Below are 111,317 nucleotides of genomic sequence, written 5' to 3'. Positions count from 1 at the left end.
CCCGCGCCATCGTCGACGAAGGGCATTCGGAGGTGGCGTTCATCATCGTCGGGTCCGGCCCCAACGGCGCCGACCCGCACCACGAGTGCTCCGATCGGGTGCTGCAGGACGGCGACGTCGTCGTCGTCGACATCGGCGGACCATACGACCCCGGCTACAACTCGGACTCCACCAGGACCTACAGCATCGGTACGCCGGAGCCGGAAGTAGCGCGGCGCTATTCGGTACTGCAGGAGGCACAACGGGCGGCGGTCGCGGCAGTGCGGCCGGGAGTGACCGCCGAACAGGTGGACGCGGCGGCGCGCGACGTGCTGGCCGCCGCGGGGTTGGCCGAGGCGTTCGTGCACCGCACCGGGCACGGCATCGGCCTATCCGTGCACGAGGAGCCCTACATCGTGGCGGGCAATGACATTCCGCTGCAGGAGGGCATGGCGTTCAGCGTCGAACCGGGTATCTACTTTCCCGGCCAGTGGGGTGCCCGCATCGAGGACATCGTCGTCGTCACTGCTGACGGTGCGATGTCGGTGAACGAGCAGCCGCACGACCTCGTCGTCGTTTAGTCGGCGCCGCGGTCCAGCAGGTCTGACGATCCGAGGACCCGCTCGACCCGTACCTCGATCACCACGCGGCGCGGGTTGATCCGTGGCGTGCGATAGCGCTGGGCGTAACGCAGCTCGGCGTCGCGTACCGCCTCTGCGTCGGAGTTCACCGTCGCGCTGCCCTCCAGGGAGAGCCAGCGAGCGCCGTCGACCTGGCTCAGCACGGCGATGCCGCGCTCGCCGGCGTTCACCGCCTTCTGGGAACCACTGGAGGTGATCACCCTGGCGATGTGGGTCTTGGGATCGAACGTGAAACCGACCGCGACGACGTGCGGCGATGTGTCCGACCGTAGCGTGGTCAGCATGGCGAGATGGCGCTCGGTGAGGAACGCCATCGCGTCGTTCGTGAGCCTCGTGGTTGCCTTGGCCATCGAAGTCCAACCTAGCGCAGGACATAATCGCAGCCGTGAATGACACGGGCCTGGTGGCGATATTTGGCGGCCGTAGCGAAATCGGTGTCGAATTGGCGACGCGGTTGGCTCGGGGAGCCGTCGTGGTTCTTGCCGCGCGGGGTGCCGACCGGCTGACGGAGGAGGTCGCCGCCGTCACTTCGGCAGGGGCGGCAGCCGTGCACGTGCGCGAGTTCGACGCCGACGATCTGACGTCCCACGCCCCACTCGTCGCGTCGATCGTAGCCGAGCACGGCCCGATCGGCACCGCCGTGCTGGCCTTCGGCATCCTCGGCGACCAGGCCAGGGCCGAGTGCGATGCCGCGCACGCCGCCGCCATCGTGCACACCGACTTCACCGCGCAAGTCAGCCTGCTGACCGTGTTGGCGGCCACCATGCGGGCGGCCGACCGGGGCGCCATCGTGGTGTTCTCGTCGGTCGCGGGCGCCAGGGTGCGCCGCGCGAACTACGTGTACGGCTCGGCCAAGGCGGGGCTGGACGGGTTCGCCATGGGCCTGGCCGACGCGTTGCACGGTTCCGGGGTCCGGTTGTTGCTCGTCCGGCCGGGCTTCGTGATCGGCCGCATGACGGAGGGCATGTCGCCTGCGCCGCTGTCCAGCACGCCGCCTCAGGTGGCCGATGCGACCGCGCGCGCACTGGTCAAGGGCCGCGTCGAGGTGTGGGTGCCGGGGTCGCTCGCCTTGTTGGTGTTCGCATTCCGGTTGCTGCCGCGCGCGGTATGGCGACGGTTGCCGCGATGAGTGCTTGCGCGAAGAGCAGAGGATCAAGATGATCGTCGTGGTGGGCATCGGCGCCGACGGGATGGCCGGGTTGTCAGGCGCGTCCCTTGCCGAACTGTCAAGGGCGACGGTCATTTACGGTTCCAAGCGACAGCTCGACATGCTCGACGGAAGTGTCGGTGCGGCGCGTCGGGAATGGCCGCGGCCACTGCTGCCCGCACTGCGCACGCTGCTCGACCACGACGGTGACGTGCACGTGGTGGCCAGCGGCGATCCGCTGCTGCACGGCATCGGCAACAGCCTCATCCGGATCTACGGGCCCGATCGCGTCGCGGTGCTGCCGCACGTGTCCTCGGTGACGCTGGCCTGCTCGCGGGTCGGCTGGGCGGTACATGACACCGAGATCATCAGCCTGGTGACCGCCGAGCCGCATACTGCGGTCCGTCGCGGCGGTCAGGCCGTGGTGCTGTCCCGCGACGCCACCAGCCCGGGCGAACTGGCGAAGCTACTGGTCGACACCGGACGAGGCGACTCCGAGATGACCGTGCTCGAACAGCTCGGCGGGCCAAGGGAAATGCGCCGCTCGGCCACTGCGCGGGAGTGGGTGGCCCGGCCGCCTGGCGACGTCGACGCGCTGAACGTGATGGCCGTGCGCTATCTGCCCGACGAGCGACAGTTTGGGGTCTTGCCCGACGACGCGTTCGCCCACGACGGGCAGCTCACCAAGCAGGCGATGCGCGCGGTGACCCTGGCGGCGCTGGCACCGCACCCTGGCGAGCTGCTCTGGGACGTCGGCGCGGGCTCGGGCAGCGTCGCGATCGAGTGGTGCCGCAGCGGAATCGGTTGTCGGGCCATCGCGTTCGAACGCGACGAAGACCGGCGCGCGCGCATCGTGCAGAACGCGGTGGCGTTCGGTGTCGGCGTCATCGCGACCTTCGACGCTCCCGAGACGTTCGAGTTCGAACCACCACCTGCGGCGATCTTCGTCGGTGGCGGCGTCAGTCAGCCGGGACTGCTGGACGCCTGCTGGGAGCGGTTGCGACCCGGTGGGCGACTCGTCGTCAATGCGGTGACCGTGGAATCCGAAGCGGTGCTCGCTCAGTGGCATTCGCGGGCCGGCGGCGAACTGCGCAGGTTTCAGCACTACCGCGGCGAGGCCGTTGGCGGCTTCACCGGTTGGCGGCCCGCCATGCCGGTGACGCAGTGGTCGGTGACCAAGCAGTGACCGTCTACTTCATCGGTGCAGGGCCCGGCGCGGCCGATCTGATCACGGTGCGAGGGCAGCGTCTGCTGAGCCGCTGCCCGGTGTGCCTGTACGCCGGGTCGATCATGCCCGACAACCTGCTGGCCCTGTGCCCGCCCGACGCCAAGGTGATCGACACCGGGCCCCTGACCCTCGAGCAGATCGTCGCCGAGCTCGCCGACGCCCATTCCGGCGGGCTGGACGTGGCGCGGCTGCACTCCGGCGACCCGTCCATCTACAGCGCGCTTGCCGAGCAGTGCAGGCACCTCGACGAGCTCGGTGTGGACTACGAGATCGTGCCCGGCGTACCGGCTTTCGCCGCTGCGGCGGCCGCCCTTGGCCGCGAGTTGACGCTCCCCGGCGTGTCGCAGACCGTCACGCTGACGCGGGTGGCAACCCTGTCGACGGCGATGCCCGTCGGGGAGGACCTGGCGACGTTGTCTGCCCCGGGTGCCACGCTGGTGCTGCACCTGGCCGCCGCGCAGGTCGACACGATCGTCCCCGAGCTGATCGGTGGTGGCTACCGATCCGAAACCCCCTGTGCGGTAGTGGCATTCGCCAGCTGGCCGCAGGAGACGGTACTGAGGTGCACACTCGGCGATCTCGCCGAACGGATGCATGCCGCCGAGATCACCCGCACCGCGGTGATCATCGTCGGTGACGTGCTGGCCGCAGAGGGCTTCACCGACAGTTACCTGTACTCGGCAGACCGGCGCCGCGGAAGCCGACACTGAGCATGGTTCGACTGCTGCTGCTCGGCGGGACCGCCGAGGCGCGGGTACTGGCGTCGCGGTTGCATCCCGACGTCCAGATGATCAGTTCGTTGGCGGGCCGGGTGCCCGATCCCGCATTGCCGGTAGGCGAGGTGCGCATCGGCGGTTTCGGCGGTGTCGAGGGGCTGCAGCGTTGGTTGGCCGAGTCCGGAGTCGACGGGGTGGTCGACGCGACGCACCCGTTCGCCGCGACGATCAGTGCGAACGCCGCGACGGCGTGCCGGACGCTGGACCTGCCGCACCTGCTGTTGGCTCGCCCGGCCTGGCCGAACGGCACCGCGACCGTGGTGGATTCCGACACCGAAGCCGCGGAAGTGGTTGCCGGCAACGGCTATTCGCGCGTCTTCCTGACCACTGGACGCACCGGAGTCGGTGCCTTCGCCGGTGTCGATGCGTGGTTCCTGATCCGGGCGGTGACCCCGCCGGACGGTGACGCGCTGCCACTGCGGCACTACCTGCTGCTGTCACGCGGCCCGTACGACTACGACGACGAACTGGAGCTGCTGCGGGTGCACCGCATCGACGCGCTGGTGACGAAGAACAGCGGCGGTGACATGACGCGCGCAAAGGTGGACGCAGCCGACGCCCTTGGAGTGCCGGTGATCATGGTTGACCGCCCGCCGCTGCCAGACGGTGTGCGCGCGGTGTCGACGCTGGCCGAGGCCGAGGCGTGGGTCAGAGCGCTCTGACCAGATCCAGACTGCCGAGATCGCGAATGGCCTGGCAGCCGCGCTCCAGCATCACGCGCATCATGTCGTCGCCCCGCTCGGTGGTGCTCGCGAACGCGCAGCCCAACGTGGTGATCAGCGGGGCCTGGAGCATGCCGAGACGGTAGTCGCGCCAACAGGTTTCGCGGTCGTACCCGGTGATGCCGTAGCCGAGCAGTTCGTCGTGATAGGCATCCACCAGGGCGTGATCGACCGTGGACCGGACCTCGGAGAGCAGGCTCGTGGCGGTGAAGTAGGACAGGTCGCGGGCGGGCAGACCCGATCCCAGCGTCTGCCAGTCCACCACCGTGATGGCGGACCGGTCGGGAGCGAAGAGCACGTTGTCGAGGCGGTAGTCGCCGTGCATCAGCGCGAACCGGTCGGGTTCGGCCAGCAGCCACGGCGTCACCACGGACATGGACTCGGTCGCGGTGTCGCGATCCAGGGCCGTCATTCCATCGCCGAGTCGGTCCAGCGTGATCTGGTTGGCCATCACCGCGATGTCGCCGAAACCCTTGGCCGCATCCTCGTCCGGCGTCGACATGACCAGCCCTGGGAAGTTCGTCCACTTCGGGTCGCACCACGTGGGAGCGTGCAGACCCGCGAGTGCCCGCACGGCGAGTTCCACCTCGGCCGGGGTGCAGCCGCCGATCTGATCGCCCTGGACCGCTGGGGCCAGGTCGGCCAGCAGAAGCACGAAATCGCCGCCGTCATCCGAGATCTCGCAGTAATGGTGGTGGGGGATCGGCACCCGGACCACGTCGGCGATGTCGGTGTAGAAGGCGTGCTCGGAGCGGTAACCGAGGGCAACGCGTTCGCGGACCGCCTCGTCCTGCGAGGACAGCTTGATCGCAAACGAGGCGGCCAGGCCCGCAGCGTCGCTCGGGTAGGTGACCGTCAACCGGTAGGTGGCGCCGGTCTGGCCGGTCCCGATCGGGACGATGTCGACGGCCTTCACGTCGGTGTCGAGCACGGCTCCCAACCACTCGGCGGTGACATCGGCGGGGTGACGCGGTATCGGCATGGCGGGGGCCACGGGCGGACACACTACCTCCGCGGGTCAGGAACTGGGGACCTCGAGTCCGACTCGAACGACAGGTCGCCGATATCCGCCGATATCCCTGAGAGGCCAGGGAGCACCGCCCTACCCGTCAGCCGAGCCGGCTCGCTTCTTGGGCGAGCCGCACACGCGACGAGAATCCGAGTTTGGTGTAGACGTGGGTCAGGTGCGTCTGCACGGTGCGAGGAGAGACGAAGAGTCGTTCGCCGATCTCCTTGTTGGAGAGTCCCACGCTGACCAGCCGCACCACGTCACGCTCGGTCGGGGTCAACGAGCCCCAGCCGGTGGTCGGCCGTTTGCGCTCGCCGCGGCCACGCTGCGCGTAGGCGATTGCTTCCTCGGTCGACAGCGCCGCACCCTCCGTCGATGCGGCGTCAAAGTCACTGGCCTCCAATGCATCACGAACCGACGCCACCAACGATTCATATCCCGCTTGATACACCTTGAAGCGCACTTCACCGTTGCGTCGCAGGATGCCATCGGCCGCTGTGAGTAGGCGCACCGCGTGGCGGTGATCACCGTTGTCGGCGGCCAGCCGCGCAAGACATTCAAAGGTGTTGGAAAGACACACATAGGAGCCAACTGTGGTTGCCACGCCAAGCGCTTCGTGAGCGTCCCGCTCGGCCTGATCGGGATCGCCCTGGGCGATCGCGACGCGGGCGCGCGCCGTCAAGGCTCTCACACGGTGCCAGCCCATTGTCATTGCGACGGTGTCGTCGGCCCAAGCGCGCGCGGCCAGCAGGTCACCACAGCCCAGTAGGGCCTCGGACATCGGAATGATGGCTCTGGTCAAGACTTCGCGCAGCGGAACCCGGTACCGCCACGCCGCTTCGCTAGCTTCCCTGGCCTGTGCGGCGTCGCCGGCGGCAAGAGCGGCGCAGGCCCACCCCACATACGCGAGGTCCTCATACCCGACCACACCCGCCGCGGCGTGCAGCGCCGCACGGGCACACGCTCGCGCGGCGTCCGCCTCCCCCTGGAGTGCGAGAACCAGTCCATGCCCGAAGAGGCCTAGGGAGTACATGACGGCCACATGACCCTTGTCCGCCTCGGCCGTCACCGCACGCAGCTCGGCGCCGGCGTCGGCCAGGTCGCCCCGCATCATGAGTCCCATGCCGCGCCAGAAGCGGCAGCCGAGCGACGAATACCCGTCACCGTTCGCGTCGGCCACATCCCGGCCGTCTTCCCCCGCGGTGATCGCGATCGTCGGATCGCCCAGCAAAGTGCCGAGAACGCATTGGTAGACACGAACTTGGCACAGTCTCCACCAGCTGCTCGACGCGCGGAACAGCTCGATCGCCTCGGTGAAGTACGGCTGCGCCACGTCGGGGCTGTAGCTGGCGCACTGGCCGCAGGCCTGGAGGGCTCGGGCGATGAGGTCCGGGTCACCGAGTTCGCGGGCGATCGCCAGGGCCTGCTGCGCCTGATCCATATTGGCGGGTGCAGCTGTCCCCAACGCTAGTGCGCAGCGAGCGGCAAAGGCCTTCACCCAGGTCGCGGGGGTCACGGTGGTGTCGTGGGAGTCTTCGCCGTCGAGAACACCGTCGATCCATGTGAGGCCTTCCCGGAGGAGACCACGGTTCAGCCACAGCGGTTCCAGAGACGATACAATCGCCAGGGCCTGGTCGTTGTCGCCGATTTCCCGGCTCCAGACGTGCGCGGCGCGCAGGTTGTCGATCTCGAGGTCCGCCCGATCAATCAGCCCGTCCAGGCCGGCGCTCGTCGGCGTGTCGAGCAGCCTTGCGATCGCCAGGTAGTGATCCCGGTGTCGGCTGCGCACCACGTCGGCCTCGCCCGACTCGCCCAGCTTTTCGAGGGCGTACTGACGGACGGTCTCCCAAAGCCGGTACCGCGTTGGGTCAGAACGGTTTTCGGCCACGACCAGCGACTTGTCGACCAGCAGGGTGAGCTGATCGAGAACCTGATGGTGCGGCATCTCGTCATCGGCTGCGACCGCTTCGGCGGCATCGAGGTCGAACCCGCCCACGAACACCGCCAGCCGACGGAACAACGCGCGTTCGGGATCGGTCAATAGCGCATACGACCAGTCGACGGAGGCGCGCAATGTCTGCTGGCGGCGAAGCGCCGTCCGCACCCCACGAGTCAACAGTCGGAACCGGTCATGCAGGCCGTCCAAGATCTCCCGTACGGAAAGTGCACGGACACGCGCCGCGGCCAGTTCGATGGCCAGTGGCATGCCGTCGAGGCGCCTGCAAATTTCGGTGACCGTCGTCGAGTTCTCGTCGGTAATCGTGAAGTCGGCCCGCGCGTGACGCGCCCGGTGTGCGAACAGTTCTACCGCTTCGCCGTCTAGGGTCAGCGACGGAACCCGCCACGACAGCTCGCCGGCCACCCCGATCGGCTCGCGACTGGTCGCCAACATCGTCAATCCCGGGCACGTCGCCAACAACGCAGCGCTCAGGATGGCTGTCGCGTCGAGGAGGTGTTCGCAGTTGTCTAGCACGATCAGTCGGTGCCGGTCGCCGATAGCGCGTTGCAAGGTCTCCGTCGTCGTGCGGCCAGGCTGATCGGGCAGCCCTAGCGCGCGTGCTGCCGTCAGCGGAACCAGCTCTGGATCGGTAATCGGCGCCAGGTCGACAAACCAGACGCCGTCGCCGAAATCGGCGGCCACGTCGACCGCAACCCTCACCGCCAACCGTGTCTTCCCCACGCCACCGGCGCCGGTCAGCGTTACCAAGCGGCTGTCGCGCAGGATCTGTTGGAGCTCGACGATCTGGGTGGTGCGGCCCACAAAGCTCGTCAGCTGCACCGGGAGATGCTGTGACACACCCAGATCCGCGGTCCGTAGCGGCGGGAATTCATTGCGCAGATCCGGGTGGCACAACTGCATGACGTGTTCTGGTCGGGGCAGGTCGCGCACAACGTGGCTGCCCAGATCGGTCAGCCAGGCGTCGGAAGGAAGCCTGTCGATCACCAAATCGCTTGTGGTGGCGGACAGTACGGTCTGGCCACCGTGTGCCAGGCTCCGGAGTCGCCCGGTCCGGTTGATGGTCGGGCCGACGTAGTTGCTCTCGTCGCGCAACTGCACCTCCCCGGTGTGGAGGCCGATCCGCAGCCGGATCGGCACCAACGGCGCCCGCTGCAACGCCAGCGCGCATGCCACCGCGTCGGATGCCCAGGGGAACGCGACGACGAAGCTGTCGCCCTCACCCTGCTCGATGGGACGTACCCCGTGATAGATCGATACCAGTTCAGCCAGTGTGCGGTCCAGGTTGGCGATCGCCGCGGTCATCTCGTCGGGCGCGGTCTGCCACAGCCACGTGGAGCCTTCGACGTCGGCCAAAAGCAGCGTCACCGTTCCCGTCGGTACGAGCTCGCTCACACCCAGATCGCTCCAGTTCAGCGGACCAATTTCGCTCATGTTAGCCAACATGCGGCGGCCCTGTACGGCAGAACGTCGGCAGACGCGCGTAGGTGCGCCAGGAATTTACGACGTGCAGGCCTGCGCTTGTACGCGCTCTCGCCGATCCTCAAGCGGATCGCCTTACGGCGAACTCGATCTGTCCGCAGTCTCCGCGGGTCAGGAACTGGGGTAGTTGCGCGGCGTGAAGACGCGGTCGCCATGCCACTCGGTCTGGGACGACCCGACGATGAGCAGACAGCGCATGTCCACCTTGGCGGGGTCGAGATCGGCAAGTCGCACCACGTCGACCCGCTCGCCGGGGCCAGCCACGTCGCGGCCGATCACCACTGGTGTGCTTGCGTCGCGGTGCTCGAGCAGCAGGTCGCGCATGGCCCCGACCTGCCAGGTGCGGGTCTTCGACGCCGGGTTGTAGATGGCAAGCACCAGGTCGGCGGTCGCGGCCGCGGTGAGACGCGCGGCGATGACGTCCCACGGCTTGAGCCGGTCGGACAGCGAGATCACCGCGTAGTCGTGGCCAAGCGGCGCGCCGACCCGGCTGGCGACGGCCTGCGCTGCGGTCATCGCCGGGATGACCCGCACGTCGACGCCCGGCCATTGCTTGGCCTCCTCGAGCACCGCGGTCGCCATTGCGAAGACACCGGGATCGCCCGACGACACCACCGCGACCGCGTGGCCCTGCTCGGCGAGGCTGCATGCCAGCTTCGCGCGGGCAGGTTCGTCGGTGTTGTCGCTCGGGTGGCGGGTCTGGCCGGGCCTGATGCCGACCCTGTCGAGATACGGGCCGTAGCCGATGAGGTCGGTGGCGGTGGCGAGTTCGCGGCGCGACTGCGGCGTCATCCAGTCGACGTCACCGGGACCGAGCCCGACGACCGCAACGCTGCCCGATCGTTCCGGCGGGCTGGACATCCCAGGCAGCATCGCCAGCGAGAAGTAGGGCACCGACGCCGCGTCGACATCCGCCGCGGGAAACACCTTCTGCGCGGATGTGCTGGCCCGCTCCACGTACAGCGCCTCGTCCAACCGGCCGGCAGCGGAGAGTGCTTCCCGCACAGCGGGATACGAGCGGCCGAGCTTGAGCACCACCGCCGCGTCGGTGTCGGCAAGCCTGCGCCGCAGCTCGTCGGGTGGCAGCGTGCCAGGCAGGATCGTCAGCACCTCGTCGCCCTGCACCAGCGGCATGCCGGTGGCGGCCGAGGCCGCGCTCACCGACGTCACGCCTGGCACGATGACGGCGTCGAACCGCGACGTCAGCCGTGTGTGCATGTGCATGTAGGAGCTGTAGAACAGCGGGTCGCCCTCGGCGAGCAGGGCCACGCTGCGGCCTGCCTCGAGGTGGACGGCGATGCGGTCCGCGGCCTCGTGGTAGAAGTCCTCCATCGCCCCCGCGTAGCCGCCGGGGTGGTCGGTGGTCTCGGTGGTCACCGGGTAGACGAAGTGCTCCTCGACCTGGCCGGGCCGCAGGTAGGGCTCGGCGATGGTGCGCGCGATGCTGTGTCCGTGCCGGGCGCTGTGATAGGCCACCACTTCGGCCTCGCCGATCACGCGCGCGGCCTTGATCGTGACCAACTCCGGGTCACCCGGGCCGAGCCCGACACCCCAGAGCGTGCCGCGGGGTGACGTCATTCGCGCTCGCTAGCGATCGCGTTGACGGCGGCAGCGGCCATCGCGCTGCCTCCGCGCCTGCCCGTCACCACCAGGTAGGACATCCCGCGTGGCCGGTCGATCAGCTCCTGCTTGGACTGTGCCGACCCGACGAACCCGACCGGGCCGCCCAGCACGGCAGCCGGCACGGGCGCACCGTCATCGATGAGTTCCAGCAGCCGGAACAGCGCGGTCGGTGCGTTGCCGATCGCAAGGACCGCACCACCCAGCCGGTCGGCCCACAGGTCCACTCCTGCAGCCGAACGGGTGCTGCCCAGCCTGGCGGACAAATCGGCGGCGCCGGGATCGGCGACGAGTGACACCACCTCGTTGTCGGCGGGCAGCCGGGAGCGGGTGATGCCAGAGGCCACCATCGACGAATCGCACAGCACGGGCGCCCCCGCATTCAGCGCTGCGCGGGCCCTAGTGACGACGTCATCGGTGTAGGCCACGTGCTCGGTGACGTCGACCTGACCGCAGGTGTGGATCAGCCGGACCACGACCTGGGCGACGTCATCCGGAAAGCGCGCCAGATCCGCCTCGGCGCGGATCGTGGCGAACGACTGCCGATAGATCTCGGCGGCGTCGCGGATGTAGTCGAGCACCCGATCACCCTACGGGTGACGTGGCCGGTAACCGTCCGCGGTCGCCACCAGAATCTGGCCGACGGGCGGGCTGCCGCATGCCCGCTCGCAACCCACGAAGTGCCGGTGCACGTCGCTGGGTGTGCCGACGGCCGCGGCGGCATCCGCGTGGGTGTCGGCGACCGAGTGCGCGCACCCCGGGCTCCCCGTGCACGAGCTGACCGACAGCCATGGCGAATCCGCGTCGAACACCAGGCCCAGCGGTGCCAGCACGCGAAGCGCGACGTCGGCAACGCCCTCGTCGAGATCGCAAACCAGCACCGAACGCCATGGCGTGATCACCAGTGGCGCTTCGACGGCGGCGAGGAATTCGGCGGTACGGGCTTCGAGCACGCCGAGGGGCACCCCGGCGCCGAGGGCCACGCGATGGTCGTCCTGTTCGATCCAGCCGACCGGAGGCTGCAGCACCGGCGGCCACGTGGTCCCTGGTTCGGCGGATCTGTTCAGTCCGGCGAGCAGCGGCTCGACGTCCGCGAGTTCGGTGGTCCGCCAGGCAATTCCGCGGACGTCGACGAAGGCCTCGGCGACGGCGACGAGGGTGTCGACCACGTCCGCCGACGGCATCCGGACACCGGTGTCGGCGCCCGCCACCAGCAGCGCGGCCCGGTCGGCGTCGAGCAAGTGGGCGCCCACGTCGACGCCGGATCCGGACACGTCACCGCGGCCGTCGTCGACGCCGAACCAGAAGCGGCCAGGCAAGCGGGCCAGGGCGGGGCTGGCCTGGATCGCCGCGTCGAGGTCGCGCACCAGGCCGCGGACGTCGGCGTTGCCGCCGGATCGGCCGGTCAGCGGTGAGGCCACGATGTTGCGCACCCGTTCGTGACTGGGCGATGGCAACAGGCCCGCGGCAGCGACCGCGTCGGCCAAGGCCTCCGGATCGGTGATGCCGCGAATCTGGACGTTGCCGCGGGAGGTGAGTTCCATTGCCTGCGAGCCGAACCGCGTCGCGGCGACCGCGAGTGCCAGCAATTGCTCGGCGGCGATCATGCCGCCGGGCAACCGGATCCGGACCAGCGCCCCGTCGGCCGCCTGGTGCACCTGCAGTGCGCCAGGGCAGGCGTCGTCGTCGCGGACCCTCGTCATGTCAGCTTCGAGCATAGGTAGTGGCCGGACATTCGAGTAGTGGACTACTCGCGATTATGCGCCGCCGTCAAAATACATTCTCCCTATCAGGCCGGACGGAGGATCCGGCGGAAACAGGGGCAAGGAGAAGGCAATGACTGAAGTGGGGCTGGCGCCGCATGCGCCAACCAAGGACGTGAGCGGAACCGGCGCGGTGGTCGAGGGGTCCGCGCCGGTTCTGATCACCGAGCAGGGCGTGATGTTCGCGACCGCCGCGGTGTCGCTGACACCGCGCACCACCGGCACCCGGTGGTGGACGGCGATCGGGCGGCTCTTCACCACCGCTGAGGCCGCCAGCGGTTCCAACGATGAGCGGCGCACCCCACGGGTCTACCCGTCGCGGCGCTGCGGCTACCTGGAGGATGCCGCCATGCGCCGGGAGATGCACCGGCTGTGAATCGTTGGTCGGCGGCTTAGACCGCCAGCGGTACCACCACGTCCGAGTAGTGCGACGCGTCGCCGGCGATCACGCGGCTCGGCGTGCCGTACACGTCGACGGGGACGTCGCCTGCCAGCGTGATGCGACTCAGGCGACGGTACTGGTCGTCGTAGTCGGACACCGCGTAGTGCTGGGTGGCACGGTTGTCCCAGATCGCGAGGTCGCCTGGCTGCCAGGACCAGCGAATGGTGTTCTCCAGCTTGGTGACCCGGTTCTGCAGCAGCTGGAACAGTGCCGACGACTCGGTGCTGCCAAGGCCAACGAACCGCTTGATGAAATGGCCGAGCAGCAGCACCCGCTTACCCGTCTCCGGGTGCACGCGCACCACCGGATGCTCGGTCTCGTAGTACTCCGAGACGAACTCGTCGCGGTACTCCCGCTCGGCATCGGTCAGGGTCTCGGCCTTTGCGGAGTAATAGCTCTCGGCGTAGTCGTACTGATTCGTGTGCACCGCCCACAGATTCTCGGTCAGCGCGCGCAGGGGAGCGGGCAACTGATCGTAGGCCACCTCGGTCGACGCCCACGTGGTGGTACCGCCGTACTCCGGCAGTGTAACCGCCCGCAGCAGTGAGGCTTTCGGAATCCGATCGACGAACGTCACGTCGGTGTGCCAGCTGTTGGCCTTGTCGTACTGGGAATCGATGGGCAGCACCCGCTCGCCCCGCGACGTGACCGTCGGGTGTGCGGTGGTCGGCGTCCCGAGGCGTTTGGCGAACGCGAGCTGTCCGTCGTCGTCGAGATGGTCCTGCCCGCGGAAGAAGATCACCTTGTGGGTCAAGAGGGCGTCGTTGATCACCTTGACGGTCGCCTCGGGAACGTCACCGCCGAGTTGCACGCCGTCGATCCGGGCGCCGATGTTCGCGCCGAGTTTCACGATGTTGGGGAAGTTGGCCACCCGTCGATTTCCGCAGATTCCCCGCGTTGCGGCCAGTATTTGGCTGGCCGCGATTCGAACTAGCCCGGAAAGCCCGCGAATGTGAGCTGGGTCACCTTCTTCACGGGTGTGTTCCATCGCACACTAAAGCGCCGAATTCGAGGCGATCCGTCCTACGTTTTTGTTTGAACTTCCGTTCCGACCCATCAGCGTGGATGGGTGCTCGGAGGCACAGGAGGATTGAAATGTTCGGACTCATCGTGTTCTTTGCCGTCGTTGCCGTGCTCATCGCCGCCGCCGGCCAGCCGTACCCGCAGTCGTGGTACAGCCGCTGGGGCAACTCCGACCGCTGACTGACCAGCCGCACCGACGTCACAACCCGTGAGGTCGGTGCGGTACGAATGGTGCGTGCCCCAAGCCGTTCAGGACGCTGATCAGGACCCAAAGTCGTCGCCAACCGTTCTGTTGCTGTCGACGTCCGACACCGATCTGATCACGGCCCGCACCAGCGGCGCCCGCTATCGGTGGGCCAATCCGTCCCGGCTGCTGGTCGATGACCTGACCGAGCTGATGGGCGGCGTCGACGTCGTGGTGGTGCGCATCCTGGGCGGGTTCCGCGCATGGGAGGACGGCATCGACGCGGTTCTGGCCAGCGGTGTTCCCGCGGTCGTGGTCAGCGGCGAACAGGCGCCCGACGCCGAGCTCATGGACCGCTCCAACGTGCCCGCGGGCATCGCGCTGCAGACGCACGTCTACCTGGCCCAGGGCGGCATAGAAAACCTTGCCAACCTTCATTCCTTCCTGAGCGACACCGTGCTGATGACCGGCTTCGGGTTCGAGCCGCCGGTGACCCTTCCCAGCTGGGGCGTCCTCGAACGGGCGTCGACGAATGACGACGGCCCGACCATCGCAGTGCTCTTCTACCGCGCCCAGCAGTTGGCAGGCAACACCGCCTACGTCGAATCGCTGTGCCAGGCCATCGAATCGGCAGGCGGTCGCGCGCTGCCGCTGTACTGCGCGTCACTGCGCACCCCCGCCCCCGAACTGCTCGACACCCTCGCAGGCGCCGACGCGATGGTGGTGACGGTGCTGGCCGCAGGCGGCGCCGTACCCGCCACCGTCGGAGCCGGCGGTGACGACGACAGCTGGAACGTCGCCCACCTGGCGGCACTCGACGTCCCGATCCTGCAGGGCCTGTGTCTGACCACGTCCCGCGCCCAGTGGGACGGCAGCGACGAGGGTCTCAGCCCGCTCGACGTCGCGACCCAGGTCGCGGTCCCGGAGTTCGACGGCCGCATCATCACGGTCCCGTTCTCGTTCAAGGAGATCGACGCCGAAGGGCTGATCTCCTACGTCGGCGATCCCGAACGATGTGCCAGGGTGGCCGGACTCGCCGTTCGGCATGCCAGGCTCCGCACGATTCCCGCCGAGCAGAAGCGGGTGGCCGTCGTCTTCTCGGCGTACCCGACCAAGCACGCCCGCATCGGCAACGCCGTCGGCTTGGACACCCCGGCCAGCGCGGTGGCGCTGCTGCGGGCGATGCGCCACGCCGGCTACCTGATCGGCGACGTGCCGGGCGTCGACGCCCAGGACGGCGACGCCCTCATTCACGCATTGATCGAACGCGGCGGCCAGGACCCGGACTGGCTGACCGAGGGACAGTTGGTCGGAAACCCGATCCGGTTGCCCGCCAAGGTGTATCGCGAATGGTTCGCCACCCTGCCTGCCGCGCTGACCGATCAGATCGTCGAACACTGGGGGCCGCCGCCCGGCGAACTCTTCGTGGACCGCAGCGCCGATCCGGACGGCGAGATCGTCATCGCCGCCATGCAGGCAGGCAACACCGTGCTGCTGGTGCAGCCGCCACGCGGATTCGGTGCGAACCCGGTCGCGATCTATCACGATCCCGACCTGCCGCCCAGCCACCACTATCTGGCCGCGTATCACTGGCTCAACCGGTCGGCGGCCGAAGGCGGCTTCGGTGCCGACGCGGTGGTGCACCTCGGCAAGCACGGCAACCTCGAGTGGCTGCCAGGCAAGACGCTGGGCATGTCGGCGACGTGCGGCACCGACGCCGCGCTCGGTGACTTGCCGCTCATTTACCCGTTCCTGGTCAACGATCCCGGTGAGGGCACACAGGCCAAGCGCCGGGCACACGCCACGCTCATCGACCACCTCATCCCGCCGATGGCGCGCGCCGAAAGCTACGGCGACATCGCCCGGCTGGAGCAACTGCTCGACGAGCACGCCAACATCGCGACCCTCGATCCCGGCAAGCTGCCCGCCATCCGTCAGCAGATCTGGACGCTGATGCGCGCGGCGAAGATGGACCACGACCTCGGGCTCGAGGACCGGCCCGACGAGGACGTCTTCGACGAAATGCTGCTGCACGTCGACGGCTGGTTGTGCGAGATCAAGGACGTCCAGATCCGGGATGGCCTGCACATCCTCGGACAGGCACCCGCGGGCGAGCCGCAGGTGGACCTGGTGCTGGCGATCCTGCGTGCACGCCAGTTGTTCGGCGGCGACAGCTCGGTCCCCGGGCTGCGGCAGGCGCTGGGGCTTGCCGAGGACGGCACCGACATCCGAGGTGCCGTCGACGACGCCGAGGAGAAAGCGCGCGCGCTGGTGGCTGCGCTGCAACAGACCGGTTGGGATGCCGAGCAGGTCGATCGGCTGACCGACGACCCGAACGTCGCGACGGTGCTGCGATTCGCGGCCACCGAGGTTGTGCCCCGGCTCGCAGGCACCTCGGCGGAGATCGACCAGGTGCTGCGTGCCCTCGATGGAAGGTTCATCGCCGCGGGCCCGTCGGGATCGCCGCTGCGCGGGCTGGTCAACGTGCTGCCGACGGGCAGGAACTTCTACTCCGTCGATCCCAAGGCGGTGCCGTCGCGGCTGGCGTGGGACACCGGCGTGGCGATGGCCGATTCGCTGTTGGCCCGTTACCGCGATGACTACGGGCGCTGGCCGCAGTCGGTCGGCCTGTCGGTATGGGGCACCTCGGCGATGCGTACGTCCGGCGATGACATCGCCGAAGTCCTTGCGCTGCTTGGTGTTCGACCGGTGTGGGATGACGCGTCGCGCCGGGTCGTCGACCTCGAGGCGATGACGATGGCGGAGCTGGACCGGCCCCGCATCGACGTCACCGTCCGGATCTCTGGCTTCTTCCGCGACGCGTTCCCGCACGTCGTGACGATGCTCGACGACGCCGTCCGCCTCGTCGCCGACCTCGACGAACCCGACGAGGCCAACTACGTCCGAGCACACTCCAAGGCCGACCTCGCCGACCACGGCGACCAGCGTCGCGCGACGACCAGGATCTTCGGCTCGAGGCCAGGCACGTACGGCGCAGGCCTGCTGCAGCTGATCGACAGCAAGAACTGGCGCGACGACGCCGATCTGGCCGAGGTCTACACCGCGTGGGGCGGTTTCGCCTACGGGCGCGGTCTCGACGGGGTGTCGGCTGCCGACGACATGAACCGCCAGTACCGGCGGATTGCGGTGGCGGCGAAGAACACCGACACCCGCGAGCACGACATCGCCGACTCCGACGACTACTTCCAGTACCACGGCGGCATGGTGGCCACGGTCCGTGCGCTGACCGGGCAGGCGCCCGCCGCCTACATCGGCGACAACACCCGCCCCGACGCCGTCCGCACCCGCACCTTGTCGGAGGAGACCACCCGGGTGTTCCGGGCCCGCGTGGTCAACCCGCGCTGGATGACGGCGATGCGCAGGCACGGCTACAAGGGTGCGTTCGAGATGGCCGCCACCGTCGACTACCTGTTCGGCTACGACGCCACCGCAGGCGTGATGGCGGACTGGATGTACGAGCGGCTGGCGGGGGAGTACGTGCTCGACGACGAGAACCGCAAGTTCATGGCCGAATCCAACCCGTGGGCGCTGCACGGCATGGCGGAACGGTTGCTCGAGGCCGCAGGTCGCGGAATGTGGGCACAGCCTGAGGCGTCGACGCTCGACGGGCTGCGCAGGGTTCTGCTGGAGACCGAGGGTGACCTCGAGGGCTAGCGGCCCGGCACCGGTAAGTTTGGTGCCATGCCAGTGACCTTTGCCGACGTCGCCAAGTCGGAATACATCCTGCTAACCACGTTCACCAAGGACGGCAGACCCAAGCCGACGGCCATCTGGGCCGCACCGGATGGTGACCGCTTGGTCGTCATCACCCAGGAGACGTCGTGGAAGGTCAAGCGGATCCGCAACACGCCGCGCGTGACCATCGCCCCGTGTGATCGAACCGGAAATCTCAAGGGTGAGACGGTCGACGCCACCGCCGCCATCCTGGACAAGTCGGCCAACGCAGCGACCTACGACGCGATCGGCAAGAGATACGGGGTAGTCGGCAAGGTGTTCAACGTCTTCTCCAAGCTGCGCGGGGGAATGAAGAACAACGTGACCATCGAGTTGGCTGCGGTCTGAGGCGTGCCCGAGACATTCGCCGACGTCGCCAAGTCCAAGTACATCCTGCTGACCACCTTCACCAAGGACGGCAGGCCCAAGCCCACCGCCATCTGGGGTGTGCCCAACGACGGCAAACTGCTGATCAGCACCGACGCCGGGTCGTGGAAGACCAAGCGGATCAACAACACCCCGCGGGTCACCATCCAGAAGTGCGGCGTGCTCGGCAAGCCCAAGGGTGAGCCGGTCGAGGCCGTCGCCCGCAATCTGCCGAAGTCCGAGACCCGGCCGGTGTTCGACCTGGTGACCAGGCGTTACTGGTGGCACGCGTGGTGGTGGGTCCCGCAGGCGTTCGTGCGCGGCGGCGTCGACAAGATCCACGCCGCCATCGAAGTACGAGCGGCGGAGTCGACGCCTTAGGAACCCCTGGGTCCCATCGCGCGTTGATACTTCATGGCTATGCGGCTGTTCCTCGTCTACGCCCTCGTCGAGCTGGCGGTGGTGGTCGGACTGGCGTCCACGATCGGCTTCGGCTGGACCGTGCTCCTGCTGGTCGGCACCTTCGCGCTGGGTCTCGCGCTGGCCGGTTCGCAGGTCAAGCGCCAGATCCAGCGACTGCAGTCAGGTCTGGCCGCGCCCCGCGGCGCCCTGTCCGACGGTGTCCTGGTCGCGCTTGGCAGCATCCTGACGGTGGTGCCAGGGCTCGTCACGACCGCGCTTGGCGTCCTGCTGCTCCTGCCACCCACCCGCGCGCTGGCACGTCCGGCCGTCGCGACGTTGGCCGCCCGCGGGCTGTTCCGCGTCCCGTTGGTCGTGAACAACGTGGGCGTCGCGCCAAATCGGCCGGGCCGCGGCGACTACATCGACGGTGAGGTCGTGGACGTCGTCGACGGTGACGTCCACGATGCCACCGTCTGGGGCGAGCGAAGCGACGGGGAGCCTGACGCCGTCGAGTTGCGCTACCTGCCGCGGCGCACCGACTAACTTGACGCGGCTTCCCAACTCCACGCTCCTCGTCAACGGGCGCGTGCACAGCCCGGCAATGCCCGATGCCACCGCGATGGCCGTGAGCGACGGGATCGTGGCGTGGCTCGGCACCGACGACGTCGGGCGCGTGCAGTTCCCCGATGCCGACGTCATCGACCTGGACGGCGGCTTCGTCGCCCCCGCCTTCGTCGACAGCCACGTCCACCTCACCGCGACGGGACTGTCCGTCGTCGGCCTCGACCTGCACGCGGCCACCTCACTGGACGACCTGCTCCGGCGCGTCACCGAATACGCGCGCAGTCACCCTGACGGCCTCATCTGGGGGCACGGTTGGGACGAAACCGATTGGCCGACAAGCGCTCCGCCGACCACCAAGGAGCTGGACGCCGTCCTCGGGGGCAGGCCGGCGTACCTCGCGCGGGTCGACGTGCACTCCGCGGTCGCGTCCACGGGGCTGCGGCACCTGGTGCCGGGCCTTGCGGCAGCGTCCGGTTACGACCCGCAACGGCCGCTCACCGCCGACGCCCACCACCTGGTAAGGGCTGCGGCTCGGGAGCTGTTGACGCCCAACCAGTTACACCAGGCCCGCGTCGCCGCGCTGGACCTCGCGGCGCGTTCCGGCATCGTCGCAGTGCACGAATGTGCGGGACCGGAGATCGGTGGCATCGACGACTGGCATGCGCTGCGCACGCTCGACCACGGCGTCGAGATCGTCGGCTACTGGGGTGAGGCCGTGCGTACCGCAGCCGAGGCGCGAGCGCTGCACGCCGAGACCGGCGTCAACGGGTTGGCCGGTGACCTCTTCATCGACGGGGCGCTCGGATCGCGCACCGCGTGGCTGCAAGAGCCCTACGCCGACGCGCCGCACACCTGCGGCAACGCCTACCTGGACGCCGAGGCCGTCGAAGCACATCTGAGCGCGTGCACCGAGGCCGGAATCACGGCAGGGTTCCACGTCATCGGCGACGCCGCAGTCGCGGCGGTGGTCGACTCGCTGGACCGCGTCGCGGACCGGTTTGGCGGCCCCGCCGTCGCCCGGTGCGGCCACCGATTGGAGCATCTGGAGATGGTCACGCCAGAGCAGGCGGGCCGGCTCGGCGCGTTGGGCGTCGTGGCCAGCGTGCAACCGAACTTCGACGCGGCCTGGGGCGGGGAGCACGGCATGTATGCCCAGCGACTGGGTGCGGACCGAGCCAGAATGCTCAATCCGTTCGCCCTGTTAGCATCCCAAGGCGTGCCCATCGCCTTCGGCTCGGACAGTCCTGTGACCAGCATGAATCCATGGTCGACCGTGCGCGCCGCGATACGACATCAGACGCAGGGCAGCGCGATCTCGGCCCGCGCGGCGTTCGGGGCCGCCACCCGCGGCGCCTGGCGCGCAGGCGGGGTGCGCGACGGCGTCACGGGGACGCTGGCTCCTGGCGCGGCCGCGAGCTACGCGGTGTGGGACGTCCCAGGCGGACGCGAGGGACTAGAGGTCGCGGCGCCGGCCGACACCGTGCAGCGTTGGTCCACCGACCCGCGGTCGCGGGTGCCCGCACTGCCCCCGCTCGGCACCGACGATCCGCTGCCGACGTGCCGCCAGACGGTGCTCCGGGGTGTCACCATCCATGGCTGATCGGAAGCGCAGGCGCGATTGGTCCCGGCCCGGTGACGCCACCGAGATCCTTCCCGCGGTGCGCGACGACGTCGACGAGGACGTCACCGTCGACGAGGACGTCACCGTCGACGAGGACGTCACTGTCGAGGAGGGCAACGACACCGAAGAACGGGAAACGGGCGCTCCCGACGCCGACGAGACCCCCGCCGTGGCCACGCGATGGGCACGGATCGCCGCCCGGTTGCGCCAGGCATTGGAGCCGCGGGCGCTGCGCCTGGCCGCCGCCCTCGGCGCGGGTTTGCTGCTGTGCCTGAGCTTTCCGCCGTTCGGGTGGTGGTACCTGGCGTTCGCCGCGTTCGCGTTGCTGGCCTGGGTGTTGACCCACCCGGACACCACGCCCGCAGGCGGGTTCGGCTACGGATTTCTCTTCGGTCTGGCGTTCTACGTACCGCTGTTGCCCTGGATCAGCGGGTTGGTTGGCCCTATTCCGTGGCTGGCGCTGTCGACCATGGAGGCCCTGTTCCCCGGTCTGTTCGGCCTCTTGGCCATCGCCGTGCGGCGGCTGCCAGGTTGGCCACTGGCGTTCGCGGGTCTGTGGGCGCTGATGGAGTGGTTGAAGTCGACCGTGCCGTTCGGCGGATTCCCTTGGGGCGTGGTCGGATTCGGCCAGACCGACAGCCCGCTGCTGCCCATCGCGCACTTCGGCGGTGCGCCGCTGGTGTCGTTCGCCGTCGTGCTGATCGGTTTCTGCCTGGTGGCGATCGTGATGGAGGGCGTGCAGTGGTGGCGCCACACTCCTCACACCACCGCAGCGCGGCCCGCCGTGGTGGTGCCCGGCGTCTGCATCGTGGTCGTTCTGCTCACCGTGGCGCTGGCGGGCCCGCACGTGCGCCAGTCCGGACTAGGGGCCGGTGACGACCCTCCGGTCACGATCGCCGCGGTGCAGGGCAACGTGCCGCGACTGGGGCTGGAGTTCAACGCCCAGCGGCGCGCGGTGCTCGACAACCACGTTCGCGAGACGATGCAACTCGCCGAAGACGTGCGCGCGGGCCGGGCGCCGCAGCCCGCGGTCGTGATCTGGCCGGAGAACTCGTCGGACATCGACCCGATCAGGAATCGCGACGCGGCCGAGGTCATCTCGGCGGCCGCCGACGCGGTGCACGCGCCGATTTTGGTCGGCGCCGTTCTCGCCGCGCCCGGCTACACGCGCGACAACCCGGTGTCGACCAACTCGGTGATCGTGTGGGACGGGCAGAGCGGTCCCGGCGAGCGGCACGACAAGCAGATCGTGCAGCCGTTCGGCGAATATCTGCCGTTTCGCAGTTTCTTCGCTCACCTGTCGTCGTTCGCCGACAGGGCCGGCTACTTCGTGCCTGGCACCGGCAATGGAGTGGTCACCGCCGCTGGCATCCCGATCGGGGTCACCACGTGCTGGGAGGTGATCTTCGACCGCGCCGCCCGCGAGTCCGTCCTCAACGGCGCACAAATGCTCGCGGTACCGGCCAACAACGCCACGTTCACCGAGTCGATGAGCGCCCAGCAGCTCGCGTTCGCCCGGTTGCGTGCCGTCGAGCACGATCGCTACACGGTGGTGTCGGGCACGACCGGCATCAGCGCGGTGATCGCGCCGGACGGCCACGAGCTGGCCAGCACCGCCTTCTTCGAGCCTGCCTACCTGGATAGTCAGATCCGACTCAAGTCAGACCTCACGCCCGCAACCAAGTGGGGTCCGATCGTCCAAGCACTACTCGTTGCGATCGGTGTTGCGTCCCTGGCCGCGGCGATACTGCACAATGGGAGCTTCGTGCGTCGCCGCAAGAAGGCGACCGACGGCGAAGGGGCCAAATGATGATGGAGCGAGAAGCGCAGCGGGATCGCGCATGACCGTGGAGCGAGAAGCGCAGCGGGATCGCGCGTGACCGCTGGGGGCGACCGCCGGAGTCAGCGCACGTTGGTCATCATTCCGACCTACAACGAGCGGGAGAATCTGCCGCTCATCGTGGGCCGGGTGCACGCTGCGCGACCCGACGTCCACGTCCTCGTCGTCGACGACGGCAGCCCGGACGGCACGGGCGAACTGGCCAACGAGCTGTCGCTGGCCGACCCGGACCGCATCCACGTCATGCACCGCACCACCAAGGGCGGCCTCGGGGCCGCCTACCTGGCCGGGTTCGCCTGGGGCCTTGGCCGCGGCTACTCGGTGCTGGTGGAGATGGACGCCGACGGTTCACACGCCCCAGAAGAGCTGTACCGGCTGCTCGACGCCGTCGACGGGGGCGCCGACCTGGCGATCGGCTCGCGCTACGTCCCCGGTGGAACGGTGCGCAACTGGCCCCGCAGGCGCATGGTGCTTTCGCAGACCGCCAACGGGTACTCACGAGTCCTCCTCGGCGTCGACATCAAGGACATCACCGCGGGGTACCGCGCTTATCGGCGCGAGGTTCTCGAGAAGATCGACCTCGGCGCCGTCGACTCCAAGGGCTACTGCTTCCAGATCGACCTGACCTGGCGCGCCATCAGCGCGGGATTCGACGTCGTTGAAGTGCCCATCACGTTCACCGAGCGGGAGCTCGGTCAATCCAAGATGAGCGGGTCGAACATCCGCGAGGCGATCTTCAAGGTCGCCGAATGGGGTCTGCGCGGGCGCCTCGATCGCGCCCGCGGCGTCGTGCGCTAACTAACCGCGGCGGCGGGTCTTGATGATGTCGAGGCGCTCCTTGAGCAACTCGTCGAGCTCCTCGACCGAGCGGCGCTCCAGCAGCATGTCCCAGTGGGTGCGCGGCGGCTTGGCCTTCTTGGGCTCGGGCACGTCGCCATCGATGAGGGCGCCCTCCATGCCGTTGCGGCACGGCCAGGTGCCGGGGATCTCGGCGTCATCGGCGAACGGCACCTCGAAGATCTCGCCGTTGTCGGTGCGGTAGCGCGCGACCTGACGCGGCGCCAAGTCGTGGTTGCGGTCGGTCTCGTAGCTCACGGCTCCGAGGCGACTGCCCCTCAAGACACGATCAGCCATCGTCAACATCTCCTTGTCATGCGATTCGTCCGGGGAATCAACGCATTCGAATGACGCGAAGTTCCCGACTCAGCCACCCATGATACCGGGATCGGAGCTGCCAGCGGTTTAGAGTCGGGTTCCGTGGCGCCCGGAACCAAACGACGCAGTCGTGCGCAGCCATGCCGCTGGTGTGGCCGCGAGGTCGCCGACGCCGAATTGGGCAGGCGCAGGCAGTACTGCCGTCAGTCGTGTCGGCAACGCGCCTACGAGCAACGCGCCTTGGTGAAGGGCACGTCGTTGTCGCCCGACTCGGTGGTCCTGACCGCGGATGAAGCCTCTGAGCTGTCCGATCGCGTCTTCGAGGTCCGGTGCGCCGCCGAGGACCTCGCAACGGCCATCGATGAAGGAGCCGAGGGCTTCGAGCTGCGCGAACTGTGCGACGCGCTGATGCGCGCGGCCAAGGCGGCCGACGGCTGGCGCTGACGCCTGTCGTCGTCGCGATCTCGCTTGTATACACGGCTCACAGCTACGATGGCGACGAGCAGAAATGCGAGATCGCCAACCTCGAGATCGGAACGAAGTGACCCTGTCGTCAACCGAGTCAACCCCGGAACCGGCCCCGGCCGGCCGGGTGTGGCGGTTCGACGACTTCGCGTTGGACACCGCCCGTTACGAACTGCGTCGAGATGGCGACGTGATCAAGGTCGAACCGCAGGTGTTCGACGTCATGACCCATCTGGTCAGCAACCACGACCGGTTCGTCACCAAGGAAGAGTTGTTCGACACGGTGTGGGGCGGCCGGTTCGTCGGCGAGGCGGCACTGACGAGCCGGATCAAGGCGGTGCGGCACGCGCTCGGCGATGACGGCGAGTCGCAGCGCTACATCCGGACCGTGCGCGGCCGTGGCTATCAGTTCGTCGGCACCATCGCAGTAGACACGGCAGAGGCGACACCCGCGGTGCCTGAATCGGCGCCGCCGCCGCGCCAGCACATCGCGTTCTGCCGTGCGGCCGACGGTGTTCGGTTGGCGTATGCGGTCGCAGGGGAGGGCCCGCCCCTGGTCCGGGCGGCGAACTGGATGACCCACCTGGGTTACGACATCGAGAGCCCCGTCTGGCGGCACTGGGTTCGCGACCTCGCCGCCCGCCATACCTTCATCCGGTACGACGAACGCGGTTGTGGGCTATCCGATTGGGAAGCGGCCGATTTCACGTTCGACGACTGGGTGACGGATCTGGAGTCGGTGGTCGAAGCGCTCGGGCTGGAACGATTTCCGCTTCTCGGGGTTTCGCAGGGCAGCGCGGTGGCGGTGGCCTACGCGGCCAAACACCCCGAGCAGGTCACCAAGCTCATCCTGTGCTCGTCGTACGCACGGGGACGTGCCGTGCGTGCCATCGACGACGCGGAAAGGCGCGCGGCCGCACTGGATCTCGACCTCGCAAGGGTCGGATGGGGTCGCGATGATCCCGCATTCCGGCAGGTGTTCGCCGCGCAGTTCCTGCCCGACGGCTCCCGCGCTGACTGGGAGGCGTTCGACCACCTGCAGCGCCGCACCACTTCCCCGGAGAACGCGGTGCGCTTCCTCGAAGAGTTCGCCCGCATCGACGTACGCGACCTGGCGCAACAGGTGTCATGCCCGACGCTGATCATGCACTCCCGCGACGACCACCGGGTGCCGATGCGCTATGGCGAGGAATTGGCCGCCCTGATACCGGATTCGCGCATGGTGGCGCTTTCGAGCAACAATCACCTACTGACCGAGACAGAGCCCGCGTGGCAGGTGTTCTGCTCCGAGGTCGAGGCGTTCGTCGCTGACTGATCGCGGGGAACTGCGGCGCTCAGATCTCCATGCAATCTCCATGCTTTCTCCATGCACCGCCGCGCAGCGCGATCCATGCTGGTGACATGAGAAAACAGTTCCGCACCCTGCTCATCGGTGTCAGCGCGATGCTCGCGCTGGGCACCCTGACCGCCTGCTCGAGCGGCTCGTCCACGGAAGCGACGCCCTCGCAGGCGCCGTCCTCTGCGGCACCCGCGACGGCCGCGCCCTTCCCCACGTCGGCCAGGTACATGGCCGACATCGAGAAGGACGGAAAGAAGATGGCCATCGGAATCTCCGTCGACGGCAACGACATCACCGCCTATGCCTGCAACGGCGTCGACGATGAGGCGTGGTTCTTCGGCAATCAGACCAACGGCGCCATCGACATCAAGAACAAGTTCCGCGACACGCTCAACGCGTCGTTCACCGGCTCCGACGTCAAGGGCGACCTGACGATGAACGGCATCAGCTACGACTTCACCGCCGCTCCCGTGTCCTCGCCTGCAGGCATGTACACGGCGGCACTCAACGGCGTGCGCGCCTCCTGGATCGTGCGTCCCGACGGTTCGGTGACCGGTGTGCAGTTCAACGGCGGCATCACCGGCCGCGACTTCGAGCAGGCCGAACTGCAGCAGCTCAACAACCAGCAGTTCCAGAGTCAAGTCCGCAGCAAGCGGATCCTGCAGCAGGCCGACCAGTCGGTGAAGCTGGCGAACAACAAGCTGACCTCGAAGATCAACGGGACCGACGTCACCGGTGATCTGGTCACGGGCAACACGCGCTTCGCCTGACGCGAACCGCTCATCGAACGGCCCTGCTGGCATTGCCAGCAGGGCCGTTCCCTTTGTATCAGGCAGAGTGGAACCCTTCACGCCCCTCGCGCCGATGCGTAGGGTCGCTGCATCGTGACCACTCCCGTCCAGCCCGCCGCCGTGACCACGGTGGCTTCGCCGACGGCCAAAACGGGCCCGCGGCAGCGCAAGTGGGGCCTTATCCGGCTGTTGTCCCCGATTCTGCTGCTGGCGTTGTGGCAGTTGGGCAGCGCCATCGGGTTGATCTCTCAGGATGTACTGCCCGCCCCGTCGCTGATCCTCGAGGCCGGAATCGAACTGATCAAGAACGGCCAACTCGTCGATGCGCTGCGGGTATCGGGGATCCGGGTGGTGGAAGGCCTCATCCTCGGCGGGGTGATCGGCGTCGTGCTGGGCACCGCGGTGGGCCTGTCCCGATGGTTCGAGGCGACCGTCGACCCGCCGATGCAGATGGTCCGCGCACTTCCGCACCTCGGCCTGATCCCGTTGTTCATCCTGTGGTTCGGCATCGGTGAGCTGCCCAAGGTGCTGCTGGTGGCACTCGGCGTCAGCTTCCCGCTGTACCTCAACACATTCTCGGCGATCCGCCAGGTCGATCCCAAGCTCTTCGAAACCGCCCAGGTGCTCGGCTTCTCGTTCTGGCAGCGGTTCCGCACCATCATCGTGCCGAGCGCCGCACCGCAGGTGCTCGTCGGGTTTCGTCAGTCGTTGGCGATCGCCTGGCTGACCCTCATCGTCGCCGAGCAGATCAACGCCGACAAGGGAATCGGCTTCCTGATCAACAACGCCCGCGACTTCCTTCGCATCGACATCATCATCTTCGGCCTGATCGTCTATGCCCTGCTGGGCATCGGCACCGACGCAGGAGTGCGCGCCATGGAACGTCGAGCCCTGAGGTACCGCTCGTGACCGTTACGTCCGAACGGAGGACCGGCACCGCAGGCGAACTGCGCCACGTCGACAAGTGGTACGGAGGGCATCACGTCCTCGTCGACGTATCCCTGCAGATCGGCAAGGGTGAGATCGTCGCGCTGATCGGCCGCAGCGGTTCGGGCAAATCGACGGTGCTGCGGGTGTTGTCGGGCCTGTCCACCGACCACACCGGCGAACGCGTCGTTGCAGGGGCACCGGCGATGGCGTTCCAAGAGCCGCGCCTGTTCCCATGGCGCGACGTGCGAACCAACGTCGTCTATGGATTGACCCGCAGCAGGCTGTCGAAGGCGGAGACCGTGGCACGCGCCGACCGCGCGCTGGCCGACGTCGGTCTCGCCGACCGCGCTGGCGTCTGGCCGCTCACGCTGTCCGGCGGTCAGGCGCAACGGGTTTCGTTGGCAAGAGCGTTGGTCGCCGATCCAGAGCTGTTGCTGCTCGACGAGCCGTTCGGCGCCCTCGACGCGCTGACCCGGTTGAGCATGCGGGAACTGTTGCTCGATCTGTGGCGCGAACACGGATTCGGGGTGCTGCTCGTCACCCATGACGTCGACGAAGCGGTCGCACTCGCCGACCGGGTGGTGGTGCTCGACGAAGGCCGCGTGGTGCACACGCTGACCATCGACGATCCGCGCCGTTCGCCATCGGACCCGTCAGCGGAGACGGGCCGCTACCGCGCCGAACTGCTCGACAAGCTCGGCGTCCAGATTTAGACGGAATACCAAGACCGATGAGGACAGTCATGCCCCGAATGTGGCGAACCTTCGCCGCCGTAATCGCCGTGCTCGCCCTGCTGTTGACCGGATGTGTGTCACGGCAGGACAGTTCGGGCGCCCAGCAGGCCCCGGCCACGGTGCCGTTGAGCGAACTGTCGGATGTGACCCTGCAGGTCGGTGACCAGAAGGGCGGAACGGAAGCGCTGCTGCGCGCCGCAGGGGCATTGGACGATCTGCCCTACAAGGTGGTGTTCTCCACGTTCACCTCCGGACCACCCCAGGTCGAAGCCGCGACCGCGGGCAAGATCGACTTCGCGATCACCGGCAACACACCGCCGATCTTCGGCGCTGCGTCCAACGCGAAGGTGAAGGTCGTGGCGGCCTACAACGGCGGGGGCAACGGTGACCAGGTGCTGGTGCACGCCGATTCGCCGATCACGTCCATCGCCGAACTGCGAGGCAAGCGCATCGCGGTCGGCAAGGGCAGTTCCGCGCACGGCCACATCCTGGCCCAGCTGAAGAACGCGGGCCTCACACCCGCCGACGTCCAGTTGGTGTTCCTGCAGCCCGCCGATGCGCTGTCCGCCTTCACCAACGGCGAGGCCGACGCCTGGGCGATCTGGGATCCCTACACCGCGCAGGCCGCCAAGCAGCTGCCGGTGCGCAGCATCGGGCAGGCCAAGGACGTCACCAACGGCTACTGGTTCGGCATCGCGTCGGACCAGACGCTGGCCGACCCCAAGCGCAACACCGCATTGGGCGACTTGCTGATTCGCTTCGAGAAGGCCGCCGGGTGGGCCCAGGCACATCCGGCGGAATGGGCGAACAGCTATGCGGCCGCGGTCGGTCTTGACCTCAAGGTCGCCGAGGTGTCGCAGTCGCGCAGCCTGCGCCTGCCCACCGAACTCAACGACGAAGTGGTGGCCTCGGAACAGAAGATCGCCGACCTGTTCGCCGAATCCGGTCAGATCGCCGCCGCGCCGAAGTTCGCCGACTGGGTCGACCGCCGCTACAACGATGCCCTTCGGCCACTGCTGATCAGCACCAACTAGGAGTTCCCTTGCCTGCCAAATTTTTTTGGTTCCTGCCAACCAACGGTGACAGCCGCTCGATCGTCGGTGCGTCGCACGCGTCCTCGCATCACATCGTGCCCGACAACTACCGGGCCCCCACCCGCCGCTACCTCGCCGAGGTCGCCCGCGCCGCCGACCGGCTCGGTTACGAGGGCGTCCTGACGCCGACCGGAACCTGGTGCGAGGACGCATGGTTGACCGCAGCGGCGCTGCTGGCCGAGACCGAGCGGCTGAAGTTCCTCGTCGCGTTCCGGCCGGGACTCATCCCGCCGACGTTGGCTGCGCAGCAGACCGCGACGCTGCAACGGTTCTCGGAGGGCAGGGTGCTGCTCAACATCGTCAGCGGTGGCGACGATGTCGAGCAGCGTCGCTTCGGCGACTGGCTCGGACATGACGAACGCTATTCCCGCACAGCGGAATTCCTGAACGTGGTGACCTCGATCTGGCGCGAGGAGTCGGTGAACTTCAAGGGTGATTACTACGAGGTGGCCGACGCAAGGGTGTCGGCACCACCGGATCCGTTGCCCGCGATCTACTTCGGCGGATCGTCGGCCGCCGCGCTGCCCGTCGCGGCCGAGTACGTCGACGTGTATCTGACCTGGGGTGAGCCGCCGCAGGCCGCCGCGGCCAAGATCGACCAAGTGCGCAAGCTGGCCGAGGCACGCGGCCGCAAGGTGCGGTTCGGGATCCGGTTGCACACCATCAGCCGCGACACGTCGGCCGCCGCGTGGGCCGTCGCGAACGAGCTGGTAGGTGAGCTCACCGAAGACCAGGTGGCGAACGCGACTGCGCTGCACGCCAAATCGGAATCGGAGGGGCAGCGCCGGATGACGGCCCTGCACGGCGGCCGGCTCGACAAGCTGGAGATCTACCCCAACCTGTGGGCGGGCGTCGGCCTGGTGCGCGGGGGCGCGGGCACGGCGCTGGTCGGCAGCCATCAAGAGGTCGCCGACCTGATCTACGAGTACCACTCGGTGGGGTTCGACGAGTTCATCCTGTCGGGCTACCCGCACCTCGAGGAGGCGTACTGGTTCGCCGAGGGCGTGCTCCCGCTGCTCAAGCAGAAGGGCGTTGCTTGAAATGACCCGGGCCTAACCCCCCTCTTGCGCTTAGTCTCCTGGTGTGGACGACTGGTTCGAGCGCAGCCCCGTGGTGGGTTTCGCGCCGTGGATCATCTATTGGGTGGTGGCAGAGGGGCCGAGCACCTGGCTGTACGGCGCGCTGTGTGCGGTGCTGTCGGCGATCATCCTCGGAGTGTCGATGGGCTTCGGCGGCCCGCGGCTCCTGGAGATCGTGACCATCGTGTTCTTCGTCGCCGTGACGGCTGTGGCCATGATCTTCGGCGCCGCCGACCGGGACTGGATGGACACCTACTCCACGAGCCTGTCCAGCGGGGTGCTCGCGCTGATGGCGTTGGGGTCGCTGGCGTTCACCCCGTTCACCGAGCAGTACGCGCGGGTGTCACCGCCGCTGCAGGACTGGGAGAAGCCGGCGTTCCGGCAGACCAACCGCGTGCTGACGCTGATGTGGGCGTTGGTGTTCGCGCTGATCGCGGTGCTCGGCTTCGTGGCGGCCCAGGTCCCGGCGACCAGGGACTGGACCAACTGGGTGATCCCGATCGTGGTGCTCGTCGGCGCGGTCGGGATGACGCAGACCTATCCGGCGCGGGTGCGCGCACGCATCCAGCCGGCGGGATAGGAAGCGCGCTATTATCTGCGTATGAATGCAGATAAGCAGGCGTGCACGCGCCGGCTTGCCGACGAACAGGCCGACCTCGTCGTCGAGGTGTTCCGGATGCTTGCCGACACCACCCGCGTGCAGCTCCTCTGGTCGCTGGCCGATCGGGAAATGTCGGTCAACGACCTGGCAGGACGAGTCGGCAAGCCCGCGCCGTCGGTATCCCAGCACCTGGCCAAGCTGCGAATGGCGCACCTGGTGCGCACGCGGCGCGAGGGCACACAGGTGTTCTACCGGCTGGAGAACGAGCACGTCCGCCAGCTGGTCATCGACGCCGTGCAGAATGCCGAGCACGCCGCAGGAGGAGTGCCCGCCCATCATCTCGACGAGCGCGAGTTGCGCGTCATCCACGACGGGAGCGTCGGCTGATGGGCCTCGGTTTCGGGCACGGACACGGCCACCACCACGGACATCATGCGGGCGACGCCCTCGCCGACAGCGCCGCGGGGATCCGCGCGGTCAAGGTCAGCCTCGTCGTTCTCGGCAGCACTGCCGCCGCCCAGGTCGCCGTCCTGCTCGTGTCGGGTTCGGTGGCGCTGTTCGCCGACACCGTGCACAACTTCTCCGATGCGCTCACCGCGATACCGCTGTGGATCGCCTTCGCGATGAGCCGGCGAAGCGCCACCCGGCGATACACGTACGGGTTCGGCCGCGTCGAGGATCTGGCCGGGCTGTTCGTCCTCGTGGTCATCGCCATTTCAGCGGCGGTCGCCGCGATCCAGGGCGTGCACCGGCTGATCGACCCGGTGCCGCTGTCGCACCTCGGGTTGGTGGCCGCTGCAGGCGTCATCGGGTTCGTTGGCAACGAGGTCGTCGCGGTCTATCGCATCAGGGTCGGCAAGCGCATCGGATCGGCGGCGCTGCGCGCAGACGGAATGCACGCCCGCACGGACGGTCTGACGTCACTGGGCGTGGTCGCCGGCGCCATCGGCGTCGCGCTCGGCTTCCCGCTCGCCGATCCCATCGTCGGGCTGGTCATCGCGTGCGCGATCGCCTGCGTGCTGCTGGTTGCCGCACGCGACGTGTTCAGCAGGCTGCTCGACGGCGTCGACCCGGAGCTGGTTGCGACCGCACATCAGGTGCTGGCCGACCGGTTTGGCGTGCAGGCGGTTCGTCAGGTGAGGATGCGCTGGGTGGGCCACCGACTGGAGGCCGACGTGGAGTTGGACGTCGACCCTCGGTTGACCCTTTCCGCGGCTCACCAGCTCGCGCACGACGCCGAACACGAACTCGCTCATGCGATTCCGACGTTGTCTCATGCGATCGTGCACGCCTATCCGGGGCACGAACCGGCGCTCAGCAGCTGAGCCGCAGGCCGATCTCGGGTGGCGGTGTGGTCTTCTGCAGGCATCCGAACCCCTCGACGCCTGCTGGGGCTAGCTTGATCCCCGTCTGGTGGGCGTAGTCGACGCAGAACAGGCCGGCCGCGTCCGCCCTGCAGCGGTAGTCGCCGAACGCCAGGGACTCGCCAGCGGGCAGTTCCTCGCCCGTGCCCTCGGCGAACGGACCGGGATCACCATGTGGTGATCCGACGTCGACGCTGGTGCCGTAGAAGTCCACCCAGTTGTTCTTCCACGCCGTCGGGAAGTCCGGTGGGCGGGGCGGCGGATTCGTCAGCTTGACCAGGCACGCCAGTTCCCCGTCCTGGTACTTGTTCGTCACGCAGTTCGCCTCGGTACCCGCGGTGGTGAATGCCACCCCGTCCTCGAGTGGCGTCGACACGCCGTCGAGCGTCGCCGAGTGGTACTTGGCGGCGTCGGCGGGCTTTCCCGCTTCGACCCAGGCGATGACGTCGGCGATCGCCGTCCCTGCGGCCGGTGGCGTGCCCGGCGCGGACGTGCGTGACGTGGTGGGGGCCTTCGGCGTCGTCGAGACGGCGGTGGAGGACGACGGGGTGAGTGCTGATGAGGACGGCTGGCTGTCTGGGGCTGATGAACACCCTGCAAGCAGCGCAGCGACCGCCACGAGCACAGCAATCCGCATACCGGCCAGGTTAGCGGGCGTGCCGGGAACACGCTGTCAGGCGCGTCCGGCGCGGGAATTGTTCGCTAACGTCTGATGCATGCACGAACGCACCAAGCGCGTCACCGTCGACAGCGGGACCATCGAAGGTTTCACCCGCGACGGGGTGCATCGGTGGCGGTCCGTCCCGTTCGCCCGCCCACCGGTGGGCAAACTGCGCTTCCGCGCGCCCCAGCCGGTCCAGCCGTGGCCCGGAGTTCGCTACTGCCACGGATTCACCTACTGCGCGCCGCAACAGCGCAAGTACACCCTGCTTGGCGTTGGCAAGTACCAGCCCATGAGCGAGGACTGCCTGACGCTGAACGTGGTGGCGCCACAGGAGCCTTCTGACGGTCCGCTCCCGGTCATGGTCTTCATCCACGGCGGCGGCTACATCCTGGGTAGCTCGGCGACGCCCCTGTACGACGGGGCCGCGTTGGCGCGACGGGGCTGCGTGTACGTATCGATGAACTACCGGCTGGGCGCGCTGGGCTGCATGGACCTGTCGTCGCTGTCGATACCGGAGAATCCCATCGACGACAACCTGTTCCTGCGCGACATCGTGATGGCGTTGCGGTGGGTACGCGACAACGTCGCCGTGTTCGGCGGCGACCCGGACAACGTGACGGTCTTCGGCGAGAGTGCAGGTGCGCATGCCGTCGCCACCCTGTTGGCGGTTCCCGAGGCCAAAGGCCTCTTCGCGCAGGCGATTTCGGAGAGCCCGGCCAGCGGGATGTCGGGACCCCCCGAGGTCGCGGCGGCATTCGCAGGAGACCTCGCCGATGTTCTCGGGGTCGCGCGGCAGGACGCGGCAGCGGCGGTGATGGCGGCGCGGCCCGCGGAGTTGGGCATCGCGCTCGAGAAGGTGATGCGCGGGATGAAGGAGGTGCGCGGGGCCTTCGTCGTCGGGCCGACGTTCGGCACCGAATACCTGCCGCAGGATCCGGTTGTGGCCATGCGGGACGGCAATGCGCACCGGGTCCCGCTCATCGTGGGCACCAACGCCGACGAGGGCAGGCTCTTCACCCGCTTCCTGCAGCTCTTGCCCACGACCGAGCCGATGATCGACGCCCTGTTCGCCGGCACCGACATCGAGTCGAAAGCCCGGATCACCGAGGCGTATCCGGGCTATCCGAGCCCGAACGCGTGTGTCCGGCTCGGTGGTGACTTCGCCTTCGCAACGGCGGCCTGGCAGATCGCCGAAGCGCACGGCAGGCACGCGCCGACGTACGTCTACCGCTACGACTATGCGCCGCGCACGTTCCACTGGTCGGGGCTGGGCGCCACCCACGGCACCGAACTCTTCGCCGTGTTCGACGTGTACCGGACCCCGTTCGGATCGCTGCTCACCGCCGCCGCGGACCGGCGCTCTGCGCGCCGGGTGAGCAACGACGTGCAGCGGCGGTGGCGGGCCTTCAGCAGGACCGGGCTGCCTGGCGACGGATGGCCCGCCTACACCGAACGGGAGCGGACGGTCATGGTGTTCGACCGGGAGTCTCACCTGGAGTACGACCCACGTGCCGAGCGGCGCCGCGCATGGGAGGGCTTCTCGCTCGCCGGCAGCTGAGGCCACCGCCGCGATCTGGTGAACCGACTGCGTGGCATCGCCGGATGTGGTTGCGTGGGTGGGTGACTCACCCATTGGATCCGCTGTCGGCCGACGAAATCCGCACTGTTGCCGGGATTCTGCGGCGCGAGCACGGCGTCGACGTCGGCTGGCGGTTCGCCTCGATCGAGATGCTCGAGCCCAGCAAGGTGGAGTTGGCTGCCTACGAGGACGACGGCTCGGTGCCTGCCCGCCGGGCGACGGTGGTGTGCTTCGAGCGGGCCGCCAACGCCACCTACAAGAGCGTGGTCTCGGTGAGCGCGGACCGTGCCGAGTCCTTCGACCACGTCCCTGGCGTGCAGCCCAACTTCACCGTCGACGAATTCGTCGAGTGCGATCGGATGTTGCGCCAGCACCCGGACTTCCTCGCCGCGTTGGCGAACCGGGGCATCACCGACATCGACAACGTCTTCGTCGACACGTGGACGTACGGCGACGCCGTCGCACCGCCGGAGTACCGCGACCGCAGGCTGGGCTGGTCGGACACCTGGCTCAAGGACGGGCCCGGCATGAATCCGTACGCCCATCTCATCAGTGGACTGCACTGCGTCATCGACCTCAACACCATGGAGGTGTTGCGGATCGAGGACAGTGGCCCGTTCTCTGGGGGCGACGTCGAAACCCCAGAGGTGATGGGCGAGTACGTGCCCCGGCACATCCCCGAGCGGATCCGTGCGGCGTCGCGGCGCGAACCGCTCAAGCCGCTGCACGTCACCCAGCCCGACGGTCCCTCGTTCAGCCTGGACGGCAATCTGCTGACGTGGCAGAACTGGTCGCTGCGAATCGGTTTCAACTACCGCGAGGGAATGACCCTGCACACCGTTCGCTATCAGGACGGCGACCGTTTGCGCTCGGTGGCCCACCGGATGTCCTTCGCGGAGATGGTGGTGCCCTACCGCGACTCGTCGGCAGACCACTACCGGCGCACCGCGTTTGACATCGGCGAGTGGGGTCTTGGCTTCATGACCACGTCGCTCGAGCTGGGTTGCGACTGCCTCGGTGAGATCCGCTACCTCGACGCGGTCCTGCATGACAGCTCGGGCGAGCCGTACACCATCGCCAACGCCGTATGCATCCACGAAGAGGACAACGCGGTGCTATGGAAGCACGTCGACCACGAGACGGGTGCCGAGGTGCGCCGGCTGCGGCGGCTGACGGTGTCCTTCCACGTCACTGTCGCCAACTACGAGTACCTCGTCTACTGGCGGCTCTACCAGGACGGCAACATCGAGTGCGAGGTCAGGGCCACCGGCATCATGGTCACCACGCCGCTGGCCCCCGGACAGCCCAATCCGAACGGCACCCTCGTCGACGAACGCACGTATGCGCCCTTCCACCAACACTTTCTGGTGGCCCGGCTCGATCTCGACGTCGACGGTACCGACAACACCGCGTACATGACCGAGTCGTACGCCGAGCCCATGGGACCGGACAATCCCTACGGCCTCTCGCTGGTGGTGCGCAACGTCGCGCTGCGCACCGAGGCCGAGGGCCAGCAGGACGTCGACTTCGCCACCCAGCGGGCATGGAAGGTGGTCAACACCAACGTCACCAATGGGCTCGGCACCCACCCGTCCTACAAGCTGGTGCCCAGCGGCGCGATCCCGCCGATGTTCGACCCCCGGTCTCCCGTGCTGCAGCGCGCCAACGTCATCGGACACACCCTCTGGGTGACCCCGAACCATCCCGACGAGCGTTGGCCCGCAGGGGAGTTCGTCAACCAGTCGGCCGCCGACACCGGTCTTGGCGAGTGGACCAAGGCCGACCGCTCGATCGAGAACACCGATGTCGTGCTCTGGTACGTGTTCGGCATCCACCACATCACCCGGCCCGAGGACTGGCCGGTGATGCCCGTCGACGTCGTGTCGTTCTGGCTCAAGCCCTACGGGTTCTTCGATCGCAACCCGGCGCTCGACGTCCCTGGCGCGCACACGTCGACGACGAGCGCACACCGCTAGTTGACACCCGTCAATTCGTGACTAACGATGCTCGGGTGCCCACACTCGTCGAACGACCCGCCGATCTCACCGCCGAATGGCTGACCTCCGCGATCGGGGCCGGCACCGTCACCGAATTCGCGATCGAGCGCATCGGCACCGGGCAGATGAGCGAGTGCTACCGCGTCGCGCTGAGCTACTCCGCCGGTACGACGGGGCCGGCGTCGGCGGTGCTGAAGGTCGCCGCGGCCGATCCCAGCAGCAGGCAAACCGGCCTTACGTTGGGTCTCTACGAACGCGAGGTCCGGTTCTACACGGACATCGCACCGGGGCTAGAAGGACCGGTATCAGACTGTCATCATGCGGCCTACGACCCGGACACGGGCGCGTTCGACCTGTTGCTGAGTGACGCCACCCCTGCGGCCGTCGGCGACGAGATCCGTGGTGCCACAGTCGAACAGGCCACCCTCGCGCTGACCCAGCTGGGGAGAGTGCACGGCGCTCTGCTCGGCGACGCCTCGCTGGCCGGCGCGCAATGGATCAACCGGGAGTCGCCGATCAACCAGGGGTTGCTCTCCGCCCTGTACGGCGGCTTCGCCGAGCGCTATGCCGACCAGATCGCGCCGGCGCACCGGGTCGTCTGCGAGAGCCTGGTCGCGGCGTTCGACGCCTTCGTTGCCCAGGAGGCGGCGCCAGGGCGTCCGCAGGGCCTGATCCACGGCGACTACCGCCTAGACAACATGCTGTTCGGCGAGGCCGGTGCCGAGCGCCCGCTGACGGTGGTCGACTGGCAGACCGTCACGTGGGGTCCTGCGCAGACCGACGTCGCCTACTTCCTCGGTTGCGCCGTACCGGTGCAGCTGCGCCGTGACCACTACGACGACCTGTTGCGCGCCTACCACGACGCGCTCGGCGCCGGTTCGCCGCTGACCCTCGACGACGTCAGGGAGGGAGTGCGCAGGCAGAGCTTCTTCGGTGTCCTGATGGCGATCGTGTCGCCGATGCTGGTCGAGCGCACCGAGCGCGGCGACCTGATGTTCATGACGATGATCGAGCGGCACTGCCAACACGTCATCGACACCGACGCGATGGCCATCTTGCCATCACCGTCGACGCCGGAACCGTTGCAGCCCAACGCCGACGACGAATCCGCGCACCCACGGGGCGACGAACCGCTGTGGAGCGAGAGTTGGTACTTCGACTTCGCCGATCCCGATCAGAACGTCGGCGGCTGGATCCGGCTCGGGCTGATCCCCAATCAGGGCCACGCCTGGATCAACGCGCTGCTGTGCGGTCCCGACATGCCGACGGTCGCCGTGCTCGACTTCGAGGCCGACCTGCCCGAGGTGCACACCCACGTCACCGGCGACGACATCGACCTGATCCTCGACGCCGCCGAACCCCTGCGGACCTACCGGGTGGGCCTGCGCGGTCGGGGCCAGGCCTACGACGACCCGGCAGGGTTGTTGCGGGGCGAATCCGGCCGTCCCGTCGAGGTGACGATGAACCTGACGTGGACCACCGTTGGCACGCCGTATCAGTACCGCATCACGACGCGCTACGAAATCCCGTGCACCGTGAGCGGTACCGCAACCGTCAACGATCAGACGTTTACGTTCCAGCACGCGCCAGGCCAACGCGACCACTCGTGGGCGGCCAGGGACTGGTGGGGCATGGACTGGGTGTGGAGCGCGCTGCACCTCGACGACGGCACCCACGTGCACGCCGTCGACATGCGCATCCCAGGAGCGCCACGGTTCGGCATCGGCTACATGCAGAAGGCTGGTGACCCGCTCGTCGAACTGCAGAGCGTGACCACACGGGAAGAGTTCGGCGACAACGGCTTACCGACCGGGACCACGCTCGAACTGTCGCCCGGCGGGCTCGTTGCAGCCATCGACGTGCGGGGGCACGCGCCCGTGCTGCTCACCTCGCCGGACGGTCGCATCAGCCACTTCCCGAGGGCCTGGGCGACCGTCACCACCGCCGGCGGCCGCACCGGTGTCGGTTGGCTGGAGTGGAATCGAAACCAATCCACCTGACCGCCCCCTTTCCCGCGAGCGCGCGTGTTTGCGGCCGACACGCCGATGAATTGGCAACAACTGCGCGCGTTCGCGGCAAGCTGTGTGCATGATGCTGGCCAAGTCGATTGCGTTGTTCGTGCTGGCCGCGTTGCTCGAGATCGGCGGCGCATGGCTGGTGTGGCAGGGCATCCGCGAGCACCGCGGCTGGGTGTGGGTGGGTGCCGGGGTGCTCGCGCTCGGGGCGTACGGCTTCGTCGCTGCGTTCCAGCCCGATGCGCACTTCGGCCGGGTATTGGCCGCGTACGGCGGGATATTCATCGCCGGGTCGCTGCTGTGGGGGATGGTCGCCGACGGCTTCCGGCCCGACCGGTGGGACGTCTCCGGGGCCGTGGTGTGCCTGCTGGGCGTCGGCCTGATCATGTACGCGCCGCGCTGATCTCGCGGTGCCGTCTCAATCCAGGTGCGCGGCGTCATCGTCGAGATCGTCGCGTCGCAGGCCCATCGGCGTCGTGACGGGGATGTCGCCGCCGGCGATCACCGCCCGCGTGATGGGGGTCAGCGTGCGGAACAACTCCTCGAGTTCACCGTCGTCGAGTGCGTCGAAGGCGGCCAGCGCCAACCGGTCGGTGGTGTTCTCGATGTCCTGCTTGAGCGCGGCGCCCTCGGCGGTCAGCGCTCCGGTGTCGTCGAGGGTGCCGCGTGCTGCCAATCGGTCTGTGCACGAACGCCATTCGTCGTCGTCGTACTGGCGGCTGCGCACGAGGAAGTCACGTGGCACCCGGTTGGCGACGGAGTGAAGCACGTTGCAGTCGCGGCCGCTGATCCCCAGCGAGGCCAGCGTCGCAACGTGGGCGTCGCCGCGTTGTTCGCGCAAGAGGGTGGTGGCGTGCCACAACGTGGCCAACGGTTCGTCGGGCCACGGCAGGGCCACGTTGGCCGCGAACAGCGGGCGGCCGTCGAGCGCGGCGCTGCGGGCGGCCTTCGCCAACAGGTGAGCCGCGGTCTCGACGTCGGCATCGTCGGTGACGCCGCACCGGCGCAACGCCGCTACGGCGGACGCCTCGCGTGTCCGCAGCGCATCCGTGGGGGAGGCGAACTCCCACGCCGACGGCAGCGCCCGCCCGACGTGGGATGGCGAGAAGTTGTAGAAGACCGCGGTGACCACTTCGGCGGGCACCGGTCCGAGGGGGGCGGAGCGACCTGCGAAGTAGCCCATCCAGAAACCGCGGAATCCGAGGTGTTCGAATGCCGCAAGGGCCTCGGGAGCGAAGTAGGTGAGTGCGTGCACCGGTTCGAAGCGGTCGAACAGTCGGCGTGCGGTCAGCGGTTGCCTGGTCACTTCTGCAGTCAATCATCACGCTCCCGGCCGGATTGTTAGGGTCCGGGACATGAACGCGGCGGTGGTCCTGGCGGCCATGGTCGTCGCGGCGCTGACCGGATGCAGCGCCGACGGGGAACACGACGTGCCGTCCGTCTCGCGACAGGCATTGCAATCCGCCATCTCAGAACAACTCGCCAAGGTGGGCGACCCGCCGCAGTCGGTGACCTGCCAGGAGGATCTGATCGGTCAGGTCGGTCGGACCGCCCGGTGCGACGTGATGATGTCCGACGCGAACGGCTTCCAGCCCATCGTCACCGTCAGCCGCGTCGAAGGCACCACCGTCGACTACGAGATGACACCGGCGATCTCGCAGGAGCAACTGGAGAAGGACGTCGCCCGGCTCATCGGCCAGAACTCTGGTGACCATGTCGATTCGGTGGCGTGCGAGTCGGGGCTGGAGGGCAGGGTCGACGCGACAGCGCACTGCGACGTCGACGCCGGAGGCTCGAAGGCCCGCCGCACCGTGCGGGTCACGGAGGTGTCGGGGCTGATGATGGAGTTCAATCTGACGGCGGAGTGACGCTGCTCTTCGCCTCATCGATGATCGCGCGCATCGCCCTTTCGGCTCCTGCTTCGTCGCGCAGGCGGATTGCGCGCGCAACCTCGTCGTGCAGTGCGATGGCGACTGGGTTCGGCGTCTCCGGCATCAACCCGTGGTGGGTGCGGCCGGTCAGGATCTCGGCGACGACGCCGTTGAGCGCGCGGAACATCTCGTTGCCGCTGGCCTCCAGCAGTGTCTGGTGAAAGACCTTGTCTGCCAGCAGATAGGACTCGAGATCTCCTGAGCGGCCGTGCATCACCATGTCCGAGACTGCGGCCGCCATGATGCGGCAGTGATGCGGGTTGGCGCGTTGTGCGGCGAGGGCCGCGGCCGCGGGTTCGAAACCCCGCCGGAGTTCGGAGAGTGAGATCAGCTGGGCCGCCCGGTCGCTGGAACCGAGGCGCCAGCGAATCACCCTGGGGTCGAACACGTTCCACTGTTCGGCGGGCTGGATGGTGATGCCGACGCGGCGCCGGGAGGCGACAAGGCCCATGGATTCGAGCACGCGGATGGCTTCGCGGGCGACGCTGCGGGACACGCCGTGTTGGGCGCTGACGCCGTCCAGGTTGATCACGTGGCCGGGGGGAAGGTCGCCCGAGACGATCTGAGTGCCGAGCGCGGTCAGCACGCTGTCGTGCAGAGCACCGACGTTTGCTTGCTGGGCCACGGATACATCTTCTCATACACCGAGCGGACGTTATAAAAAACATATCTTTGTGCGTCAGTATTGCAATCGTCAGATCATTGATGCAGACTGTGTGACGGCAACCACAAGCGGGTAGATATGGCCGGAGAGGCGGAGTAGTGGCGTCACCAGTAGTAGTGATGGGTGTGTCCGGATCGGGCAAGTCGACGGTCGGGGCGGCGGTCGCACAGCGTCTGCGCGTGCCGTTCGCCGATGCCGACGACTTCCACCCCGCCGCCAACATCGCCAAGATGACCGCCGGGGAGCCGTTGAACGACGATGACCGGCGGCCCTGGCTGCAGACGATCGGCGAGTGGCTGGCGGAGCGATGCGGCAGCGGCGGGGTGATGAGCTGCTCGGCGCTCAAACGCAGCTACCGCGACCAACTTCGGCAGCACTGTCCGGATGTGGAGTTCCTTCATCTGGTCGGCACGCCGGAGGTCATCGGCCGCAGGCAGGCCAGCCGTCCGGGGCACTTCATGCCGCCGTCCCTGTTGAAGTCGCAGTTCGACACCCTCGAACCGCTCGAATCCGACGAACGCGGCGTGGACGTCGACGTCGACCAGGACATCGACGCCATCGTCGAAACCTACCTATCCCGCACCAATCAGGAGCACTAGATGATCTCGGGTATCACATTCCTCGCTGACGACGCACCGAAGCTCGCCGAACCGGTGGCCTCGGGCTGGCAGCTGATCCTGGCCTTCCTCGCGGGTATCGCGGTGATCGTCGTACTGATCACCATCGTCAAGTTGCATCCGTTCCTCGCGCTGCTCTTCGGTGCATTCACGGTCGGCATCGTCGCGGGGGAGAACCTGCAGACCGTATTGACTTCGTTCACAAAGGGTTTCGGTGACACTGCGGCCAGCGTCGGCATCCTCATTGCGCTTGGCGCCATGTTCGCCAAACTCTTGGCCGATTCCGGTGGTGCCGACGAGATCGTCGACACCATCGTCGGGCATGCGTCACCGCGAATGTTGCCATGGGCAATGGCCTTGGTCGGCGCGATCATCGGCCTGCCGATGTTCTTCGAGATCGGCCTCGTTCTTCTGATGCCCGTCATCTACTTGGTGTCACGGCGTTCGCAGCTATCCCTGATCACCGTCGGAATCCCCGCTCTGGCAGGCCTTTCCGCGATGCACGGATTCGTGCCACCGCACCCCGGCCCACTGACCGCGATCGGCCTGCTGCACGCGGACCTGGGCGTCACGCTGGCTCTGGGCGTCGCAGTGGCGATTCCCACCATCGTCCTCGCAGGCCCGCTGTTCGGGAAACTCGCGGGCCGCTGGGTCGTGGTGGACGCGCCCGACACCTTCGACGCGGACCGATTCGGCGACGACGAGGGGGCGCGGCAACGACCGTCGTTCGGAGTCACCCTGTTCAGTGTCTTGCTGCCCGTGGCGCTGATGCTCGGCAAGGCGCTGGCAGACATCTTCATCGACGACAAGAGTCAGTGGCTCCGACAGATCTTGGACACCCTCGGCACCCCGCTGATCGCATTGCTCCTCGCGGTGATCGTCGGCATGTTCACCCTGGGGCGCGGCGCAGGCATGACCCGCAACGAGCTGACCAAGTGCATCGAATCCGGTCTGCCGCCGGTAGCGGGCATCATCCTGATCGTCGCGGCCGGTGGTGGTTTCAAGCAGGTTCTGGTCGACAGCGGCATCGGCACCCTGCTCGCACGTTGGGCGGAAGGCGCGCACTTCTCGGTCATCCTGCTGGCGTGGATCCTCGCGGTCCTGATCCGGTTGGCCACGGGCTCGGCGACCGTCGCCACCATTACGGCCTCGTCGCTGATCCTCGGTCTGGTCGAGGGGCTGCCCAGCGGCCAGGTGTCGCTGGTCGTGCTCGCGGTCGGCGCCGGATCGCTGTTCTTCTCACACGTCAACGACGCTGGCTTCTGGTTGGTCAACCAGTACTTCCGGCTCAGCGTCGGTCAGACGATCAAGACGTGGTCGATCATGGAGACGGTGCTGTCGGTGAGCGGGCTGGTCGTGGTCCTGCTCCTGGACCTGGTGATCTGACGCGGCTCAGCCCTTGACGACCTGAGTGCCACCGGCCAGTTCGTCGTGCTTGCCCTGCTTGGTGGGGCTGCCGTTGATGGTCACGGCGATCACGATGATGGCGATGAAGGCGAGCAGGCCGCCGACGAACGGGATGATCGTCAGGACCGTGAACGCATTGCGGATCGCGGACTGGCTGACATCGGGTTTCGCGGCTCCGGCCGGTCCGTGCACGCTGAGGCCGAGGAGCTTCTTGCCGGGGGTCCAGCCTTGGGTCACTTCGAACGCGACGAAGTAGACGAAGGTGAGCAACCCGGTGAACAGTCCCGTCACCATGATGTTGGACTGAAGATCTAGCGCGAAGAGCACGATGGATCCGACGACCCCGACGATGATTCCGTCGATCAGGCGGGCGAGGAACCGGGCACCAAGGCCGCCCGGCTCGACGTGCGTCGGGTATGGGCCGGATTGTGGGTCGTAACCGCCAGCAGTCATACGGTCAATCTACTGGTGGACTTCAGCGCCGGCGGTGCTTCCGCGCCTCGGTTTTGGCCGTGTCTGCGAATTCCGCGCTACGTTCCCGGGCCAGGCGGGCAAGCTCGGGTCCACGGTCCCTGGCCACCTCAGCCAGATCGCCACTGCGTTCGCGGGCCACCTCGGCCAGCTCGGAGCCGTGCTCGCGGGCCAGTTTGGCGAGTTCAGGCCCGCGCTCGCGGGCGACGTCGGCGAGCTCCGAGCCGCGTTCGAGCGCCAGATGCGCGATCTCACGGCCCCGCTCGGCACCGAGCTGCAACCCGTGACCCAGCTTCTCGGCCAAGACGCCGTCGGTGAGCGCGTTACTGGAAGCCGCGCCCACCGGTAGTGCCGTCACCACGGCCTCGGTTACCGTGCGCGCGGCGCGGCGGCCCCGCCAGCCCAGTGACGGCTTGCCCTCCGTGTCCACCGAAGCGATGATCAGCCCACCGATCAGGCTGATGTCGGCGACGAAGGCCCGCCGCTGCTCGGCCTTGCGCGCTGGATCGCCCTCGGCCCAGAACCTGTTTCCACCAAGGCTTCCCGGCACGACACTGAGGGCCAGCGCCGCCGAGGCGAAACGCGGGAACCTACCGGTGGCGAGCAGCAGCCCTGCACCGATCTGAACGGCGCCGTTCACCCGCGCCACGGTTTCGGCGTTCCTCGGGACGTTCGGCCCGACCGGATCGGGCAGCTTGGCAAGACCTTCGAGCGTGGGCCGCGCTGCGTCGGCCGCAGGTTTGGGGCTGCGCAACGCCTCGACGCCGCGCCCGACGAAGGTCGCAGCCAGCATGGGACGGGCGATTCGTCTGATCAACATGCTGGCGGGATTCCCCGGCCGGCGGCGTCACAAACCTGGATCACCCATGACTGCCCCGAATGGCGGTCAGTAGTTGTTGCAGGTACCCGCAACCTGGAAGATCAGCCCGGTGTATTGCGCGAGTGCCGGCACGCCCTGCGCTTGCGCAACCATCGCCCGACGACCCTCCGGTGGCGATGCGACGAGCTGTTGCAGCCACGCATTCGCAATCGGGTTGGAAGTCACCTGGTTGGCCGCATCGGGATTCTCGGCGTTCAGCGCCGCCATTACCTGCGGATAGGTGCAAGTCGAATTGATGATCGGGCTCACATCCGGTACTGCGGAGGCGATCCCGGCACCTGTGGTCAGCGCAAACGCCAAACCACACGACCCAGCAACCAGTTTCGTCATCATTCGCATTCTCGTCTACCTTCCGATACCTCAGACCGACCCACCCTGAAGACATTCAGCGGAATGCGGAATGTCGTCGCTGATTCAACGCTACCAGTGATACCAACCCCGAAAGGAATATCAGCGGCTTAATTACACCAGCTAAGAGCATAATCGGCGGTGTCGCCGGCGGCGTTACAGCCGACCGTCAATCGGGTCGTCCAGCCAGCAGAACTTGGCTGAGTCGGGTGGTCGTGGCCACGCCGTCGTCGTAGCCGCCTGCACCGCCGAGGGAGTTCATCACCGCGAGCGTGTACCGCTGCCCGGGCCCCGCGAATCCGACCGAGTTCACCACCCAGCCGCCCTGCTCCAGCGACCAGCCGTCCTTGTTGCCCGGCGCCATTGCAGGCCCCGCACCCCACACCCCCCACTGCTGATTGGTCGCCACGTTCTGCAGCTCGTACACGATTGCTGCGGTCTCGGCTGGTTGGAGGTTGGTCAGCGTGTAGTTGATCAGCCGGTCGAGGTCATTGGCCGTCGACTTCTGGAATCCCCAATACGGGTAGATGCTGCTGAATCCGCGTTGCGGTTGCAGATCGGTCATGCCGTACCGGGGGAAGGCGGCGTTGAAGGCCTGGTGATCGGGTCCGCCGTAGCGGGCCCACAGTGTGTCGGTGGCATCGTCGTCGGACGAGTGCATCATCGCGGCCATCAGTTTTCGGTCGGAGTCGCTCAAGGTCACTATGCCCGCGCGTTGGCGGGTGAGCAGATCGACGACCATGGCCAACTTGATGGTCGACGCGGTCCAGACGAGCTCGCCTGCGTGCGAATTGCGATACATCGCACCCGTTTTGCGGTCGCGCAGGACGTATCCGACCGAACCGGGGCGGGTGGTTAGGTAGGCGTCTGCGGCGGCGACGCGGTTCTGCAGGTCGCAATCCGAGGCGGTCGGCCCGGGTGAGCAGTCCGCCGCCGCCGTCGGCATAGGTGCTGCGGCGGTCACCAGCAGGGCAGCCAGCGCGGCGGCGACGAAGGGGCGTCTCACCGCACCAGCTTCGCACTACGCTGGACTTCCCCAGACATCCGAGGAGGTTGCGTGACTCTCGTCGCGGGAATCGATTCGTCCACCCAGTCCTGCAAGGTGATGGTCTGCGACGCGGACACCGGCGAGACGGTGCGCGCGGGGTCGGAGCGACACCCCGGCGGCACCGAGGTCGACCCCGTGCAGTGGTGGTCGGCCCTGCAGTCCGCCGCCGCGGCCGCCGGTGGTCTCGACGACGTGGCTGCCATCTCCGTCGGCGCCCAGCAGCACGGCATGATCTGCCTCGATGCGTCGGGCACGGTGGTGCGGAACGCCCTGCTGTGGAACGACACGCGCTCGAGTGGGGCTGCCGCCGACCTGGTCGCCGAACTCGGCGGACCGGGGGAGTGGGCCAAGCGCGTCGGGGTGGTGCCCGTCGCGGCGATCACTGCAGCCAAGCTCCGCTGGCTGGCCGACACCGAGCCGAGGAACGCCGATGCCACGGCCGCGGTGTGCCTGCCGCACGACTGGCTCACCTGGCGACTGGCGCAGGCCACCGACATCGCCGACCTGCGCACCGACCGCAGCGACGCCAGCGGGACCGGGTACTTCGCCGCGGAGGGCGATGAGTACCACCCGGACCTGCTCATGCTCGCCATGCGCGGCCGCAACCCCCACCTGCCCGAGGTCCTCGGGCCGAACCAGGCAGGGGGACGGACCGCCGCAGGTGCACTCCTCGGCCCAGGCGCAGGGGACAACGCCGCCGCGGCGCTCGGCATCGGCGCAGGGCCGGGGGACTGCGTGGTGTCACTGGGCACCTCCGCTGTGGTGAGCGCGGTCGGCGACGCAGCGCCGCACGACGCCTCGGGCCTTGTCGCGGGATTCGCCGACGCGACGGGCAGGCAGCTACCGCTGGTCTGCACGCTCAACGGTGCTCCGGTGCTTGCCGCCGTCGCGACCATGCTCGGGGTGGACTTCGACGAACTCGACCGGCTCGCGCTGTCGGCGCCCGCAGGCGCAGAAGGGCTAGTGCTGGTGCCCTACTTCGATGGCGAACGCTCGCCCAACCTGCCCGATGCCGCCGGTGCGTTGCACGGTGTGACGACACGAAATCTGCTGCCCGCCAATGTCTCCCGAGCTGCGGTTGAGGGTCTGCTCAGCTCGATGGCCTACTGCATCGACCGGATCACCGAGCAGGGCGTGCACGTCGAACGCGTGATTCTGGTCGGTGGTGGCGCGCGCTCGGAGGCGGTCCGGCGGATCGCCCCGGTGATCCTTGGCATGCCGGTGCACGTCCCGACACCCGCGGAGTACGTCGCGCTTGGTGCGGCCCGGCAGGCGGCGTGGACGCTGTCCGGGGCCGACGCGCCGCCGTCGTGGTCGGTCGGCACGACGGTGACCTATACGGGAGAACCGACGCCCGAGGTGGTCGAGCGGTATCACAGCGTGCGGACGTTGACCGAGGGGCAGTGACCGTCGGGTAGGCGAAGTGTGACGAGTTATTAACGCGGAACGTGACGTATGTCATTGCGCGTTATTAGGGCACCCGCACTTTCTCTGTATCAGAAACTGACCCTGGGGGTGCCCCGTGGCAACCTCGATTTCGCATATGACCTGACGCTCGACGAAGCACGTCGCCGCAGTGCGGTGCTTGCCGCGGTCGGTGACGACTGGGACCCCGTCGCGGTCCTCGCCGAGGAGGAGCATGCGTACGACATGCTGTACGCCGACCTCGACGCCGAGCAGCAACGCATCTACGACGAACTGGTCGCAGCAGGTGTGCTGCCCGATCGATCGGCCAGCCATGTTGCCGATTGACCCGACCGCCGACCGCGCGCGGCGTGCCTGGCTGCAGTGCCCGAGTTGCCGGCCCGGCCGAGGCTGCGACGACTGCTCGAATGCGCGCAACTGCGATACGCACTGGCATTACCTGTTGAGCAACCAGGGCATGATCGTGCATCTTCAGTGCCCGGGCTGCGGCCACCTGTGGTCGACCGACACCCGCAAGCGTGACGAGCGGCGAACCGACGCCGCCTGATACGTCCAGCCTCACACGCCTGCGGCGGGACGCGGCCATCCCAGTCGCGGCAACGGACCCGGCGATGGGCGCAGCCGGTCGAGGACGGCGCGCAGCGGAGGCCACGTAGCGCGACCGATCCGGGTGACCGCGTATGCGGTGAGGACCACTGCTGGGTCCGACAGCGGGACCACCTTCACACCCAGGCCCGTGGGCCTGCCGACCGGCAGCAACCCCACCCCGTACCCGGCGAGGATTAGGTCCTCGACCAGTTCCAGACTGTCGATCTGGTGCGCGATGCGCGGGGCGAACCCGGCGAGCGCCCCCAGCGTGCGGACCGCGTCCTCATCGGCGGTGTTGCGCGAGTTCACGATCCAGCTGCGGTCGCAGTACGCGGACACGTCCGGGGGCCGGTCGGGCTCGTCGCTCGGAACGCCGAGGCCCCACGGGATCGACCACAACGGAACGGTTTCGAGGGACGGCCCCGGGCCCGCAGGCGCCAGGTTGTAGTCGTAGGTCAGGGCAAGGTCGAGGTCGTCGTCGGCGAGGAGCGCGAACGCCTCGACGGGCTCGTACTCGCTGATCACCACCGCCACCCCGGGATGGCGTTGGGCCAGGTCGGCGAGGATGGGCAGCAACGAGACCCGGATGCCCGTGGCGAACCCCCCGACCCGCAGCGTCCCCACGGGGTCGGCGTCGGGGTCCAGGTCGAGGCGTGCGGCGTCGACGGCGGCGAGAATCGTGACGGCGTGGTCGGCGAGGCGGCGGCCGGCAGGCGTCAACCGCACCCGGCGTCCCTCCGGCTCGATCAACGGCGTGCCGGTCTCCTTGGCCAGAGCCGCGATCTGCTGGGACACCGTCGACGTCGTCAGGTGGTACGCCTCGGCGACCGCCCGCATCGATCCCATCCGGGACAGCGCGAGGAGGAGTTGAAGGCGGCGAGTGTCCACCCGGGCATTATCCGCAATCGGTGAACGCATTGAGTGCGATCGATCAATCTCATGCGACGATGCGGGAATGACTGCGCGCCCGGCACACTTCACCCAGACCGCACCTGATCGGTTCCTTCCGACGTCGAACGCGCAAAGTCATTGGGGTGAGGACCATCTGAACGGCCCGGCGTTGGTCGCCCTGGTCGCCCGCGCGCTGGAGGAGGCCCACGGGCTGGACGACTTCATGCCCGCGCGCCTCACGGTCGACCTGTTCAAGGCCGCCCGCGGCGTCGAGACCACCGCCACGACGCGGCTGGTGCGCGACGGCAGGCGGGTGCGGAATTCCGAGTGCGAACTGATCCAGGACGGTGTCGTCGTGGTCAGGGCAGTGCTGGTCCAGTACCGGCGCTCGTCCGCGCCGCGGGGCGAAGAATGGTCGGCCAGCATGGATTTCACGCCGCCGCCCGAGAGCGATGGCTTGCGCCCCATGTCCATCGGCAGCGACGACGGCGGTTGGTCGCACGCGATCGCCGACCACCAGAACACCTCGCGCAAGCGGACCTTCAACCGCGCCATCGACGTCGTCTCGGGCGCGACGAACACGCCGTTCGTGAACGCGGCGATGGCCGCCGAGGGCACCAGCCTGGTCACCAATCTCGGCTCGGCGGGGGTGGGGTACATCAATGGCGACCTGACCGTGGCGCTGGCGCGGTTGCCACTGGGCGACTGGATCGGCGTTCAGGCCGATTCGCACTTGGTGGCCGACGGCGTCGGCGTTGGCACGGCCACACTGTTCGATCACGCCGGCCCGTTTGGCTCCGGCACGGTCACGGCCATCAGCAATCCCGCGGCGCAGATCGACTTCACCGACGATCCGTTTCCGTTGCGCGGACCAACGGCGTGAACTCGCATACCTAGACCGCCGCCGATGCTCCTGCGGTGGCGCGGAGACGAGCCATAGAATCTCATCAGGCTTCAAGATCAGACCCTGGGGACGCAATGGCCGCTGCCGATGAGAGCACCCAACGTGGTCACGCTCGCAGGCCGAGGCGGTGATGGGTTGATGGCCTATCGCCCGTTGTCGACGTTCGCCTCTGCGCAGTTGCTGGGACGCAGCCGAGAACGCGCGGCTTTGGATGGCTTGTTGGAGCAGGTTCGCGGCAGTCACAGTGGTGTGCTCGTGCTGCGGGGCGAGGCAGGAATCGGCAAGACGGCTCTTCTGGGCTACGTGGTGAGCGCGGCAACGGGGTTCACGGTGGCCCGGTGCGCCGGCGTCGAGTCGGAGATGGAGTTGCCGTTTGCGCAGTTGCACGAGTTGTGTGCACCGTTCATGGGCGGCCTCGACGCATTGCCCGAGCCGCAGCGGCATGCGCTGAGCGTCGCCCTCGGGCTTGAGACCGGCAAGAGCCCCGACAAGCTGCTGGTGGCACTGGCGACATTGGGTCTTCTGGCGGCGTCCTCCGAGCGTGGACCGATTCTGTGTGTCGTCGAGGATGCGCATTGGCTAGATCAAGCCTCGGCGCAGGTTGTCGGGTTCGTCGGGCGTCGGCTACTGGCCGAACCGGTCGGGTTGGTGTGCGCCGCGCGTGCTCCAGTGACGGCGCCGGATCATTTGATGGGCCTGCCGGAACTGCGCATCGAGGGGTTGGACGATCGGTCGTCGCGTGCCCTTCTGGGCTCCGTCAGCGCGGGACGGGTGGACGAGAGGGTTCGCGCCAGGATCGTCGATGAGACGCAGGGAAATCCGTTGGCGCTATTGGAACTTGGCGCGCGGATGGGTGCCGCGGGGTTCGCGGGGGGATTCGCGACCGTCGACGCGGTGAGTCTTTCCGACCGCATCGAAGACGAGTACCTGGTACGCCTGAGCACGTTGCCGGAGGACACCCAACAGCTGGTCTTGTTGGCCGCTGCCGATTCCGTCGGTGACACGGCGCTGATTCAACGCGCCGCCAAGAGACTTGGCCTGGGCGTCGATGCTGCGCGGGCCGCGATCGACACCGGCTTACTGACTGTCGGTGCGTCGATCCGATTCCGTCATCCCTTGTTGCGTTCGGCTGTGTATCGCACCGTAAGCATCGAGCGACGACGGCAGGCGCATGGGGCGTTGGCCGCGGAGACCGATGTGAACGTCGACCCCGACCGGCGAGCGTGGCACCGCGCCTATGCGGTATCAGCTCCCGATGAAGAAGTTGCCGCCGAACTGATTGGATCGGCCGACCGCGCACACGGGCGCGGAGGTGCTGCTGCTGCGGCGGCGTTCTGGGAACGCGCGGTCGCCGTCACCCCGGACGAGGCTGTTCGCGCGTCCCGAGCTCTCGTCGCCGCCCAGGCCAAGTACCAAGCAGGTGACTTCGACGCCACTCATCGATTGTTGGCCGAGGCTTCCGGCGGTCCGCTCACCGAACTCGAACAAGTGAAGGTCGACCTCATTCGAGCTCAAGTGGCCGTCGTGTACCGCGGTCGAGATGCGCCGGGGTTGCTGCTGAAGGCAGCTACCCGACTTGAGACGATCAATAGCGACCTTGCGCGTGAGACATACCTGCAAGCACTCATTGCCACGAGTTACGCCGGCCGGCTCGGCGATCCGGACGTCCGTCGCGTGATTGCCCGCGCTGCCCAAGCTCTCCCCTTGGATCCTGCGCCGACGCCCTCAATACAGCTGCTGGTGCATGGGTTCGCCACTTGGATGGCCGACGGCTATGTTGCCGCGGCACCGACCCTGAGAGAGGCCGTGCGCCAGTACTGCAACGAATCGCATGATCCAGGTCTCGTCGGATTCGGGTACAACGTCATGGCCATGCACTTGTGCGACGACGAGGCTTGGCATGCGCTAAGCACCGGCCAGGTGGAGCTCGCGCGCAAGACCGGAATGCTCAGCGCGCTTCCCTTCGCGCTCGATTCCCTGACCGAGTTCTATGTTCAGGCAGGCCAGCTTGCCAAGGCGGAAGCCGCGCAGATGGAAGCCGACCGCATCCATCCGGCAGTCACGGCCGCCCGTTCGCCCCGTACCGCTGTGCTTGCGGCGGCCTGGCGTGGAGACGCATCGGTGGTGCACGGATCCGTACCGGAGTTGACCGAAGGGGCATTGACAACGGGGGAGGGCTGGAAGCTGGCGTACGTGGAGTACGCGAAGGCGGTCTTGTACAACGGCATCGCCAACTACGCATCGGCGGCCGACGCCGCGGAAAATGCCAGTGCGGACATCGATTTCGTAGCAGGCTTTCCTTGGCGAGCGCTGTACGAACTGGCGGAAGGCGCCGCTCGAAGTGATCAACTCGAACGCGCCAACGCCGCGGTCAAGCGATTGACTGTGATCGCCTCGGCGAGCGGCAGCGAGGTTGCACGTGCGATGGCCGCGCGAAGTGGCGCGCTCACCGCTGAAGATGACACTGCCGATGCGCTCTATCGAGAAGCAATCGAGCGGTTCAGTCACACTCGGGTGACGATTCATCTGGCGCGTGCTCGCCTCGTATACGGCGAATGGTTGCGTCGCCAAAACCGGCGCGCTGACGCACGGATTCAGTTGAAATCCGCATACGAGGGGCTGGCTGCAATGGGTGCCTACGGGTTCGCGCAGCGCGCCCAGCGTGAGCTGCAAGCGACGGGCGAAAAGGTACGTCGGCGAAACAGCAGCCCCGGAGGGGCCGAACTCACGGCCCAGGAACAGCAGATAGCCCAACTCGCGCGAGAGCGGCGAACGAATTCCGAGATCGGTGCCCAGCTGTTCCTGAGCGCACGCACGGTGGAATGGCACCTTGGCAACATCTTCGCCAAGCTGAAGATCACCTCTCGCCGTGAACTCGACGCCGCGCTGGCCGGCCATCCGACACACGTCCAGGACGTCTGACCGGCCAACCCCGGGGCCACATTGCGCCCCATAGTGCCCGGGGGTTTCCCGGGCGCGAGCGCAGCGCGCCATTCATCATCATGAGCACATGGAACCCGTCGAGGGCCAATCACGAGCAGGTGAGAAAGCGATGCCGGCCATGTCGAATACCTACTCCAAGAGCGAAACTGCGCTGCTGATCATCGACCCGTACAACGACTTCCTCTCCGAAGGCGGGAAGCTGTGGCCCCGGGCGAAGGAGATCGCCGAACGGATCGGATTGCTCGACCACATGCGCGCCGTGCTCGCCGCTGCCCGCAGCCAGGGTTTCCGGGTCCTCATCGTGCCGCATCACCAAACCGCGCCCAATGACTACCGAACGTGGGATCATCTCTCGCCGACACAACACCGCGTCGTCGAGGGCCAGACGTTCGCAGCCGGAAGTTGGGGTGCGCAATGGCATCCGGATTTCGAGCCGCGCACGGCAGAACTGGTGATGAGCCAGCATTGGGCCTCGAGCGGCTTCGCGAATACCGACCTCGACATGGTCCTCAAGCAACACCGCATCCAGAAGATCGTCATCATCGGCATGAAGGCCAACACGTGCGTCGACACCACCGCGCGTTATGGCCAAGAACTCGGCTATCACGTCACCCTCATCCGCGATGCCATCGGCGCATTCAACTGGGACGAAATGGCCGCGACGTTCGACGTCAACGCACCTCAGTACGCCCACGCCATCCTCACCACCGACGAGTTCCTCACCATCCTCGGCAGCCAGACCTCGGCTGCCTGACAAACCCGTTTCGCCATTTGAAAGGATTCCAGATGACCACAATTCGCTCCGATCTGTTGCTAGCACGCTCTGCCTTCGAGGCCCGGATCAACGCTCCCGCAGACAAAGTCGACATCGGCAAGTGGTTGCTGGGCATCCCCGACGCCGAGTACCAACGGTGCGCCCCACCTGACCACATCGCCGCCGGCTACACCACCACCGACGACGGACGCCCGATGTCGATCAACGTCGAGAAGGTCGGCGACTCGCTGATCGTCGAGCACTACGTCGGTGAGATCGTCGACAAGCTGCACTGCAAAATGGTGTCGATCTCTGATGTCTTCACAGAAACCGGCGATCGCACCAACATCCAGGTGACCTGGGAACTGACCGCCGAGCCCGACGGCGACGGATTGAAGTTCACCAACGAAGTTGTCGTTCGACCCACCGCCGACTTCCTGGAGTTTCTCGACAAGGCCGGATTGACCCTGGAACGGGCCGCAGCCGCGCACACATCGGCCTCGGCGAAACACAATGCACTCGAGACTCCCCGCTTCGCAGCAAGTATCGAGCGGGCAGCACTTGCCAGCAGCGCTGCGTTGGCCGACGCATAGGGCGCGACGTTCCATGGATCTCAAACTCGAAGTCGTCGTACTTCCCGTTGCTGACGTCGACCGCGCCAAACAGTTCTATGTGACCTTGGGCTGGCGCCTGGACGCCGATGTCTCCACCGGGGACGATTTCAGGGTCATCCAGCTGACCCCGCCCGGCTCGCCGTGCTCGATCATCTTCGGCACCGGCGTCGCCGAGGCAGGCGCGGCGCCCGTCACCGGGCTGCATCTGATAGTCGCCGATATCGACGCCGCGCGAACGGAATTGGATAATGCCGGCGCGGACGTCAGTGAGGTCTTCCACGACGCGGGTGGTGTCTTCCACCATGCAGGCACCGACGGGAGAGTAGGCGGTCCGCAGCCTGACCGAGTCAGCTATGGCTCGTTCGCTACATTCGTCGACCCCGACGGCAATCGCTGGTGGCTACAAGAGATCACCACGCGACTTCCCGGAAGAATCGACGAGACCGCATCATTCAGCTCCGCCGACGATCTCGCCGCCGCGCTGCGTCGGGCAGCGGCCGCGCACGGCGAACACGAGACGCGGATCGGCCAGGAGGATCCGGACTGGCCGGCCTGGTACGCCCAATACATGGTGGCCGAATCAGCAGGCACTGAAATTCCCACCTGACGAGAGGGACGACATGCTTTCCCTGGACACGCTCGACGTTCGTATCGACAATCGAGTGCTATATGCCACTCTCAACGCGCCACCGCTCAACCTGATCGGCCCGGAGATGGTGAGTGACCTCATCACGTTGGTGGAGCACCTGGAATCGCATGACGACGTTTCGGTGGTCGTCTTCGGCAGCGCCAGCCCGGACTTCTTCAGCGCCCACGTTGACATGTATCGGGCGTCGGAATTGGGCAGCGTACTGGCTCGGCTGGAACCGGGCGCACAGTTGGGCGCCCTGTACCGTCGCATCAGCACCCTCGACCAGGTGTCGATCGCCGCGATTACCGGGCGGGTGCGCGGCGCAGGCAGCGAGTTCATCTTGGCGTGTGACATGCGGTTCGCAAGCGACCGCGCGGTCTTCGGTCAGCCCGAAATCGGTGTCGGCGCCGTCCCTGGCGCAGGTGCCCTGCAACATCTGACTCGACTCATGGGACGCGGGCGAGCGCTCGAGGCCCTTCTCGGGGCCGATGACTTCCCCGCCGAGCTCGCCGAACGCTATGGCTGGATCAATAGGGCACTACCGGAAGACGAACTGCCTGCGTTCATTTCGACGTTCGCGAGTCGCATCGCGCGGTTCCCGCGCGCGGGAATCGCCGACGCGAAACGACGCGTCAACGACATCGCGCTGCCAAGCCTTGACGCCCTGCACGAAGACAGTCAACTGTTCCTCGCGGGCCTCAGTCGCCCAGAGACTCAGGCCAGAAGCAAGCTGCTGTTCGAACGTGGCATGCAGACCGAGGGCTCCCTCGAAGACGGGTTCGGGCTCGCTCTCGCCGACCTCCCGGCCATTTGAGTGCACTCGGGAGACGGCTCTCACCCGCCACGCAGCGAGCCCGGGTAAAAATGCACTGTGAGTGACTACGTGATCCCTCCGCCCAAGGTCGCGTCGCTTCCGGTGAGCACCGGAGTCGGGCGCTTCCCCATCCGCCGGGTGTTCTGCGTCGGCCGCAACTACGCGGCCCACGCCCGCGAGATGGGCAAGGACCCCGACCGCGAGCCGCCGTTCTTCTTCATGAAACCCGCCGATGCCGTCGTCGACGCAGCCGGTGTGATTCCCTACCCCTCACTCACCTCGGAGTTTCATCACGAGATTGAGATGGTGGTGGCGGTGAAGGCCGGTGGCGTGAACGTCCCGGCGGCGGAAGCGCTAAGTCTCGTCTGGGGTTACGGCGTCGGCGTCGACCTCACCCGCCGCGACGTCCAGGACGACGCGAAGAAACTGAGCAGGCCGTGGGACTGGGCCAAGGGTTTCGACGCATCGGCGCCGTGCAGCCCCATCCACTCCGTGGAGGAGGTCGGGCACCCCGATGCCGGGGAGATCTGGCTGAAGGTGAACGGTGAGCTCAAGCAGCGCGGCGACTTGAAGGACCTGATCTGGTCCGTTCCGGACATGCTCAGCTACATCTCGCAGGCCGTCGCCCTCGCGCCCGGTGACCTCATCTTCAGCGGCACGCCCGCCGGCGTTGGTCCGATGCAACCCGGCGATGAGGTCAGCGGTGGCGTCGAGGGTGTCGACGAGTTCACGTTCACCATCGGTCCGCGTCCCTGAAGGGCGCCGGTCGTCGTCAGACCTTGCGGTTCTCCGACTTCAGCATCCAGGCGGCCTTCTCCAGCCCGTCGATGACGTTGTGCAGCAGGTCGGCGGTGGATGGGTCGGCGGCGTCGACGTCGTCGTGAACGGTGCGGATCGTGTCGACCGTGGCGTAGATCCTGGTGGTGACGAGGTCGACCACGTCGGTGGTGTTGAGCTCAGCCGGCGGGAAGGCCGGCAGCGTCGTGGTCGCCGTGACCGTGTCGGATCGCCCGTCGGGAATCGCGTTGAGGGCACGCATCCTTTCGGCAATCGTGTCGCTGGCTTCGCGTGCGGCGTCGACGATTTCGTCGAGTTGCAGATGCAGGTCCCGGAAGTTGGTGCCGATCAGATTCCAGTGCGCCTGCTTGCCCTGGAGGTGCAGTTCGATGAGATCGACCAGCACCCTTTGAAGGTTCTGCGGCAGGCTCGGTGGAGCATCGAACTCCCGCACCTGATCATCGAATCGCCGGAGTGATTTGGTCATCGGTGTCCACCACCGCCGCCGCCGCCGTGAAAGCCGCCGCCGCCGAATCCGCCGCCGCCGAATCCACCGTGATCGCCGTAGGCGCCGTAGCCGCCGATCAGAAACCCTTCGCCTCCGTAGGGGTCGTAGCTAACCGGAGGAGGGGAGTCGTCGAGCTGGACGTTGCCCGGTGACTGGCATTCGGTTCCGGAACCGGTCCCGCTGCAGGACTGCGCGATAGCGGGACCGGGATCGGCCGCAGCGATCGGCGCGGCCGCGATCGCCAGCGCGGCAGCTCCTGCCGCGAACAGCGGAGCGATGTAATTCAGTTTGGTACGCATGGTGCTTCTTCCGTTGACGTTCGGCTCAATTCCTGGGCACCTTCCAGGGTTGCCTTCAAACGGGCCGACGTCGTCCCCGCTGCCAGCACACTTGTCTTCCCGCCAGCGGGGGTCTACTGGTACCGGTCAGCCGTTGCCGGCGGCGACCGGTCGGATGCGTCGAAGCCAAAGGGCGTCGAGACCGAACTTGCCCGAGCCCTGAGCCGGGATCACGATGCAGAAGGCCGCGCCACCGATCACATGTCAACCTCATAGGGCACCTGCAACCGTTCGTGTTTCTCGAACGGTATGTACGGATAAATCACGTGGACGTGAACGGTTGCGGTGCCGTTCAATGCAGACATGACCACGAACCACGTACGCACCGGCGTCCTGATGGCGACCGGGTCGATGGTGTGCGTGCAGATCGGCCTTGCCCTGTCGATCGGGCTGATGGACCGGATCGGAGCCGAGGGCTCGGCGTGGTTGCGCCTGACATGGGCAGGCCTGATCCTGCTCGTCATCGTGCGTCCGCGGCCGTCGGCGTTCACCCGCTCCACGTTCATGGCCTGCGTGATGCTTGGCGTCGTCACGGCGGGCGTCACGATGCTGTTCATGGCCTCGGTCGACCGCATCCCGCTGGGCACCGCGGCCGCCCTTGAGTTCCTCGGTCCGCTCGGCGTTGCGGTGGCGAGGGGCAGCGGTGGGCACCGGTTCGTCTGGCCAGGCCTGGCCGGGGTCGGCGTGGTGTTGTTGACCGATCCGTGGGCCGGCACCGTCGATCCCATCGGTGTGCTCTACGCGCTGGCCGCGGCGGTGTGCTGGGCCGCCTACATCCTGCTCACCCAGCACGTCGGTGACGGAGTCGACGGCATCAACGGTCTTGCGGTGTCCATGCCGGTCGCCGGGGTGGTGGCGACGCTGGTGGCCGGGCCGGCGGTGCTCGCCAAGATGACGCCCGACATCCTGGTCATCGGCATCGGGCTGGCCATACTGCTGCCCGTCGTGCCGTTCGCACTGGAAATGATGTCGCTGCGCAGACTCACCACGGCGACGTTCGGCACCTTGATGGCGCTCGAGCCGGCGTTCGCCATGATCGTCGGTCTCGTCGTACTGCACCAGATCCCCGGCCCAGCAGGCACTTTCGGCATCTGTTTCGTGGTCGGTGCAGGCATCGGTGCCGCCCGCGCCGGTGCTCGCACGGCTCCGGTGCCCGCCGGGGTTGGTTCATGACAAGGAGGTTCACATGGAACGCGCGATCAACACCTCACCGGTTGTTCCCATGATCAACAGGGTGGCCATCGCTCTACTCGAGGCGCCGGTGCTTGGCAGGCTCGTCGGCCGCGGTCTGACGAAGATCCGCTACGTCGGCCGTCGGTCGGGTAAGACCGTGGAACTGATTGTCGGCTACCGACGCTCCGGTAACGACATCATCATCGGCGTCGCCACCCCCGACGCCAAGACGTGGTGGCACAACTTCCTCGGCGCTGGGGCGCCCATCGAGTTGCTCGGGATCGACGGCAGGGACCGCATCGCGCATGCCGTCGCCAACCGTGACGAGCGGGGCCGCGTCTTGGTCACCGTAAGACGGAGCTAGCTGTCGATTCGCTTGCGGCGGTACAGCGTTCCTACGGCGAGCAACAGCAGACTGATCAGCAGGATCGCCGTGGCCAACACATTGATCTGCGGTGGCACGGCAGCCTTCACGGCGGCATTCACGTACAGCGGATACGTCACTGTGGAGCCGCTGACGAAGTAGGTGATGATGAAGTCGTCGAGCGACAGCGCGAACGACAGCATCGCTGCGGCGACGATGCCGGGCACGATGAGCGGCAGCGTCACCTTGAAGAAGGTGCGCGTCGGGCTGGCGCCCAGATCCATCGAGGCGTCCTCCAGCGTCCAGTCGAAGCCACGGACACGCGCCCGCACCGTCATCGCGATGAAGCTGATCTCGAAGGCGATGTGCGCGATCAGAATGGTGGCGAAGCCCGTCGCCCAGCCGAGGTCGAGGAACAGGGTCAGCAGTGATGCGCCCATCACCACCTCGGGTGCGGTTAGCGGCAGCACCAGGAACGTCTCGACCGCCTTGTTGCCCCGGAATCGTTGGCGGACAAGCGCGATCGCGAGCAACGTACCCAGCACGACCGCCACCACGGTGGACAACGCCGCGACCTCGATGCTCATCTTGAGCGCCTGGGCCAGTGCCGGGTACTTGAGCGGATTGGCCCAGTTGTCCAGCGTGAAACCCTGCCAGGTGTAGTTGAACTTGCCCGCGGGCTTGTTGAACGAGAACAGTACGATCACGAAGATCGGCACGAAGATGTACAGCAGGACCAGGCCGGCCGTCGCCCGCAGCATGAAATCGCCTACCGTGCCCGTGCCCTTGAACGATCGTCTGGTCTTGGCGGCCGGGCTATCGATCACATCGACGATCGCGGTGCCTTCCTGCAGCGTCATACCAGGTCCTCCGTGCCGAGCGCACGCGTGTACGACAACACTCCGACGAGGATCATGGCCATCAGTAGGAAGCTGAGCGCCGCCGCGCCGGGGTAGTCCTTCACCACCAAGAACTGCTTCTGAATGACGTTGCCGATCATCGTGGTCTGCGTACTGCCCAGATAGTCGGCATTGATGAAATCACCCATTGCGGGGATGAATACCAGCAGGCTTCCTGCGAGCACACCCGGTATCGACAACGGCAGGATGATCCTCCGGAATGCCCGGAAACTCGTCGAATACAGGTCCTTCGAGGCCTCGAGCAGCCGCGGGTCGATCTTCTCCAGGCTCACATAGAGCGGCAGGATCATGAACGTCATCGAGTTGTAGATCAACCCGCCGATCACCGCCCAGCTGGTCGACAACAGCCGCCCGTCGGACGGCAGCAGCCCGACCGAACCGAGCGTGTGCACCACGAAGCCGTCGTCGGCCAGGATCGTCTTCCAGGCCAGTGTGCGGACCAGGAATGTCACGAAGAACGGCAGGATGACCAGACCGAGCAGCAGGTTCTTGTACCGCCCCGACTTGAAGGCGATCGCATAGGCGAGCGGGTAGGAGATCACCAGTGAGATCACGGTCGCGGTGAAGGCGTACGTCAGCGAACGCACGATCTGATCCTGGTATGCGGTCAACGCCTGCCCATAGTTGCTGAAGTCCCATGCAAACGTCAGCGTCGGAAGGTAGAACGAGCCACCCGACGTAGACAGCGACGTGCGGAACAACGACCAGAACGGGATGACGAAGAAGATCGCGAGATATGCCAGCGCGGGCAAGATCATCAGGTAGGGCGCGATCTTGCTGCGCTGGCGGTTGCTGCTAGCTGCCCCCGCCATCTAGCTACCGGTGACGCTGGCGTACGCGGTGTTGAACTGCTGGGTCTGCTCGTCGGTGAGCGACGCCCAGGTGTGCAGTTTTGCCTTGTCGGCGTCCGAGACATTGATCAGCGGGTTGGCGCCGAGCTTCGGATTGATCTTGTTGAGCTCGTCGGTCATGTCCGACAACACGGGCACGTACTGGGTGAAGGCGACCAGCTTGGCGTAGTTCACTCGGTCGTACACGTAGTCGATCCACGCCTCGGCGGCATGCTGATTCTGCGTCGTGTACGGGATCACCTGGGTGTCGATGAACCAGTCGCCACCGGACTCCGGGATGACGAACTGCAGGTCGGGATTGTCGGCCTGCAACTGGACGACGTCACCCGAGTATGCCTGCGCGACAACGATGTTGCCTGCCGCCAGGTCGTCGGCGTAGTCGTTGCCGGTGAAGCGCCGGATCTGGCCCTTGTCCTTCTGCTCCTTGACCAGGTCGACGGCCTTCTGAACACCGTCCATGGTGGGTTCGGAGACAGAGTTGCCCTGCGACTGCATGATCATGCCGAGGCCGTCCTGCATGTCGGAGAGCAGGCTGACCTTGCCCTTGAAGGCGGGATCCCACAGGTCGTCGATCTTGGTGATGGCACGCTTCGTGGCGGCCTTGTTGTAGGCCAACCCGACCATGCCGGTCATGTATGGCGCGGTGTACTTGCGACCGGGGTCCGCCGCGTCATTGAGCAGATCGGGCCGAAGGTTCTTCTTGTTCGGCACGCGGGCGTCGCTGATCTCGTTGAGCCAGCCAAGGCCCTTCAGTCGAAGCGCCATGAACTGCGTCGGCACCACCAGGTCCGCACCGATGTCCTGCTTGCGCGACAACGGATCCTTGTTCTTGGCGAACCACTCCTCGTTGTCGTTGAAGTCCTCCTTGTAGTCCACGGTCAGACCGGAGGCCTTCTGGAAGGCCGCGACGAACCCGTCGGCCATGTACAGCGGCCAGTTCGAGATGCGCAGATTGCCAGTCGCGGGTGAGCCGTTATCCGGCGGTGGGGCCGATGAGCTACTGGAACTCGTTGTGCTGTTGGATCCGCACGCGGCGAGCGCGAGAGCGGCTGCGGCAGCGGCACTTCCGCCAAGGAACCGCCGACGAGTGGTTCGGGCGATGGCGAACTGCGAGATGAGCCCTGGGTTGATCTGATTGGCCATGGCAGGGGGGTGCCTTTCTGATTTCCGTGCGCGGGGAGGGGATTCGACTCGCGTTATGGCGCGTCGAGTGCGTCCAGCATTTCCTCGAGATCCTCGGTGGTGGGGATGTCGGCGGCGGGCAGGACCAGTGACGCCTCCGTCGCCCAGCACACGTACACCTCGTCGCCGGGTCGCAGAAGTGGCAGCTGCTGCTCGGGGCCCACGTGTGCGACCACCGGTGAGCCGTCGGGCGCGGCCAGCGAGAGACGAACGACCGGGCCCTGGAACGTCAGATCGGTCACGGTGGCCCTCACCGACACGATGTCCCCGGTGGGGGCGTCGATCGAGACCCGCACGCGTTCGGGCCGCACCATCAAGGTGGCCTGGCCGCCCGGCTCGATCCGGGTGGTACCCGGGCGTGCCCGTAGCATCGTGCCGAGGACCGAGACCTCGGCGATGTCGCCGTCGAGCCGGTTCTGCGTGCCCGCCCAGAGGTTGGCCTGGCCGATGAAGTTGGCGACGAACACCGTTGACGGTGCGTCGTAGATGTCGGTCGGGGTGCCGATCTGCTCGACGTTGCCCGCGTTCATGACCGCGATGCGGTCGCTCATGGTCAGCGCTTCCTCCTGGTCGTGCGTCACGTAGACGAACGTGATGCCGACCTCGCGCTGGATCCGCTTGAGCTCGAACTGCATGGCGTGGCGCAGCTTGAGATCGAGTGCGCCGAGCGGCTCGTCGAGCAGCAAGGCGCTTGGGTAGTTGACCAGCGCTCGGGCCAGCGCGACGCGCTGCTGCTGGCCGCCGGACAACTGGGACGGCTTGCGCTTGGCGAAGTCGGTGAGACGGACGATGTCGAGGATCTCGTCGACGCGACGACGAACCTCCGCCTTGTCCTTCTTCATGCTGCGTGGGCCGTACGCGACGTTGTCCCACACCGACATGTGCGGGAACAGCGCGTAGTGCTGGAACACCGTGTTGACGTTGCGCTTGTGCGGCGCGACCCGCGACACGTCGACCCCTTCCAGGCGGATGGCACCCTCGGTCGGCGTCTCGAAGCCGGCGATCATTCTCAGGGTGGTGGTCTTGCCGCAGCCCGACGGTCCGAGCATCGAGAAGAACTCGCCCGACGCGATCGAGAAGTCTGCGTCGGCGACGGCGACGTAGTCCTCGAACCGTTTCGTGACGTGATCGATCTCGACGACCGGGCGACCCGTATCGCGGGTGGCCCCGTCCTCGGTCGTGTGGTCGGTGGCGGTGGTGTGTGTGCCGGTCAGGGCGAAACCTCCTTCGTCCCCCCGGGACGAGAAATGCTGCAGTTCGAGCTGAACAGTCGGCCGTGCAGCGGTGCGGCTGTGGGTAAACCATCGCCGATCAGCCGCACCTTCGCAAGCGAATCCGCAACGAATTTACATTCCAACGGTGGAATTCCTCGCTCGGTGCCTCGCGAATGCGCAGATTCCGCGCCGAGGCGCCGTCCGCGCGTAGCACGTCGGAGTGGTGGACGACACCGGTGTCGGCCGTCGTGATCGAATGATCACATGAACAAGGCCGTTGCATCGCCCCCTCCGCCAAGTGCACTGAACGCGCCACCGTTCAGTGGCCGCACCCCGAGCGGGGCAGGCGACTTCTCGGTCGAGACGCATGGCATCGCGCCCGTCCGCGAGAGCCAGCGCTACGGCTCGCCGCGACGGTTGTTCAGCGTCTGGTTCGCCCCTCAGGTCAACATGACCGGTGTCTTCACCGGCGCGCTCGCGATCACGTTGGGCCTGGGCTTCTGGCTGGGAATGCTCGCGATGGTGATCGGCACCGTGCTCGGTTCCCTCCTCGTCGGTTACCTGTCCACCTGGGGCCCCCGCACCGGAACCGCGCAGCTGCCCGCCTCACGAATGGCGTTCGGTGGGGCAGTGAAGCTGCCCGCCGCGCTGCAGTGGCTGTCGTCGATCGCGTGGGACGCGCTGGTCGGATTGTTCGGCGGCGAGGCCCTGGCCGTGCTGCTCGGCATCCCGTTCTGGGCAGCCGTGCTGATCGTGCTCGGGGTGCAGGGCGTGGTCGGCTTCTTCGGCTACGAGGTCATCCACCGGATGGAGGCCGTGCTGACCGTCGTCCTCTTCCTGACGTTCGTGGTCTTCGCGGTCAAGCTGGTCGGTGGACACGACGTGGTGACGCCGCCGACGGTGCACGGCGCCGACCTGGCCGGTGCCTTCGTACTCGAGGTGACGATCGCGCTCAGCCTGTCGGTGTCGTGGGCCAGCTACGCGTCGGACTTCAGCCGCTACCTCCCGGCCAGTTCATCGCGCGCGCGGGTGTTCGGCTACACGTTCGCCGGGATCGTGCTGGCGTACGTCTTCGTTCAGGCGATCGGCATCGCGGCAGGAGAGCTGGTGTCCGAGCAGACCGCGGAGGGCGTGCGGTCGGTGATGGGTGGCGGCGTCCTCGGCGGGCTGGCCCTGCTCGTCATCGCTCTCGCATCGGTCGGCTCGGGCGTGATGAACGACTACAGCGGGTCGCTCGCACTGCAGACGCTCGGCGTGCGGGTGCGCAGACCGCTGTCGTCGGTGGTGGTGACCGTGCTGGCGTTCGGCCTGATCCTCTGGCTGCACGGTGCCGACACCGCGGCCAGGTTCCAGAACGTGCTGCTGGTGGTCAGCTACTGGATTCCCGCGTTCGTCGCGGTGGTCGCCGTGGACTGGCGGATCCGCAGCCGCGGACGGGCCACCATCGATCCCGACGTCGAACAGACCGCCAGGCCCGACGCCGTGGCGGCGCTGGTGGCGTTCGTAGTCGCCTACGCCGCGGCCATCCCGTTCATGGACACCTCGATCTATCAGGGGCCGATCGCCGTCGCGTGGCACGGTGCCGACATCGCGTACTTCGTGAACTTCCTTGTCGCACTGGTGATCTACGGTGGCTACCGGTTCGTTCGGCTGCGGCGGTGAGCGGTCAGTCCCTGCCCTCGAACCGCGACAAGTAAGTCCAGGTCGGCCGGTACCCGCGCCGTTGGTACAGGCGGATCGCGTCGTCGTTGCCGGGTAGCACGCCGAGGATCAGGTCCCGCGCACCACGGGCACGAAGATGTGCCTCGAGCCGGTCGAGCAGCACCGAGCCCAGCCCACTGCCGCGATACTCCGGAAGCACGCTGAGCGACTCGATCTCGCCGATCCGCCGGCCCGTCTGCCAGGTGTCGGGGATCCAGCTGTCCTCGACCGCCATGACGTGGGCCAGACCGTAACCGATTGGCGCAGATCCGTCGAACGCCAGCAGCAGCAAGGTGTCCGGCTTCACGAGCAGCTCCTCGTACAACACCTTTCGGACCGCCCAGCTCTCGTCGTCGCCGACGAACGGCGCCAACTCCGGCATGGTCTCGGCGTGCCAGTGGTGCACGGCGACCCACAACGGCTCGACGAGATGGAGATCGGCTGCGGTGGCCACGCGGACTTCGGGGGCGGCGGTCATCATCCGACGGTAACGCGCGGTCGTTTGGTCCACCTGTGCGACGGGTACTGCCGACTGGCCACCAAGAAGTTGGCCACGCAAAGGAGCGCCGTATGGTTTCGACCACGCTCGGCAAGACGACGGGCGCGGTCCTGCTTGCCGCCGCGCTGGGAGGTCTGGCGAGTCGCCCCGCTCAGTCGGACTGGTACGAGAAACTGCGCAAGCCCGGCTTTCAGCCGCCCCGGCAGGCGTTTCCGATCGTGTGGCCACTGCTCTCCGCCGACGTCGCCGTCGTCTCGGCAGGCACGGTCGACCAACTCAACGATCGGGGCGAGCCGAGCCAGGCCAGGGCGTACTCGATCCTGCTGGCGCTGAATCTGGTCCTCAACGGCGGCTGGACGTGGCTGTTCTTCAACAGGCGCAAGCTCGGCGCCTCGGCCGTCGCTGCCGCCGCGTTGACCGTCAGCAGTGCCGATCTCACTCGGCGTGCGGTTCGGACGCGTGGCGCCGGTGCCGGGGTGCTCGGCTTGTATCCGCTGTGGTGCGCGTTCGCCACGCTGTTGTCCAGCCGGATCTGGTGGCTGAACCGGTCGGATCACTGAGGTGACCGGTGGCCAAGACATCGGAAGGGACCGAGAACGAGGAAGACCGACAGCGCGTCTGCGTCGACCGTCATGTTGGAGATCCTCGACGGCCTGCTGCTGATCTTCATCTTCGTGGAGTTGCAGTATGCGGTGCGCGCCTGTCTGCGGTCGCACGAGATCGTCGCCGAACCGTTCCTGATCGTCGGCATCCTGGCCGCCATCAAGGAGATCGTGGTGCTCTCGGTGGAGGCCGCGACCCTTCTGGAGAAGGGGCCCGAGTTCTCGCGCGCGGTGGTCGAGATCGGTGTGCTCGGTGCCGTGGTGCTCGTTCTTGCGTTGGCGGCGTTCGTGTTACGAGCGCGCCTCGGCGGTGCCGAGGCCTAGCGGGTTCACCGCAACGTCGCGAAGAACTTCCGCACGTCCTCGACGAACAGTTTCGGCTGTTCGAAGGCGGCGAAGTGCCCGCCGCGAGGCATCTTGGTCCAGTGCGTGATGTTGTAGTTTCCCTCGCACCACGCTCTCGGCGGCCGACTGATCTCCTTGGGGAAGGACGCGATCCCCGTCGGAAGCTCTACTCGGCCAATGGTTCTGAACGCTGCGAAGCTCTCCCAGTAGAGTCGTGCCGAGGATGCGCCGGACGCGGTCACCCAGTACATCGTTACGTCGTCGAGCATCTCGTCGCGGCTGAGCGCGTTCTCGGGATGGCCGTCGCAGTCGGTCCACGCCCAGAACTTCTCGACGATCCACGCCAGCTGCGCGACGGGGGAGTCGACAAGGCCGTAACCGACGGTCTGCGGTCGGGTGGACTGCAGCTTGGAGTAGCCGGTGCCCCAGCGCTGGTGATTGTCCGTCGCGGCCAGCGCCTCCTTCTCCTCGTCCGTGGGGTTCTCCGTGGCGCCTGCCGGCGGGCCGGCGATCGGCATGTTGAGGTGAATGCCTGCGCAGTGGCCGATGTTGCGACCGATCTCGGTGGTCACCGCGGAGCCCCAGTCCCCGCCCTGGGCGCCGTAGCGGTCATAGCCGAGGCGGACCATCAGCGTCTCCCACGCCCTGGCGATCCTGCCGGTGCTCCAGCCCGACTCGGTGGGCTTGCCAGAGAAGCCGTAGCCGGGCAGCGACGGGCACACCACGTGAAAGGCGTCCTCGGCGCGTCCGCCGTGGGCGGTGGGATTGGTCAGCGGCTCGATGACCTTGCCGAACTCGATGATCGACCCCGGCCAGCCGTGGGTGATGACGAGCGGGAAGGCGTCGGGGTGCGGGGAGCGCTGATGGATGAAGTGGATGTCAAGGCCGTCGATCTCGGTGGTGAACTGGTCGAACTGGTTGAGCGCGGTTTCGCGTGTGCGCCAGTCGTAGTCGGTCGCCCAATACTCGGCGAGGTCGCGGGTATACGCCAGCGGGATGCCCTGACTCCAGTCGAGCCCATCGTTGTCTATCTCCCGTCGCTTCGCTCGCCCCGCGTCCGCGGCCACCGTCTCGGCCTCGGGCCAGCGGGTGGCGGCCAGTCGCTGGCGCAGATCGTCGAGAACATCGTCGGGAACGTCGATGCGGAACGGATGGACGTCAGTCATGGTCGCCATTGTCGCCTGTCGAGTCGCGCACTCGGCCGGCGGCCAACACCTCGGTGCGGGAGCGCAGCCGCTGGGCGGTGTCGGCCAGAAAGTCCAGGATGACGGCCAGTTCGGTATCGGAGTAGCGCTCCCACGACTGGGTGCCCGTCCGTTGCCATGATGCGAACACGTCGTGGTCGATGAGTTCGGCGAGGTCGGCGTGGAGCAGGGCCCGGCGCCGGTCTAGCGGGTCGGGTTCGCGGCGCAGGAAGCCCTTGGCGACGAGGCGTTCGATCAGGTTGGTCACGGATGCTGCCGCGAGCCCGGTGTGACGGCCGAGTTCGCCTGCGCTCATCGGGCCGAGTCGGTCCAGCACGGTGAGGGCCTTGTAGTCGGTCGGATGCAGGCCCGCCTCGGCAGCCAACGCGGAGTGGAAGAGCACCGTCGCGTCGCCGTGTTCGCGACCAACTCGTCGCAATTGGGCGAGAAGCTCTGTACGCGAACGGTTTCCGTTCACGCCGCCACCACCAGAGCGACGAGCACCGCCACGCAAGTGACGACGTCGAGGGGGAGACGCTGCAGACTGCGGCGGGTCCACCGGACTGCGGCGGCACGCTCGATCACGGCCGGGTCCGCCTTCTCGAATGCCACCACCTTGGGGACGAGGTCGATCAGCGACCAGATCCGCACCACGGCGTGACTGGCCAACGCGATCAAAATCGGCGTCCTGACGTCCGGATGCCCCCAGGTGACGATCACGGCCGCGACGAGTACGACCTCGAACGCGCCGTGCACCGGAATCCAGAATCTCCGGCGTGAAACACCGCCGTGCTGGGCCTGAATGATCGCGGGACGTCCTGGCCAGACCGGGTCGAGGACGAGGCTCTCGTAGATGCCGCCCCCGAGAGATGCGCAGGCCAGCAGGACGACGGCGCTCAGCAGGATCAGGGCGGGCGTCGACATGGTCCATATTATTACGGTCAGCCGTAATGATCGCCAGTCGAGAAGACGACTGCGCGGGCAGCCACGCCACTGTCCGGTGCCCGAAAGTGATTCCCGCGGCGGCAGATTGACCGAGCGTCGACCGCCCGCTCTACGGAACCGGCCTGCTGGACTAGGCTGACCGCACGTCGGAGTGGCCGCCGCCGACACCGCAGCGTACATTCGTTCACTGAAGTCGGGGGTCGATGGCTCGCGCGGCCGCACCTCCGCGACGCCACGATCGACCCGAACGCCCTGAAAGGACCCAGCGCCATGTCGTTTTCGCTCGAGTTGTCCGAGGACGTCATCCAGGTTCGGGACTGGGTACACGAGTTCGCCAGGGACGTAGTCCGGCCCGCGGCGGCGGAGTGGGACGAGCGCGAGGAGACGCCGTGGCCGATCATCCAGGAGGCGGCGAAGGTCGGGTTGTACTCCATGGAGTTGTTCGCCACCCAGGTCGCCGAGCCGACCGGGCTGGGCATGCTGACGGTCTTCGAGGAGATGTTCTGGGGCGACGCCGGCATTGCCCTGTCCATCATGGGCACGGGTCTGGCGGCCGCGTCGCTGGCCGCCACCGGAACGCCCGAGCAAATGGGGGAGTGGCTGCCGCAGATGTTCGGCTCCATCGACGAGCCGCAACTCGCCTCGTTCTGTGCGTCGGAACCGGGTGCCGGATCGGACGTGTCGGCGATCATCACCCGCGCCCGGTACGACGAGGCGACCGACGAGTGGGTGATCAACGGGACCAAGACCTGGGCCACCAACGGCGGCATCGCCAACGTGCACATCGTCGTCGCCTCGGTGGATGCCGAGCTAGGTTCCCGCGGTCAGGCCACGTTCATCATCCCGCCAGGCACAAAGGGTTTCACCCAGGGGCAGAAGTTCAAGAAGCACGGCATCCGGGCGTCGCACACCGCCGAAGTGGTGCTCGACAACGTGCGGATCCCCGGTCGGCTGGTCATCGGCGGCAAGGAGAAGCTGGACGAGCGCCTCGCCCGCACCCGTGAAGGCAAGAGTTCTGCGGGGCAGGCGGCGATGAAGACCTTCGAGCGGACTCGCCCCTCCGTCGGCGCGATGGCGCTCGGCGTTGCGCGCGCCGCCTACGAGTACGCGCTGGACTATGCCCAGGAGCGCGAGCAGTTCGGGCGCAAGATCGGCGACTTCCAGGCGATCGCGTTCAAGCTGGTCGACATGAAGACCAGGATCGACGCCGCGCGCCTGCTGGTGTGGCGAGCGGGCTGGATGGCCCGCAACGACAAGCCGTTCATCAACGCCGAGGGCTCGATGGCGAAACTCGCGGCCAGCGAGACCGCGGTGTATGTCACCGACGAGGCCATCCAGATCCTCGGTGGCAACGGCTACACCCGCGACTACCCGGTCGAGCGGATGCACCGCGACGCCAAGATCTTCACGATCTTCGAGGGCACCAGCGAGATTCAGCGCCTGGTCATGGCCAGGGCCATCACCGGGCTGCCCCTGAAGTAGCCGGGAACAATCCCCGAGTCGCTGCGCTCCTGCCCGCCGACGCGCTACTTCGTCCCGAAGATGCGGTCGCCCGCATCACCCAGGCCGGGCACGATGTAGCCGTGCTCGTCCAGCCCCCGGTCGACGGCCGCGGTGTAGATCGGGACGTCGGGGTGCGCTTCGTGAAGCGCCGCAACGCCTTCGGGGCAGGCCAACAGGCAGACGAACTTGATCGACCTCGGGCCGAACTCCTTGAGCCGCTCCACCGCCGCGACGGCCGAATTGCCGGTGGCCAGCATCGGGTCCACCACCACGATGTCGCGCTCCTGCAGATCGCCTGGCATCTTGAAGTAGTACTCGACGGCCACCATCGTCTTCGGATCGCGGTACAGGCCGATGTGGCCGACCCGCGCGGCAGGCACCACGGTCAACAGGCCGTCGAGAATGCCCGTGCCCGCGCGCAGGATGGAGGCGAACACCAGCTTCTTGCCGTCGATCACCATGCCGGTGGTCCGTTCCAGAGGCGTCTCGACGTCGATCTCTTGAACGGGGATGTCGCGAAGCACCTCGTAGGCCATCAGCGCCGCCATCTCGTTGCACAGCTGCCTGAAGCTGTTGGTGGAGGCGTCCTTTCGGCGCATCAGCGTGAGCTTGTGTTGCACGAGTGGATGGTCGATCACGTAGACGTTGTCCATCGTCAGAACACCGTGCCGTCACTGACGATGGACAACGGAGGAAGACCGTCGCGCAGCCGCTGTGCCAGCATCCTGCCCGTCGCCCATGTGCCGCCCTCCAACACACAGGCCAACGGCATCCGCTGCGCGTCGACCCCGAGTTGGGACCGCACCAGCGGGGCGAGTTCGTCGAGCAACGCCACCGTCAGGGCCCGCCATTCGACCACCATCTCGTCGCCCGCCGTCCATTCACCGGCGGCCCACGCCGGGTCGTGCAGTCGCAGTACGCCGGTGTCGATCAGCAGACCGCCGTTGCGGTACTCAGGAAGGCCGGTCAGCGCGTCGAGGTCGTCGACGCGGACGCCGCCCCACTGAAACGGCTCGAGTAGGGAGTAGGTCAGCCACTGCGAGAGCTTGTGGAAGGGCATCCATCCTCGTGTCAGGCCTGGACCGGGCACGGCGGAGTGCCGCCAACAGTCACCTAGTGGTTGATCGCCAATGGCGTTGTCCGCCGGCCAGATTCCCGACAACGAGATCAGCAGCAGCGACAAGATGTCGTGCGCGTCAACCGATGTCCGATCGCCTGCGGTCAGCACGTCGAACAATCCACCTGGTCGGCCTTGCGCCCCGAATGCCTCAGGCGCAGCGGTCAGCGTCGCACCCAGACGGTGCAGCACGGCGACGCGACCGTCGAGGCCCACCAACGGATTCGAGGGGCGGACTTGGAACGCCTCGGCCAGCCGGTCGGCGTCGAGGCCGCATAGCGCAGCGGCGTCGGCGCGCAGGGGATCGGTTGTGTCACTGGAGAATAGCCCGCTGGTGAAGGCGTGCCAGCTGGCTACCCCAAGGCCCTCGGAGCGGGCGAAGCGCTGCCCCGTGACGGCCTCGTCGTACCCCCAGTCCGGACCGGCCCCTGCGTCGAGCAACACGCTCACCACGGCCAGGTCGACCATCGCACGGGCATCCAGTCCGTCGCCCAACTGGGCCACGCGGTCGATTCCGCCCGCCTCGAAATGGCGCCAGCGGCTGTGGAACGGCACGTTCAGGTCGGGGTATCGCGTGCGCGTGACGTCCGCGACCTCGGCGGCGGCCACGGTGAGGGCACCGTCGTCGACGGAGAACCACGCCGAGTCACCGCGTCGTGCGCGCGCAAGCAGGTGCCCGGCCCGCTCGCGAATGGCGGTCGTGCTGCGCAGTGCCGCGGCGGCCCCGTCGGCGCGGTCGGTGAGCAATTCGAACTCGGTGCGCGCAGACCCCACCGAACTCATCCGTCCAACCCTCGGCCCTTGGCCTTCTTCAGTTCGTCGGCGTCCGGGACCACGCCGGGAGTGAAGTACCCGGCGGCCATCTTGGCGTCGATCTCGACTCTGGCGTCGAGCGGGATGAGGTCGTCGGGGATGTTGACGCGTTCGCCGACCTCGATGCCCGAGGAGGTGATGGCGTCGTACTTCATGTTGCTCATCGAGACCAGCCGGTGGATCTTGCGGACGCCGAGCCAATGCAGCACGTCGGGCATGAGCTCCTGGAAGCGCATGTCCTGCACGCCGGCAACGCATTCCGTGCGGGCGAAGTACTGGTCGGCGGTGTCGCCGCCCTCCTGCCGCTTGCGCGCGTTGTAGACCAAGAACTTGGTCACCTCGCCCAGTGCGCGACCTTCCTTGCGCGAGTACGAGACCAAACCGACACCGCCGTGCTGTACGCCCTGGATGCACTCCTCGATCGCATGCGTCAGGTAGGGACGGCAGGTGCAGATGTCGGAGCCGAAGACGTCCGAGCCGTTGCACTCGTCGTGCACGCGGGCCGTCAGCTCCACCGATGGGTCGGCGAGATCACCCGGCTCGCCGAAGATGTAGACGGTCTGCCCGCCGATCGGGGGCAGGAACACCTCGAGATCTCCACGCGTCACCAACTCGGGGTACATGCCGCCGGTCTCCTCGAACAAGACCCGCCGCAGATCCGTCTCGCTGCAGCCGAATCGCTGCGCCACACCCGGCAGATACCAGACCGGCTCGACCGCAGCCTTGGTGACCAACGCGGCGCCGCTGGGCAGCAGCACGTGGCCGTCGGGTTGCAGCCGGCCCTTCTGCACGGCCTCGATCACCTCGGGCAGGATCACGTGGGCCTTGGTCACCGCGATGGTGGGCCGGATGTCGAAGCCGGCGGCCAGTTGGGCGCTGAAGACGTCGGCCACCATCGCACCCCATGGGTCGAGGCTGGTGATCTTGCCTGGCTCGCTCCACTGCGGGTATGGGCCGATGACGTCGGTCGGCGCGGTATTGGTGAGGTCGGCCCGGTGTTCACGGGACAGCGCGCCCGCAGCGACGGCCAGGGCGCGGTAGACGCTGTACGAGCCGCTGTGCGTGCCGATGACGTTCCGGTGCGCGCGTTTGATGGTCGTGCCGATCACCGGTCCACGTTCGGCGGCCGTCGGTGCGTCCCAATGGATCGGCAGCGAGCCGGAGCCGCCGCTGTGCGACGTCAGCCGGATGTGGCCGGCGGCGGACTTGGAGACCGTGGCAGGCGAGGGGACGGCAGCACCGGCATCGGTGGACATGGTCGCTCCTCGATCATCGGAGTTCGCCAGCATAGCGACTCGACGTGGCTGCTGCCGGTCCCGCGGAGTTAGACCCGCCTATCAAACCCCGCTGATCAGACACCGCTGATCAAACGACGACGAACCAGATGGCGATGTAGTGGCAGATCGCTGCGGCAGCGGTGAACGCGTGAAAGAACTCGTGATAGCCGAACGTTCGCGGCCACGGGTTGGGCCAGCGCACGCCGTAGAGAACGGCGCCGATGTTGTACAGCACCCCTCCACTGGCCAGCAGGACCACGGCGGCCATACCCGCGCCGGCGAGCAGTGTGCCCGCGAACCAGATCGCCGTGTAGCCGAGCAACAGGTAGAGGGGCACGCCTACCCATCGCGGCGCCGACGGCCACCACATCTTGAGTGCGACGCCTGCGGCCGCTCCGCCCCACACCATCACCAGAACCTGGGCCCCGGTCTGCGGCGGCATCGCCAGCATGCAAAAGGGAGTGAAGCTGCCCGCGATGAACACGAAGATCAGCGAGTGGTCGATCCGCTTCATCCACTTCAACGTGGTCGGGGACTGCCAATGCACGCGGTGGTAGAGAGCGCTGAAGCTGAACATCGCCACGATGGTGGCGGTGTAGATCGAGGCGGCCAATACGGCCTCGGACGACGAAAAGATCCACGCCGCGGACACGAGTGCCACCCCGGCCACGATTGCCGCAACCGCCGAGCAGAAGTGGATCCAGCCGCGCGCCTTCGGTCTGCCAAGGAAGTCGGTGACGGTATCGGCGAGCACCTGCGGTAGGTCGTCGTCGGCGCCGGTGTTCTGCGGCAGGTCGTCGTCGACGATGAATGCCGCCCGATCGCTGGGGCGAAGAGGTGTCTGGGGATCGGCGCGTCCGTGGGTCTTGGTACTCGTCGCCGATGTGCGATCGTTCAGGAGATCTCCGTTGTCGACGGGCAGGCCCATGTGCAGCGGCAGGCGATGGCGGGTGTTACGACGCAGGCTTAGCGTACAGGCGTCGCCCCGACGAACCCCGTTCTGCATTTCGGTCGCAGTGTCGCGGCGGTTTGCTGTCAGCCTGGCTGGGCGCCCCGACGACGCGCAAGATCCTTGATGTCCTCTGGCAACGCGTCGACGTCGATGAGCTGGGGTAGCAGCTCGGGTTCGCTCAAGATCGCGCGAAATACCACTGCGACCGTGACGTCGTGGTCGGGGCGATCGGATACGACGACCTGATCGCCGGCGCGCACGGTGCCAGGGCTGATCACCCGCAGATAGGCCCCGGGAATCGCCGCCTTGGTGAAGGTCTTGATCAGGTCCGGTATCTCCAGGAACGCCGCAAAGGTCCGGCACGGGGTCCGGGGTGAGGTGACCTCGAGCACCAGACCGTCCGACCCGACGTGCCACCGCTCGCCGATTCGCGCGCCCGTCACGTCGATCCCAGACGTGGTCAGGTTCTCGCCGAAGTTGCCGTTGTCCAGCGTGCGTCCGAACTTGGTCTGCCAGTCGTCGAGGTCTTCGCGTGCATACGCGTACACGGCCTGATCGTCTCCGCCGTGCAGTTTCTTGTTGCCGATCGCATCTGTGGTCAGCCCGCTGCCGAGTCCGACGCGCCTGGGGCCCGGGGGGCGTACGTCGACGGCGACGTCAGTCGGCTGCTTGTCGATGCCGGTGAGCACCGACTGCTTGTCCGGGTTCGGCCGCGGCCGGGCGAGATTGACCGTCAACACACTTGGCATGGTGACGAGCTTAATTCGAAGGGCGTGGGGGCGTCGGCCCGCCGAGGTCGTGGCTCTCAGCCCGGCCAGCACGAGCGAAGCGACTCGGGCGTCCAACTCGGCCACGACCAGGAGCCGACCGCAATGCCGCCGCTCATCCGAGCGACGATCCGCGGGCCGTCGCGCCGTGAGTTGTCGTAGACCGTTGCCGTGTCGGACGCAGTGGCGGCCGTGGCGACCTCCTCCGGCACGTCCTGACCGCCTGCGCGGCCCCTTCGACTGACGCGCTCGAGGGCGAGGTCCTCGGGGATCAAGAGGACGTGCACGACGACTGTGTAGTCGGCGGCACGCGCCGCATGGACGAGATCCAGTTTTGAAGGATGGGAGAAGACCGTCTCGGCGATGAACGACCGGCCCAATTCGATGAGCCGGGAACGGGTTTCGGAGGCGACACGCGCCGCGTCGTAGGCGTGTGAGAGAGGATCGTCGGGCCAGCGTTGCTTGGCGATCTCGTCGGCGTTGACGAACACGCTGCGGGGGAGCAGCGGAGCAAGTGTCAGCGCGACGAAGGTGGACTTTCCTGCCCCATTGGGTCCGACGACGAGGTCAGCGCGCTTCACCGATCAGCGTTCGCCCGCGATCACGGCGGAGGTGCCGTCGGGCCAGTACTCGACGATCTGACCTTCGTCGTTCATGGCGACCATCGTGATGCCGCGTGCGGCGAGGACGTCGCCGTACTTGATGCGCGCAAGGCTCTCCTCGATCGCTGCGGAGATCTCGGCGTTGAAGACGACGCCCTCCTCGACGCTCAGGTCGTTCGTCTCCAGGTCACCGGCGAGCGCCGATTCGACGCGACGCCGCGCCGCTGATTGTTGGCTCGACACCGCGCGCCCGACGCGTGCCCAGTGGTCGAGTTGTTGCTTGGCCGAGCGGCTCTGACGGGCGCCCTCGGTGGTGGCGCTCTCCATCAGGTCAGCGGCGACCCGAGTGACCCGGTCGGCTGCCTCGGACATGTCCCACCTCCACGGCTGTAGCAATGTGCAACACAGTGTAGCAATCTGCTACACATCCGTGGGGCTGCGTCGCGGTCGTTTGGTTCCGCCACCGGCCGCCGACTGGTGGTGGTCCTGGACTCTGGCGAGGTTACCGAGGATCTGGTGCGCGACATGGTGGAGGTGTTGACCTCATTTTGTGCGCGGTTGTATGGGCGTCGCTCGGCCCGTAACCGGGGCGATAAAGGCGGTGGGCTGCGCAGCGTGATGTCGGCCCGTCCGCGTTTGTCGGTGCCCTCGGTCACGATGTTGGTCATGGCCAGTGAGCGTCGGGCGTTGCGCCGGATCACCGATCCGGTAGTCGCGGCGGCGCCGGCGGGGGTGCGGATCAGGACTCGAGTTCACCTCAGCGAGGCTGAGGCCTCCGCACTGGCGGGGATCGGATCGTTTCTGGGATCGGTGTACCGGGCAGAACTCGCGGCCCGGGTGGGACTGGGTCGGTTGGGCCATGAGGAGCACGCTGCGTGGCGCGCCCGGCGCAAACAGGCGCTCACCACGGTGTCGTCGTCGCGGTGGGCGGGGGCGCTCACCCGGGCGGTCGAGGACCAGTACCAGCTGGGCATGCGTGCGCTGAGCGCCCACGTCACCGATCTCCGGCGCGCCGTGGAGGTGCTGAAGCTGCGGTGTGCGCTGCGCCCCGGTGAAGCCGTCCCCACCGGCACTGGCCGGTCTCGACGGTGTGGTTACCGGTCGGCGGGTGAGCGGTTCGCGAAGACCCGGCGCCTGGCGATACTGCGGGGGCGACTGGCCGTCGCGCAAAAGGCGTTGGATGCGGGCCGACCCTCGGTCACGATCGGCGGAAAACGATTGTGGCGCAACCGCACCCACCTCGACGAGGCGGGCATCACTGAACCCCAGTGGCGGGCACGCTGGGACGCGACGCGGATGTTCCTCACCGCTGACGGGGAGACCGGGAAGATCGGCGGCAACGAGACCATCCGCGTCGACGCGGCGGGCCGGTTGCGGATCAAAGTCCCGGCCTCATTGGTTGACCAGTACGGGACGCATATCAATGTTGCCGCACCGGTGAAATTCAGCCACCGCAGTACCGAGTGGGCGGTGCGAGTCACGGGCCGACGAGCGGTGCGCTACGACATCAGCTACGACTCTTCTCGTGGGCGTTGGTATCTGGACGCATCCTGGAAACAGGACCCCGTAGTGGCGCCGTCGATCGATGAGTTGCGCAGCGGTCCGGTGCTCGGTGTCGATCTGAACGCCGATCACCTCGCCGCCTGTGTGCTCGACGGATCGGGCAATCCGGCCGGGGACCCGATCACGATCGGAGTGGCCACCGCGGGTTTGGCGGCATCGCGGCGTGATGGCCGGGTCCGCGCGGCGATCACCGCCCTCCTCGACACTGCCCAGATCAATAACTGCTCAGCGGTGGTCATCGAGAACCTCGACTTCGCCGATGCCCGCGCCACCGGGCGCGACACGATGGGCCGTGGGAATCGTGGGAAACGGTTCCGCCGCACCGTGGCCGGCATCCCGACCGCAAATTTCCGCACCCGCCTGACCGCGATGGCCGTCCGCCGGGACATCGCGATCATCGGCGTAGATCCGGCCTACACCAGCAAATGGGGTGCCCAACACTGGGTCAAGCCCCTTCGACAACAGTCTTCCGAACCGGTGACCCGCCATCACGGCGCGGCGACCGCGATCGGCAGACGTGGCCTCGGATTGGCGATCAGGCGACGGCCGGCAGGACCCCGCAACGGACAGAGGACCGTTGCGGGCACACCACCGGCCAGGCCCGACCGTCGACCCGCCCCCACGTTGGAAGGCACGGCAGTTCCGGCCCACCGCCACCCACACGATGGGTCGCGGTGCACCGGAGAACACCCGCCGCCAGCGGCCAACACCGTTCGGGCCGCAACCGAGCAGAACTCACTCCTGCTCACACACAAGGAACGGTGCGTGCAAGTCCCGTAACCCCGGCCGGATGCCTTAGAGGGCGAGACGAAGTTCCGGCGATTCCAGGTCGAGCAGCGCTCGTTTGACGGAGAGCCCGCCGGCGTAGCCCGTGAGGGCGCCGTCGGCGGCAACCACGCGATGGCAGGGCACGATGATCAGAACCCGGTTGCGCGCCAACGCGCCACCGACCTTGCGGGCGTCGGACGAGGGACGGCCCATGCGCTGCGCGATCTCACCGTAAGTGATCGTCTCGCCGTAACCCGTTGCGGCGCTCAGGGTCTGCAGAACGATGGCGTCGAATGCGCTCATGCGCGACCAGTCGATCGGGACGGTGAAGTTCCGTCGGGCTCCGGCGAGGTACTCGTCGATCTGCCGACCGGCTTCGAATGCGTGGGCCCGACCGAAGCCAAGGTCCGTTGTCGGTGCGGTGGGGTCTGCGGTGAAGGCGACTCGGGTCAAGCCGAAGGCGCTCGCCTCGATGGTCAGGTTGCCGAGTCGGGTCGCGTGCGCGGTCCGGGCAATGGTCATGGTCGTCATGGTTGTTCGCTCCTTCTGTTGAGACTCTTGCCCTGTAGACGACGCCGGCCGCCGGAATGTGAGGTGACATCCGAAATCCAGGCGGCGTACTGCTGGGGCAGGCACACCGCGCACGGGCGGTAGCCGGCTGCCACGGCCGTCGGCTGGTCGGCGAAGAACACCCGATGCGCCACGTAACCGCCACGGGCGATGGCCCTCAGTGCGGAGGGGCAGTCGAGCCGGCCGTACAGCTTCCCGCGCCGGTACCCGCCCAATTGCCCCGGCGTCGAGCTCTCGTACCGTTCACCGTCCGAGCCGATCAGCGTGAACATCGCGTCGTACCTTCGTCATTGCGCCTACGTCATTGAGCCTCTGTGTCATTGAGCATCGTGCAGGACGAGGCCGAGGGTGTGGCGCTGCCCGGACCTGATCCGGCTGACCCCGTGCCGCACCGGTGATCTCGACCATCCCCGCTTCGTCGGGGCCGGGCGGTCGCGGGTGGTGAAGATCAGTCCGTGGCCCTGTTCGAGCACGGTCACCGTGCCCTTCGACTGTGCTCGGGCGCGTTGCTCGACGAGTAGGAACTCCCCGCCGGTGTGATCGACGCCGGGCCGGTCCAGCCCGAACACGACCTGCAGCGGGAAGACGAGGTCGCCGTAGAGGTCGCGGTGCAGCGCGTTCCAATCGCCAGCGGTGTAGCGCAGCAGAATTGGGGTCGGCCTGGTCTGTCCGGCCGCGTGGCAGGCGTCGAGCCAGTCCTCGAACTCGTCGGGCCAGGGCGCCGGGTCGCCCAGCCGATCGGCCCAGTCGCGCGCGACCGGAAGGAGCAGGCGATAGAACTCTGCTCGCATCCGCATGATCGATTCGGGCACCGGGTTGGCGAAGTAGCGATAGGTGCCTTGCCCGAACCGGTACTTGGCCATGTCGATCGTCGAACGGAACCGCTGTAGTTCATCCCACATGGAGGTGAACTCCGCACATTCGGCGGGGGTGAGGATCGGCCCGGTCTGCGCGCAGCCGAAGGCGTCGATCTCGTCGGTTAGCGCGGGCCAGTTCTGTGCGGAAATGCGTTCGGCCACAGGTGCCTTCATCGTTGTCGTCATGCTGCCTCCAGGGTCAGTAGGGTCTGCTTTGCGTCGACGCCGCCGACGTACTGGCCGATCGAGCCGTCCGTGCGGACCACCCGGTGGCACGGGATGACCAGCGGGAGGGGGTTGCGGGCGCAGGCGGTTCCGACGGCGCGCACGGCGCGAGGGCGACCGATCGCGGCCGCGACGGCCGCGTAGCTCTCGCGGTGCCCGTAGCCGATCTCGGAAAGGTGCTCGATCACCTCGCGGCGGAAGCCGTCGGTGAGCTGCAGGTCCAACGGCAGGTCGAAATGGGTGCGGCTCCCGGTGAAGTACTCGTCGATCTCGCGTGCCACGCCGTCCAGCCGGGCAGGTGCCCGCAGGATTCTCGGGCTGACCTTGTCGGCCAGTGACGCGAGTACCGCGTCGTGGCCTTCGCTGGCGTAGGCGACGCGCACCAGGCCGACGGGCGTCGCCGCGAGCAGCAGTGAGCCGAGCGGGGTGTCCAGAGTTCGGTACGCGACGTCCAGCAGATCCTCGTGCTCGGCATCGCGTTCGAGGCGGCTGTGCAACCGTGCCAGGGTGTCGGAGTCGTCCCCGCCCAATGCGTCGAAGACTCTTCCCGTCGCTTCGCTCGCCCCGGTGAGATTCTCGAGATTCATGATGGGTCGTCCTTTGGGTAGATCTTTCTCAACGCCTTGATGCCGTCCGCGGCGGCTCTGCGGGCGGCATCGGGGGAGTTGCCGAGTAGTTCTGCGATCTCGGCGTGCGGCATACCGGCGACATGGTGATAGGCCACCGCCTTGCGCTGTTTGTCGGGCAGCGATGCGAGCGCTGCCCAGAGGTCGGGGTCGTCGTCCGCGGGGTGGGCGGGCTCGGTGTGCCGTTCTGGAAGTGCCTCAGCGGGCACGGGTGCGCGCGAAATCGAGCGTCCGACGTCGATGGCGCGCCGATGGGCGATCGTGACCAACCACGCTTCGACGTTGGCACCCGAGTCGAGACTCGGATAGGCCCGCATGGCGGACAGAAACGTCTCCGACCAGGCATCGTCGGCATCGACCGGCCCGAGCACCGCGCGGCAGACGCGCAGCACGGTCGGGCCGTACTCGGCTACCACGTCCTCGAACGGTCGCACATTCACATCCTGTAGACGCACCTCGGCGGCAAAACGTGAGATCGACTCAACCAGGTCCGGCCGTCGGCGTATTGCGATTTCTTGCGCACTGATACTCGCCTACGTATATTCGCCTACGAGTAATTGGAAGCGAGGTGCCTGCCGTGGCACCCAAACGCAAGGTCGCGAACCTGCTGGCGCTGGCCGTGCTGGCCACCGTCATCCAGCGCCCGATGCACCGCTATGAGATGGCGTCGGTCATGCGTGCCCGCGGCAAGGACCGCGACATGGACATCAAGTGGGGCTCGCTCTACACCGTCGTGCAGAACCTCGAGAAGAACGGCTTCGTGGAACCGATCGAGGTCACCCGCCAGGGTGCCCGCCCAGAGCGCACGGTCTACCAGATCACCGAAGCCGGCCGCCGCGAGCTCGTCGAATGGACGAGCGAGCTGATCGCCGAGCCCGAGACCGAACACACGCGGTTCGTCGCGGGACTGTCCGTCATGATCGTGCTCGCGCCGGACGACGCGATCGCGTCGTTGCGCACGCGGCTTGCCCGGCTATCCGAACAGATCGACGCCCAGCGGGCCGTGGCGGCCGACGTCGGCGCCTACGTGCCGAGGCTCTTCCTCATCGAGGACGAATACCGCATCGCGATGGCCGTGGCAGAGGCCGACTGGACGCGATCCCTTGTCGACGACCTGTCCTCGGGCGCCTTCCCGATGCTCGACGTCTGGCGGAAATGGCACGAAAGCGGCGCCATTCCAACCGAACTCAGTGAGCTCGCGCAACGCGGCGCCGAGCACGAATAATGGGAGCAGAGCACATGTCCGCAGCGCACACCGCCCTCGTCATCGGCGGCGGCATCGCAGGCCCCGTGGCGGCGACCGCACTCACCATGGCAGGCATCGACACCACCGTGTACGAAGCCCGGCCGGCTGATCCCTCGGCCGCCAACGGGATCGGCGGATCACTTGCACTGGAGCCCAATGGGCTCGCCGCCCTGCGAATCATCGACGCCGACGACGACGTCCGCGCCGCGGCCATCCCGATCGCGCGGTCCTTCATGTCGATCGCGGGCAAGCCGGGTCGTGAGGTGCCGGGGCCGCAGGGTCTCCCGCCGCGGCAGCTGATCGATCGGGGGGTGTTGCACGGCATCCTCGGCGAGCGCGCGCAGCGTGCCGGGGTGCGAATTCAGCACGGCAAGAAGCTGATCGGCGTCGAGGAAGGCCCCGACGGCGTGACCGCCAACTTCGCCGACGGCAGCAGCGCCAGCGCAGACGTGCTGATCGGCGCCGATGGCGTGCACTCGGCGGTGCGCCGTCTCATCGACCCCGACGCCCCCGGTGCGCGCTACCTCAACCTGCTCGGGTTCGAGGGTCTGGTGGACGGCGACGCCGATGGAATCACCGGTGTCGTGCCGGGTTCGATGACCTTCGCCTTCGGCAAGCGCGCGTATTACCTGTACTGGATGCGGCCCGACGGGCGCATCGGGTGGGGCGTCAATCTGCCGTCACCGCAATACCTCAGCCTGCGCGAGGCCCGCGCCGTCCCCGCCGACGAGTGGCTGCACACCCTGCGCGCGACCTACGCCGGCGACACCCCAGGCGGCTGGTTGGCGGAACGGACCACCAGCGAAACCCTGCAGGCCGTCGGCGCGCTGCACATCATGCCGCCCGTACCGAACTGGTATCGCGATCGCATGGTGCTGGTCGGCGACGCGGTGCACGCGCCGTCCAACAGCACCGGGCAGGGTGCATCGCTGGCGATGGAGAGCGCGATCCAACTGGCTCGCTGTCTGCGTGACCTACCCGACCTGCCTTCGGCCTTCGTGACATACGAGCGACTGCGCCGTTCCCGGGTGGAGACGATCGCCGCCCGAGGAGCGCGCGTCAGCCACGCCAAGGCGCCGGGCCCGGTCGCCCAGCGCATGATGCGGGTGATGATCCCGTTGATGCTGAAGGCCATGAACATCGAGAAGACGATGGGCGAGGAGCAGCGCTACGTCATCGATTGGGACGCGCCCGCCGATGGCGTCGCGTTGACGCCGCGTTCTGTCTGAGACTGACGGGAGACGGGGGACTCGAGTGCGCGGGCGGTCTCGACGACGATGCGCGCCGACCTGACCAGCTGAGTGCGCTGCGTTGCCGATAGCGGTTCGGTGACGAGTACGAGCGCCTCGCGGATCTCGGCCGAGCCCTCGCGGGCCACCTGACGGCCCAGCGCGGTGATCACCACGCGCACACTGCGTCCGTCGCACGGGTCCGTCTCCCGCTTCATCAGGCCGCGCCGTTCGGCGCGATCGACCAACCCAGTGACGCTGGACTTGTCGAGGCCGAGGCGCTGAGCCAGATCCTGCATGCTCGGTCGGTGATTACGCAGCATGCCGAGCAGGCGGAGCTGTGTCAGCGACAAATCGTGCTTGGCCGCGGTACGCGCCAACATGCTCTGGACGACGAACGACAGCTGGGCGAGGGCGTTGACGAATTCATCGGAGCCTGCCGCGCGTGACGTTCCGGCGTCCGGCTTCCTGGTTCCCACCGAGCGATCTTACCTTGACTTAGTTTGTGGCACCAACCAATATGTTTGGTATCACCAACTAAATCTCTCCGTCGGTAGTGTCGAGTCGAGAGTCGGTGCAATGCCAAGGAGGTCGCGGATGTTCACGGCAGCGGTCCGGGTCCGGGTTGACGCGCCGTCATCGCACCGCACCCAGCCCGACTCGAAGGCCGACCTGCACCCGTTCCGTCGTCGTCTGTCGTCGGCGTTGCTGGTGGCTCTGATCCTGGTGGTATGCGCTCCGGTTTCGTTCGCACGGGCCGACGGCATCGGGTCGGACACCGACGTCCACGTCGCCCAAACGCTGGGCGGCCGAGAGTTGACGGTGACGATCCGCCGGGTGGGTCCGGTGCTTGGACCGCTGCACGTCGACGTGGTCACGCATCGGGGCGACGCCCCAGGTACGTTGCGGCTCTCCGCGACTGCGCCGGGCGCGACCACCAACTCTGGAGACGTCGTCCTCGGGGCGAGGCCGGGCATCTACTCGACGACGCTCAATGTCGATCGGCCCGGTCCGTGGGAGTTGTTGGTCGACGACGGCACCACGGTGGCCCGGATCCCGTTTCTGGTTCCGGCTCGGGTAACCCCGCCCTGGAAGAAGGCCAGCGACTACGGTTTCTTCGCCGCGGGGGCACTGCTGATCGTCTCGCTCGCGGTGACCCTGCGGTCGCGCCGAAGCTGGGTGGCATTGGTCCCTGCGACCGTAATGGTCATCGCATTGGCGGTCGCGGTCACCGGGGCCGTGTTGTCCGCGTACTCTCCGCCCCCGCCGCAGCCCGGTCACGACCTGGATCCCACGATCGAGAACATCCGTAATCCCTACGCCCGAATTGCGGCGAATTCAGTTACTCCGACCGACTATTCGCGACCACCGGTAAACCTGTCGGTGTCCACCACCAGCCACGGCGGCGCCACGACGCTGCAGTTGAGCATGATCGACTCCGCCACCGGGCGGCCCGTCGACGACTTGCTGATTCATCACGGCGCGCTGATCCATCTCATCGTGGTGTCACCGTCGGGCGGCATGTTCCACCTGCATCCGGTGCGCGTCGCCCCGGGCCAATACGAGGTGGGACTGAAGCAAGTCGAACGCGGCACCTACGCGATGGCCGCCGAAGTCGCCCGCCGCGGCGGAGGAATTCAGCTTCTGCGTGCCTCGGTCGTCGCCGGCGCCCCGCTCGCTTCTACGGCCCCGGCTCCCGCGGCACCGTCGCCAGGGCAGATCAATTCGACGGTGGCCCCGGCAGGCAGTCCCAGCACCATTCGTGCCCGATTCGGGGACTCTGCCGATGTGCAACCGTGGCTCGGCATGACCGGACACATGATGGTGGTCGGGCCGCTGTCCGATGCGCCCGATGTCGGCAAAGCGGCGGTGGCGGCGCCGATTTGGTCGCACGCGCATGCCATGGTCCCTGCCACCCCAGGGTCTGCCGGTGGGCAGCCCGACGAATCGGTGGCTCGCTACGGACCGGAGATCGACTTCACCTACACCTTTGCGCTCCCTGGCCGCTACAAGGTGTGGGTCCAAGCCGAACGCGACTACACGATCCTTACCGCATCAACCGAAGTCGAGGTCCCGCAGTCATGAGTCGTCCGCGTCTGTTCGTCACGGTCGTCATCGCCATCGCGGTGATCGGAGCGGGAGCCTGGCTCCTGTGGCCGACAGCCACGGATTCGACCACGTCGGCAGCAGCGGCAGGCCCCTACCTCGTCCGTCTCGGTGGGGATCCTCCCAAGGTTGGAGTCAACACCCTCGTCGTCGAGCTATCGGGGAACGGGGGCCAACCGCCGCCACCGGACTCGGTGACCTTCGAACCCGGCATGCCCCAAATGGGCCATGCAACAACACCTGTCGTGGCCACCGAGGACGGTGCCGGGCGCTATCGCGGGGACGTGGACCTGTCGATGGCGGGGCAGTGGGAGATCACCGTGCGGATCTCTGCGTCCGGTCAGGTTCACCAGGCAGTTCTGAACGTCACCACGAGCGGCTGATCATCAAGAAGGGGAGAGCGACATGACGACTGCGAACGAGGCCGAACGCCAGGAGGCGGGCCCGCCCGTGAAGGATGCCGAGGGACGGGTTCCGGCGTTGGTGATGCTGGCAGGCACACTGATCTCGTTGTCGGGGCTGGCGTGGGACATCGGCTGGCACACCGATGTTGGGCCGGACAGCTTCTTCACCCTGCCGCATCTGTTCGTCTACTCCGGGGGCGCGATCGCCGGGTTGATCAGCTTGGTCATGGTGCTTCGGGCAACCTCGGCGCAGCGCCGCGGCGTCGAGCCCGACCCGGCCGTCGGCGGTCGGGCGTTCAAGGTGCTCGGGATCTTTGCGGCCCCGATCGGCTACCTGATCGGCGGCATCGCGGCAGCCTCGTTCCTGTTGTACGGGCTGTGGGATGAGTGGTGGCATGGCCTTTACGGATTCGACGTCACCATCGCCTCACCGCCGCACCAGGGGTGGCTGAACTCGATCTGCATGACCATCATGGGCACCGTGATCGTATTCGCTGCGGCCCGCGAACATCGTTGGGGCCGTTATGGTTTGATGACCGCGCTGGCAGCCTTCGGATCGTACTTCACCATCACCAGCAGCGCGCTTGGCGATATCAACCTGGATTCCCAAATCAACTGGGATGGCATCGCCTGGGTGGTCATTCCGATCGCGTGCGTTCTGCTGGGGGCCCGGGTACTTCCGAGGGGAGGAGCGGTGGGAACGGGGTTGCTCAACCTCGTCGTCAATCTGGTGATTTGGAACTTCGCGAACTGGGCCGTCGTCTGGTACGCGGACGTTCAGCATCTGGCCCTTCGTGACTTCAGCGAGCTGGGCTTCCCCGTCGAGCGGCTCATTCTCCCGACCGCCGTATTCGTTTTCAGCGTCGTCGTCGAGCTGTTGTTGCGGTGGCGCGACGCCACCGTGTGGCTGCTCGGCCTGTACGGGAGTGTCGGTGCGGTAGCGATCATCTGGTGGGTCAACGTGCAGTTCAGCGGTGGCGGCGACGGACCTGACGCCAGCCGGTCGTCCCCGAGCTTGGTGCTCACGTGTATCGCGGCCGGTGTTCTCGGAGCCCTTATCGGCATGGCGATCTGGCGGCTCGGCTACGCGATGCGGCTTGCGAACACGCGGCGCACCGACACGTCCGACGCGGCGGTGGCGGCATGACCATCCTCGGCAAGCTGCGGGCGGTCGTCGCGGTCACGTGCGCCGCGCTCGCGCTCTCGATCGGCGTCGCACCGTCGGCTGCCGCCGATCCGCTGGACTACGTGGTACACACCGAGCACGTCCAAGTCGGGCCCTACCCGATGACCGTTGGCTTCACCGTCTGGCCGATTCGTGCCATGCAGTCGCTGGACTTCACCTTCGTGCCCGAGGGCGGCATCGCCGACAAGTCCGGGACGATCGCCAAGATCGCCCCAGACGGCAGATCCGACACCCACAGGTTGTCCCGACATCCCCGCAACCGGAGCATTTGGGGACTCGACGTGCGCTCCCTCGACGCCGCGGGGACGTGGACACTGCGGTTCGATATCGACGGGCCGCAGGGGGCGGGCACTGGCGAGTTGACCATCGACGTGCTCAAACAGCCAGGACCGCCGCTCCCGCTGAGCTGGGCGATCGGACTGATTCCGCTCGCAATGGCATTCGCGTTCTACGTCGCCGTGTGGGTGCGAACGGGGTCGCCGAACAAGCGGCGGTGACGTCCGAACGGATCGATGCCCGGCCACGTCTACGTCCGTGGCCGGGCATCGATCGGGTGGGTTGTGCTCAGCGTTCGGCGTCGTGTCCCTTGTCGTCCTTGTCATGCTCTGGGAACGGAATGGGCGCTATCAACCCCGGAACCACCGGGTACTCACCGGTGTAGCCGATGCGGGTCTGAGCCATCGCCATGACCTTCGTGCGCACCGCATACCAGCCGCCGATCAGCGCAGGCACCATGATGATGATCGCGACGAGATTCCAGTAATTCTCGTAGCACATCAGTATCGTGACCGCGGCGAGGAAGACGAGCGACGCGTAGCTGGTGTACGGAGTCCACGGCAGACGGAATGCGGGCCGCTCGAGGATGCCCTTCTTCTCCCACCGGTAGAGCTGGATCTGGCAGAGCACGATCATGCCCCAGGTCGAGATGATGCCCAGCGCGGACAGGTCAAGGGCGATGTTGAATGCTTCCGCCGGAACCACCAGATTCAGTGCGATGCCGGCCAGGGTAATGACGCCGGTCAGCGCAATTCCCCCAAACGGCACGCCGTTCTTGTTCATCTTTCCCGTGAACGCCGGGGCACTGCCGTTCATCGCCATCGACCGCAGCGTGCGGCCGGTTGAGTACAGACCGGCGTTTAGGCTCGACAGTGCTGCGGTGAACACGACCAGGTTCATGATCCCGCCGGCCGCCGGAACGCCGATCTTGGAGAAGAACGTGACGAACGGACTCTGGCCGGATTGATAGGTCGTGTAGGGGAGCAACAAGGCCAGCAGGATCAGCGAGCCGACGTAGAACACCGCAATTCGGACGATCACCGAGTTGATCGCGCGCGGCATGATCTTGGCCGGGTTCTCGGTTTCGCCCGCCGCGGTGCCGACGAGTTCGACTGCGGCGTAGGCGAAGATCACGCCTGAGGTCACGATGACCAGTGCGAACATTCCCTCGGGGAACAGTCCGCCGTTGTCGGTGAGCACACTGAATCCGGTCGATTGGCCCTCGATGTCGAAGCGGCCGGCCAGGAAGATGGTTCCGACCACTAGGAACGTCACCAGTGCGGCGACCTTGATGATCGACGCCCAGAATTCCATCTCGCCGAATAGCTTCACCGAGATCACGTTGAGCGCGAGCACCACGACCAGGGCGATGAGCGCGATCAGCCACTGCGGTATCACCTTGAACATGCCCCAGTAGTGCGTGTAGAGCGCGACGGCGGTGACGTCGACAATGGCGGTCATCGCCCAGTTGAAGAAGTACAACCAGCCAGTGACGAAAGCGGTCTTCTCGCCGAAGAATTCACGCGCGTAGGACACGAACGAACCCGATGACGGGCGGTGCAGGACGAGTTCACCCAGCGCGCGAAGGATGAAGAAGACGAAGACACCGCAGATCGCGTAGACGATGAAGAGCCCCGGTCCCGCGTTGTGTAATCGGCTGCCTGCGCCCATGAAGAGGCCCGTACCGATCGCACCGCCGATCGCGATCATCTGAATCTGGCGGGGCTTGAGCCCCTTGTGGTAGCCCTCGTCCTCATGGCTGAGGGCGGAGTTGTCGTACGCCGTGTTAGATACCGGAGGTGTGCTCATCGTGTTCCTCGGGAGTGTGGTGAAAACTGAAATTTTGCGGTCGCCGGTACACGGGTACGTGGCCAGGCTGTCAAACTTTTGATTGAACTAGACTTTTGAGAAAGTAGCCGGGGGCTTATTACGACGGAAGTGGGCGACGTAAACAATGCGTAAGATCTCCCGCGATCTCGATCCTCGGACCTCGGGTGGCCAACATCTCGGACGCGCCATCCGTGGGTTGCGGCGCGACCGTGGCCTGACGCTCGCCGCGCTCAGCGAGCAGAGCGGGCTGTCGGTCCCCTTCCTGTCTCAACTGGAGAACAACCGCGCCAAACCGTCTCTGCAGTCGTTGTCGGCGATTGCCACGGCGTTGGGGTGCAACATGAGCGACGTCATCAGCGCCGCCCAAGCCGACAGCGTCGTCGACGTAGGCCGGTCCTGCGGTGCAGCCGGCAATGCCGACCGGTCGCTCGGCAACCTCGGTGGACAGGTCCAGGTCACCGAGGTGACCCGTGACGCCGGAGCGGGGGAGGAATGGCAGGCCCACATCCACGAGGTCGTCCTATATGTGGTTCGGGGCGCCGTCGTCGTGACCATCTGGGCCGAGGACGGCGAGTGCACTCACAGCCTCGGGGTCGGCGACCGAATCCTGTGTGGCGGTGGCGTTGCCTACCGATGGAAGGCCGGCGTCGACGGCGCCGTGGTGATCGCCGTGCGCGTCGACGATCGCGCGGTGTTGTCCCGCGATTAACGGCCCGGCTGCGGCACATCGAGGGCGGCGAGCGCGCCGCGGATGTGGCTCTCCATCGCCGACTTGGCCAGTTCGGGTTCAGCGCTGGCGATCCCGCTGACGACCGCCTCCAGCGAGTGTTCTGCCCACCGCCGGACCGGCCACAACCGGGCCGCGACGTCCCAGCGCTCGCCGGACTGGGTGAGCGCCTGCCAAAGGTCGTAGAACAGTGTTTCGTAGATCTGATTGCCACTGGCTTCGGAGATACCGAAGTAGGTTGCGGCGGTGACGGATTCCCACGCCCCGGCCTCATCCAAGGCGCGCATCTGTGCCACCAGGATGCGCAGCGAGCGGATCTGTTCCGCGGAGGAGTGCCGGGCGGCCTCGGCTGCAGATTGCGTGGCGAGCAGCGATAGCGCCGCCCAGGCATCCTGTAGCCAGGGGTCTGGATAACTGACTGTCATGCTGTCAGACAAGTACATGGCAGTATCGTCTTACGCGGGCGCGCACTCCGCAACCGGAAGGGGCAAACTCGCGGGCGGGCGTCGCATGCATGTCGTGGACCTGCGGGTATAGTTTCGAGCCATGAGCTTGTCTGACAGCTGGACCGATAGACAGCCTCGCACCTCCCGGGTGGGTGCTGCCGAGGCCGTCCTCGCGGATCTTCGGACCTCGATCGAGGAGAAGGACCTGCAGGTCGGCGCCAAGCTGCCCTCTGAGGCGGCACTAGCCACCCGTTATGGGGTCAGCCGATCCGTCATCCGCGAAGCGCTGCGATCGACCAACGCCCTAGGGCTGACCGAGACGTTGACCGGCCGAGGCAGCTTCGTCGTTGGTGATCGTGTCCGGTCCGAACCCGTGTTCGGCCAATACACGGTGCAGGCACTGCGTGAGGCGCGACCACACATCGAGGTTCCGGCGGCCGGACTGGCAGCCTTGCGCCGAACCGACGAACAACTCGAGCGGTTGCGCGCACTCGTCAGCGGCATGGACGTGGTGAACGATCCGTCCGAATGGGTGCGTCTCGACGGTGAGTTCCATTTGTGCATCGCGCAATCGAGCGGCAATGTCGTGTTCGCCTCCGTCGTCGACGACATTCGGGAAGCCCTATCCGAACAGTCGAAGATGCTCAACACGGTGTCGCAGCGCAAGGAGGCGTCAGGTGTCGAGCATCGCGCCATCGTGGAGGCGATCGCCGAGGGATCGTCGGAACGAGCGTCGGCTGCGATGGCCGAGCATCTTCAGATCGTCGAGGATGCGGTGACGCGCCTGCTTCAGTGACGTGCAGTCGACGTCCGCTGGTTGCGTCAGGCCTGCTTGTCGAAGTACTTCTTGCCGTCGGCGACCGTGCGGCCGAATGCGAACTTCAACACCGGGCTCAGCGCCTTGAACGGCAGAGCGAACGCACGTTTCGGCTCGATCGCGATCGTCCACGTGAACAGCGTGCCGTCGCCTTCGGCCTCGACGCCGTAAGCCTCGACGAAATGCCGGAACAGGGGCACGCTCGACTCGAAGACGGCGAAGGAGTAACCGCGACCCTCCTCCCAACGGAAGAAGCGCTCGCGCATGCGGGGGGCGCCTCCGACCAGCACGACCTCGCGGGTGGTGTCGACGCCGAAGGGGCGGGGGGACAGCCAGTTCACCGCCTTGAGGGACGGGCCCCACGCCGCCAGCGATTCATCGGAGGCCAGGGACTCCCAGACCCGCTCCGGCGGCGCCGCGAAGTGCGACCGGTATCGGTACACGTGCGGAGCGGAGACGAGGACACTGGCATCGGAGGGCTCCAGCGGGTACCAACGCGTCATGTTTGCAGCATGCCAAACCCTCAGCCGATCCGGAACTCGGGTCAGCCGAGCGCGGACTTCGCCTTGGCGAGGTTGTCCGCGGCGAGCACAAGGCGGGTGTTGGTCGCGAGATATGCAGTCGTCAGGTTGACCCCCGCGTTGCCGAGTTTGCGGGCGACTTCCCCGAGCGCGCCGGGTTCGTCCTTGACGTCGAGGACGATCACTTCCTGCTCCGCGACGATCTTGATCCCGGCATGATCCAACGCCTCGAACGCGGGCATCGGATCGTCGACGAGAACATGCACCTCGGCTTGCCCGCCACCGCTGGTCAGCGCGCAGAGCCCGGCGATGTTGGCGCCCGCCGCACCGAGCAGATCCCCGATACGCGCGAGCTCACCGGGCTGGTCATCGAGATAGAGCGTCAGATCGATCGCCATGATGCGCTGCCTTCCGTGACCCACCAACGGTATCGGGATGGCGCCCGTTGTTCGGGCGATTCGCCGAGCCTGCAGTGCTAGGAAACGCTGGTGCGACGTGGCACCATCGCGCAGGTGACCACCCGACCCGACCCGCAGCGCCTGCGGGACCTCGCGCTACTGCGCCGCGTTCGCGACCGGATGGACCGGGAGTACGCGCAACCGCTGGACGTCGAGGCGCTCGCCCGCGGGGTGAACATGTCGGCCGGTCACCTGTCCCGCCAGTTCAAGCTCGCCTACGGAGAGTCGCCGTACTCGTATCTGATGACGCGGCGCATCGAGCGCGCGATGGCACTGCTGCGCCTCGGCGAGCTGTCCGTCACCGAGATCTGCTTCGCGGTCGGCTGCTCGTCGCTGGGCACTTTCAGCACCCGCTTCACCGAGCTGGTCGGCGTGCCGCCGAGCACGTACCGGAGCCAGGCGAAGGGCGAGACCGCGGGCATACCATCGTGCGTGGCCAAACAAGTCACCAGACCGATCAGGAATCGAGAAGCGTCGGTGTCCTAGGCGCCGTTAGCGTGATCGACATGGACATCAGCATCAACACAACCTTCCTCCCACACACCGATCCGGAGGAGTCCCTGGCGTTCTATCGCGACGCGCTGGGATTCGAGGTCCGCAAGGACGTCGGATATCAAGACATGCGCTGGATCACCGTCGGGCCCGCCGGCCGGCCCGACATGAACATCGTGTTGACGCCCCCGGCCGCCGACCCCGGCATCACCGACGACGAGCGCGCCGTCATCGCCGAGATGATGGCCAAGGGCACTTACGCCAGCATCATGCTTGCCACCCCCGACGTCGATGGTGTCTTCGAGAAGGTGCAGGCCAGCGGCGCCGAGGTCATGTCCGAGCCCACCGACCAGCCATGGGGATCCCGCGACTGCGCCTTCCGCGACCCGGCGGGCAACACGGTGCGCATCCAGGAGCTGAGCTGAGCCGCTCGTCGGCAATCGAAGAATCGCCCGAATGCTATCCAGACGACTTCCGCCCAGCGACCGACGTCGTGAACGGCTCTGTGGTGCAGATGCTTTCAGGCACATGACGGGTGCATGACCATGGCGGCGCAACGCCCGTTCGAAACCGAGTACCCGAAGGGATTCACGAAACCATGGCGAAGAGGACGGCCGCCGCGCCGCACGATGCCGACATCCACGACCTGATCCGCGTGCACGGCGGGCGCGAGAACAATCTCAAGGACATCAGCGTCGAACTTCCGAAGCGCAGGCTGACCGTGTTCACCGGCGTCTCGGGATCGGGCAAGAGCTCGTTGGTGTTCGACACCATAGCCGCCGAGTCGCAGCGCCTGATCAACGAGACCTACAGTGCGTTCGTGCAGGGCTTCATGCCGACGTTGGCCCGTCCGGACGTCGACGTACTCGAGGGCCTCACGACGGCGATCATCGTGGGGCAGGAGCGCATGGGTGCGGACCCGCGTTCCACCGTCGGCACCGCAACCGACACCGGCGCGATGTTGCGCATCCTCTTCAGCCGGCTCGGGAAGCCGCACATCGGTTCGCCGCAGGCGTTCTCGTTCAACGTCGCCTCGATCAGCGGTGCTGGTGCGGTGACGATGGAGCGCGCAGGTAGGACGGTGAAGGAGCGCCGCGACTTCAACATCGTCGGCGGTATGTGCCCGCGCTGCGAGGGCCGCGGCTCGGTCAACGACATCGACCTGGCGGCTTTGTACGACGACTCCAAGTCGCTCAATGAGGGTGCGCTGAGCATCCCCGGCTTCAGCATGGAGGGCTGGTATGGCCGAATCTTCAACGGCTGCGGCTTCTTCGACCCGGACAAGCCGATCCGCGACTTCACGAAGAAGGAACTGGACGCCCTTCTGCACAAGGAGGCGACCAAGCTCAAGATCGACGGCGTCAACCTCACCTACTTGGGGCTGATCCCACAGATCAAGAAGTCCTTCCTGGCCAAGGACGTCGAGGCGATGCAGCCGCACGTCCGCACCTTCGTGGAGCGGGCGGTGACCTTCACCACGTGCGCCGACTGCGACGGCACTCGACTGTCCGATACGGCCCGATCGTCGAAGATCAAGGGGCGCAGCATCGCCGACGTCAGCGCGATGCAGATCAGCGATCTGGTCGAATGGGTCAGCGGGGTCGACGACAAGACCGTTGCCCCGTTGCTCGCGTCGCTGCGACACACTCTCGATGCGTTCGTCGAGATCGGGCTGGGCTACCTGTCGCTCGAGCGCCCAGCGGGAACGCTATCGGGTGGTGAGGCGCAGCGCGTCAAGATGATTCGCCACCTCGGATCGGCGCTTACCGACGTCACGTATGTGTTCGACGAGCCCACGATCGGGCTGCATCCCCACGACATCGCGCGCATGAACGAACTTCTGTTGCAACTGCGCGACAAGGGCAACACCGTGCTGGTCGTCGAGCACAAGCCGGAGGTGATCGCGATCGCCGACCACGTCGTCGACCTCGGCCCCGGTGCCGGAACCGCTGGCGGCGAGGTGGTCTTCGAAGGCACCGTGGACGGGCTGCGCAAGAGTGACACGACCACCGGCCGTCATCTCGATGACCGTGCGGCACTCAAGGACGTGGTGCGGTCCTCGTCGGAGGCGTTGAAAGTGCGTGGGGCGCATACCCACAACCTGCAGGACGTCGACGTCGACATCCCGCTCGGCGTGCTGGTGGTGCTGACGGGGGTCGCAGGCTCGGGCAAGAGCTCGCTGATCGACGACTCGGTGGCAGGGCAGGACGCGGTTGTGACGGTAGATCAGGCGCCGATCCGCGGATCGCGGCGAAGCAACCCGGCGACGTACACCGGACTGCTCGACCCGATCCGTAAAGCGTTCGCGAAGGCCAACGACGTGAAACCCGCACTGTTCTCGTCCAACTCCGAGGGCGCTTGCCCGGCCTGCAACGGAGCGGGCGTCATCTTCACCGAGTTGGGTGTGATGGCCACCGTGGAGTCCACCTGCGAGGAGTGCGAGGGCAGACGGTTCCAGGCTTCGGTGCTCGAATACACCCTGGGTGGACGGAACATCGCCGAGGTCTTGGCGATGTCGGTGCTCGATGCGCTGGACTACTTCGGCGACGGTGAGGCCGCCACACCGGCCGCCCACAAGATCCTCGAACGACTCGCCGACGTGGGCCTCGCGTACCTGTCCCTCGGGCAACCGCTCACCACGCTGTCCGGCGGTGAGCGGCAACGGCTCAAGCTCGCCACCCAGTTGGGCAAGGGTGGCGCCGACAAGGCCGACGTGATCGTCCTCGACGAGCCGACCAGCGGCCTTCACCTCGCCGACGTCGACCAGCTGCTCGGTCTGCTCGACCGGCTCGTCGACTTGGGCAAGTCGGTGATCGTCATCGAGCATCACCAGGCGGTGATGGCGCACGCCGACTGGATCATCGATCTCGGCCCCGGCGCCGGCCATGACGGCGGACGCGTCGTCTTCGAGGGCACACCCGCCGACATCGTCGCCGACAAGTCGACCATCACCGGTGAACACCTCGCGGCGTACGTCGGCGCCTGACGGGGGCGCGGTGGCCGGCCACGTGTTCTTCGACTTCTTCGGCACGCTCGTCGACTACGACCCGTCCACACACCCGAGTTACAACGCGCCACTGGCATTCGCGCGGCGCGCTGGGGTCACGATCTCCGAGACTGCATCAGACGCCCACTGGCACGACGCCTGGGAACACCTCGAGACCCAAGCCGCGGGCACGGGTCGCGAGTACTCCATGCACCAAGTAGCACAACGGTATTGGCGTTCGATCGGCGCACCCACGCTGGCCAACGGCGCCATCGAGATCCTCATCGGCGAATACCTCGACACGTGGACCGAGAGCGTCTCACCGGCACAACATGCCCTTGAATGCGTCACCGATCTCGCATCCGACCACCGGCTGACAGTCGTCAGCAATACCCATGACCCGGCACTCGTCCCGCGTCTGGTCCGAGCGTTCGGCCTGGACACCACCATCGACCGTGTGATCAGCTCGGTGACCGTCGGCTGGCGCAAGCCCCATCCAAACATCTTCGCGACGGCTCTGCGCGAGTGCGGTGCGGCCGCCCAAGATTCGGTTTTCGTCGGCGACAACTGGGACGCCGACGTCGTAGGGCCGCGCGGCGTGGGCATGCCGTCTATCTACGTGGGCCCCTCGACGGCGCTGCGTCCGAGCACGAGTCTGGCGGCAGTACCGCAGATCGTCCGGTCGCTAACCGGCGGGGGCGATACTTGATACGACGGCCGAAGCACGATGAACCATGAGAGCAGGAGGAAGCCGTGACTGCACGAGTAGCGCTGACGACCGACATCGGTGAGGGACTTGGTCGCTGGAGCCTCGGTGACGACGACGCGCTGCTCGAGATCGTCACCAGCGCCAACATCGCCTGCGGATTCCACGGCGGTGACCCCGGCATCATGCGACGTACCTGCGCCTTGTCCGTCAAGAATGGTGTTGCCATCGGCGCCCAGGTCAGTTACCGCGATCTGCACGGCTTCGGTCGCCGGTACATCGCGATGCCCGGAGACGAGCTGCGCGACGACCTGCTCTACCAGATGGGGGCCTTGGAAGTGTTCGCCCGCCTGGCAGGCGGCAAGGTCGACTACGTCCGCGCTCACGGGGCGCTTTACAACGTCACGGCCAAGGACACCGAACACGCCAAGGCACTCGTCGACGCCACCGTGGAGTTCAATGCGAGACTGCCGCTCCTCTGCCAGGCCGGGACCGAGGCATGGCGGCTCGGTCAAGAGGCCGGCCTGCGCCTGATCCCCGAGGCATTCGTCGACCGCGCCTATACGCCTGAAGGTCTCCTGCAGCCTCGCACCGAGCCGAACGCTCTGCTGACCGACGCCGATGCGGCCGCGGCGCGGGCGGTGCAGATCGTCACCGAGGGCCGCATCACCGCTAACGACGGCAGCGAGATCGACGTCAAGGCCGAGGCGTTGCTGGTGCATTGCGACACGCCGGGCGCCGTCGACATCGCGCGCAAGACCCGCGCTGCACTCGAGGCGGCCGGGGTCGAACTCATCCCCATTCGGTGACCGCCGTGAGGGCGTACGAAGATTACGGCTTGCGGGGGCCCTTCGGCGGGGCATCCGAACCGCCGCGAGTGGCGAGCCGACTCAGGGTGGAGACGCCCGGCACGCTCGACACCGCGTTGTAGACGTCGTTGCCCGTCGCGACGAGTGCTTCCAGCTGGGGGAGCAGTGCGTCCATCGTCCGGATCAAGGGGTCCGCCAGTGCGAGGTAGCGTTCGGCGCGATCGATGGCCGTGTTCAAACGTTCGGTCGTCGTCGCCAGATTCTCGATCAGATCTGGGAGTTGACTGGCGAGCTGAATCGACGCGGGCGGTATGCGCAACGCTCCGCTGGCGACCGATTGCGCGGTCTCCGCCGCCGCCTGTGCGGCGGCAACGAGGTCTCTCGGGGTCGGAACCTTCTGGCTCATATCGACAACGATGCCGCAGAGTGAACCGGCTGTCTGTGCTTTGTCACAAACCTCGTGCGAGAGGGTGGTGCCCGTCAGCCCCATTCGTGGTTCATGGCACGGACATCGACCGTCGCCTCGACCGACTCCACTTGGGGTTGCCTGCCGCGAGAACCCGCAATCAGCACTAGCGCCAGTCCGGCCGTGACCGCGCCCGCGATGAAGATCGTCATGAAGGCATGCTCGGGCGGCATGCCCGTCGCGGCCACGGGTCGGCCGAGGAGGACGGCCACCGCTGCGGCGGCGATCGCACTGCCGACCGTGCGAGCGATCGCGTTTACCCCTGTGGCCACGCCCGTCTCGCCGCCGTCGACCTCGCTGACCACCAGCGCAGGCAAGGCGCCGTACGCGAGGCTGATGTAGCCGTTGGTGAAGATGCCGGCGACGATCACCTGCCACGGCTGCGAGTGCGCAAGGGCCAGCCACAGGAATCCGACGATGCCGGTCAGTGCTCCGCATACGAGGATTGGTCGGGCCCCGAACCGATCGATGAAACTGCCGCTGAGCGTCGCGGTGACGAACCCTGCCACTGCACCGGGCAGCAGGTACACCACGCTGGCGTGCAGAACCGTTGCGCTGAAACCATATCCGGCGGTAGCACGGTCGATCTGGACGAACTGCGTGAGGCCGAGGAAGCCGAAGTACAGACCCATGCCAACGAACACCGTCGCGAGATTGGTCAACAGCACCGGCCGGCGGGCCAGCATCGTGGTGGAGACCAACGGATGCGTCTGCCGGCGCTCCCACGCCCACCATGCGAGCAGAACGATCACGCCGAACACCGCGGATCCGATGGTGGCTGGCGCCGTCCAACCCCACGAATTGCCTTGAGTAATCGTCAGAAGCATCGCCGACAGACCAGCGGCCAGACCTGCTGCGCCCAACCAATCGATCGTCCCGTCGGCGCTTCCCGTCCGTGATGGGAGCGCCGCCAGCGCCACGAAGATCACGAAGATGACGAATACCGTCGTCAGCCAGAACACCCGGTGATAACCCGCAGCGCCGTCCATCAACAAGCCCGTGACGACGAGGCCTGCCCCGCCGCCGAAGCCCAACGTCCCGGACAACACCGCGAGTGCGCTGACGACTCGGCCTTCGGGGAGTTCGTCGCGAAGGAGTGCGACGCAGATCGGATACAGCGAGTACGAGACGCCTTGCAACACGCGCGCGAAGATCAGTATCGCCAGCGACGAAGTCGTGGCGGCGAGTAGTGACCCGGCGAGGACGACGACGAGCACACCGAGCAGGACGTGCTTCTTATTGTGCAGATCGGCGAGTCGCCCGATGAGCGGTGTCGTCGCCGCAGCCGCCAGGAGGTTCGCGGTCACCGTCCAGCTCACCGCCACCGACGAGGCATTCAGCTGGTGGGCGATGATGCCGAGAATCGGAACCACCGCGGTCTGGAGTACTGCCACGGTCAGCGCCACCAAACTCAGGGCGGCCACGAGTAGCCGGGGTCGTGCATACGGCCGGCCAACCTCGGTCAAGATCGAGCCCCCTTCCGTACATCTGCTTCGCATTGCTAATTATGTCGCCTATCGAAATGCTGCTCGAGGTCAGGTCCGCCCAATCGCCGAATCGAGTCGCGCGGGCCGGGCGCGCCCGGACATCCGTAATTCGCCTGAAATGCACCAGGTTTCGCCGGAGTCCTTGCGCCGCTGAACTTCTCGACATCGGCACGCGCAGCCATCTATGCTGGAATGACGCCGTTCCTCATCGGTTTGCGGCGGCTGATCACGGTGGCACTTCGGATCATTGGAGGAATCGATGGCGGAAGGAACCCGCGCTCTGGTGCTTGACTTCGTCGAGTGGGTGGCGGCCCGGCCAAGGACCTACACCGACGTAATGGAGGCGTGGCGTACGTCGTGTCCCAGGCTCACCATCTGGGAGGACTCGGTCGATCAAGGACTGGTTGCCCGCGCGCGCCAGAACGGCGTTGCAATGGTGACGGTAACCGCGTTGGGACGCGATCTGCTGACCCATGAGGGGCGCCTGTCGGCGACCAGCACTACGCCCGCCGAGAGGTAGCGATCGACAGGGCCGATGACGATACGGGGCGGAGGGCCGAGCAATGGGAGAAGCGCTGGAGGCGTGGTTGGAGAACCACGCCAGTCGTGAAGATGCGCATTCGCATCAGGGACTGCAGACGGCGAAACTCGTCACCACCTTCGCGGCGGCGATTGCCGCGACCTTCGTCGCGACGTCTCTCGCAGAGGGCCCAGAGCCATCAGGCTGGGACGAGGGTGCTGTGGTCGCAATGGCTTTATCAGTGGTTGGCGTGCTCGTAATCGTCTTCCGCGCTCGGAAGGCGCCCGACGTGAAGAGCATCCTTCACAACCCGCCAGTCGAAGGCCGGTCAGACGATCAAACTATTGCCGCGCTGCGCCGGGAGGTTCGGGATGCAGCCGAAGACAACAAGATTCAGACCGATCGCCTGCACTGGATCATGTTCGCTCAGGTCGTTGCGTCGATGGGCGCGTGCGTTCTCGCCGTCGTGTCGATTCATTCGTCGTACAGCCCATGAGATCAGTCGGCGCGACTGTTGTCGCCCAACCAGCGGGTGAGGGCGGCCTGTAAACCGGCCAGATCACTGGCGCCGTCCGCCGACGCCCACGCCACGAAGCAGTCGGGACGCACCAGCAAGCCGCATAGCCCGCTGCCGTCAGCGGTACCCCGGACCAGTTCCAGACGCCCGGCGTACGACTCGGCCAAGGCTGAAAGCCGTTCGTCCCCAGTGAGATCGACGAGCAAAGTCCGGCCCGTATGGGCATGGTCGGCGAGCCAGGTGCCGTCGTCCAGTCGGAGCTTGGGCGCCATCGCGCCGACCAGCGGATGACTGGTCTCGAGATCCCCGAAGTCGTAGCGCGGCCACAGGCCGGACGCCCGCTTCACGTAATGGGTTGCGCCGTCCCGTGTACCGAGGAAGTCGTTGAGCAGGCTTCTGAGCGCACTGCTGCCGGCGTCGCCGCGCATCACGGCCACCTGAGCACGCGTCCAGTCGAGAATCCAGGCGCCGACCGGGTGCCGTTCACTGGTGTAGGTGTCGAGCAGGCCCTGCGGCGCCCACCCCTGCACGGTGGCGGCGAGCTTCCAGCCCAGATTGACGGCATCGGCGAACCCCAGGTTCATGCCCTGCCCGCTGAACGGCGAGTGCACGTGGGCGGCGTCCCCGCACAGGAGCACGCGACCGCGCCGGTAGGTCGTCGCCTGCCGTGCGTTGTCGGTGAACCGCGCGGCGCTGGCGATCTCGGTGATGCGGACGTCGACGCCACTGACCCGTCGCACGCTGTCCTCCATCTCGGTCGCGGTGACCGGTGCGTCCCGGTCCGTGGGCGAGCCGTCGAACTCGATGGTGCGCAGTCGGCCCGGCTTGGGTCCGAAGACGTAGAGGCCGGTGGGGGTGTACTGCCAGCCCGACTTCAGCTGCTCGGCACCCTCCACGGTGAAAACCCCTTGGCGGCCGATGATCTCGGGGTCGGTGCCGGGGAAGTCGAAGCCCGCCAGGCGCCGGACCTGGCTGCGGCCGCCGTCGCACCCGACGAGCCACGCCGCGCGCACCTCGTCTCCCCCCGCGAGGTGAACGGTCACGCCGGAACCGTCCTCGTCGAACCCGCACAACTCGACGCCGCGACGCACTTCTACGCCGAGCTCCACTGCGCGCTGACCGAGGACCCGCTCCAACTCGACCTGCGGGATCTGGAGATACCAGCCGGCCTGGCCACGGTTGCGCAGCAGGGGATCGTCCCTGTCGACGGGGCCTGCGGGGACCTGAATCCCGCCGAAATGCCCGGCGAACGGCGCGTAGTGCCCCCTGGCGACGCCTGCGGTCTTCGGGGGTTCGGGAAACAGCCGCCGCACCACGTCCTCCACCGCGGGAAGCAGGCCGCGTCGATCGAGGGCCTCGATGGATGCGGTGTTGATCCCTTCCGCCTTGACGACGGTGTCGGGGTTCTCCCGCCGTTCGACGACGAGTACCCGGACTCCTGCCAGTTGAAGCTCGATCGCCAGCATCAGGCCTATCGGCCCGGCGCCTGCCACGAGCACGTCGTGGGTGTCGCCGATATCAGTACACATCGGAGTTCCTTGTCTTTCAGCGGGGTTGGTGGTCGCGGCCGGGCAGCAGTAGCGCGGGTACGAACGACAGGACGGTCAGCCCGAGGACCCACGCGAAGGTGATCTCGAACGCGTGGCAGCCCCACTCGACCGACCATGCCGCAGCGCACAGTGCCGAACCGGTGACGAAGATGGCTAGCGCCAGAAGCCATGCTCGTCGGCCGACGTCATCGGGAGTGGACATAGTCACGAACACCGTTCTATAACGGAACAGTGATCGAGTCAACTAGAACTATGATCGATTGGCGTCTAGACTGCGTGCATGACATCGCCCCCGGAGCGACGACGCGCAGCACGGCACCAGCAGTCACTGCCTGACGAGACCGGTGTTACTCGGCGCGGATCGTCGGCGGGGCGCAAGAAGCCCATCACCGTCGATGCGATCATCGATACCGCATCCGGCATCATCGAGCGCGACGGGTACGGCGCCCTGACGATGCGACGAGTGGCCGGTGTCTTGGAAACGGGTCCAGCATCGCTGTACGCCCACGTCGTCAACAAGGACGACCTCGACGAACTCCTCATTGGACGGCTCTGTGCCGAAATCGAACTCCCAGAACCAAACCCACGCACCTGGCGTGAGCAGATCATCAATGTCTGCACCCAGCTCCGTGATCAGTACCTGCGTTACCCCGGCATCTCCCTGGCGACACTCGGCACTGCCCCAACGAACCTGGAAACTCTGCGGATCAGCGACGGCATGCTCGGCATCGTGCTCGCGGGCGGCGTCGACCCACAGACCGCTGCGTGGGCGATCGACACGCTGTTCCTCTACGTCAACGCCTTCTGCCTCGAATCGTCGCTACGCGACAGGCGAGTCGACGCGGAAGGATTGGACATCGGTCGCGACGAAACGCTGCGCCGGTTCGCCGCGCTGCCCGACTCTTTCGCCCATACCAAGCGTCACGCGGCCGAGCTGACGTCCGGCAGCGCCCCGGATCGATTCGCGTTCACCCTCAACCTGATCCTGGGCGGTCTCGGTCGTCGCGACTAGGACCGGTCAGCACCTCGTCACCGTATCGCTCGCCGCACGGACCGCAGTTGCCATCGCGGGCGCCCGCGGACTGAGGGTCAGCTCGAACCCCTCCGGCATCAGCGTGAGCCGTTCGCTCACCCGGAGCTGGTAGGCCGGGTCGCCAACCACGTCGTAGCGGTGCAGCAACCGCGCCAGCACCAGCACGGCCTCGTGAAGCGCGAACTGACGACCGATGCAAGCGCGGTGACCGGTGCCGAACGGCCGGTAGGCGTGTGGGTTTCGGCCATCCGACCGTCCCGGCAGGAACCGGTCCGGGTCGAACTCCGCGGCGTCTTCGCCCCACGGCGCCGGATCGCGATGCACGAGGGGCAACAGCACGATCGCCCAATCCTCGGGCCGCATCTCCCACCGGTGACCGATGGTCGTCGTCTCCCGCGGTCCGCGTCCGAACCCCGGCGCGGTAGGCCACAGTCTGAGCGCCTCATCGAGGCAGCGCCGTATGTGTCGGAACCGCGCCACCTGGTCGTACTCGGGCTCCGCGTCACGGTCGGGCCCCAGAATCGCGTCGGTTTCCTCTTGCGCCCGCCGCAGCGCTTCCGGATTGCGCGCGAGGTAGTAGAGCGTGAACGACAGTGCACCACTGGTCGTTTCATGGCCCGCGACCAGAAAGGTGAGGATCTGGTAGCGGATGTTGAGATCGGACAGCGTCTCGCCAGTGTCCGGGTGCGCGTTGCTCAGCATGATTCCGAGCAAGTCGGCGTTCGTGTCCTCGCCGCTACGGCGCGCAGCGATGATGTCATCGAGGAAGCTCTCGACGTACGCCAGCTTCTTGGCGTTGCGCCGGCGCAGTAGGCCCAACAACAGCGAGGAACCGGGCATCGTCGATAGCGCGCCCGCCCGCTGCCCGGTCTTCAAGGCAGCGATCATCGCGTCCACGAACGGATGCCGACGGTCACTGTCAAAAGACCCAAACCCTTGACCGAGCGAGGTTCGCCCGAGCGTCTCCATCGTCAGTCGAGTCATGTCGGCCGATACGTCCACGGGGCCCTCGTGGCTGTCCCACTGGTCGAACAGTTCAGCGGCCACCTGCAGCATCACGGGGTGATAGCGCTGCATCGCTGCCTTGGTGAACGCCGGCATCAACAGGTCGTGCGCGAGCTGCCAATTGGGTTCGTGGTCGTGCGCCGTGAACAGGCCGTCACCGACATACTCCCGGAGACCGATCAAAGCTGGCGGCAAGCTCTTGTGAAAGCGCTTCTCGTCACACAGTTCCTCGGCGAGCTCGGCCTCGGTGATGAACACGAACTTTTGGTCGAACAGATCCAGCTCGAAGATCGGCCCGCGTCCCTCGGCTGCGGTCATGACGCTCGCGAGCGGTCTCCGCGGGTTGATGCCGAGCAGGTCGCCCACGACCGGCAGCCGCCGCGGTGGGTGAGGGAAGGTGTTGTTCGGCCAGTCGTTTCGCATCAGATCCCCCTATTGGATACTGGTTCAGTAATAGTTGCGCGCTACTGAACCCGTGTCAAGTAGTATCTGAAGATGCCGCGAACTCGACTTGCTCCCGAGCTGCGCCGCGACCAGCTGCTGGACCTCGGCGCCGAGCTGTTCGCCGAGGAGCCGTACGAGAGTGTCCACATCGAGCGAGTCGCGGAGATGGCAGGCGTCTCGCGAGGGCTGCTTTACCATTACTTCCCGACGAAGGCGGCATTCTTTGCCGCGCTCGTCGAGCGCTCGGTCGAACACCTGGTAACTGCCACCGCTCCCGACTCCGCGTTGCCGCCGCTAGAGCAGCTCCGACACGGCATCGACGCCTTCCTTTCCCATTGTCGCGCCAACTCTCACGCCGCCCGTGCGGTACACCGCAGCGCAGCGAGCGCCGACCCGGAAGTGATCGCGATCATCAAGCGCGACAATGACATCCAGGAGCGGCGGATCCTCGGCGCGCTGGAACAGGGTCGGACGCCTCACCCATTGGTGACCATCGCCGTGCGGTCATGGCTCCTGTTCCTGCGTACCGCGTGGCTCGAGTGGATCGACAGGCCTGACGTGCCGCTCGATGAGATACGCGAGATGTGTGTGGCCGCCCTCGTCGGCGCGCTTGACGGGCTGCCGAAGAACGCCCGGCCTGACCTGCTGGACAGCTTCACAGAGTTGCGTCCCACCCGGTAACGGGCAACTGCTGTTCGAGATGACGCCCAGTTCGACGGAGGCTGAGCTGCCTCCGACGGTGATACCGGTTTTGAATCACAGCATCCAAAAACAATGTTGGACGCGCATAGGTCGTCGACTTTAAGTTGACTCCTGTGAGCGGCGTCACGGCCATCGCTGATGGGGTAGACCGCTCACTTCCACCTGCTTGACGGGCATCACTGCCGAGTCAACGAGCCGAGAGGAGTGATCCGTTGTCGACCACTCTCGCCTTGCCGTCCAGCCTGGACTCGGCTGTGTCGAAGATATTCCGCAGAGTCGTTCCGCTGCTGATCATCATGCTGATCTGCAATCAGTTGAACAGGTCCAACATCGGCTACGCCCAGAAGTACCTCGAGGCCGATGTCGGAATCGGTGCCGCGGCGTACGGGTTCGGTGCGGGCGTCTTCTTCATCGCCTACGCCATCTTCGAACTCCCCAGCAACATGATGATGGAGAAGTTCGGGGTCAGGATATGGCTCACCCGCATCATGGTCAGCTGGGGCTTGATCTCTGCGGCAACGGCTTTCGTGCAGAACGCCGAGATGTTCTACGTCCTGCGATTCCTACTGGGCGCGGCCGAGGCCGGATTCTTCCCCGCCGTCATCTTCTACTTGGCCAAGTGGTTACCCAACTCTCACCGCGGGCGGGCCACGGCATTGTTCGTCGCCGGATCCTCCGTGGCCGCAGCGATTTCCGGCCCGATCTCCGGGCCGCTCCTGTCCCTCAACGGCGTGCTCGGAGTGCACGGCTGGCAGTGGATGTTCGGCCTCGAAGGCGCGTTGTCGGTCCTTGTCGGCATCATCGCCTATTTCATGCTGGACTCCCACATCGGCGACGCCACGTGGCTCACCCACGACGAGCGGACAGTCCTCAGCGCGACGATCGATCGCGAGGAAGAGGAGAAAGTCGCCACGTCCGGGATGGGCGACGGCCGTTCACGGTGGAAGATGCTCGTCGACCCGAAGCTGATCTTGTTCTGCTGGATCTACTTCGCGATTCAGCTCTCCATCTATGCCAACACCTTCTGGCTGCCATCGATCGTGCGACGCATCCAAGGCACCAATGACATCACCGTGGGCCTTCTGTCCTCGCTGCCCTGGATCTGCGCCGTGGTCGCCATGTATCTGTCCTCGCGACTCGGCGACCACAACCCCGCCCGCCGCCGATCGCTCCTGATCATCGCGCTGCTCACCGCCGCCGTCGGCACCTACCTCGCGGCGATCGCCAGCCCATGGCTGGCCCTGGCGTTCCTTTGCATCGCCGCCATGGGCTTCAAGAGCGCCAGCCCGCTGTTCTGGGCCTTCCCGCAATCCATGTTGCACCCGATGGTTCTCGCTCCGGCGGTTGCAATCATCAACTCGCTGGGCAACCTTGGTGGCTTCGTCGCGCCCTATGGCTTCGGCCTCATCAAGGAAGCCACCGGCCAAGTGACCTGGGGCCTCTACGGGTTGGCGATCGCTAGTGCTCTCGGCGCCATTCTTGCGTTGTTCATCCGCAAGTCCGGCAGTAGCGACGACACCTCGGAGACGGCGGTGGTGAACGCGGATAACACCGACGTCGGCGATCCCATCCAGGAACGCCTCACCCGCTGAGGTCGAGAGGCGGCCCGCCGGCCGTGATGAGATACCCAGGGGGAGTGGATGGCGCTGGGCCACGGTGCCGTCAACGAGGCCGTAGCGCTGTTCCTGGCGGCAGCCGAGACTGCCAGTGCCAATGGGTAATTCGCTCCAGAGGTGATGTGTCTACAGACCGGTCCAGTTCGGTGAGCGCTCGTGCGGGCCGCGGCTGCTTGAGCTGGAAGCGAACGTCGAGGGCCCTCGAGCAGCTATCGCGGCGCATTGCGCGGAGGCTTTGCATGCCGCCGGCGGTGATGAATTAGCGTTGGTCTCAGAGGATTTCGAACGGATGGGTGATCTGGAGGCGGCCACCGATGCCGCCGCTGATGCGTGCATTGTGTATCGCCGGAAGGACTTGCGTGGGTCTGCCCTTGCATGTTCGGTTCGAGCGCAGGCGCTTGCCGAGCGGTGCGGTGGCGCCAGGACTCCGGCCCTTGGCCCAGCCGTCGAGCGGCTGCCGTTGACCGACCGTGAGCGCGAGATCGTGATGCTGATCCGGAACGGACTGACCAACCGCGCCGTCGCACAACGCTTGTCGTTGTCGGTGCGCACCGTCGAAAACCACATCTACAAGGCGATGGCCAAGACGGGGACCACCCCGCCGCGACCAACTCGCGGGCCTAATGCCTGGTGCACCGAACGCTCTACCCCCCAGCTGAATTCGGGAGTCAAGAACATATTGCGGAAGCGATCCTGGGTAGTCTCTTGCGACGTCTTCTGTGCGTTGAGCGAAAACAAAACAGCATCGCGGCGAGGTGATCGCGAGGGTGGAGCGCGTGCTCGCGCGCGACCCGTTCGATGACGGCGCTTTCGTCGTATGATCGGCGTGTGCAGTGCAGTTCCGCGACGGCGTGATGTGACTTTCAAGGTCGGCGGCGACGACGTTTGACTCGGATGAATTCAAAGTCGGTACTTGCGGGGCCCGCCCAGGAAACATTCAACTGCCAATTTCAGGCCAGCCGGGTAGCATGCGCCTGCAGGTAAACCGAGATCAGGTAAACGTCAATTGTCTTGAGCGTCAATTCTCTTGGAGGACACCGTGACTACCAACCCGTTCGACGATGACAACGGCAGCTTCTACGTGCTGGTCAACGAGGAGGAGCAGCACAGCCTGTGGCCGACCTTTTCTGATGTTCCGGATGGATGGCGGGTGGTCTTCGGCGAAGCGGACCGGGCCGCGTGTCTGGACTACATCGACCAAGAGTGGACCGATATTCGGCCAAAGAGTCTGCGCGACAGGTTGTCTGAGAACGTGCGAGGCTGATCGCGTTACCGTCTCAATTCGAAGGTAAGGGATGGAGCTCGGCGATCACACACGACCAGTCACGCGCGGCCAGCTGGACATCTGGCTAGCGCAGGAGACGCGAAACTCGGGAACGGAGTGGCAGCTCGGCCTATTCGTAAGGATTGATGGTGCGGTCGAGCGCGATGCCCTCGAATGGGCGATCCGTCGAGTGGTGGGAGAAGCCGAACCAATCCGGTCCGCCTTCGTCGAGGTAGATGGCCACGTGTACCAACGGCCGGTCGATTATCCAGACGTCGAGCTGTCCATTTTCGACCTGAGCAATTCGGGCCAACCCATGCGGGAGGCTCGCGAGATGGCAACGTCGATTCAGAGCACGCCGATGCCATTCACCGGGCAATTGTTCAGATTCGCGTTGTTTCAGGTACGAGACGACGAAACCTATCTGTACGTCTGCTGCCACCACATCGTCATTGACGGATATGGTCTCGCGCTAGTTTGCCGGCGGATTGCATCGGTTTATTCTGCCCTTGTTTCTGGCGCTCCGATTCCGCCACCCATCTTCGGTTCGTTGCAGGATCTGCTTGACTGCGAACTGGATTACGAAGCATCCGAATCCCATGTAGAAGATCAGGCATATTGGACTGCGAATCTTCCGTCGGCGACCGGACACGACAGTCGTTTGCCCGAAGACGTGGGCGAAGGCGATCCGTATCGGTCTTCTGAGCCGGTGCCATTGGATCCCGCGATCCTTCTCCGGGTCGAGCAGCTGTGCCAGGCGTGGAACGTGCCCCGATCAACGGTGATCACCGCGGCCTGCGCGCTCGTCGTTCGCGGCTGGAGGGCGGAGGGCAGGGAGGTCGTGCTCGACTTCCCGGTCAGCAGGCGCGTAGTCCCGGAGTCGAAGACTCTTCCCGCGATGGTCGCCGGGGTCGTGCCGTTGGTGCTGCAACTCTCGCCAGAATCTGCGGTGTCCGACTTCTGTGCGCACGTCGACACGCGCATCCGTGAAGCGCTGCAGCATCAGCGCTATCCGGTGCAAGCTCTGGAGCGCAAGTCTCACCTCCGTGGCCCAGGTGAGGTGCCCGACAGGGTGGTGGTCGACTTCCTCCCGTCCGGATTCACGGTGCCCTTCGGTGGTGTAGCGGCGTCGGCGTCACTGATTTCCGGCCTCGGGCGTGGCTTCGGCATCGCTTTTGCCGGTGACGGTGACGAGCTGTTACTCAACACCTTTGGCGCTGGACAGCAGTTTGCGAACCTCGACGTCGCCGTTCTGGCGGGTCAGTTGGAGCGGGTGCTGGCGGCGATGACCGCTGATCCGGCACGGCAGTTGTCATCGTTGGATCTGCTTGGTCAGCCGGAGCGCGCCCGGTTGGAAGAGATCGGTAACTGGGCGGCTTTGACGCGTGGGGCGACGGCTCCGGTCTCGGTTCCGGCGATGTACGCCGCGCAGGTGGCTCGCACCCCGCAGGCGGTGGCGATCAGCGGCGAGGGTGGGTCGTTGACCTACCACGAACTCGACGAGGCCTCGAACCGGTTCGCGCATCGACTGGCCAACCGTGGCGTGGGCCCAGGGCAACGCGTGGCGGTGCTGTTGTCCCGTTCCGTCGAGGCCGTCGCGGCGATCGTGGCGGTGCTCAAGACGGGGGCGGCCTACCTGCCGATCGACCCGGCACTGCCGCAGGCCCGGATCGCGTTCATGCTCACCGACGCCGCACCGTTCGCCGCCATCACCACTGCCGATCTGGCCGACCGACTCGGCGGATTCGATGGGCCGGTCATCGATCTCGGTGATCCCGCTGCCCCTGCCGCAGACACCCAACCCGATATCGGGCTGGGGACCCCTGCCCCCGACGACGTCGCCTACGTGATCTACACCTCCGGCACGACCGGTACGCCCAAGGGCGTAGCGATTTCGCACCACAACCTGACGCAGTTGATCGCGTCGCAGGATGGCGGCTTGCCCGCGGCGTCCGAGCAGGCGTGGTCGCATTGGCATTCCTACGCCTTCGACTTCTCGGTATGGGAGATCTTCGCGGCGTTGTTGCGCGGTGGCCGACTGGTGGTGGTGCCCGAATCGGTGGCGCACGAGCCAGAAGGATTTCACGACTTCCTGGTTTCGCAACGGGTCACCGTTCTCACTCAAACTCCCTCTGCAATAGGGATGTTGGCAGCCGAAGGGCTGGAATCGACCGCGCTGGTGATGGGCGGTGAGGCCTGCCCCGCCGAGGTGGTGGACAAGTGGGCGCCCAGCGGACGCGAGGAGCAAGGTCGGCCAGCGCGGGTGATGATCAACGCCTACGGCCCGACCGAGACCACGATCTACGTGGCGATCAGCGCACCGCTGAGCGCCGGCTCCGGTGCGGCGCCGATCGGATCGCCGGTGCCCGGGTCGGCGCTATTCGTGTTGGACGGCTGGTTGCAGCCGGTGCCCGCCGGGGTCGTCGGTGAGTTGTACGTGGCCGGTGACGGACTGGGTGTTGGGTACTTGCACAGGACGGGGTTGACCGCATCGCGGTTCGTGGCTTGCCCGTTCGGTAAAGCCGGTCAACCTGGAAAGCGCATGTATCGCACCGGGGACCTGGTGTACTGGGGCGCCGACGGGCAGCTGCGCTACGTCGGGCGCGCCGACGAACAAGTCAAGATCCGCGGGTACCGCATCGAACTCGGCGAAGTGCAAACGGCTTTGGCCGCACTCGACGGGGTGCAGCAGGCGGCGGTGATCGCCCGCGAGGACCGTCCGGGGGACAAACGGCTGGTCGGCTATGTCACCGGCACCATCGATCCGGCGGAGGCTCGTGCGACGCTGGCGGCGCGGCTGCCGGGGTACATGGTTCCCGTCGCGGTGATGGTGCTGCCGGAGCTGCCGCTGACACCCAGCGGCAAACTCGACACCCGGGCGTTGCCTGCACCGGAGTACACCGCGGGGGAGTACCGGGCGCCGGGCAGCGCAGTCGAGGAGATCTTGGCAGGCATCTATGCCGAGGTGCTCGGTGTCGAACCGCCGCAGGTCGTCGGTGTCGACGACTCGTTCTTCGAACTGGGCGGCGACAGCATTCTCTCGATGCAGGTCGCGGCGCGGGCGCGGGCCGCTGGGCTGACGTGTCGGCCGCGCGACGTCTTCGTCGAGCAGACGGTGGCCCGGCTGGCGTTGGTGGTTGGCTCTGCAGACGGTGAAGCCGACGTCATCGACGAGGGTGTCGGGCCGGTACTGGCCACCCCGATCATCAAGTGGCTGGCCAACCTGGAAAGCACGAGCGGATGGACCGCCGAATTCAACCAGACCCTGATCGTGCAGGCGCCGGCGGAAGCCACCGAGGCCGACGTGGTGGTGGTGCTGCAGGCCTTGCTGGATCGACATGCGACGCTGCGGCTGCGCGTCGTCGACGAGGGCACGCAAGATTGGTCGCTGCAGGTACCCGATGTGGGATCGGTGCAGGCCCGCGACTGCCTGCACGTGCTGGACGAACTGTCCGATGCCGCAGTGGTAGAGGCACGGTCGCAGTTGAACCCAGCGGCCGGGGCGATGCTCAGCGCTCTGTGGGTGGCCACCAGCGGTCAACTCGTGCTGATCATTCACCACCTCGCGGTCGACGGCGTCTCCTGGCGAATCTTGTTGGAAGACATCAACATTTCCTGGAGTCAGCACCGTTCCGGGCAGGACGCAGCATTGCCGAGCTCCGGCACGTCGTTTCAACGCTGGGCGTCCCTGCTCGCTGAGCACGCACAACGCCGTGAAGTTCTGCAGCAGGCGGACGCCTGGAGACAGGTGGCGGCAGCACCGGCCCTGCTGCCCAGTGTGCGCCCCGAAACCGATACCTACCTCACGGCGGGGCGCCTGTCGCTGACGCTGGATGCCGAGAACACGCGCACGCTGCTCGCAGACGTGCCGACGGCGTTTCATGCTGGGATTCAAGACGTTCTGTTGATCGGGTTCGCCTTGGCGGTAGCGGAGTTCCTTGGCAATCCCGCAACACCGATAGGCATCGACGTCGAGGGACACGGCCGCCACGAAGAAATAGCCGCCGACGTGGACTTGTCCCGCACCGTGGGATGGTTCACCAGCAAGTACCCGGTGTCCCTGAAACTAGGCGGGTCGGGCGATCGTCTGTCCTGGGCGCAGGTGATCGCCGGTGAGGCGGCGCTGGGGGCGGCGATCAAGGACGTCAAGGAGCAACTTCGTGCACTGCCGCACCCCCTGACCTACGGACTGCTGCGCTACCTCAACGCCGAGGCCGGCCTGGACGGTGCCGACCCGACCATCGGATTCAACTACCTTGGACGCCTGGGCTTCCCGGCAATCCAAGGGGCCGAAGGTCTCTGGCGCTTCGGCCAAGATGGTCTGTCGTTGACCGGTGCAGCAGCGGCGCCCCTGCCACTGTTTCACACCGTGGAGCTCAACGCAGGCACCGTCGATACCGACGCCGGTCCGCAACTACAAGCCGATTGGACCTGGGCCACCTCCGCACTCGATCACACCGAGATCACCCGGTTGAGCCGACTGTGGTTCGACGCCCTGGCCGGCATCTGCGCGCACGTGCGTGCCGGTGGAGGCGGGCTGACCCCATCCGACATCGCACCGGCACGGCTGCGCCAACCGCAGATCGACGAGTTGGCGCGGCGATACCGGATCGCCGACATTCTGCCGCTGACGCCCCTGCAGCAGGGACTGCTCTTCCACACCCGCACCGCGCTGCCCGGCGATGACACGGCCGACATGTATGCGGTGCAACTCGACTTCACCGTGACCGGTGCCCTCGACCCGCAGCGGTTGCGCGACGCGGTGCATGCGGTGGTGACCCGGCATCCCCACTTGGCGGCGCAGTTCTGCCAAGACTTCGACGAGCCGGTGCAGATCATCCTGGCCGATCCCGTAATGGCCTGGCGGTACTTGGATTTCAGTGATCCCGGCGCCAAGGGTGATCTGGGCGAGGACGAGATTCAGCGGCTCTGCGCCGCCGAGCGCGCCGCCGTCTGCGATCTCGCGGACCAGCCGGCATTTCGCGCCGTACTG

117 protein-coding genes and 1 pseudogene (2 of these 118 only partly in view) are annotated in these 111,317 nt (G+C 66.8%); 69 read left to right on the top strand and 49 right to left on the bottom strand.

Annotated features, from left to right (window positions below; translation table 11 throughout):
• A protein-coding gene (locus HNP02_RS06595) for a Xaa-Pro peptidase family protein (protein ID WP_184436287.1) crosses the window boundary here: on the top strand, positions 1-560 show its end. It extends 565 nt beyond the left edge of the window; the window shows 560 of its 1,125 coding nt (coding positions 566-1,125); its start codon lies beyond the left edge, outside the window; its stop codon occupies positions 558-560.
• On the opposite strand, the gene HNP02_RS06590 is transcribed toward HNP02_RS06595, so the two are convergent.
• On the bottom strand, positions 557-970 hold the full coding sequence (locus tag HNP02_RS06590; RefSeq protein WP_184436286.1) for a F420-dependent biliverdin reductase: 414 nt from the start codon (positions 968-970) through the stop codon (positions 557-559). The two genes, HNP02_RS06595 and HNP02_RS06590, sit on opposite strands and share 4 nt — an antisense overlap.
• A 35-nt stretch (positions 971-1,005) precedes the next feature.
• Here HNP02_RS06590 and HNP02_RS06585 point away from each other — a divergent pair, with 35 nt between their 5' ends.
• From HNP02_RS06585 to HNP02_RS06570, 4 genes are read left to right on the top strand one after another with little or no spacing between them, the layout of a single operon-like run.
• Positions 1,006-1,749: an SDR family NAD(P)-dependent oxidoreductase gene (locus HNP02_RS06585; RefSeq protein WP_184436284.1), complete on the top strand. Its 744-nt coding sequence runs from the start codon at positions 1,006-1,008 to the stop codon at positions 1,747-1,749.
• Positions 1,750-1,777: 28 nt separating this feature from the next.
• Positions 1,778-2,953: a precorrin-6y C5,15-methyltransferase (decarboxylating) subunit CbiE gene (gene cbiE, locus HNP02_RS06580; protein ID WP_184436282.1), complete on the top strand. Its 1,176-nt coding sequence runs from the start codon at positions 1,778-1,780 to the stop codon at positions 2,951-2,953.
• Entirely contained in the window at positions 2,950-3,705 is a 756-nt protein-coding gene (gene cobM / locus HNP02_RS06575) for a precorrin-4 C(11)-methyltransferase (RefSeq protein WP_184436280.1), read from the top strand. The genes cbiE and cobM overlap by 4 nt, the downstream gene beginning before the upstream one ends.
• A 2-nt stretch (positions 3,706-3,707) precedes the next feature.
• Positions 3,708-4,433: a cobalt-precorrin-6A reductase gene (locus HNP02_RS06570; protein ID WP_184436278.1), complete on the top strand. Its 726-nt coding sequence runs from the start codon at positions 3,708-3,710 to the stop codon at positions 4,431-4,433.
• Here HNP02_RS06570 and HNP02_RS06565 read toward each other — a convergent pair.
• The 5 genes from HNP02_RS06565 to cobG form a co-directional block, all read right to left on the bottom strand.
• Entirely contained in the window at positions 4,420-5,475 is a 1,056-nt protein-coding gene (locus HNP02_RS06565; RefSeq protein ID WP_184436586.1) for a phosphotransferase family protein, read from the bottom strand. The two genes, HNP02_RS06570 and HNP02_RS06565, sit on opposite strands and share 14 nt — an antisense overlap.
• A 127-nt stretch (positions 5,476-5,602) precedes the next feature.
• Entirely contained in the window at positions 5,603-8,905 is a 3,303-nt protein-coding gene (locus tag HNP02_RS06560) for a LuxR C-terminal-related transcriptional regulator (RefSeq protein WP_184436277.1), read from the bottom strand.
• Between the two features lie 147 nt (positions 8,906-9,052).
• Positions 9,053-10,519, bottom strand: coding sequence for a precorrin-2 C(20)-methyltransferase (locus HNP02_RS06555; RefSeq protein WP_184436275.1), 1,467 nt, complete (start codon positions 10,517-10,519; stop codon positions 9,053-9,055).
• Positions 10,516-11,142, bottom strand: coding sequence for a precorrin-8X methylmutase (locus HNP02_RS06550; protein ID WP_184436273.1), 627 nt, complete (start codon positions 11,140-11,142; stop codon positions 10,516-10,518). The genes HNP02_RS06555 and HNP02_RS06550 overlap by 4 nt, the downstream gene beginning before the upstream one ends.
• 9 nt (positions 11,143-11,151) lie before the next feature.
• Entirely contained in the window at positions 11,152-12,264 is a 1,113-nt protein-coding gene (cobG, locus tag HNP02_RS06545) for a precorrin-3B synthase (RefSeq protein WP_184436271.1), read from the bottom strand.
• 133 nt (positions 12,265-12,397) lie between these two features.
• Between cobG and HNP02_RS06540 the strand changes: the two genes are divergently transcribed.
• Entirely contained in the window at positions 12,398-12,700 is a 303-nt protein-coding gene (locus HNP02_RS06540; RefSeq protein ID WP_184436269.1) for a hypothetical protein, read from the top strand.
• A 16-nt stretch (positions 12,701-12,716) separates the two neighbouring features.
• Here HNP02_RS06540 and HNP02_RS06535 read toward each other — a convergent pair whose 3' ends face one another.
• A complete protein-coding gene (locus tag HNP02_RS06535) occupies positions 12,717-13,637 on the bottom strand; it encodes a TauD/TfdA family dioxygenase (protein WP_309241437.1) in 921 nt (306 codons plus the stop codon).
• A 387-nt stretch (positions 13,638-14,024) separates the two neighbouring features.
• On the opposite strand from HNP02_RS06535, the gene cobN reads away from it, so the two are divergent.
• From cobN to HNP02_RS06500, 7 genes are all read left to right on the top strand, one after another.
• Entirely contained in the window at positions 14,025-17,648 is a 3,624-nt protein-coding gene (cobN, locus tag HNP02_RS06530) for a cobaltochelatase subunit CobN (RefSeq protein WP_184436266.1), read from the top strand.
• Positions 17,649-17,675: 27 nt separating this feature from the next.
• Positions 17,676-18,056, top strand: coding sequence for a PPOX class F420-dependent oxidoreductase (locus tag HNP02_RS06525; protein ID WP_184436265.1), 381 nt, complete (start codon positions 17,676-17,678; stop codon positions 18,054-18,056).
• A 3-nt stretch (positions 18,057-18,059) separates the two neighbouring features.
• The gene (locus HNP02_RS06520; protein ID WP_184436263.1) at positions 18,060-18,455 is read left to right on the top strand and encodes a PPOX class F420-dependent oxidoreductase; all 396 of its coding nucleotides are present in this window, start codon (positions 18,060-18,062) and stop codon (positions 18,453-18,455) included.
• 33 nt (positions 18,456-18,488) lie between these two features.
• The gene (locus HNP02_RS06515) at positions 18,489-19,019 is read left to right on the top strand and encodes an FxsA family protein (protein ID WP_184436261.1); all 531 of its coding nucleotides are present in this window, start codon (positions 18,489-18,491) and stop codon (positions 19,017-19,019) included.
• 58 nt (positions 19,020-19,077) lie between these two features.
• A complete protein-coding gene (locus HNP02_RS06510; RefSeq protein WP_255506236.1) occupies positions 19,078-20,640 on the top strand; it encodes an amidohydrolase in 1,563 nt (520 codons plus the stop codon).
• The gene (lnt, locus tag HNP02_RS06505) at positions 20,633-22,471 is read left to right on the top strand and encodes an apolipoprotein N-acyltransferase (protein ID WP_184436257.1); all 1,839 of its coding nucleotides are present in this window, start codon (positions 20,633-20,635) and stop codon (positions 22,469-22,471) included. The genes HNP02_RS06510 and lnt overlap by 8 nt, the downstream gene beginning before the upstream one ends.
• Positions 22,472-22,537: 66 nt before the next feature.
• Entirely contained in the window at positions 22,538-23,299 is a 762-nt protein-coding gene (locus tag HNP02_RS06500) for a polyprenol monophosphomannose synthase (protein WP_184436255.1), read from the top strand.
• Here HNP02_RS06500 and HNP02_RS06495 read toward each other — a convergent pair whose 3' ends face one another.
• Positions 23,300-23,635, bottom strand: coding sequence for an RNA polymerase-binding protein RbpA (locus HNP02_RS06495; protein ID WP_029117540.1), 336 nt, complete (start codon positions 23,633-23,635; stop codon positions 23,300-23,302). It lies immediately after the preceding gene.
• Positions 23,636-23,758: 123 nt separating this feature from the next.
• Here HNP02_RS06495 and HNP02_RS06490 point away from each other — a divergent pair, with 123 nt between their 5' ends.
• The 10 genes from HNP02_RS06490 to HNP02_RS06445 all read left to right on the top strand — a co-directional run bounded on the left by HNP02_RS06490 (position 23,759) and on the right by HNP02_RS06445 (position 32,014).
• Positions 23,759-24,100, top strand: a complete 342-nt coding sequence (locus HNP02_RS06490; RefSeq protein ID WP_184436253.1) for a hypothetical protein — start codon at positions 23,759-23,761, stop codon at positions 24,098-24,100.
• Between the two features lie 97 nt (positions 24,101-24,197).
• Positions 24,198-25,436 (top strand): alpha/beta fold hydrolase, encoded by a 1,239-nt coding sequence (locus HNP02_RS06485; protein WP_309241436.1) that lies wholly within the window; start codon positions 24,198-24,200, stop codon positions 25,434-25,436.
• Positions 25,437-25,522: 86 nt separating this feature from the next.
• A complete protein-coding gene (locus HNP02_RS06480; protein WP_184436249.1) occupies positions 25,523-26,230 on the top strand; it encodes a hypothetical protein in 708 nt (235 codons plus the stop codon).
• Positions 26,231-26,371: 141 nt separating this feature from the next.
• Positions 26,372-27,160 carry an ABC transporter permease gene (locus HNP02_RS06475; protein WP_309241450.1) on the top strand — a complete coding sequence of 263 codons (789 nt, stop codon included), beginning with the start codon at positions 26,372-26,374 and terminating at the stop codon, positions 27,158-27,160.
• The gene (locus tag HNP02_RS06470; RefSeq protein WP_184436247.1) at positions 27,157-27,894 is read left to right on the top strand and encodes an ABC transporter ATP-binding protein; all 738 of its coding nucleotides are present in this window, start codon (positions 27,157-27,159) and stop codon (positions 27,892-27,894) included. The genes HNP02_RS06475 and HNP02_RS06470 overlap by 4 nt, the downstream gene beginning before the upstream one ends.
• Positions 27,895-27,923: 29 nt before the next feature.
• Positions 27,924-28,949 carry an ABC transporter substrate-binding protein gene (locus HNP02_RS06465; RefSeq protein WP_184436245.1) on the top strand — a complete coding sequence of 342 codons (1,026 nt, stop codon included), beginning with the start codon at positions 27,924-27,926 and terminating at the stop codon, positions 28,947-28,949.
• Positions 28,950-28,957: 8 nt separating this feature from the next.
• Entirely contained in the window at positions 28,958-30,049 is a 1,092-nt protein-coding gene (locus HNP02_RS06460; protein WP_184436243.1) for an LLM class flavin-dependent oxidoreductase, read from the top strand.
• Between the two features lie 43 nt (positions 30,050-30,092).
• Positions 30,093-30,668, top strand: a complete 576-nt coding sequence (locus HNP02_RS06455; RefSeq protein ID WP_184436241.1) for a hypothetical protein — start codon at positions 30,093-30,095, stop codon at positions 30,666-30,668.
• 21 nt (positions 30,669-30,689) lie between these two features.
• Positions 30,690-31,076, top strand: a complete 387-nt coding sequence (locus HNP02_RS06450; RefSeq protein WP_184436239.1) for a metalloregulator ArsR/SmtB family transcription factor — start codon at positions 30,690-30,692, stop codon at positions 31,074-31,076.
• The gene (locus HNP02_RS06445) at positions 31,076-32,014 is read left to right on the top strand and encodes a cation diffusion facilitator family transporter (RefSeq protein ID WP_184436238.1); all 939 of its coding nucleotides are present in this window, start codon (positions 31,076-31,078) and stop codon (positions 32,012-32,014) included. The genes HNP02_RS06450 and HNP02_RS06445 overlap by 1 nt, the downstream gene beginning before the upstream one ends.
• On the opposite strand, the gene HNP02_RS06440 is transcribed toward HNP02_RS06445, so the two are convergent.
• Positions 32,004-32,690 (bottom strand): hypothetical protein, encoded by a 687-nt coding sequence (locus HNP02_RS06440; RefSeq protein ID WP_184436237.1) that lies wholly within the window; start codon positions 32,688-32,690, stop codon positions 32,004-32,006. The genes HNP02_RS06445 and HNP02_RS06440 overlap by 11 nt on opposite strands.
• A gap of 79 nt (positions 32,691-32,769) precedes the next feature.
• Between HNP02_RS06440 and HNP02_RS06435 the strand changes: the two genes are divergently transcribed.
• From HNP02_RS06435 to HNP02_RS06420, 4 genes are all read left to right on the top strand, one after another.
• On the top strand, positions 32,770-34,275 hold the full coding sequence (locus HNP02_RS06435; RefSeq protein WP_184436236.1) for a carboxylesterase/lipase family protein: 1,506 nt from the start codon (positions 32,770-32,772) through the stop codon (positions 34,273-34,275).
• Positions 34,276-34,319: 44 nt separating this feature from the next.
• The gene (locus HNP02_RS06430) at positions 34,320-36,272 is read left to right on the top strand and encodes a primary-amine oxidase (protein ID WP_184436235.1); all 1,953 of its coding nucleotides are present in this window, start codon (positions 34,320-34,322) and stop codon (positions 36,270-36,272) included.
• A gap of 35 nt (positions 36,273-36,307) precedes the next feature.
• The gene (locus HNP02_RS06425; RefSeq protein ID WP_184436234.1) at positions 36,308-38,293 is read left to right on the top strand and encodes a phosphotransferase; all 1,986 of its coding nucleotides are present in this window, start codon (positions 36,308-36,310) and stop codon (positions 38,291-38,293) included.
• A 91-nt stretch (positions 38,294-38,384) separates the two neighbouring features.
• Positions 38,385-38,711, top strand: coding sequence for a YnfA family protein (locus tag HNP02_RS06420; RefSeq protein WP_184436583.1), 327 nt, complete (start codon positions 38,385-38,387; stop codon positions 38,709-38,711).
• 15 nt (positions 38,712-38,726) lie between these two features.
• Here the strand turns inward: HNP02_RS06420 and HNP02_RS06415 are convergent, their stop codons facing one another.
• Positions 38,727-39,614 (bottom strand): hypothetical protein, encoded by an 888-nt coding sequence (locus HNP02_RS06415; RefSeq protein ID WP_184436233.1) that lies wholly within the window; start codon positions 39,612-39,614, stop codon positions 38,727-38,729.
• 49 nt (positions 39,615-39,663) lie between these two features.
• Here HNP02_RS06415 and HNP02_RS06410 point away from each other — a divergent pair, with 49 nt between their 5' ends.
• A complete protein-coding gene (locus tag HNP02_RS06410) occupies positions 39,664-40,176 on the top strand; it encodes a DUF4333 domain-containing protein (protein ID WP_184436232.1) in 513 nt (170 codons plus the stop codon).
• On the opposite strand, the gene HNP02_RS06405 is transcribed toward HNP02_RS06410, so the two are convergent.
• A complete protein-coding gene (locus HNP02_RS06405; protein ID WP_184436230.1) occupies positions 40,157-40,864 on the bottom strand; it encodes a FadR/GntR family transcriptional regulator in 708 nt (235 codons plus the stop codon). The genes HNP02_RS06410 and HNP02_RS06405 overlap by 20 nt on opposite strands.
• Before the next feature lie 137 nt (positions 40,865-41,001).
• Here HNP02_RS06405 and HNP02_RS06400 point away from each other — a divergent pair, with 137 nt between their 5' ends.
• A complete protein-coding gene (locus HNP02_RS06400; protein ID WP_184436228.1) occupies positions 41,002-41,502 on the top strand; it encodes a gluconokinase in 501 nt (166 codons plus the stop codon).
• Positions 41,503-42,906 (top strand): GntP family permease, encoded by a 1,404-nt coding sequence (locus HNP02_RS06395; protein ID WP_184436226.1) that lies wholly within the window; start codon positions 41,503-41,505, stop codon positions 42,904-42,906.
• A 6-nt stretch (positions 42,907-42,912) separates the two neighbouring features.
• Here HNP02_RS06395 and HNP02_RS06390 read toward each other — a convergent pair whose 3' ends face one another.
• From HNP02_RS06390 to HNP02_RS06375, 4 genes are all read right to left on the bottom strand, one after another.
• Positions 42,913-43,380, bottom strand: coding sequence for an RDD family protein (locus tag HNP02_RS06390; protein ID WP_184436224.1), 468 nt, complete (start codon positions 43,378-43,380; stop codon positions 42,913-42,915).
• A gap of 22 nt (positions 43,381-43,402) precedes the next feature.
• Positions 43,403-44,218, bottom strand: coding sequence for a DoxX family protein (locus HNP02_RS06385; protein ID WP_184436222.1), 816 nt, complete (start codon positions 44,216-44,218; stop codon positions 43,403-43,405).
• 66 nt (positions 44,219-44,284) lie between these two features.
• Positions 44,285-44,578 (bottom strand): hemophore-related protein, encoded by a 294-nt coding sequence (locus tag HNP02_RS06380; protein ID WP_255506235.1) that lies wholly within the window; start codon positions 44,576-44,578, stop codon positions 44,285-44,287.
• Between the two features lie 217 nt (positions 44,579-44,795).
• On the bottom strand, positions 44,796-45,572 hold the full coding sequence (locus HNP02_RS06375) for a serine hydrolase (RefSeq protein WP_184436581.1): 777 nt from the start codon (positions 45,570-45,572) through the stop codon (positions 44,796-44,798).
• Positions 45,573-45,683: 111 nt separating this feature from the next.
• Between HNP02_RS06375 and HNP02_RS06370 the strand changes: the two genes are divergently transcribed.
• From HNP02_RS06370 to HNP02_RS06360, 3 genes are all read left to right on the top strand, one after another.
• On the top strand, positions 45,684-47,081 hold the full coding sequence (locus HNP02_RS06370) for an FGGY family carbohydrate kinase (RefSeq protein WP_184436212.1): 1,398 nt from the start codon (positions 45,684-45,686) through the stop codon (positions 47,079-47,081).
• Positions 47,082-47,189: 108 nt separating this feature from the next.
• Positions 47,190-47,426: a DUF6400 family protein gene (locus HNP02_RS06365; RefSeq protein ID WP_184436211.1), complete on the top strand. Its 237-nt coding sequence runs from the start codon at positions 47,190-47,192 to the stop codon at positions 47,424-47,426.
• Positions 47,413-47,646: a hypothetical protein gene (locus HNP02_RS06360; protein ID WP_184436209.1), complete on the top strand. Its 234-nt coding sequence runs from the start codon at positions 47,413-47,415 to the stop codon at positions 47,644-47,646. The genes HNP02_RS06365 and HNP02_RS06360 overlap by 14 nt, the downstream gene beginning before the upstream one ends.
• A gap of 11 nt (positions 47,647-47,657) precedes the next feature.
• Here the strand turns inward: HNP02_RS06360 and HNP02_RS06355 are convergent, their stop codons facing one another.
• Positions 47,658-48,575 carry a LysR family transcriptional regulator gene (locus HNP02_RS06355; protein WP_184436207.1) on the bottom strand — a complete coding sequence of 306 codons (918 nt, stop codon included), beginning with the start codon at positions 48,573-48,575 and terminating at the stop codon, positions 47,658-47,660.
• Positions 48,576-48,642: 67 nt separating this feature from the next.
• Here HNP02_RS06355 and HNP02_RS06350 point away from each other — a divergent pair, with 67 nt between their 5' ends.
• From HNP02_RS06350 to HNP02_RS06320, 7 genes are all read left to right on the top strand, one after another.
• On the top strand, positions 48,643-49,461 hold the full coding sequence (locus HNP02_RS06350) for an acyl-CoA thioesterase domain-containing protein (RefSeq protein WP_184436205.1): 819 nt from the start codon (positions 48,643-48,645) through the stop codon (positions 49,459-49,461).
• Positions 49,462-49,569: 108 nt separating this feature from the next.
• On the top strand, positions 49,570-52,404 hold the full coding sequence (locus HNP02_RS06345; protein ID WP_255506234.1) for an AAA family ATPase: 2,835 nt from the start codon (positions 49,570-49,572) through the stop codon (positions 52,402-52,404).
• Between the two features lie 130 nt (positions 52,405-52,534).
• Complete coding sequence (locus tag HNP02_RS06340; protein WP_184436203.1) at positions 52,535-53,179, top strand: cysteine hydrolase family protein; 645 nt, start codon at positions 52,535-52,537, stop codon at positions 53,177-53,179.
• 32 nt (positions 53,180-53,211) lie between these two features.
• Complete coding sequence (locus tag HNP02_RS06335) at positions 53,212-53,772, top strand: hypothetical protein (RefSeq protein ID WP_184436201.1); 561 nt, start codon at positions 53,212-53,214, stop codon at positions 53,770-53,772.
• Between the two features lie 13 nt (positions 53,773-53,785).
• Positions 53,786-54,400: a VOC family protein gene (locus tag HNP02_RS06330; protein WP_184436199.1), complete on the top strand. Its 615-nt coding sequence runs from the start codon at positions 53,786-53,788 to the stop codon at positions 54,398-54,400.
• A gap of 13 nt (positions 54,401-54,413) precedes the next feature.
• Positions 54,414-55,238, top strand: coding sequence for an enoyl-CoA hydratase/isomerase family protein (locus HNP02_RS06325; protein ID WP_184436197.1), 825 nt, complete (start codon positions 54,414-54,416; stop codon positions 55,236-55,238).
• A gap of 57 nt (positions 55,239-55,295) precedes the next feature.
• On the top strand, positions 55,296-55,994 hold the full coding sequence (locus HNP02_RS06320; RefSeq protein ID WP_184436195.1) for a fumarylacetoacetate hydrolase family protein: 699 nt from the start codon (positions 55,296-55,298) through the stop codon (positions 55,992-55,994).
• A gap of 16 nt (positions 55,995-56,010) precedes the next feature.
• On the opposite strand, the gene HNP02_RS06315 is transcribed toward HNP02_RS06320, so the two are convergent.
• Positions 56,011-56,502, bottom strand: a complete 492-nt coding sequence (locus tag HNP02_RS06315) for a Dps family protein (RefSeq protein WP_184436193.1) — start codon at positions 56,500-56,502, stop codon at positions 56,011-56,013.
• Positions 56,499-56,822 carry a hypothetical protein gene (locus tag HNP02_RS06310; protein WP_184436191.1) on the bottom strand — a complete coding sequence of 108 codons (324 nt, stop codon included), beginning with the start codon at positions 56,820-56,822 and terminating at the stop codon, positions 56,499-56,501. The genes HNP02_RS06315 and HNP02_RS06310 overlap by 4 nt, the downstream gene beginning before the upstream one ends.
• Before the next feature lie 342 nt (positions 56,823-57,164).
• On the opposite strand from HNP02_RS06310, the gene HNP02_RS06305 reads away from it, so the two are divergent.
• Complete coding sequence (locus tag HNP02_RS06305; RefSeq protein WP_184436189.1) at positions 57,165-58,034, top strand: DMT family transporter; 870 nt, start codon at positions 57,165-57,167, stop codon at positions 58,032-58,034.
• Positions 58,035-58,047: 13 nt separating this feature from the next.
• Positions 58,048-58,398, top strand: coding sequence for a hypothetical protein (locus HNP02_RS06300; RefSeq protein ID WP_184436187.1), 351 nt, complete (start codon positions 58,048-58,050; stop codon positions 58,396-58,398).
• On the opposite strand, the gene HNP02_RS06295 is transcribed toward HNP02_RS06300, so the two are convergent.
• The 4 genes from HNP02_RS06295 to HNP02_RS06280 are packed head-to-tail and all read right to left on the bottom strand — an operon-like array spanning position 58,395 to position 62,484.
• Positions 58,395-59,258: an ABC transporter permease gene (locus tag HNP02_RS06295; RefSeq protein WP_184436186.1), complete on the bottom strand. Its 864-nt coding sequence runs from the start codon at positions 59,256-59,258 to the stop codon at positions 58,395-58,397. The genes HNP02_RS06300 and HNP02_RS06295 overlap by 4 nt on opposite strands.
• Positions 59,255-60,130: an ABC transporter permease gene (locus tag HNP02_RS06290; protein WP_184436185.1), complete on the bottom strand. Its 876-nt coding sequence runs from the start codon at positions 60,128-60,130 to the stop codon at positions 59,255-59,257. Before HNP02_RS06290 ends, HNP02_RS06295 begins: the two co-directional genes overlap by 4 nt.
• Positions 60,131-61,312: a spermidine/putrescine ABC transporter substrate-binding protein gene (locus HNP02_RS06285; RefSeq protein WP_184436184.1), complete on the bottom strand. Its 1,182-nt coding sequence runs from the start codon at positions 61,310-61,312 to the stop codon at positions 60,131-60,133.
• Between the two features lie 53 nt (positions 61,313-61,365).
• Complete coding sequence (locus HNP02_RS06280; protein ID WP_309241449.1) at positions 61,366-62,484, bottom strand: ABC transporter ATP-binding protein; 1,119 nt, start codon at positions 62,482-62,484, stop codon at positions 61,366-61,368.
• A gap of 345 nt (positions 62,485-62,829) precedes the next feature.
• On the opposite strand from HNP02_RS06280, the gene HNP02_RS06275 reads away from it, so the two are divergent.
• Positions 62,830-64,227 (top strand): cytosine permease, encoded by a 1,398-nt coding sequence (locus tag HNP02_RS06275; protein ID WP_184436183.1) that lies wholly within the window; start codon positions 62,830-62,832, stop codon positions 64,225-64,227.
• 4 nt (positions 64,228-64,231) lie between these two features.
• Here HNP02_RS06275 and HNP02_RS06270 read toward each other — a convergent pair whose 3' ends face one another.
• Positions 64,232-64,744 carry a GNAT family N-acetyltransferase gene (locus HNP02_RS06270; RefSeq protein WP_184436182.1) on the bottom strand — a complete coding sequence of 171 codons (513 nt, stop codon included), beginning with the start codon at positions 64,742-64,744 and terminating at the stop codon, positions 64,232-64,234.
• A 92-nt stretch (positions 64,745-64,836) separates the two neighbouring features.
• On the opposite strand from HNP02_RS06270, the gene HNP02_RS06265 reads away from it, so the two are divergent.
• Together HNP02_RS06265 and HNP02_RS06260 are read left to right on the top strand one after the other, a co-directional pair.
• Complete coding sequence (locus HNP02_RS06265; RefSeq protein WP_184436181.1) at positions 64,837-65,325, top strand: TspO/MBR family protein; 489 nt, start codon at positions 64,837-64,839, stop codon at positions 65,323-65,325.
• 72 nt (positions 65,326-65,397) lie between these two features.
• Positions 65,398-65,691 (top strand): phosphate-starvation-inducible PsiE family protein, encoded by a 294-nt coding sequence (locus tag HNP02_RS06260; protein ID WP_255506231.1) that lies wholly within the window; start codon positions 65,398-65,400, stop codon positions 65,689-65,691.
• Positions 65,692-65,696: 5 nt separating this feature from the next.
• Here the strand turns inward: HNP02_RS06260 and HNP02_RS06255 are convergent, their stop codons facing one another.
• Genes HNP02_RS06255 through HNP02_RS06245 form a run of 3 tightly spaced genes read right to left on the bottom strand, consistent with a single transcriptional unit; the run spans position 65,697 to position 67,820 of the window.
• The gene (locus HNP02_RS06255) at positions 65,697-66,878 is read right to left on the bottom strand and encodes an epoxide hydrolase family protein (protein ID WP_184436180.1); all 1,182 of its coding nucleotides are present in this window, start codon (positions 66,876-66,878) and stop codon (positions 65,697-65,699) included.
• Positions 66,871-67,374, bottom strand: a complete 504-nt coding sequence (locus HNP02_RS06250) for a MarR family transcriptional regulator (RefSeq protein ID WP_184436178.1) — start codon at positions 67,372-67,374, stop codon at positions 66,871-66,873. Before HNP02_RS06250 ends, HNP02_RS06255 begins: the two co-directional genes overlap by 8 nt.
• Positions 67,371-67,820, bottom strand: a complete 450-nt coding sequence (locus HNP02_RS06245) for a hypothetical protein (RefSeq protein WP_184436176.1) — start codon at positions 67,818-67,820, stop codon at positions 67,371-67,373. The genes HNP02_RS06250 and HNP02_RS06245 overlap by 4 nt, the downstream gene beginning before the upstream one ends.
• A gap of 291 nt (positions 67,821-68,111) precedes the next feature.
• Here HNP02_RS06245 and HNP02_RS06240 point away from each other — a divergent pair, with 291 nt between their 5' ends.
• Positions 68,112-69,323 (top strand): acyl-CoA dehydrogenase family protein, encoded by a 1,212-nt coding sequence (locus tag HNP02_RS06240; protein WP_184436174.1) that lies wholly within the window; start codon positions 68,112-68,114, stop codon positions 69,321-69,323.
• A gap of 44 nt (positions 69,324-69,367) precedes the next feature.
• On the opposite strand, the gene upp is transcribed toward HNP02_RS06240, so the two are convergent.
• From upp to HNP02_RS06205, 7 genes are all read right to left on the bottom strand, one after another.
• On the bottom strand, positions 69,368-69,997 hold the full coding sequence (upp, locus tag HNP02_RS06235; RefSeq protein ID WP_184436172.1) for a uracil phosphoribosyltransferase: 630 nt from the start codon (positions 69,995-69,997) through the stop codon (positions 69,368-69,370).
• A 2-nt stretch (positions 69,998-69,999) separates the two neighbouring features.
• A complete protein-coding gene (locus HNP02_RS06230; RefSeq protein ID WP_184436170.1) occupies positions 70,000-71,244 on the bottom strand; it encodes a URC4/urg3 family protein in 1,245 nt (414 codons plus the stop codon).
• Positions 71,241-72,530 (bottom strand): GTP cyclohydrolase II, encoded by a 1,290-nt coding sequence (locus HNP02_RS06225; protein WP_184436169.1) that lies wholly within the window; start codon positions 72,528-72,530, stop codon positions 71,241-71,243. The genes HNP02_RS06230 and HNP02_RS06225 overlap by 4 nt, the downstream gene beginning before the upstream one ends.
• A 109-nt stretch (positions 72,531-72,639) precedes the next feature.
• The gene (locus tag HNP02_RS06220; protein WP_184436166.1) at positions 72,640-73,479 is read right to left on the bottom strand and encodes a hemolysin III family protein; all 840 of its coding nucleotides are present in this window, start codon (positions 73,477-73,479) and stop codon (positions 72,640-72,642) included.
• 107 nt (positions 73,480-73,586) lie between these two features.
• Positions 73,587-74,252, bottom strand: coding sequence for an MOSC domain-containing protein (locus tag HNP02_RS06215; protein WP_184436156.1), 666 nt, complete (start codon positions 74,250-74,252; stop codon positions 73,587-73,589).
• 56 nt (positions 74,253-74,308) lie between these two features.
• Entirely contained in the window at positions 74,309-74,851 is a 543-nt protein-coding gene (locus tag HNP02_RS06210) for an AAA family ATPase (RefSeq protein WP_184436154.1), read from the bottom strand.
• Between the two features lie 3 nt (positions 74,852-74,854).
• Positions 74,855-75,244: a hypothetical protein gene (locus tag HNP02_RS06205; protein WP_184436152.1), complete on the bottom strand. Its 390-nt coding sequence runs from the start codon at positions 75,242-75,244 to the stop codon at positions 74,855-74,857.
• Between the two features lie 87 nt (positions 75,245-75,331).
• Between HNP02_RS06205 and HNP02_RS06200 the strand changes: the two are divergent.
• Together HNP02_RS06200 and HNP02_RS06195 are read left to right on the top strand one after the other, a co-directional pair.
• A pseudogene (locus tag HNP02_RS06200) lies at positions 75,332-75,469 on the top strand (IS607 family transposase); the annotation flags it as partial.
• 69 nt (positions 75,470-75,538) lie between these two features.
• Positions 75,539-77,215 (top strand): hypothetical protein, encoded by a 1,677-nt coding sequence (locus HNP02_RS06195; protein WP_184436150.1) that lies wholly within the window; start codon positions 75,539-75,541, stop codon positions 77,213-77,215.
• A gap of 15 nt (positions 77,216-77,230) precedes the next feature.
• On the opposite strand, the gene HNP02_RS43545 is transcribed toward HNP02_RS06195, so the two are convergent.
• The 5 genes from HNP02_RS43545 to HNP02_RS06170 are packed head-to-tail and all read right to left on the bottom strand — an operon-like array spanning position 77,231 to position 79,921.
• Complete coding sequence (locus HNP02_RS43545; RefSeq protein WP_304610991.1) at positions 77,231-77,734, bottom strand: methylated-DNA--[protein]-cysteine S-methyltransferase; 504 nt, start codon at positions 77,732-77,734, stop codon at positions 77,231-77,233.
• Positions 77,731-78,045 (bottom strand): Ada metal-binding domain-containing protein, encoded by a 315-nt coding sequence (locus HNP02_RS06185; RefSeq protein ID WP_184436148.1) that lies wholly within the window; start codon positions 78,043-78,045, stop codon positions 77,731-77,733. The genes HNP02_RS43545 and HNP02_RS06185 overlap by 4 nt, the downstream gene beginning before the upstream one ends.
• A 45-nt stretch (positions 78,046-78,090) precedes the next feature.
• The gene (locus tag HNP02_RS06180; RefSeq protein WP_375373645.1) at positions 78,091-78,804 is read right to left on the bottom strand and encodes a 2OG-Fe(II) oxygenase; all 714 of its coding nucleotides are present in this window, start codon (positions 78,802-78,804) and stop codon (positions 78,091-78,093) included.
• Between the two features lie 8 nt (positions 78,805-78,812).
• Positions 78,813-79,442: a methylated-DNA--[protein]-cysteine S-methyltransferase gene (locus HNP02_RS06175; RefSeq protein ID WP_184436144.1), complete on the bottom strand. Its 630-nt coding sequence runs from the start codon at positions 79,440-79,442 to the stop codon at positions 78,813-78,815.
• The gene (locus tag HNP02_RS06170; RefSeq protein ID WP_375373640.1) at positions 79,439-79,921 is read right to left on the bottom strand and encodes an RNA polymerase sigma factor; all 483 of its coding nucleotides are present in this window, start codon (positions 79,919-79,921) and stop codon (positions 79,439-79,441) included. Before HNP02_RS06170 ends, HNP02_RS06175 begins: the two co-directional genes overlap by 4 nt.
• A 137-nt stretch (positions 79,922-80,058) precedes the next feature.
• Here HNP02_RS06170 and HNP02_RS06165 point away from each other — a divergent pair, with 137 nt between their 5' ends.
• Complete coding sequence (locus HNP02_RS06165) at positions 80,059-80,706, top strand: PadR family transcriptional regulator (RefSeq protein WP_184436140.1); 648 nt, start codon at positions 80,059-80,061, stop codon at positions 80,704-80,706.
• 14 nt (positions 80,707-80,720) lie between these two features.
• Positions 80,721-81,956 carry an FAD-dependent monooxygenase gene (locus tag HNP02_RS06160; protein WP_184436138.1) on the top strand — a complete coding sequence of 412 codons (1,236 nt, stop codon included), beginning with the start codon at positions 80,721-80,723 and terminating at the stop codon, positions 81,954-81,956.
• On the opposite strand, the gene HNP02_RS06155 is transcribed toward HNP02_RS06160, so the two are convergent.
• Complete coding sequence (locus tag HNP02_RS06155) at positions 81,896-82,435, bottom strand: MarR family winged helix-turn-helix transcriptional regulator (protein WP_221317197.1); 540 nt, start codon at positions 82,433-82,435, stop codon at positions 81,896-81,898. The genes HNP02_RS06160 and HNP02_RS06155 overlap by 61 nt on opposite strands.
• Positions 82,436-82,553: 118 nt before the next feature.
• Here HNP02_RS06155 and HNP02_RS06150 point away from each other — a divergent pair, with 118 nt between their 5' ends.
• The 4 genes from HNP02_RS06150 to HNP02_RS06135 are packed head-to-tail and all read left to right on the top strand — an operon-like array spanning position 82,554 to position 86,149.
• A complete protein-coding gene (locus HNP02_RS06150) occupies positions 82,554-84,041 on the top strand; it encodes a hypothetical protein (protein WP_255506229.1) in 1,488 nt (495 codons plus the stop codon).
• A complete protein-coding gene (locus HNP02_RS06145; protein ID WP_184436136.1) occupies positions 84,038-84,445 on the top strand; it encodes a FixH family protein in 408 nt (135 codons plus the stop codon). Before HNP02_RS06150 ends, HNP02_RS06145 begins: the two co-directional genes overlap by 4 nt.
• A gap of 22 nt (positions 84,446-84,467) precedes the next feature.
• Positions 84,468-85,613: a hypothetical protein gene (locus HNP02_RS06140; RefSeq protein WP_184436134.1), complete on the top strand. Its 1,146-nt coding sequence runs from the start codon at positions 84,468-84,470 to the stop codon at positions 85,611-85,613.
• The gene (locus HNP02_RS06135) at positions 85,610-86,149 is read left to right on the top strand and encodes a hypothetical protein (protein WP_184436133.1); all 540 of its coding nucleotides are present in this window, start codon (positions 85,610-85,612) and stop codon (positions 86,147-86,149) included. The genes HNP02_RS06140 and HNP02_RS06135 overlap by 4 nt, the downstream gene beginning before the upstream one ends.
• A 67-nt stretch (positions 86,150-86,216) precedes the next feature.
• Here the strand turns inward: HNP02_RS06135 and HNP02_RS06130 are convergent, their stop codons facing one another.
• Positions 86,217-87,737, bottom strand: coding sequence for an amino acid permease (locus tag HNP02_RS06130; protein ID WP_184436131.1), 1,521 nt, complete (start codon positions 87,735-87,737; stop codon positions 86,217-86,219).
• Between the two features lie 145 nt (positions 87,738-87,882).
• On the opposite strand from HNP02_RS06130, the gene HNP02_RS06125 reads away from it, so the two are divergent.
• Positions 87,883-88,467, top strand: coding sequence for a helix-turn-helix transcriptional regulator (locus HNP02_RS06125; protein ID WP_184436129.1), 585 nt, complete (start codon positions 87,883-87,885; stop codon positions 88,465-88,467).
• On the opposite strand, the gene HNP02_RS06120 is transcribed toward HNP02_RS06125, so the two are convergent.
• Positions 88,464-88,928 (bottom strand): FCD domain-containing protein, encoded by a 465-nt coding sequence (locus HNP02_RS06120; RefSeq protein WP_184436127.1) that lies wholly within the window; start codon positions 88,926-88,928, stop codon positions 88,464-88,466. The genes HNP02_RS06125 and HNP02_RS06120 overlap by 4 nt on opposite strands.
• Before the next feature lie 103 nt (positions 88,929-89,031).
• Here HNP02_RS06120 and HNP02_RS06115 point away from each other — a divergent pair, with 103 nt between their 5' ends.
• Positions 89,032-89,727: a FadR/GntR family transcriptional regulator gene (locus HNP02_RS06115; RefSeq protein WP_184436125.1), complete on the top strand. Its 696-nt coding sequence runs from the start codon at positions 89,032-89,034 to the stop codon at positions 89,725-89,727.
• Positions 89,728-89,753: 26 nt separating this feature from the next.
• Here HNP02_RS06115 and HNP02_RS06110 read toward each other — a convergent pair whose 3' ends face one another.
• Positions 89,754-90,251, bottom strand: coding sequence for an SRPBCC family protein (locus HNP02_RS06110; protein WP_184436123.1), 498 nt, complete (start codon positions 90,249-90,251; stop codon positions 89,754-89,756).
• A gap of 41 nt (positions 90,252-90,292) precedes the next feature.
• Positions 90,293-90,667, bottom strand: a complete 375-nt coding sequence (locus HNP02_RS06105) for an amino acid-binding protein (RefSeq protein ID WP_184436120.1) — start codon at positions 90,665-90,667, stop codon at positions 90,293-90,295.
• Positions 90,668-90,847: 180 nt separating this feature from the next.
• On the opposite strand from HNP02_RS06105, the gene HNP02_RS06100 reads away from it, so the two are divergent.
• The 5 genes from HNP02_RS06100 to HNP02_RS06080 all read left to right on the top strand — a co-directional run bounded on the left by HNP02_RS06100 (position 90,848) and on the right by HNP02_RS06080 (position 95,720).
• A complete protein-coding gene (locus tag HNP02_RS06100; protein WP_221317291.1) occupies positions 90,848-91,213 on the top strand; it encodes a helix-turn-helix transcriptional regulator in 366 nt (121 codons plus the stop codon).
• A gap of 20 nt (positions 91,214-91,233) precedes the next feature.
• Positions 91,234-91,644 (top strand): VOC family protein, encoded by a 411-nt coding sequence (locus HNP02_RS06095; RefSeq protein ID WP_184436118.1) that lies wholly within the window; start codon positions 91,234-91,236, stop codon positions 91,642-91,644.
• Positions 91,645-91,817: 173 nt separating this feature from the next.
• Complete coding sequence (locus tag HNP02_RS06090) at positions 91,818-94,205, top strand: excinuclease ABC subunit UvrA (RefSeq protein ID WP_184436117.1); 2,388 nt, start codon at positions 91,818-91,820, stop codon at positions 94,203-94,205.
• 10 nt (positions 94,206-94,215) lie between these two features.
• A complete protein-coding gene (locus tag HNP02_RS06085; RefSeq protein ID WP_184436116.1) occupies positions 94,216-94,914 on the top strand; it encodes an HAD family hydrolase in 699 nt (232 codons plus the stop codon).
• Positions 94,915-94,958: 44 nt separating this feature from the next.
• Complete coding sequence (locus HNP02_RS06080) at positions 94,959-95,720, top strand: LamB/YcsF family protein (protein ID WP_184436115.1); 762 nt, start codon at positions 94,959-94,961, stop codon at positions 95,718-95,720.
• A gap of 22 nt (positions 95,721-95,742) precedes the next feature.
• Here HNP02_RS06080 and HNP02_RS06075 read toward each other — a convergent pair whose 3' ends face one another.
• Both HNP02_RS06075 and HNP02_RS06070 read right to left on the bottom strand, forming a co-directional pair.
• On the bottom strand, positions 95,743-96,126 hold the full coding sequence (locus HNP02_RS06075; protein ID WP_184436114.1) for a hypothetical protein: 384 nt from the start codon (positions 96,124-96,126) through the stop codon (positions 95,743-95,745).
• Between the two features lie 74 nt (positions 96,127-96,200).
• Positions 96,201-97,652, bottom strand: a complete 1,452-nt coding sequence (locus HNP02_RS06070) for an MFS transporter (RefSeq protein WP_255506226.1) — start codon at positions 97,650-97,652, stop codon at positions 96,201-96,203.
• Between the two features lie 280 nt (positions 97,653-97,932).
• Here HNP02_RS06070 and HNP02_RS06065 point away from each other — a divergent pair, with 280 nt between their 5' ends.
• Positions 97,933-98,193, top strand: coding sequence for a hypothetical protein (locus HNP02_RS06065; RefSeq protein ID WP_184436112.1), 261 nt, complete (start codon positions 97,933-97,935; stop codon positions 98,191-98,193).
• 43 nt (positions 98,194-98,236) lie between these two features.
• The gene (locus HNP02_RS06060; RefSeq protein WP_184436111.1) at positions 98,237-98,689 is read left to right on the top strand and encodes a hypothetical protein; all 453 of its coding nucleotides are present in this window, start codon (positions 98,237-98,239) and stop codon (positions 98,687-98,689) included.
• A gap of 2 nt (positions 98,690-98,691) precedes the next feature.
• Here the strand turns inward: HNP02_RS06060 and HNP02_RS06055 are convergent, their stop codons facing one another.
• Together HNP02_RS06055 and HNP02_RS06050 are read right to left on the bottom strand one after the other, a co-directional pair.
• The gene (locus HNP02_RS06055; RefSeq protein WP_184436110.1) at positions 98,692-100,239 is read right to left on the bottom strand and encodes an FAD-dependent monooxygenase; all 1,548 of its coding nucleotides are present in this window, start codon (positions 100,237-100,239) and stop codon (positions 98,692-98,694) included.
• Between the two features lie 16 nt (positions 100,240-100,255).
• A complete protein-coding gene (locus tag HNP02_RS06050) occupies positions 100,256-100,462 on the bottom strand; it encodes a hypothetical protein (protein ID WP_184436109.1) in 207 nt (68 codons plus the stop codon).
• Positions 100,463-100,540: 78 nt separating this feature from the next.
• Here HNP02_RS06050 and HNP02_RS06045 point away from each other — a divergent pair, with 78 nt between their 5' ends.
• Entirely contained in the window at positions 100,541-101,272 is a 732-nt protein-coding gene (locus tag HNP02_RS06045) for a TetR/AcrR family transcriptional regulator (protein WP_184436108.1), read from the top strand.
• A 6-nt stretch (positions 101,273-101,278) separates the two neighbouring features.
• On the opposite strand, the gene HNP02_RS06040 is transcribed toward HNP02_RS06045, so the two are convergent.
• Positions 101,279-102,721 (bottom strand): cytochrome P450, encoded by a 1,443-nt coding sequence (locus HNP02_RS06040; RefSeq protein WP_184436107.1) that lies wholly within the window; start codon positions 102,719-102,721, stop codon positions 101,279-101,281.
• 72 nt (positions 102,722-102,793) lie between these two features.
• Here HNP02_RS06040 and HNP02_RS06035 point away from each other — a divergent pair, with 72 nt between their 5' ends.
• The gene (locus HNP02_RS06035; RefSeq protein ID WP_255506225.1) at positions 102,794-103,423 is read left to right on the top strand and encodes a TetR/AcrR family transcriptional regulator; all 630 of its coding nucleotides are present in this window, start codon (positions 102,794-102,796) and stop codon (positions 103,421-103,423) included.
• A gap of 233 nt (positions 103,424-103,656) precedes the next feature.
• The gene (locus tag HNP02_RS06030; RefSeq protein WP_184436099.1) at positions 103,657-105,036 is read left to right on the top strand and encodes an MFS transporter; all 1,380 of its coding nucleotides are present in this window, start codon (positions 103,657-103,659) and stop codon (positions 105,034-105,036) included.
• Between the two features lie 295 nt (positions 105,037-105,331).
• Here HNP02_RS06030 and HNP02_RS42530 read toward each other — a convergent pair whose 3' ends face one another.
• A complete protein-coding gene (locus HNP02_RS42530; protein WP_255506307.1) occupies positions 105,332-105,625 on the bottom strand; it encodes a hypothetical protein in 294 nt (97 codons plus the stop codon).
• Between HNP02_RS42530 and HNP02_RS42525 the strand changes: the two genes are divergently transcribed.
• The 3 genes from HNP02_RS42525 to HNP02_RS06015 all read left to right on the top strand — a co-directional run.
• Positions 105,548-105,862, top strand: coding sequence for a LuxR C-terminal-related transcriptional regulator (locus tag HNP02_RS42525; protein WP_255506291.1), 315 nt, complete (start codon positions 105,548-105,550; stop codon positions 105,860-105,862). The genes HNP02_RS42530 and HNP02_RS42525 overlap by 78 nt on opposite strands.
• A 237-nt stretch (positions 105,863-106,099) precedes the next feature.
• Positions 106,100-106,324, top strand: a complete 225-nt coding sequence (locus HNP02_RS06020) for an MbtH family protein (protein ID WP_184436097.1) — start codon at positions 106,100-106,102, stop codon at positions 106,322-106,324.
• A gap of 31 nt (positions 106,325-106,355) precedes the next feature.
• On the top strand, positions 106,356-111,317 hold the start of the coding sequence (locus HNP02_RS06015; protein ID WP_184436095.1) for a non-ribosomal peptide synthase/polyketide synthase. It continues 26,628 nt past the right edge of the window; only the first 4,962 of its 31,590 coding nucleotides appear in the window; the start codon lies at positions 106,356-106,358; the stop codon falls past the right edge of the window.

The organism is Mycobacterium sp. AZCC_0083 (assembly GCF_014202335.1).
Taxonomy (GTDB): Bacteria; Actinomycetota; Actinomycetes; order Mycobacteriales; family Mycobacteriaceae; genus Mycobacterium.
This window is presented reverse-complemented; position numbering and strand designations above follow the sequence as displayed.

Excerpts from the sequence above, each read along its gene's own strand:
- HNP02_RS06590 (WP_184436286.1), bottom strand. The coding sequence starts at position 970 with ATGGCCAAGGCAACCACGAGGCTCACGAACGACGCGATGGCGTTCCTC.
- cbiE (WP_184436282.1), top strand. The coding sequence starts at position 1,778 with ATGATCGTCGTGGTGGGCATCGGCGCCGACGGGATGGCCGGGTTGTCA.
- HNP02_RS06570 (WP_184436278.1), top strand. The coding sequence starts at position 3,708 with ATGGTTCGACTGCTGCTGCTCGGCGGGACCGCCGAGGCGCGGGTACTG.
- HNP02_RS06565 (WP_184436586.1), bottom strand. The coding sequence starts at position 5,475 with ATGCCGATACCGCGTCACCCCGCCGATGTCACCGCCGAGTGGTTGGGA.
- HNP02_RS06560 (WP_184436277.1), bottom strand. The coding sequence starts at position 8,905 with ATGTTGGCTAACATGAGCGAAATTGGTCCGCTGAACTGGAGCGATCTG.
- HNP02_RS06555 (WP_184436275.1), bottom strand. The coding sequence starts at position 10,519 with ATGACGTCACCCCGCGGCACGCTCTGGGGTGTCGGGCTCGGCCCGGGT.
- cobG (WP_184436271.1), bottom strand. The coding sequence starts at position 12,264 with ATGACGAGGGTCCGCGACGACGACGCCTGCCCTGGCGCACTGCAGGTG.
- HNP02_RS06540 (WP_184436269.1), top strand. The coding sequence starts at position 12,398 with ATGACTGAAGTGGGGCTGGCGCCGCATGCGCCAACCAAGGACGTGAGC.
- HNP02_RS06525 (WP_184436265.1), top strand. The coding sequence starts at position 17,676 with ATGCCAGTGACCTTTGCCGACGTCGCCAAGTCGGAATACATCCTGCTA.
- HNP02_RS06515 (WP_184436261.1), top strand. The coding sequence starts at position 18,489 with ATGGCTATGCGGCTGTTCCTCGTCTACGCCCTCGTCGAGCTGGCGGTG.
- HNP02_RS06510 (WP_255506236.1), top strand. The coding sequence starts at position 19,078 with ATGCCCGATGCCACCGCGATGGCCGTGAGCGACGGGATCGTGGCGTGG.
- lnt (WP_184436257.1), top strand. The coding sequence starts at position 20,633 with ATGGCTGATCGGAAGCGCAGGCGCGATTGGTCCCGGCCCGGTGACGCC.
- HNP02_RS06495 (WP_029117540.1), bottom strand. The coding sequence starts at position 23,635 with ATGGCTGATCGTGTCTTGAGGGGCAGTCGCCTCGGAGCCGTGAGCTAC.
- HNP02_RS06480 (WP_184436249.1), top strand. The coding sequence starts at position 25,523 with ATGAGAAAACAGTTCCGCACCCTGCTCATCGGTGTCAGCGCGATGCTC.
- HNP02_RS06465 (WP_184436245.1), top strand. The coding sequence starts at position 27,924 with ATGCCCCGAATGTGGCGAACCTTCGCCGCCGTAATCGCCGTGCTCGCC.
- HNP02_RS06450 (WP_184436239.1), top strand. The coding sequence starts at position 30,690 with ATGAATGCAGATAAGCAGGCGTGCACGCGCCGGCTTGCCGACGAACAG.
- HNP02_RS06445 (WP_184436238.1), top strand. The coding sequence starts at position 31,076 with ATGGGCCTCGGTTTCGGGCACGGACACGGCCACCACCACGGACATCAT.
- HNP02_RS06440 (WP_184436237.1), bottom strand. The coding sequence starts at position 32,690 with ATGCGGATTGCTGTGCTCGTGGCGGTCGCTGCGCTGCTTGCAGGGTGT.
- HNP02_RS06435 (WP_184436236.1), top strand. The coding sequence starts at position 32,770 with ATGCACGAACGCACCAAGCGCGTCACCGTCGACAGCGGGACCATCGAA.
- HNP02_RS06430 (WP_184436235.1), top strand. The coding sequence starts at position 34,320 with ATGTGGTTGCGTGGGTGGGTGACTCACCCATTGGATCCGCTGTCGGCC.
- HNP02_RS06420 (WP_184436583.1), top strand. The coding sequence starts at position 38,385 with ATGCTGGCCAAGTCGATTGCGTTGTTCGTGCTGGCCGCGTTGCTCGAG.
- HNP02_RS06410 (WP_184436232.1), top strand. The coding sequence starts at position 39,664 with ATGAACGCGGCGGTGGTCCTGGCGGCCATGGTCGTCGCGGCGCTGACC.
- HNP02_RS06395 (WP_184436226.1), top strand. The coding sequence starts at position 41,503 with ATGATCTCGGGTATCACATTCCTCGCTGACGACGCACCGAAGCTCGCC.
- HNP02_RS06390 (WP_184436224.1), bottom strand. The coding sequence starts at position 43,380 with ATGACTGCTGGCGGTTACGACCCACAATCCGGCCCATACCCGACGCAC.
- HNP02_RS06385 (WP_184436222.1), bottom strand. The coding sequence starts at position 44,218 with ATGTTGATCAGACGAATCGCCCGTCCCATGCTGGCTGCGACCTTCGTC.
- HNP02_RS06375 (WP_184436581.1), bottom strand. The coding sequence starts at position 45,572 with ATGCCGACGGCGGCGGCGGACTGCTCACCCGGGCCGACCGCCTCGGAT.
- HNP02_RS06360 (WP_184436209.1), top strand. The coding sequence starts at position 47,413 with ATGTTGCCGATTGACCCGACCGCCGACCGCGCGCGGCGTGCCTGGCTG.
- HNP02_RS06350 (WP_184436205.1), top strand. The coding sequence starts at position 48,643 with ATGACTGCGCGCCCGGCACACTTCACCCAGACCGCACCTGATCGGTTC.
- HNP02_RS06345 (WP_255506234.1), top strand. The coding sequence starts at position 49,570 with ATGAGAGCACCCAACGTGGTCACGCTCGCAGGCCGAGGCGGTGATGGG.
- HNP02_RS06340 (WP_184436203.1), top strand. The coding sequence starts at position 52,535 with ATGCCGGCCATGTCGAATACCTACTCCAAGAGCGAAACTGCGCTGCTG.
- HNP02_RS06335 (WP_184436201.1), top strand. The coding sequence starts at position 53,212 with ATGACCACAATTCGCTCCGATCTGTTGCTAGCACGCTCTGCCTTCGAG.
- HNP02_RS06330 (WP_184436199.1), top strand. The coding sequence starts at position 53,786 with ATGGATCTCAAACTCGAAGTCGTCGTACTTCCCGTTGCTGACGTCGAC.
- HNP02_RS06325 (WP_184436197.1), top strand. The coding sequence starts at position 54,414 with ATGCTTTCCCTGGACACGCTCGACGTTCGTATCGACAATCGAGTGCTA.
- HNP02_RS06315 (WP_184436193.1), bottom strand. The coding sequence starts at position 56,502 with ATGACCAAATCACTCCGGCGATTCGATGATCAGGTGCGGGAGTTCGAT.
- HNP02_RS06310 (WP_184436191.1), bottom strand. The coding sequence starts at position 56,822 with ATGCGTACCAAACTGAATTACATCGCTCCGCTGTTCGCGGCAGGAGCT.
- HNP02_RS06305 (WP_184436189.1), top strand. The coding sequence starts at position 57,165 with ATGACCACGAACCACGTACGCACCGGCGTCCTGATGGCGACCGGGTCG.
- HNP02_RS06300 (WP_184436187.1), top strand. The coding sequence starts at position 58,048 with ATGGAACGCGCGATCAACACCTCACCGGTTGTTCCCATGATCAACAGG.
- HNP02_RS06295 (WP_184436186.1), bottom strand. The coding sequence starts at position 59,258 with ATGACGCTGCAGGAAGGCACCGCGATCGTCGATGTGATCGATAGCCCG.
- HNP02_RS06290 (WP_184436185.1), bottom strand. The coding sequence starts at position 60,130 with ATGGCGGGGGCAGCTAGCAGCAACCGCCAGCGCAGCAAGATCGCGCCC.
- HNP02_RS06285 (WP_184436184.1), bottom strand. The coding sequence starts at position 61,312 with ATGGCCAATCAGATCAACCCAGGGCTCATCTCGCAGTTCGCCATCGCC.
- HNP02_RS06275 (WP_184436183.1), top strand. The coding sequence starts at position 62,830 with ATGAACAAGGCCGTTGCATCGCCCCCTCCGCCAAGTGCACTGAACGCG.
- HNP02_RS06270 (WP_184436182.1), bottom strand. The coding sequence starts at position 64,744 with ATGACCGCCGCCCCCGAAGTCCGCGTGGCCACCGCAGCCGATCTCCAT.
- HNP02_RS06265 (WP_184436181.1), top strand. The coding sequence starts at position 64,837 with ATGGTTTCGACCACGCTCGGCAAGACGACGGGCGCGGTCCTGCTTGCC.
- HNP02_RS06260 (WP_255506231.1), top strand. The coding sequence starts at position 65,398 with ATGTTGGAGATCCTCGACGGCCTGCTGCTGATCTTCATCTTCGTGGAG.
- HNP02_RS06255 (WP_184436180.1), bottom strand. The coding sequence starts at position 66,878 with ATGACTGACGTCCATCCGTTCCGCATCGACGTTCCCGACGATGTTCTC.
- HNP02_RS06245 (WP_184436176.1), bottom strand. The coding sequence starts at position 67,820 with ATGTCGACGCCCGCCCTGATCCTGCTGAGCGCCGTCGTCCTGCTGGCC.
- HNP02_RS06240 (WP_184436174.1), top strand. The coding sequence starts at position 68,112 with ATGTCGTTTTCGCTCGAGTTGTCCGAGGACGTCATCCAGGTTCGGGAC.
- upp (WP_184436172.1), bottom strand. The coding sequence starts at position 69,997 with ATGGACAACGTCTACGTGATCGACCATCCACTCGTGCAACACAAGCTC.
- HNP02_RS06230 (WP_184436170.1), bottom strand. The coding sequence starts at position 71,244 with ATGAGTTCGGTGGGGTCTGCGCGCACCGAGTTCGAATTGCTCACCGAC.
- HNP02_RS06225 (WP_184436169.1), bottom strand. The coding sequence starts at position 72,530 with ATGTCCACCGATGCCGGTGCTGCCGTCCCCTCGCCTGCCACGGTCTCC.
- HNP02_RS06220 (WP_184436166.1), bottom strand. The coding sequence starts at position 73,479 with ATGGGCCTGCCCGTCGACAACGGAGATCTCCTGAACGATCGCACATCG.
- HNP02_RS06215 (WP_184436156.1), bottom strand. The coding sequence starts at position 74,252 with ATGCCAAGTGTGTTGACGGTCAATCTCGCCCGGCCGCGGCCGAACCCG.
- HNP02_RS06205 (WP_184436152.1), bottom strand. The coding sequence starts at position 75,244 with ATGTCCGAGGCAGCCGACCGGGTCACTCGGGTCGCCGCTGACCTGATG.
- HNP02_RS06195 (WP_184436150.1), top strand. The coding sequence starts at position 75,539 with ATGGCCAGTGAGCGTCGGGCGTTGCGCCGGATCACCGATCCGGTAGTC.
- HNP02_RS43545 (WP_304610991.1), bottom strand. The coding sequence starts at position 77,734 with ATGACGACCATGACCATTGCCCGGACCGCGCACGCGACCCGACTCGGC.
- HNP02_RS06185 (WP_184436148.1), bottom strand. The coding sequence starts at position 78,045 with ATGTTCACGCTGATCGGCTCGGACGGTGAACGGTACGAGAGCTCGACG.
- HNP02_RS06180 (WP_375373645.1), bottom strand. The coding sequence starts at position 78,804 with ATGAAGGCACCTGTGGCCGAACGCATTTCCGCACAGAACTGGCCCGCG.
- HNP02_RS06175 (WP_184436144.1), bottom strand. The coding sequence starts at position 79,442 with ATGAATCTCGAGAATCTCACCGGGGCGAGCGAAGCGACGGGAAGAGTC.
- HNP02_RS06160 (WP_184436138.1), top strand. The coding sequence starts at position 80,721 with ATGTCCGCAGCGCACACCGCCCTCGTCATCGGCGGCGGCATCGCAGGC.
- HNP02_RS06150 (WP_255506229.1), top strand. The coding sequence starts at position 82,554 with ATGTTCACGGCAGCGGTCCGGGTCCGGGTTGACGCGCCGTCATCGCAC.
- HNP02_RS06145 (WP_184436136.1), top strand. The coding sequence starts at position 84,038 with ATGAGTCGTCCGCGTCTGTTCGTCACGGTCGTCATCGCCATCGCGGTG.
- HNP02_RS06140 (WP_184436134.1), top strand. The coding sequence starts at position 84,468 with ATGACGACTGCGAACGAGGCCGAACGCCAGGAGGCGGGCCCGCCCGTG.
- HNP02_RS06135 (WP_184436133.1), top strand. The coding sequence starts at position 85,610 with ATGACCATCCTCGGCAAGCTGCGGGCGGTCGTCGCGGTCACGTGCGCC.
- HNP02_RS06130 (WP_184436131.1), bottom strand. The coding sequence starts at position 87,737 with ATGAGCACACCTCCGGTATCTAACACGGCGTACGACAACTCCGCCCTC.
- HNP02_RS06125 (WP_184436129.1), top strand. The coding sequence starts at position 87,883 with ATGCGTAAGATCTCCCGCGATCTCGATCCTCGGACCTCGGGTGGCCAA.
- HNP02_RS06120 (WP_184436127.1), bottom strand. The coding sequence starts at position 88,928 with ATGTACTTGTCTGACAGCATGACAGTCAGTTATCCAGACCCCTGGCTA.
- HNP02_RS06115 (WP_184436125.1), top strand. The coding sequence starts at position 89,032 with ATGAGCTTGTCTGACAGCTGGACCGATAGACAGCCTCGCACCTCCCGG.
- HNP02_RS06110 (WP_184436123.1), bottom strand. The coding sequence starts at position 90,251 with ATGACGCGTTGGTACCCGCTGGAGCCCTCCGATGCCAGTGTCCTCGTC.
- HNP02_RS06105 (WP_184436120.1), bottom strand. The coding sequence starts at position 90,667 with ATGGCGATCGATCTGACGCTCTATCTCGATGACCAGCCCGGTGAGCTC.
- HNP02_RS06100 (WP_221317291.1), top strand. The coding sequence starts at position 90,848 with ATGGACCGGGAGTACGCGCAACCGCTGGACGTCGAGGCGCTCGCCCGC.
- HNP02_RS06095 (WP_184436118.1), top strand. The coding sequence starts at position 91,234 with ATGGACATCAGCATCAACACAACCTTCCTCCCACACACCGATCCGGAG.
- HNP02_RS06090 (WP_184436117.1), top strand. The coding sequence starts at position 91,818 with ATGGCGAAGAGGACGGCCGCCGCGCCGCACGATGCCGACATCCACGAC.
- HNP02_RS06075 (WP_184436114.1), bottom strand. The coding sequence starts at position 96,126 with ATGAGCCAGAAGGTTCCGACCCCGAGAGACCTCGTTGCCGCCGCACAG.
- HNP02_RS06065 (WP_184436112.1), top strand. The coding sequence starts at position 97,933 with ATGGCGGAAGGAACCCGCGCTCTGGTGCTTGACTTCGTCGAGTGGGTG.
- HNP02_RS06060 (WP_184436111.1), top strand. The coding sequence starts at position 98,237 with ATGGGAGAAGCGCTGGAGGCGTGGTTGGAGAACCACGCCAGTCGTGAA.
- HNP02_RS06055 (WP_184436110.1), bottom strand. The coding sequence starts at position 100,239 with ATGTGTACTGATATCGGCGACACCCACGACGTGCTCGTGGCAGGCGCC.
- HNP02_RS06050 (WP_184436109.1), bottom strand. The coding sequence starts at position 100,462 with ATGTCCACTCCCGATGACGTCGGCCGACGAGCATGGCTTCTGGCGCTA.
- HNP02_RS06045 (WP_184436108.1), top strand. The coding sequence starts at position 100,541 with ATGACATCGCCCCCGGAGCGACGACGCGCAGCACGGCACCAGCAGTCA.
- HNP02_RS06040 (WP_184436107.1), bottom strand. The coding sequence starts at position 102,721 with ATGCGAAACGACTGGCCGAACAACACCTTCCCTCACCCACCGCGGCGG.
- HNP02_RS06035 (WP_255506225.1), top strand. The coding sequence starts at position 102,794 with ATGCCGCGAACTCGACTTGCTCCCGAGCTGCGCCGCGACCAGCTGCTG.
- HNP02_RS42525 (WP_255506291.1), top strand. The coding sequence starts at position 105,548 with ATGCTGATCCGGAACGGACTGACCAACCGCGCCGTCGCACAACGCTTG.